Annotated in this window: 81 protein-coding genes (2 of these 81 running past the window's edge); 50 read left to right on the forward strand and 31 right to left on the reverse strand. The window is 67.9% G+C overall.

Annotated features, from left to right (window positions below):
* Positions 1-9,991, forward strand: the 3' portion of a protein-coding gene (locus RTK35_RS10290; RefSeq protein WP_316907923.1) for a non-ribosomal peptide synthase/polyketide synthase. 2,333 nt of this gene lie to the left of the window's left edge; only the last 9,991 of its 12,324 coding nucleotides appear in the window; its start codon lies off the left edge, out of view; the stop codon is at positions 9,989-9,991.
* 91 nt (positions 9,992-10,082) lie between these two features.
* Positions 10,083-11,039, forward strand: coding sequence for an alpha/beta hydrolase (locus tag RTK35_RS10295; RefSeq protein ID WP_316907924.1), 957 nt, complete (start codon positions 10,083-10,085; stop codon positions 11,037-11,039).
* Positions 11,040-11,208: 169 nt separating this feature from the next.
* Here RTK35_RS10295 and RTK35_RS10300 read toward each other — a convergent pair whose 3' ends face one another.
* The 5 genes from RTK35_RS10300 to pvdM all read right to left on the reverse strand — a co-directional run bounded on the left by RTK35_RS10300 (position 11,209) and on the right by pvdM (position 19,017).
* Positions 11,209-13,668 (reverse strand): TonB-dependent siderophore receptor, encoded by a 2,460-nt coding sequence (locus tag RTK35_RS10300; RefSeq protein WP_316907925.1) that lies wholly within the window; start codon positions 13,666-13,668, stop codon positions 11,209-11,211.
* A 93-nt stretch (positions 13,669-13,761) separates the two neighbouring features.
* Positions 13,762-15,411: a cyclic peptide export ABC transporter gene (locus tag RTK35_RS10305; RefSeq protein WP_316907926.1), complete on the reverse strand. Its 1,650-nt coding sequence runs from the start codon at positions 15,409-15,411 to the stop codon at positions 13,762-13,764.
* A 73-nt stretch (positions 15,412-15,484) separates the two neighbouring features.
* Positions 15,485-16,351: a formylglycine-generating enzyme family protein gene (locus tag RTK35_RS10310; protein ID WP_316907927.1), complete on the reverse strand. Its 867-nt coding sequence runs from the start codon at positions 16,349-16,351 to the stop codon at positions 15,485-15,487.
* Positions 16,352-16,375: 24 nt separating this feature from the next.
* Entirely contained in the window at positions 16,376-17,665 is a 1,290-nt protein-coding gene (gene pvdN / locus RTK35_RS10315) for a pyoverdine-tailoring periplasmic protein PvdN (protein ID WP_316907928.1), read from the reverse strand.
* Positions 17,662-19,017 (reverse strand): pyoverdine-tailoring dipeptidase-like protein PvdM, encoded by a 1,356-nt coding sequence (gene pvdM / locus RTK35_RS10320; RefSeq protein ID WP_279860872.1) that lies wholly within the window; start codon positions 19,015-19,017, stop codon positions 17,662-17,664. The genes pvdN and pvdM overlap by 4 nt, the downstream gene beginning before the upstream one ends.
* A 271-nt stretch (positions 19,018-19,288) precedes the next feature.
* On the opposite strand from pvdM, the gene RTK35_RS10325 reads away from it, so the two are divergent.
* The 22 genes from RTK35_RS10325 to RTK35_RS10430 all read left to right on the forward strand — a co-directional run bounded on the left by RTK35_RS10325 (position 19,289) and on the right by RTK35_RS10430 (position 54,648).
* Positions 19,289-20,923: a twin-arginine translocation signal domain-containing protein gene (locus RTK35_RS10325; RefSeq protein ID WP_316907929.1), complete on the forward strand. Its 1,635-nt coding sequence runs from the start codon at positions 19,289-19,291 to the stop codon at positions 20,921-20,923.
* Between the two features lie 190 nt (positions 20,924-21,113).
* Positions 21,114-21,962, forward strand: coding sequence for a CoA transferase subunit A (locus RTK35_RS10330; RefSeq protein ID WP_044399355.1), 849 nt, complete (start codon positions 21,114-21,116; stop codon positions 21,960-21,962).
* Complete coding sequence (locus RTK35_RS10335) at positions 21,962-22,747, forward strand: CoA-transferase subunit beta (RefSeq protein ID WP_044399351.1); 786 nt, start codon at positions 21,962-21,964, stop codon at positions 22,745-22,747. Before RTK35_RS10330 ends, RTK35_RS10335 begins: the two co-directional genes overlap by 1 nt.
* On the forward strand, positions 22,744-23,961 hold the full coding sequence (gene pcaF / locus RTK35_RS10340; RefSeq protein WP_316907930.1) for a 3-oxoadipyl-CoA thiolase: 1,218 nt from the start codon (positions 22,744-22,746) through the stop codon (positions 23,959-23,961). Before RTK35_RS10335 ends, pcaF begins: the two co-directional genes overlap by 4 nt.
* Positions 23,962-24,105: 144 nt before the next feature.
* Positions 24,106-25,458, forward strand: a complete 1,353-nt coding sequence (locus tag RTK35_RS10345) for a 3-carboxy-cis,cis-muconate cycloisomerase (RefSeq protein ID WP_316907931.1) — start codon at positions 24,106-24,108, stop codon at positions 25,456-25,458.
* Between the two features lie 9 nt (positions 25,459-25,467).
* Positions 25,468-26,256, forward strand: coding sequence for a 3-oxoadipate enol-lactonase (gene pcaD / locus RTK35_RS10350; RefSeq protein WP_316907932.1), 789 nt, complete (start codon positions 25,468-25,470; stop codon positions 26,254-26,256).
* A gap of 97 nt (positions 26,257-26,353) precedes the next feature.
* Positions 26,354-26,749, forward strand: coding sequence for a 4-carboxymuconolactone decarboxylase (pcaC, locus tag RTK35_RS10355; protein ID WP_316907933.1), 396 nt, complete (start codon positions 26,354-26,356; stop codon positions 26,747-26,749).
* A gap of 352 nt (positions 26,750-27,101) precedes the next feature.
* The gene (locus RTK35_RS10360) at positions 27,102-28,235 is read left to right on the forward strand and encodes a substrate-binding domain-containing protein (RefSeq protein ID WP_316907934.1); all 1,134 of its coding nucleotides are present in this window, start codon (positions 27,102-27,104) and stop codon (positions 28,233-28,235) included.
* A gap of 194 nt (positions 28,236-28,429) precedes the next feature.
* Positions 28,430-40,819, forward strand: coding sequence for a filamentous haemagglutinin family protein (locus RTK35_RS10365; protein ID WP_316907935.1), 12,390 nt, complete (start codon positions 28,430-28,432; stop codon positions 40,817-40,819).
* A 1,026-nt stretch (positions 40,820-41,845) separates the two neighbouring features.
* On the forward strand, positions 41,846-42,169 hold the full coding sequence (locus tag RTK35_RS10370; protein ID WP_316907936.1) for a hypothetical protein: 324 nt from the start codon (positions 41,846-41,848) through the stop codon (positions 42,167-42,169).
* A gap of 176 nt (positions 42,170-42,345) precedes the next feature.
* On the forward strand, positions 42,346-42,804 hold the full coding sequence (locus RTK35_RS10375) for a hypothetical protein (RefSeq protein WP_316907937.1): 459 nt from the start codon (positions 42,346-42,348) through the stop codon (positions 42,802-42,804).
* A gap of 410 nt (positions 42,805-43,214) precedes the next feature.
* The gene (locus tag RTK35_RS10380) at positions 43,215-43,697 is read left to right on the forward strand and encodes a DUF6985 domain-containing protein (RefSeq protein WP_316907938.1); all 483 of its coding nucleotides are present in this window, start codon (positions 43,215-43,217) and stop codon (positions 43,695-43,697) included.
* Positions 43,698-44,343: 646 nt separating this feature from the next.
* Complete coding sequence (locus RTK35_RS10385) at positions 44,344-44,943, forward strand: transposase (RefSeq protein WP_044407810.1); 600 nt, start codon at positions 44,344-44,346, stop codon at positions 44,941-44,943.
* A 163-nt stretch (positions 44,944-45,106) separates the two neighbouring features.
* Complete coding sequence (locus RTK35_RS10390) at positions 45,107-46,669, forward strand: ShlB/FhaC/HecB family hemolysin secretion/activation protein (protein WP_316908051.1); 1,563 nt, start codon at positions 45,107-45,109, stop codon at positions 46,667-46,669.
* 18 nt (positions 46,670-46,687) lie between these two features.
* Positions 46,688-48,538, forward strand: a complete 1,851-nt coding sequence (locus tag RTK35_RS10395; protein WP_316907939.1) for a DUF2341 domain-containing protein — start codon at positions 46,688-46,690, stop codon at positions 48,536-48,538.
* 10 nt (positions 48,539-48,548) lie between these two features.
* Positions 48,549-48,971, forward strand: a complete 423-nt coding sequence (locus RTK35_RS10400) for an ExbD/TolR family protein (protein ID WP_044407744.1) — start codon at positions 48,549-48,551, stop codon at positions 48,969-48,971.
* Between the two features lie 3 nt (positions 48,972-48,974).
* On the forward strand, positions 48,975-49,700 hold the full coding sequence (locus tag RTK35_RS10405) for a TonB family protein (protein WP_316907940.1): 726 nt from the start codon (positions 48,975-48,977) through the stop codon (positions 49,698-49,700).
* Positions 49,701-49,739: 39 nt separating this feature from the next.
* A complete protein-coding gene (locus tag RTK35_RS10410) occupies positions 49,740-51,434 on the forward strand; it encodes a putative porin (protein ID WP_316907941.1) in 1,695 nt (564 codons plus the stop codon).
* Between the two features lie 23 nt (positions 51,435-51,457).
* Positions 51,458-52,093, forward strand: a complete 636-nt coding sequence (locus RTK35_RS10415; RefSeq protein ID WP_316907942.1) for a DNA repair protein — start codon at positions 51,458-51,460, stop codon at positions 52,091-52,093.
* Positions 52,094-52,143: 50 nt separating this feature from the next.
* Positions 52,144-52,629, forward strand: a complete 486-nt coding sequence (locus RTK35_RS10420) for a YbjN domain-containing protein (RefSeq protein WP_172433808.1) — start codon at positions 52,144-52,146, stop codon at positions 52,627-52,629.
* A gap of 3 nt (positions 52,630-52,632) precedes the next feature.
* Complete coding sequence (locus tag RTK35_RS10425; RefSeq protein WP_316907943.1) at positions 52,633-53,595, forward strand: peptidylprolyl isomerase; 963 nt, start codon at positions 52,633-52,635, stop codon at positions 53,593-53,595.
* Positions 53,596-53,685: 90 nt separating this feature from the next.
* On the forward strand, positions 53,686-54,648 hold the full coding sequence (locus RTK35_RS10430) for a LysR family transcriptional regulator (protein WP_316907944.1): 963 nt from the start codon (positions 53,686-53,688) through the stop codon (positions 54,646-54,648).
* Between the two features lie 75 nt (positions 54,649-54,723).
* Here RTK35_RS10430 and RTK35_RS10435 read toward each other — a convergent pair whose 3' ends face one another.
* Positions 54,724-56,097, reverse strand: a complete 1,374-nt coding sequence (locus RTK35_RS10435; protein ID WP_074971489.1) for an MFS transporter — start codon at positions 56,095-56,097, stop codon at positions 54,724-54,726.
* A gap of 570 nt (positions 56,098-56,667) precedes the next feature.
* Here RTK35_RS10435 and quiC point away from each other — a divergent pair.
* Together quiC and RTK35_RS10445 are read left to right on the forward strand one after the other, a co-directional pair.
* Positions 56,668-58,578 carry a 3-dehydroshikimate dehydratase QuiC gene (gene quiC / locus RTK35_RS10440; protein WP_316907945.1) on the forward strand — a complete coding sequence of 637 codons (1,911 nt, stop codon included), beginning with the start codon at positions 56,668-56,670 and terminating at the stop codon, positions 58,576-58,578.
* Between the two features lie 90 nt (positions 58,579-58,668).
* Complete coding sequence (locus RTK35_RS10445) at positions 58,669-59,340, forward strand: TetR/AcrR family transcriptional regulator (protein WP_142008815.1); 672 nt, start codon at positions 58,669-58,671, stop codon at positions 59,338-59,340.
* Positions 59,341-59,388: 48 nt separating this feature from the next.
* Here the strand turns inward: RTK35_RS10445 and RTK35_RS10450 are convergent, their stop codons facing one another.
* From RTK35_RS10450 to RTK35_RS10490, 9 genes are all read right to left on the reverse strand, one after another.
* A complete protein-coding gene (locus RTK35_RS10450) occupies positions 59,389-60,246 on the reverse strand; it encodes a shikimate dehydrogenase (protein ID WP_236214509.1) in 858 nt (285 codons plus the stop codon).
* Positions 60,247-60,251: 5 nt separating this feature from the next.
* Positions 60,252-60,695 (reverse strand): type II 3-dehydroquinate dehydratase, encoded by a 444-nt coding sequence (gene aroQ, locus RTK35_RS10455; protein ID WP_316907946.1) that lies wholly within the window; start codon positions 60,693-60,695, stop codon positions 60,252-60,254.
* Positions 60,696-60,828: 133 nt separating this feature from the next.
* Positions 60,829-62,070 (reverse strand): TIGR02270 family protein, encoded by a 1,242-nt coding sequence (locus tag RTK35_RS10460; protein ID WP_316907947.1) that lies wholly within the window; start codon positions 62,068-62,070, stop codon positions 60,829-60,831.
* Positions 62,071-62,112: 42 nt separating this feature from the next.
* Positions 62,113-63,039, reverse strand: a complete 927-nt coding sequence (locus RTK35_RS10465) for a hypothetical protein (RefSeq protein WP_232060712.1) — start codon at positions 63,037-63,039, stop codon at positions 62,113-62,115.
* 23 nt (positions 63,040-63,062) lie between these two features.
* A complete protein-coding gene (locus RTK35_RS10470; RefSeq protein ID WP_172433799.1) occupies positions 63,063-64,226 on the reverse strand; it encodes a PAAR-like domain-containing protein in 1,164 nt (387 codons plus the stop codon).
* Positions 64,226-65,263, reverse strand: coding sequence for a hypothetical protein (locus tag RTK35_RS10475; protein ID WP_316907948.1), 1,038 nt, complete (start codon positions 65,261-65,263; stop codon positions 64,226-64,228). The genes RTK35_RS10470 and RTK35_RS10475 overlap by 1 nt, the downstream gene beginning before the upstream one ends.
* On the reverse strand, positions 65,260-66,375 hold the full coding sequence (locus tag RTK35_RS10480; protein WP_316907949.1) for a DUF2169 domain-containing protein: 1,116 nt from the start codon (positions 66,373-66,375) through the stop codon (positions 65,260-65,262). Before RTK35_RS10480 ends, RTK35_RS10475 begins: the two co-directional genes overlap by 4 nt.
* Before the next feature lie 13 nt (positions 66,376-66,388).
* Positions 66,389-66,835, reverse strand: coding sequence for a DUF6484 domain-containing protein (locus RTK35_RS10485; RefSeq protein WP_316907950.1), 447 nt, complete (start codon positions 66,833-66,835; stop codon positions 66,389-66,391).
* A gap of 23 nt (positions 66,836-66,858) precedes the next feature.
* The gene (locus RTK35_RS10490; RefSeq protein ID WP_142008836.1) at positions 66,859-69,081 is read right to left on the reverse strand and encodes a type VI secretion system Vgr family protein; all 2,223 of its coding nucleotides are present in this window, start codon (positions 69,079-69,081) and stop codon (positions 66,859-66,861) included.
* Positions 69,082-69,411: 330 nt separating this feature from the next.
* Between RTK35_RS10490 and RTK35_RS10495 the strand changes: the two genes are divergently transcribed.
* The 6 genes from RTK35_RS10495 to RTK35_RS10520 all read left to right on the forward strand — a co-directional run bounded on the left by RTK35_RS10495 (position 69,412) and on the right by RTK35_RS10520 (position 72,869).
* On the forward strand, positions 69,412-69,840 hold the full coding sequence (locus tag RTK35_RS10495) for a GTP pyrophosphokinase (protein WP_142008838.1): 429 nt from the start codon (positions 69,412-69,414) through the stop codon (positions 69,838-69,840).
* A complete protein-coding gene (locus RTK35_RS10500) occupies positions 69,837-70,100 on the forward strand; it encodes a hypothetical protein (protein ID WP_044407568.1) in 264 nt (87 codons plus the stop codon). The genes RTK35_RS10495 and RTK35_RS10500 overlap by 4 nt, the downstream gene beginning before the upstream one ends.
* Positions 70,097-70,381: an immunity protein Tsi6 family protein gene (locus tag RTK35_RS10505; protein WP_316907951.1), complete on the forward strand. Its 285-nt coding sequence runs from the start codon at positions 70,097-70,099 to the stop codon at positions 70,379-70,381. Before RTK35_RS10500 ends, RTK35_RS10505 begins: the two co-directional genes overlap by 4 nt.
* Positions 70,382-70,563: 182 nt before the next feature.
* Entirely contained in the window at positions 70,564-70,998 is a 435-nt protein-coding gene (locus RTK35_RS10510; protein ID WP_142008846.1) for a DcrB-related protein, read from the forward strand.
* A gap of 42 nt (positions 70,999-71,040) precedes the next feature.
* The gene (locus tag RTK35_RS10515) at positions 71,041-72,342 is read left to right on the forward strand and encodes a PAAR domain-containing protein (RefSeq protein WP_316907952.1); all 1,302 of its coding nucleotides are present in this window, start codon (positions 71,041-71,043) and stop codon (positions 72,340-72,342) included.
* On the forward strand, positions 72,339-72,869 hold the full coding sequence (locus RTK35_RS10520) for a hypothetical protein (protein WP_316907953.1): 531 nt from the start codon (positions 72,339-72,341) through the stop codon (positions 72,867-72,869). The genes RTK35_RS10515 and RTK35_RS10520 overlap by 4 nt, the downstream gene beginning before the upstream one ends.
* An 88-nt stretch (positions 72,870-72,957) precedes the next feature.
* On the opposite strand, the gene RTK35_RS10525 is transcribed toward RTK35_RS10520, so the two are convergent.
* The 15 genes from RTK35_RS10525 to tssA form a co-directional block, all read right to left on the reverse strand.
* Complete coding sequence (locus RTK35_RS10525; RefSeq protein ID WP_316907954.1) at positions 72,958-74,526, reverse strand: GMC family oxidoreductase; 1,569 nt, start codon at positions 74,524-74,526, stop codon at positions 72,958-72,960.
* 12 nt (positions 74,527-74,538) lie between these two features.
* Entirely contained in the window at positions 74,539-75,096 is a 558-nt protein-coding gene (locus RTK35_RS10530) for a gluconate 2-dehydrogenase subunit 3 family protein (protein ID WP_142008849.1), read from the reverse strand.
* Between the two features lie 61 nt (positions 75,097-75,157).
* Complete coding sequence (locus RTK35_RS10535) at positions 75,158-75,550, reverse strand: VOC family protein (protein ID WP_107329440.1); 393 nt, start codon at positions 75,548-75,550, stop codon at positions 75,158-75,160.
* A gap of 274 nt (positions 75,551-75,824) precedes the next feature.
* Entirely contained in the window at positions 75,825-77,765 is a 1,941-nt protein-coding gene (locus tag RTK35_RS10540) for a type VI secretion system tip protein VgrG (protein WP_107329441.1), read from the reverse strand.
* 102 nt (positions 77,766-77,867) lie between these two features.
* Positions 77,868-80,564 (reverse strand): type VI secretion system ATPase TssH, encoded by a 2,697-nt coding sequence (gene tssH / locus RTK35_RS10545; protein WP_044407541.1) that lies wholly within the window; start codon positions 80,562-80,564, stop codon positions 77,868-77,870.
* Positions 80,565-80,566: 2 nt separating this feature from the next.
* On the reverse strand, positions 80,567-81,607 hold the full coding sequence (gene tssG, locus RTK35_RS10550) for a type VI secretion system baseplate subunit TssG (protein WP_074971471.1): 1,041 nt from the start codon (positions 81,605-81,607) through the stop codon (positions 80,567-80,569).
* On the reverse strand, positions 81,571-83,430 hold the full coding sequence (gene tssF, locus RTK35_RS10555) for a type VI secretion system baseplate subunit TssF (RefSeq protein WP_044407535.1): 1,860 nt from the start codon (positions 83,428-83,430) through the stop codon (positions 81,571-81,573). The genes tssG and tssF overlap by 37 nt, the downstream gene beginning before the upstream one ends.
* Positions 83,427-83,942 carry a type VI secretion system baseplate subunit TssE gene (tssE, locus tag RTK35_RS10560; protein WP_074971469.1) on the reverse strand — a complete coding sequence of 172 codons (516 nt, stop codon included), beginning with the start codon at positions 83,940-83,942 and terminating at the stop codon, positions 83,427-83,429. The genes tssF and tssE overlap by 4 nt, the downstream gene beginning before the upstream one ends.
* Before the next feature lie 2 nt (positions 83,943-83,944).
* Complete coding sequence (locus RTK35_RS10565; RefSeq protein WP_074971468.1) at positions 83,945-84,730, reverse strand: type VI secretion system accessory protein TagJ; 786 nt, start codon at positions 84,728-84,730, stop codon at positions 83,945-83,947.
* A 54-nt stretch (positions 84,731-84,784) separates the two neighbouring features.
* Positions 84,785-85,213 (reverse strand): hypothetical protein, encoded by a 429-nt coding sequence (locus tag RTK35_RS10570; RefSeq protein WP_316907955.1) that lies wholly within the window; start codon positions 85,211-85,213, stop codon positions 84,785-84,787.
* A complete protein-coding gene (locus tag RTK35_RS10575; protein WP_044407525.1) occupies positions 85,210-85,641 on the reverse strand; it encodes a type VI secretion system amidase effector protein Tae4 in 432 nt (143 codons plus the stop codon). Before RTK35_RS10575 ends, RTK35_RS10570 begins: the two co-directional genes overlap by 4 nt.
* A gap of 78 nt (positions 85,642-85,719) precedes the next feature.
* Positions 85,720-86,208: an Hcp family type VI secretion system effector gene (locus RTK35_RS10580; RefSeq protein ID WP_044407523.1), complete on the reverse strand. Its 489-nt coding sequence runs from the start codon at positions 86,206-86,208 to the stop codon at positions 85,720-85,722.
* 74 nt (positions 86,209-86,282) lie between these two features.
* Positions 86,283-87,779, reverse strand: coding sequence for a type VI secretion system contractile sheath large subunit (tssC, locus tag RTK35_RS10585; protein WP_044407522.1), 1,497 nt, complete (start codon positions 87,777-87,779; stop codon positions 86,283-86,285).
* A 12-nt stretch (positions 87,780-87,791) separates the two neighbouring features.
* Positions 87,792-88,307 carry a type VI secretion system contractile sheath small subunit gene (gene tssB, locus RTK35_RS10590; protein WP_316907956.1) on the reverse strand — a complete coding sequence of 172 codons (516 nt, stop codon included), beginning with the start codon at positions 88,305-88,307 and terminating at the stop codon, positions 87,792-87,794.
* 86 nt (positions 88,308-88,393) lie between these two features.
* Positions 88,394-89,461, reverse strand: coding sequence for a type VI secretion system protein TssA (tssA, locus tag RTK35_RS10595; protein WP_316907957.1), 1,068 nt, complete (start codon positions 89,459-89,461; stop codon positions 88,394-88,396).
* A gap of 367 nt (positions 89,462-89,828) precedes the next feature.
* Here tssA and tagH point away from each other — a divergent pair, with 367 nt between their 5' ends.
* The 12 genes from tagH (at position 89,829) to tagQ (ending at position 107,634) form a co-directional block, all read left to right on the forward strand.
* Positions 89,829-91,574 (forward strand): type VI secretion system-associated FHA domain protein TagH, encoded by a 1,746-nt coding sequence (gene tagH / locus RTK35_RS10600; RefSeq protein ID WP_172433788.1) that lies wholly within the window; start codon positions 89,829-89,831, stop codon positions 91,572-91,574.
* A gap of 82 nt (positions 91,575-91,656) precedes the next feature.
* A complete protein-coding gene (gene tssJ / locus RTK35_RS10605) occupies positions 91,657-92,136 on the forward strand; it encodes a type VI secretion system lipoprotein TssJ (protein ID WP_316907958.1) in 480 nt (159 codons plus the stop codon).
* A 16-nt stretch (positions 92,137-92,152) separates the two neighbouring features.
* On the forward strand, positions 92,153-93,487 hold the full coding sequence (gene tssK / locus RTK35_RS10610; protein ID WP_074971463.1) for a type VI secretion system baseplate subunit TssK: 1,335 nt from the start codon (positions 92,153-92,155) through the stop codon (positions 93,485-93,487).
* 6 nt (positions 93,488-93,493) lie between these two features.
* Positions 93,494-94,843 carry a DotU family type VI secretion system protein gene (locus RTK35_RS10615; protein ID WP_074971462.1) on the forward strand — a complete coding sequence of 450 codons (1,350 nt, stop codon included), beginning with the start codon at positions 93,494-93,496 and terminating at the stop codon, positions 94,841-94,843.
* Positions 94,840-98,352 carry a type VI secretion system membrane subunit TssM gene (gene tssM / locus RTK35_RS10620; protein ID WP_236212024.1) on the forward strand — a complete coding sequence of 1,171 codons (3,513 nt, stop codon included), beginning with the start codon at positions 94,840-94,842 and terminating at the stop codon, positions 98,350-98,352. The genes RTK35_RS10615 and tssM overlap by 4 nt, the downstream gene beginning before the upstream one ends.
* On the forward strand, positions 98,349-99,044 hold the full coding sequence (gene tagF / locus RTK35_RS10625; RefSeq protein WP_160482902.1) for a type VI secretion system-associated protein TagF: 696 nt from the start codon (positions 98,349-98,351) through the stop codon (positions 99,042-99,044). The genes tssM and tagF overlap by 4 nt, the downstream gene beginning before the upstream one ends.
* Positions 99,044-99,772 carry a PP2C family protein-serine/threonine phosphatase gene (locus RTK35_RS10630; protein ID WP_044407498.1) on the forward strand — a complete coding sequence of 243 codons (729 nt, stop codon included), beginning with the start codon at positions 99,044-99,046 and terminating at the stop codon, positions 99,770-99,772. The genes tagF and RTK35_RS10630 overlap by 1 nt, the downstream gene beginning before the upstream one ends.
* Before the next feature lie 19 nt (positions 99,773-99,791).
* A complete protein-coding gene (locus RTK35_RS10635; RefSeq protein ID WP_316907959.1) occupies positions 99,792-102,917 on the forward strand; it encodes a serine/threonine-protein kinase in 3,126 nt (1,041 codons plus the stop codon).
* Positions 102,917-103,633 carry an ABC transporter ATP-binding protein gene (locus tag RTK35_RS10640; protein WP_316907960.1) on the forward strand — a complete coding sequence of 239 codons (717 nt, stop codon included), beginning with the start codon at positions 102,917-102,919 and terminating at the stop codon, positions 103,631-103,633. The genes RTK35_RS10635 and RTK35_RS10640 overlap by 1 nt, the downstream gene beginning before the upstream one ends.
* Complete coding sequence (locus RTK35_RS10645; protein ID WP_044407489.1) at positions 103,633-104,832, forward strand: ABC transporter permease; 1,200 nt, start codon at positions 103,633-103,635, stop codon at positions 104,830-104,832. Before RTK35_RS10640 ends, RTK35_RS10645 begins: the two co-directional genes overlap by 1 nt.
* The gene (locus tag RTK35_RS10650; RefSeq protein WP_316907961.1) at positions 104,825-106,522 is read left to right on the forward strand and encodes a formylglycine-generating enzyme family protein; all 1,698 of its coding nucleotides are present in this window, start codon (positions 104,825-104,827) and stop codon (positions 106,520-106,522) included. Before RTK35_RS10645 ends, RTK35_RS10650 begins: the two co-directional genes overlap by 8 nt.
* Positions 106,523-106,638: 116 nt before the next feature.
* Positions 106,639-107,634 (forward strand): type VI secretion system-associated lipoprotein TagQ, encoded by a 996-nt coding sequence (tagQ, locus tag RTK35_RS10655; protein ID WP_232060710.1) that lies wholly within the window; start codon positions 106,639-106,641, stop codon positions 107,632-107,634.
* A 97-nt stretch (positions 107,635-107,731) separates the two neighbouring features.
* Here tagQ and RTK35_RS10660 read toward each other — a convergent pair whose 3' ends face one another.
* On the reverse strand, positions 107,732-107,956 hold the full coding sequence (locus RTK35_RS10660) for a YdcH family protein (protein WP_044407480.1): 225 nt from the start codon (positions 107,954-107,956) through the stop codon (positions 107,732-107,734).
* Positions 107,957-108,179: 223 nt separating this feature from the next.
* Between RTK35_RS10660 and RTK35_RS10665 the strand changes: the two genes are divergently transcribed.
* The 6 genes from RTK35_RS10665 to praB all read left to right on the forward strand — a co-directional run.
* Entirely contained in the window at positions 108,180-109,403 is a 1,224-nt protein-coding gene (locus RTK35_RS10665; RefSeq protein ID WP_316907962.1) for a hypothetical protein, read from the forward strand.
* Positions 109,404-109,610: 207 nt separating this feature from the next.
* Complete coding sequence (locus RTK35_RS10670; RefSeq protein WP_316907963.1) at positions 109,611-110,312, forward strand: ABC transporter ATP-binding protein; 702 nt, start codon at positions 109,611-109,613, stop codon at positions 110,310-110,312.
* Positions 110,309-111,520: an ABC transporter permease gene (locus RTK35_RS10675; protein ID WP_316907964.1), complete on the forward strand. Its 1,212-nt coding sequence runs from the start codon at positions 110,309-110,311 to the stop codon at positions 111,518-111,520. The genes RTK35_RS10670 and RTK35_RS10675 overlap by 4 nt, the downstream gene beginning before the upstream one ends.
* The gene (locus tag RTK35_RS10680; RefSeq protein WP_316907965.1) at positions 111,513-112,994 is read left to right on the forward strand and encodes a TolC family protein; all 1,482 of its coding nucleotides are present in this window, start codon (positions 111,513-111,515) and stop codon (positions 112,992-112,994) included. Before RTK35_RS10675 ends, RTK35_RS10680 begins: the two co-directional genes overlap by 8 nt.
* Entirely contained in the window at positions 112,984-114,240 is a 1,257-nt protein-coding gene (locus tag RTK35_RS10685) for an efflux RND transporter periplasmic adaptor subunit (protein ID WP_316907966.1), read from the forward strand. The genes RTK35_RS10680 and RTK35_RS10685 overlap by 11 nt, the downstream gene beginning before the upstream one ends.
* Positions 114,241-115,303: 1,063 nt before the next feature.
* On the forward strand, positions 115,304-115,343 hold the 5' portion of the coding sequence (gene praB / locus RTK35_RS10690; protein ID WP_107329776.1) for an alkane oxidation protein activator PraB. The gene runs 443 nt beyond the window's last position; only the first 40 of its 483 coding nucleotides appear in the window; its start codon is at positions 115,304-115,306; the stop codon falls past the right edge of the window.

Here is a 115,343-nt window from a genome sequence, read left to right on the forward strand (position 1 = left end):
CGAGCTGGCGGCCCGCATGCTGGCGTTGGGCGGCGAGGTGTGGAACCTCTACGGGCCGACCGAGACCACCATCTGGTCGGCCATCCACGGTCTGGGCGAAGAGGCGCCCGAGCCCTGGCTCGGGCGTCCCATCGACAACACCGCGCTCTATGTGGTCGGTGCCGACCTGGCCCCCGTGCCCCATGGCGTGGCCGGTGAATTGCTGATCGCCGGCGACGGCCTCGCGCGCGGTTACTTCCAGCGCCCGGGGCTGACCGCTGAACGCTTCATTCCCAATCCCTTCAAGGCTGGGGAGCGCCTGTACCGTACCGGCGACCTGGCCCGTATCCGTGCCGACGGCATCATCGAGTACCTGGGCCGCATCGACCACCAGGTGAAGATCCGTGGCTTCCGCATCGAGCTGGGCGAAATCGAGGCGCGTCTGCAGGAGCAGGACGAGGTACGCGAGGTCGCCGTGGTGGCGCAGGACGCCCCGGGCGGCCAGGTGCTGGTGGCCTACGTCGTGCCCCGCGACCTGCCGGCTGCCGAAGATGCCGACGCCCAGGCCCGGCTGCGTGACGGCCTCAACGACCGCCTGCGCCTTAAACTGCCGGACTACATGGTGCCCGCGTACACGGTGCTGCTGGAGCGCTTCCCCCTCACGCCCAACGGCAAGCTGGACCGCAAGCAACTGCCCAGGCCCGATGCGCGGCAATGGCAGAAGGCCTATGTGGCGCCGCGCACCGAACTGGAGCGGACCATCGCCGAGGTCTGGGCGCAGGTGCTCCGTGTCGACCGGGTCGGCGTGCACGACAGCTTCTTCGAACTGGGCGGGCATTCGCTGCTCGCCACCCAGGTCATGGCGCGCCTGCGCCAGGCACTGCAGGCCCAGGTACCGCTGCGCCTGCTCTTCGCCCACCCCACGCTCGATGCCCTGGCGCGTGCCCTGGAAGAGGACATGCAGCCGGTCGAGCAGCCGATCCCGCGGGTTTCCCGGGAGCAGCCGCTGGAACTTTCCCATGCCCAGCAACGGCAATGGATACTCTGGCAGCTGGAGCCCACCAGCAGCGCCTATCACATCCCGGCGGCCCTGCGCCTTCGCGGCGCCCTGGACCTGCCCGCGCTGGAGCGCAGCTTCGCCGCCCTGGTCGCGCGCCATGAAAGCCTGCGCACCACGTTCGTGCTGGACGGCGAGCGGCCCCTGCAGGTGATCCACCCGGCTGCACCGGTGGTGATCGAGGTCGAGGCGCTGGCCGCCGACGCCAGCGACGAGGTGATACGGGCGGCGGTGGAGACCGAGACCCGGCGCCTGTTCGACCTGCAGGCCGGCCCGCTGCTGAGGGTGAAGCTGTTGCGGCTGGCCGAGGACGACCATGTCCTGGTGCTCACCCTGCACCACATCGTTTCCGATGCCTGGTCGATGCGCGTGATGATCGACGAGACGCTGAAACTCTATGCCGGCTACAGCCAGGGCCAGCCCGTGGCGCTGCCGGAGCTGCCGATCCAGTACGCCGACTATGGCCACTGGCAGCGGCGCTGGCTGGAGGAGGGCGAGCAGGCCCGCCAGCTGGCCTATTGGAGCGCGCAACTGGGCGGCGAGCAGCCCGTCCTGGAGTTGCCGACGGACCGGCCGCGCCCGGCACAGCAGAGCTATCGCGGGGCGCGCATCGCCATCGCCCTGGAGCCGAGCCTGGCGGTTGCCCTCAAGCAACTGGCGCAGCGTGAGAACTGCAGCCTGTTCATGGTGCTGCTGGCCTCCTTCCAGGTGCTGCTGCACCGCTTCAGCGGGCAGGGTGACATCCGCGTCGGCGTGCCGATCGCCAACCGCAACCGTCTGGAGACCGAAGGCCTGATCGGCTTCTTCGTCAACACCCAGGTACTCAAGGCCCAGGTCGACGGCCACGCGCCCTTCGCGACGCTGCTGCGCCAGGTACGCCAGACCGCCCAGCAGGCCCAGGCGCACCAGGACCTGCCCTTCGAACAATTGGTGGAGGCGCTGCAGCCGGCGCGCAACCTGAGCCACAGCCCGCTGTTCCAGGTGATGTTCAACCACGGCGGCGAGGTGCAGCGCGAGGTCACGTCCCTGGCCGGCCTGGCGCTGGAAGAGCTCAGCTGGGATGCCGGCACCGCGCAGTTCGACCTGACGCTGGACACCTTCGAGTACGAGGCGGGCCTTTCCGCCGCGCTGTCCTACGCGACCGACCTGTTCGATCGCGCCACCGTGGAGCGCATGGCGCAGCACTGGCTGAACCTGCTGCGCGGCATCGTCGCCAGCCCCAGCCAGGCCGTCGGCGAGCTGCCGCTGCTGGACGCCGGGCAGCGTCATCACATGCTCTACGAGTGGAACCGCACCGGCGCCCACTACCCGAACCACCAGCCGGTCCATCGCCTGATCGAGGCGCAGGTGGCGGCGAACCCCGCAGCCTGTGCGCTGGTCTTCGCCGGCCAGGCCCTCAGCTACGGCGAGCTCAATGCGCGGGCCAACCGCTGGGCGCACCGCCTGATCGAACAGGGCGTGTCCGCCGACACCCTGGTGGGGATCTCGGTGCACCGCAGCCTGGAGATGGTCGTGGGCCTGCTGGCCATCCTCAAGGCCGGTGGCGCCTATGTGCCGCTGGACCCGGAATACCCCCGCGAACGCTTGGCTTACATGATCGAGGACAGCGGCATCGAGCTGCTGCTGACCCAGGCCGGGCTGCAGGAACAGCTGCCGATACCCGGTGGCGTGAAGACCTTGTTGCTGGACGATGGCGAGGCGCGGTTGCAGGGCTACCCGTCCGGCAACCCCGAGGTGCCGCTCGCCGCCTCGAACCTGGCCTATGTGATCTACACCTCCGGCTCTACGGGCAAGCCCAAAGGCGCGGGCAACAGCCACGGCGCGCTGACCAACCGCCTGTGCTGGATGCAGGACGCCTACGGGCTCGGCGAAGGTGACAGCGTGCTGCAGAAGACGCCGTTCAGCTTCGACGTTTCGGTCTGGGAGTTCTTCTGGCCGCTGATGTACGGCGTGCGCCTGGTGGTCGCCGAGCCGGGTGCCCACCGCGACCCCGCGCAGCTGATCCGGCTGATCGAGGACGAGGCCGTCACCACCCTGCATTTCGTGCCCTCGATGCTGCAGGCCTTCCTGCTGGACGAGAACGCGGGGCGCTGCCGCAGCCTGACCCGCATCGTCTGCAGCGGCGAAGCCCTGCCGGTGGATGCCCAGCAGCAGGTATTCGCCCGGTTGCCCGGTGCCGCCCTGTACAACCTGTATGGCCCGACGGAAGCGGCCATCGACGTGACGCACTGGACCTGCCGCGACGAAGGGCGCGAGGCGGTGCCGATCGGCGAGCCCATCGCCAACCTGATGACCTACATCCTCGACCCCGAACTGAACCCGGTTCCGGTGGGCGTCAGCGGCGAGCTCTACCTCAGTGGCCAGGGCCTTGCCCGTGGCTACCATCGCCGCCCCGCGCTGACCGCGGAGCGCTTCGTGGCCAGCCCCTTCGTCGAGGGCGAACGCCTGTACCGCACCGGTGACCTGGCCCGTTACCGCGCCGATGGCGTCATCGACTACCTGGGCCGTATCGACCACCAGGTGAAGATCCGTGGCCTGCGCATCGAGCTGGGCGAGATCGAAGCGCGCCTGCTGGACCATGACGGCGTGCGCGAGGCCGTGGTCGTCGCCCTGGACGGGCGCAGCGGCAAGTACCTCAGCGCCTACCTGGTCCTGCAGGGGGAACCGCCGGACTGGCCGCTCCTGCGTGAGCAGCTGGTTGCGCACCTCCAGCGCACCCTGCCCGAGCACATGGTGCCGCCGCACATCACCGCGCTGGAGCGCATGCCGCTGAGCCCCAACGGCAAGCTGGACCGCAAGGCGCTGCCGGTCCCGAGCCTGGACGAGGCGCAGAGCGCCTATGTGGCACCCGGCAACGAGGTCGAGCGGGCCCTGGCGGAAATCTGGCAGGCGGTACTTGGCGTACCCGAGGTGGGCATCACCGACAACTTCTTCGCGTTGGGCGGTGATTCGATCAACTCGATCCAGGTGGTCAGCCGCGCCCGCCAACGGGGCATCGCCCTGGCGCCCCGGGACCTGTTCCTGCACCAGACCATCCAGGCCCTGGCCCAGGTCGCCCAGCAGGGCGAGGCAAACCTGGTGGACCAGGGACCGGTCAGCGGAGAGAGCCTGCTGCTGCCCATGCAGCAAGGCTTCCTCGCCAGCGAAATCACCCAGCCGCAGCACTGGAACCAGTCGATCCTGCTGACGCCGCGCGAGCCGCTGGATGTCGCCCGGCTGGGTGCGGCCCTCGAAGCGGTCGTCGCCCATCACGATGCATTGCGCCTGCGCTTCCACAAGACCGCCAGCGGCAGCTGGAAGGCGCGCCATGCGGCCGTGGCTGCGCAACCGCTCGAAGTCTGGCAAGGCACCGCTCGCGATGCCTATGAGCTCGTCGCCCTGGCCAACCGCGCGCAGCGCAGCCTGGACCTGCAACAGGGGCCGTTGCTGCGCTGCAGCCTGATCGACATGGCCGATGGCAGCTCGCGCCTGCACCTGGCCATCCACCACCTGGTGGTGGATGGCGTGTCCTGGCGCATCCTCCTGGAAGACCTGCAGGGTGCCTACGAGCAGCTGTCGCGCGGCGAGGCGGTGAAGCTGCCGGCCAAGTCGACGGCATTCAGGACCTGGGCCGAGCGTCTGCACGACCATGCGGGAAGCGATGCGCTGGAGCGGGAGCTGGCCTACTGGACCAGTCGCCTCGACCAGCCCCTGCCGGAGTTGCCCAGGGCGAACCCCGAAGGCAGCCAGGCCTCCGCGCATGGGCATTCGGTGAGCCTGTCGCTGAGCGTCGAGCAGACCCAGCGCCTGCTCAAGCAGGCCCCGTCGGCCTATCGCACCCAGGTCAATGACCTGCTGCTCAGCGCGCTGGCCACGGCCGTCTGCCAATGGACCGGCCAGCCAGCCTGCCTGGTGGAGCTGGAAGGCCACGGCCGCGAGGAAATCTTCGACGGCATCGACCTGAGCCGCACCGTCGGCTGGTTCACCAGCCTGTACCCGGTGCTGCTGACCCCTTCGGATAACCCGGGGGAGTCGATCAAGCGCATCAAGGAGCAACTGCGGGCCGTGCCGGACAAGGGCCTCGGCTATGGCGTGCTGCGCCACCTGGGAGCCCCGGATATCCAGCAGCGCCTGGCCGGGTTGCCCCAAGCGCGCATCACCTTCAACTACCTGGGCCAGTTCGACCAGAGCTTCGACGAGCAGGCGCTGTTCGTACCGGGCGAGGAGGGCAGCGGTGACGGCCATGGCGACGATGTGCCCCTGGGCAACTGGCTGACCATCAACGGCAAGGTCTTCGATGGGCGCTTGAGCCTGGACTGGACCTTCAGCCGCGAGGTGTTCGACATCGCCGTGATGGAGCGCCTGGCAGGCGCCTATGGCGCTGCGCTGGAGCGGCTGATCGACCATTGCTGCGACGAGGGCGTCCAGGGCCTGACGCCGTCCGATTTCCCGCTCGCCGGCCTGAACCAGAAGCAGCTGGATGCGCTACCCGTGCCGGTGCCGGAGATACAGGATGTGTACCCGCTGTCGCCGATGCAGGCAGGCATGCTGTTCCACAGTCTGGCCGACGACGCCACCGGGCTGTACGTCAACCAGATCAGCCTGCCCGTCGAGGGCCTGGACGCCGAGCGCTTCGCCTGGGCCTGGGAACAGGTGATCGCCCGCGAGGACATCCTGCGGACCAGCTTCCACTGGCAGAGCGGTTCGAGCGAGCCGGTGCAGATCGTCCACCGCCAGGTGGCGCTGGACCTGCGGCAGGAAGACTGGCGGCAGCGCGAGCAGGGCGAAGAGGCCCTCGCCGAACGCGCGGCGGCCGACTACCGTGAAGGCTTCGACCTGGCGCAGGCGCCCTTGCAGCGCGTGTTGCTGCTGCGCCTGGACGAGCAGCGCCACCAGCTGATCTGGACCTGCCACCACATCCTCATGGACGGCTGGAGCAGTTCGCGGCTGTTCGGCGAGGTCATGCAGTTCTATGCCAAGGGCCAGGTCGCGACCCGCAACGGGCCTTACCGTGACTTCATCGCCTGGCTGAAGCGGCAGGACGGAAACAGCCTGGAGTCGTTCTGGCGGGCACGGCTGGGCGAGCTGGAGCAGGCCACCTTCCTCGCCCAGTCGGTCTTCCCCCGGCATGTGCAGGACCTGCCCGGCCACGACGCCCTGTACACCCGCTGGGACGAGGTGCAGACCCGCCGCCTGCAGCAGGCCTGCCGCGACCTGCACATCACCCCCAACACCCTGATCCAGGGCGCCTGGCTGCTGCTGTTGCAGCGCTTCACCGGTCAGTCCACCGTGGTGTTCGGCGCCACCGTGGCGGGGCGCCCGGCCAGCCTGGCCAACGCCGACAGCATCCTGGGCCTGTTCATCAACACCCTGCCGGTGATCCAGACCCTGCGGGCGGAACAGCCCCTGGTGCAATGGCTGCAGCAGCTCCAGGCGTACAACCTGGAGATCCGCGAGCACGCCCACGCCCCCCTGGCGGATATCCAGCGCTGGTCCGGGATGGGCGGCCAGGGGCTGTTCGACAGCATCCTGGTGTTCGAGAACTACCCGATCGACGAGCGCCTGGGCGAGGAGAACGATACCGGCTTGAGCTTCGGAGCCTCCCGCAACCATGATGTGACCAACTTCCCCATGGACCTGGCGGTGCACCTGGGGGACCGGCTGTCCATCGAGTACCTGTTCCTGCGCAACGCGTTCAGCGTCGAGGCGGTGGAGCGTATCCGCGTCACCATGGAGCACATGCTGGAGGTGCTGATCGCCTCGCCGGACGTTGCCCTGGGTAACCTCGAGCTGCTGCCGCCCGTGCAGCAGCAGGACTTCGCCCAGTGGAGCGCGGCGCCTGTGGCCGATGAGCAGCCGACGACACTGCTGCCCGAGCTGATCGCCCGCCACGCCGCCGAGCGCCCGGATGCCGTGGCGCTGGTTTGCGGTGAGCGGCAACTGTCCTATGGCGAACTGGCGAACCTTTCGGACCGGTTGGCCCACCGCCTGCTGGCGCTCGGCGCAGGCCCGGAGAAGGTGGTCGGCGTGGCCCTGGAACGCTCCGTGGAGACGGTCGTGGCCTTCCTGGCGGTGATGAAGAGCGGGGCAGCCTACGTTCCCCTCGACATCGACTACCCCGCGGACCGGCTGGCCTTCATGATCGAAGACTCCGCCATGGCGCTTCTGGTGAGCCACAGCGGCGTGCAGGAGCGGTTGCCCCGGTTGGAGGGCCCGCAGGTGCTGCTGCTGGATGCCTCAGCTGAATGGGCCGGCAGCACCGAGCCGCTGCACAGTGGCCTGCTGGCCCAGAACCTGGCCTACCTGATCTACACCTCCGGCTCCACCGGTCGGCCCAAGGGCGTCGCAGTGACCCACGGCCCGCTGAGCATGCATTGCCAGGCGATCGCCAAGCTGTACGAGATGGATACCGGGACCCGTGAGCTGCACTTCATGTCGTTCGCCTTCGACGGGGCCCATGAGCGCTGGCTGAGCACCTTGTTCAGCGGCGGCACCCTGGTCATCCGCGACGGTGCGCTGTGGACACCCGAGCAGACCTTCGAGGCCCTGCACCGGCACGCCATCAGCATCGCCTGCTTCCCGCCGGCCTACCTCAAGCAGTTGGCCGAATATGCGGAGCAGAGCGGGCTGACTCCGCCACCGGTACGCGTGTACTGCTTCGGCGGCGACGCGGTGCCGGACCAGACCTTCGAACAGGTGAAGTCCGCCCTGCGTCCCCGTTACTTCACCAACGGCTACGGGCCGACCGAGACCGTGGTCACCCCAATGTTGTGGAAGGTGCCGGCCAGTGCCCGCTGCGAAGCCGCCTATGCGCCCATCGGGCGCGCTGTGGGGCAGCGCGCGCTCTATGTGCTGGACGAGAACCTCAACCCGTTGCCACCGGGCATCGCTGGCGAGCTCTACATCGGTGGCGAAGGCGTCGCCCGTGGCTATTACCGTCGTGCGGGGCTCAGCGCCGAGCGCTTCGTACCCGACCCCTTCGGCAAGCCGGGTGATCGCATGTACCGCAGTGGCGATCTGGTGCGCCGTCGCGCCGATGGTGTGCTCGACTACGTCGGCCGCATCGATCACCAGATCAAGGTACGGGGCTTCCGTATCGAGCTCGGTGAGATCGAGGCCTGCCTGCGCCAGTCGGACGATGTCGGCGACGCCGTCGTGGTTGCCCGGGACAGCGCCTCGGGCAAGCAACTGATCGGCTATGTGGTGACGCCGGGCGGCGAGCCCATCGGCGACCGCCTGAAAGCGGAGCTGCGGGCCAGCCTGCCGGACTACATGGTTCCGGCGCAGATCATCTGCCTGCCGTGCCTGCCGGTGACGCCCAACGGCAAGCTCGATCGCCAGGCGCTGCCGGAGCCCGAGTTCAAGGGCACCCGGTACGTTGCCGGGCGGACCCGCGACGAGCAGTTGATGGCGCAGGTCTGGGCCGAGGTGCTGCAGGTGGAGCAGGTGGGCATCACCGACAACTTCTTCGAGCTGGGGGGCGACTCCATCCTCAGCCTGCAGGTGGTGTCGAGGGTGCGTAACCACCCGGAACTGAACATGGAACTGAAGCTGCGTGACCTGATGCGCCACCCGACCATCGAGGCGATCTTCGGGGAGCGGCCGCTGGCGGATCAGCCCCAGGCGGACACCACCCAGGTGGCTGCCGAAGGCCAGTTCAACCTGATTCCGATCCAGCAGTGGCTGTTCGACGAGCGCATGGAAGCGCCTCACCACTTCAACCAGGCGTTGCTGTTGCGCGCGCGCCAGGCGTTGAACCTGGCGGCCCTGGAGCTGGCGCTGCGCAGCATCGTCCAGCAGCACGACGCCCTGCGCCTGCGCTTCACCGAGGTCGGTGGGCGCAACCTGCAGCGCTACCAGCCGTTGGCGGAGCTGCAGGCGCTCTGGGCATCGGAGCCCTTGCTCTGGCAACGGGAGGTCGCGGATGAGGCGGAGCTGGAACTGTTCGCCGAGGAGGTCCAGCGCAGCCTGGACCTGCGCGATGGCCCGGTCTGGCGCACCGCCCATGTGGCCATGGCCAACGGCGAGACCCGGGTGCTGATGGTGATCCATCACCTGGTCATCGACACCGTCTCCTGGCGGGTGCTGCTGCAGGACCTGCAGATGGCCTACGAGGCTTATGACAGGGGCGAGGCGCCCAGCTTCCCGTTCCGTACCAGCAGCTACCGTGCCTGGGCGGAAGGGCTGGGCGCCTATGCCGAGCGCTTCCCGGCCGAGGAGCGGGACTACTGGCTCGCGCAGGCCCGCCAGCCGGGCAGCGAGCTGCCTTGCGACAACCCTCGGGGCAAGAACCAGGTGCGGCACCAGGCGGTGGCCCACCTGACCCTGTCCGAGGTGCACACCCAGCAGTTGCTCAAGCAGGTGCCGGCGGTCTATCGGACGCAGATCAACGACGTGCTGCTGGCGGCCCTCAGCCGCGTGCTGTGCCGTTGGAGCGGACAAGCCTCGGCGCTGATCCAGCTGGAAGGGCACGGCCGTGAGGATCTGGTGGGCGACATCGACCTGAGCCGCACCGTCGGCTGGTTCACCAGCATGTTCCCGGTACGCCTCACACCGGGGCTGGACGACGACATCGGCGCCTCGGTCAGGGCCGTGCAACGCCAGCTGGCGGCGGTGCCGAACAAGGGGCTCGGCTACGGCATCCTGCGCCACCTGAGCGGCCCGGAGGTCGCTGCGCAGTTGAGCGCCGCCCCCCAGGCGCGGGTCACCTTCAACTACCTGGGGCAGTTCGACCAGAGCTTCGACGACAAGGCCATGCTGGTACCGGCGGCCGAGAGCTACGGCAGCTGCTACAGCCCCATGGCCGCGCTGGGCAACTGGCTGGAGATCGTCGGGCAGGTGTACGACGGGCAACTGGCCTTGCGCTGTGTCTTCAGCAACCGCCGCTACCGCGTCGAGACCGTCGAGCAGCTGATGCAGGCCTACCAGGCCGAACTGGAGGCGCTGATCGAGCATTGTGTCGCGCAGGCGGCCTGAGTATTCGTTGCGGTCCTTCGTACTACCGGAGGGACGCCATCTCGTATGGCCCACCTCCGGTGGATGTACCTCTTGATCAAGGAACCATGCGATGCCATTGCATCCAGAGCTGAATGCCTTCCTCGACCTGGCGGAAGAAAGCCAGGCCAGCGGCCACGTGCCTTTCCATCTGTCGTCCCCACAGCAGGCCCGGGAGGCCTTCGAACGCACCACCTTGCAGTTGCGCTGGGCCGCGCCGCAGGGCGTGCACTCCACGGATTTCGAATTCCGTAGCCGGGATGGCGCCTCGTTGCCCCTGCGCCTGTACTGGCCATCCATTGCCAGCGGAACGCTGCCCGTCCTGGTGTATTTCCACGGCGGCGGCTACGTGGTCGGTAGCCTCGATTCCCATGACGGCGTGTGCCGCGAGTTCTGCGAGCGGACGCCGTGCGCGGTGCTTTCGGTCGGCTATCGCGTGGCGCCCGAGCACAGGTTCCCGACCCCGCTGAACGACGGTGCCGATGCGCTGGCCTGGCTGGCCGCCCATGCCGGGGAACAATCCCTGGATCTCACCCGCGTGGGCTTCGGCGGCGACAGCGTCGGCGCCACCCTGGCCACGGTGCTGGCCCTGGAGACGGCGCGCTCGGCGGAGGCTGTCATCAGGCCCTGCCTGCAACTCCTGTGCTACCCGGTTACCGATGCCTCGGCCAGCAGCTCGTCGATGCAGCTGTTCGGTGAGGGCTACCTGCTGGAAAGCGAAACCCTGGAGTGGTTCTACCGGCATTACGCGCGGGAGGCGGCCGACCGGCTCGATTGGCGCTTCTCGCCGTTGCTGGCGACCGACCATGCCGGCGTGGCGCCGGCGGTGATCGCCCTGGCGGGGTTCGACCCGCTGCTGGACGAGGGGCGGGCTTATGCGCGACGCCTGCAGGAGCAGGGGGTTGCGGTGCAGGTGCTGGAGTTCGAGGGGCTGATCCACGACTTCCTGCGCTTGCGCAGCGTGGTGCCGGATATCGACGACGTTTATGCGCAACTGGTGTCCGCCTTGCGCCAGGAGCTGGCGCGTTGAGCCGGCGATAGCACCCGGCGGCCCAGGCCGCGCGATACCGGAAACCGGGCCAAGGCCCGGTTTTTTCATGGGCGGAGGAGGGGATGTCCGCCCCGAATGCTGGCCTCGACCCTGCACGGCAGCCATAAAAAAACCGGGCCTGAGCCCGGTTTCTTCATGCCGCTGGCGTTCACCAGTCGTAGGACACCTCGACCGAAGCGACACGCTCCTGGCCGTAGTAGCAGCCGAACGAGTAGTTGCAGTCCGACACGTATTCGCGGTCGAAGAGGTTCTGCACGTTCAGGCTGGCCTGGAGGCCCCGCATGTCGCTGGAGAGCTTGCCCAGGTCATAGCTGAGGGTGGTGTCGTAGACGACGTAGGACGGGGTGTGAAAACTGTTGGCGGCGTCGCCCGGCTTGCGGCCGGTGTAGCGCGCGCCCACGCCCCAGGTGAGGCCGGCGAGGGGCGCCTGGACGAAGTGGTAGTCGACCCAGGCGGTCGCAGAGACCGGGGCTTGTGCCTCACTGCGATTGTCCTGATTACCGTAGGTGTCCTTGGTATAGAACGAGTCGATGTAGGTCGCTGCGGCCAGTACGTCGATGTTCTCCAGGCTGGACTTGACCTCGAGTTCGACGCCCCGGGAGCGGATCTGGCCTTGCTGCGACTGGTATTGGGGATACTCGGTATCACCTGTCAGTACGTTCTTCTGCTTGAGCTGGAAGGTGGACAGGGTCAGCAGGGTCTTCTCATAGGGCTGATACTTGACCCCCACCTCGTACTGTTCGCCCTCGGTTGGGTCGAAGGCCTTGCTACCCCGTTCCGGGGCTGCGGTGCCGACGGTGGGGAGGAAGGATTCCGAGTAGCTGACGTAAGGCGCAAGGCCGAAGTCGGTGACATAGGTCAGGCCGATCCGTCCGGTGAGCTTGTTGTCGCGCTGTTCGGTGATGGTGTTCGCCAGCAGGTCCTTGTTCTCCACTTCCGCCCAGTCCTGACGGCCACCGATGGTGAGGATCCAGTTGTCCAGCTTGATCTGGTCCTGTACGTAGAGGCCGATCTGGCGGACGGTGTTGTCCCACTTGGTGTCGAGCTGGGGCGTCACGCTGCTGGTGTCGTAGTTGTTCTTGCCGTAGAGGTCCACGGGCAGGACGTTGTAGGCGTTGTAGCCGTCGTACTTGCGGTTGAAGTGGCGGTAGTCCACCCCGGCGAGAGTGGTGTGCTCCAGCGCACCCGTATTGAACTTGAACTCCAGATTGTTATCGAGCGTGTAGGCGATGTTGTGCTGCTGCCAGTCGAGTTTGACCCGATTGGCGCGGGTGTAGTCGGTGTTGCCGTTGATGTCGCTGGCGAAGCTGCGCAGGTAGAAGCCCTTGTAGCGGTCGCGGATGTCGATGTAGCGCGCCGTGGAGCGGAACTTGAGATCGTCGCTAAGGTTGTGGGTGAAGTCATAGCCGAGGATGTACTGATCGCGCTTGTAGTCGTTGTAGCGCGAGTCGCCACTGAAGAAGTTCCTGTCGATCTTGCGTCCGTTGGGGCCGCGCACGAGGCTGCCGATCATGGGCAGGGCCTGGTAGTCGAAGAGGCCCTTGTCATGCTGGATCTGCGCCAGCAGGGTCAGGGACGTATCTTCCGAGGGGCTCCAGGTCAGGCTGGGGGCCAGCAGCATCCGCTCATTGTTGGTGTGGTCCACTTGGTCGTTGCCTTTCTTGGCGAGACCCACCAGGCGGTAGCTGAGCGTCTGCTGGTCATCGAGCGGACCGCTGGTGTCGAACGCGCCATTCATCCGGTTGTAGCTGCCCAGGCCGAACTTGACCTGATGGCGTGGTTCGCTGGTTGGGCGCTTGGACACGAGGTTGATCAGACCACCCGGCTGGTTCTGCCCGTAGAGCACCGAGGCAGGCCCCTTGAGCACTTCCACGCGCTCCAGTGTGTAGGGGTCGATCTGCGGTGCACCGCCCAGGCTGCCCGCATAGGGCAGGTAGGCCCCGTCCAGGTAAAGCGGGGTCGGTGCGAAGCCACGACTGGTTATCTCGTCGGCGATGGCGTTGCGGTCGGTAAAACCGTTGACGCCCAGGCCCGGGGTGTAGCGCAGCGCCTGCGTCAGGTTGCGGGCGCCCTGCGTTTCGATCTGGTCGGCGGTGACGACGTTGATGGCCTGGGGGATCTCCAGGATGGAAGTATCGGTCTTGGTGCCCGATGCGCTTCGAGTGGCTACGTAGCCATCTACAGGTCCATAGGCTGATTCGATCGATGATCCCGAGACGCTGATGGTCTTCAGTTCAAGCGTGTCTGCTGCCGATGGCTTTTGCAGGATGACGGTGTTGTCCTGAATGCTGAAGGCGATCCCCGTCCCTCCCAGCATGTGTGTCAAAGCCTGCTCCGAAGAGTATTTACCTACAACCGATTGGCTACGAAGGCCTTGAAGGTCATCGGCGCTGTACAGCACTTGCAGGCCGGCTTGCTTGCCCAGCGCAAGCAATGCCTGGGGGAGTGGCTGAGCGGGTATGTTGAATTCCAGTTCCTGGGCCTGGACCTGAAAAGCAACCGAAAGGCCCATGGACAGGGCGATAGCTCCGGCACCTATACCTGGTTGGAGCATACGACGCATAAGCAATGCCTTAGTGAGGTGAGTGAGTCCCGGAAGCGTTGGCATGGTGTTCCTCTTGCTTGTTTTAGAGGGTTGGCGTTGTGAGTTGTAGATAGGACGTACTGAGTGTGAAAAACCGGAAATAAGAATCGTGTTCAATCACGCCATTTGCATTTCGGTGACCACTTTCCCCGCCTCCATGCGCACCAACTGGTCGGCGATCTCGAAGTATCGGTCGTCGTGGGAGATCACCACGATGGTCTTGCCCATGCGTTTCAGGTCCGGCAGCAACTCGGTGTAGAAGATGCGGCGGAAAGTCGGGTCCTGATCGGCGGCCCACTCGTCGAACACCAGCACCGGACGCTCTTCCAGCCAGGCGTTGATCAGCGCCAGGCGCTTGCGTTGTCCGGTCGAGAGGTCGGTGGTGGTGAAGGTGCCGTCTCGCACGCTCACCTTGTGGGCGATTTCCAGGCGCTCCAGGTAGGTGTTCGCATCGTCGGGCAGGTGCTGGTCGCCCTGGACGACGTCATCGAAGAGGTAGTAGTCGGCGAATACCGTGGTGAACAACTGGCGATAGTCGTCCCGGGCCTGCGCATCCACTGCGTGGCCGTTGAGCCGGACCTCGCCCTGCTGAGGGGCGTAGAGTCCCAGCAACAGCTTGATCAGCGTGGTCTTGCCACAGCCGTTCTCGCCGACGATGAAGACGATGTCGCCTTGTTCGATCTTCAGGTTGACCGGGCCAAGCTGGAACGGTGCGCTGCCTGCCACCGACGGAAAGGCGTAGCTGACGTCGCGGAGTTCGAGGCTATTGATTGCCTTGTGCGGGCTGCCCTGGTCGCTGAGCAGCAGGTGAGGCTCGGGCGAAGAGAACTGTTCCGACAGTTCGGCGATGCGGCGAAATGCGATCTTTGCACGGCTGATGATCGGCAGGGTCCCGATCAGATGCTCGAGCGGCCCTTTCATGTACAGCAGGACCAGGACGAAGCCGCTCATGACGCTCTTGTCCGCGCTCGGCCAGGCCGATTGCAGCCCCAGCGCCAGGCCGATGACGACGAAGAACAGCATGGAGCCGAAGGACTTGGCAATGACGAAGATGTTGATGGCGCGGATCTGCGTATCGCAGATCCTCTCTGCGGTGTGCCGGATGCCGTTGGTGTACATGCGGTTGCGGCGTGGGCGGTGGATCCGCAGTTCCTTAGCACCTTCGGCAATGGCGCTGTAATTCTTTTGCAGATCGTCTTCCCATTCCCGGGCCTGCACGAAGCCCTTGATTCCGTGGCCCTGTGCCAGGTACTGGATTGCCGTGCCGATGATGATGGCCACCACCAGCATGAGAAACATGGGCCAGGACAGCATGGCGAGGTAGCCCATGCAGCCGAGGGTGACCGTGAGGGATATGGCCAGCGGTGCAAAGGCGAACGCGAAATCGCTGATGGTGTCGACATCGTGGGTCAGGACGGGAATCAGCCGATGGCTGCGGAAGCGTTCGATCTGCTCGATCGGTGCGCAAAGCACCTTTTCTCCCAATTCCTTGCGCAGCGTGGCGATGATGTGCTGCCCGACGTAGTTGGTTCCGATGTCGGAGTAGATCGCGCTGGCCAGCGCGAGCAGGCACAGCGCTGCGAAGGCCATGACCACGCCGCCGCTCAGGCTGGTTTCCGAATGAAGGGCGTTGTTGATGGTCGCCAGCAGCACCGTGACGCTGAGACCGCCCACGATGCCCAGGACGATGGAGCTGATGACTGTCAGTCGGAAGGGTTGGAGCAGCGAGAGCAGCTCTTTTAGTGCTCCGCGTGCGGGCCTGTTCATGGTGTTCCCCGTCTGGTTGCTGGCAGGATGTCCGTCCGTTGTCCCCGGCTGTTTTGGGGTACTCCGGGGCTGTTCACTTGGATGTTTCGAGCTCTCGTGCCACGCGGAAGCCTATCCAGTCCCCGCGCTCCTGCTTGTACAGTGCGTTGCGATTGCCCGAACGGGAGAAAATCGGTGGCTCGCCCCAGTCGTTGCCACGGATCTGAGCAATCTCGCAATTGGCTTCCTCCCACGCGCTGCCATCGCTGGGGGCGCCGACGTAGCTGTCGTGCAGGCAGTCCGCCACCCATTCGTAGACGTTGCCGTGCATGTCGTAGACGCCGAAGGCGTTGGCCGGGAAGCTGCCGGCCGGGGAGGTGTAGTTGAAGCCGTCGGCGGCGCCGTAGGTGTTGGCGTGCTGGGCGATGCTGTAGTCCTTGCCTTCGTCGAAGGGGAAGGGGAACGGGCCTTCGCTGCCGGCGCGGGCGGCATACTCGCGTTCGGCTTCGCTGAGCAGGCGGTAGTGCTTGCCGGTCTTCTTCGACAGCCAGGCGACGTAGGCCCGGGCCTCGTCATGGTCCATGCACACGGCAGGCTGGTCCGGGCCCTGGGGGTAGCTGGGCTTGCCGTTGGTGCAGCGGCGGCCGGGGCGGTCGTCGCCGTCGGGGAGGGTGATGCGGGCTTCCTTCATGTAGGCGTCCCATTCGCGGGCCAGCACCTGGAACTTGCTGATAGCGAAGGGCCTGGCGAAGGTCACGGTGTGCAGCGGGCCCTCGTCGGGCTGGCGCCCCACTTCGTTTTCCGGTGTGCCCATGGTGAAGCTGCCGGCGGGCAGCACCACCATTTCGGGGCAGTTCTTGCAGTCCTTGAACAGGCTGCCGGGTTGCTTGGCGTCGGCGGCCAGGGCCGGTGCGCTGACGAGCAGGGCGACCACCAGGGCCAGGGGTTGGGTTGCAGGCATGGCGATTCTCTCGAAGGGAATGGGTCAGGCGAGTTGGGGGGCGAGGAGGGCCATCACCCGGTCGATCTGCGCTTCGTCGTTGAGCAGGCTGGGGGCCAGGCGCACCACGGGGCCGACGTCGCGGTCCACGGCGTCGCTGATCACCTTGCGCTCCAGCAGGTAGCGGGCGACGACGCCGCAGTCGCGGCCCTCGACGCGGAAGAAGGTGAAGCCCGAGGACAGCTCGCGGCTGCGCGGCGTGACCAGCTGCACCTTGGGGTGCTCGGCCAGGCGCGCCTTGAGGTAGTCGTTGAGCTGGTGGATGCGCGCCTGGACGTCGGCCTTGCCCAGTTGCAGGTGCAGCTCGAAGGCTGCACCCACCGCCAGGCGGTGGTCGAAGGCGTGGTAGCCACCGGGGGTCATCAGGGTGCCGAAGGTCTCGCCCTTGGTGAAGGTCGGCGTGCTGGGCACCAGGTGGGCCTGGGGCTGCGGGTCGCGGGCGATGATCACGCCGGTGCCGCGGGGGCCGAACAGCCATTTGTGGGTGCCGGCGATGAAGTAGTCGCAGTTGAAATCGGCGAAGTTCAGGTCCTCGACGCCGAAGCCGTGCACGCCGTCCACCACGTAGAGGAGGCGGTCCGCTTCGTCGCGGCCCTGGTTGAGTTCCCGTACCAGTTGGCCGACTTCGCGCGCCGGCAGCTTCACGCCGCTGCCGGACTGCACCCAGGTCATGCCCAGTACGCGGGTCTCGGGGCGGATGGCCTGGCGGATGTTGTGGAGCATCTCGTCCACGGTGGCCAGGTGTGGGGCCTTGAACAGGGTGACGCGCCGCACCGGCGTGCCCATGAGGCGCTCGCGGTACTCCAGGCGGGTGTTGGTGGAGTAGTGCTCGTGGGCACTGACGAGGATCTCCTTGCCGGGCGCCATCTGCAGGCCGCCGTAGATCATCGCCAGGCCGTCGGTGGTACTGCCGGTGAGGGCCACCTGCGCGGGCTGCACGCCGAAGTAGCGGCCGGCCCAGGCGCGGACCTCGTCTTCATAGCCCCATAGCTCCTCGCGGTCCCAGTCCAGCACCTCGCCGGGGTTGGCATCCAGCCGGGCGCGGAAGTGGGCGATGGCTTCGCGTACCACACGCGGATGGGAGGCCAGGAGGAAGGTGCAGAAGTGCAGGTAGTCCGGATCGAGGTCGAACTGCTCGCGCAGGGCCAGCCACTTGTCCGTGGCGGGGCGGTTCGGCGTTGGGGTGGCCTGGGTGTTGCCGGCGAGGGCGGAGCCCAGGGGCAGGGCGGCGGCCAGCAGGCCGGCCTGCTTGAGGAAGGTGCGGCGGTCGCTCATGGGCGCACCTCCCCGGCGCTGGCCGGCGCGGCCAGGCGCTGCACCTCGCCCCATACCCGCAGGAAGTTGCCGCCCCAGAGCTTGGCGATGTCGGCGTCGGAGTAGCCGCGCTGGATCAGCTCGGCCGTCACGTTGCGCGACTCACCGACGTTCATCCAGCCCTCGACGCCGCCGCCGTCGTTGAAGTCGCTGGCGATCCCCACGTGGTCGATGCCGACCTTGCGCACGGTGTAGTCGATGGCGTCCACCAGCTCCTTGACGCTGGCGCGGGGCTCTTCTTCGAGGATGGCGTAGAGCGCGCTGGCGTATTCGCCGAAGCGCTGTTCCGGCCAGATGGCGATGATCGGGTCACCCGGCATCAGCGCGTTGGCCAGGCCGTTGAGCGGCTGCAGGTCGAAGCGCGCGCGCAGGGCGTTGAGCTTGTCCAGGGTCGGCTGCGAGAGGGGCTTGAGGTAGGCGGGGAAGCCCACCACCTGGATCACCCCGCCGCTTGCCTTGATCCGCTGCATCTCCGCGTCGCTGAGGTTGCGCGGAATGTCCACCAGCGCGCGGGGCGCCGAATGCGAGGCGACGATGGGGGCGCGGCTGAGACGGGCGACGTCTTCCAGGGCCAGGGTGGACATCTGCGACACGTCGATCACTACGCCCAGGTCGTTGAGTCGCTTCACCGCCTGCTCGCCGAGGGGCGAGAGCCCGCCGAGGGCATCGGCGGTGTCGTTGAAGAAGGGCAGCGGGCGGGAGGAGTCGGCCCAGGCGTTGTTGCCGACGTAGCTGAAGCCGAACAGGCGCATGCCGCGTGCGTGCCAGGCGTCCAGCGCGTTCAGGTCCTCGCCCAGGGGGTAGGCGTTGAGCATGCTGATGACGATGGCGAACTTGCCTTCGCCATGCAGGCGGCGGAAGTCCTCGGGGCTGTAGGCGATGCTGACCTGGTTGGGGAAGTCGCGCACCAGGCCGCTGATGATCTTGTAGCGCAGCTCCTGCTGGTGGCGGGCCTCGTCGACGAAGGCGGCTGTGGGGCGATGGGGGGCGTTGGGACCGTTCCAGATCTCCGGCCAGCCGAAGATGGTCAGCGCAGCACCGGAGAGACGCCCGCGCCCGGCCTTGACCAGGTCGAACTGGCCTTCGCCGTCCTTGTCCGCCTCGTTGCCCTCGGTGCCGAAATCGGTGGGCACGGTGATGTGGCTGTCGAAGGAGAGGATGCGCTCCTGCAGTTCCTCCGCGTGCTGCATCACGTCCCGGGGGTAGGGCGCGGCCTGCCGCAGGAAGAAGTGCCAGGTCGCTGCCGCGACCAGCGCCAGGAGGATCGCCAGGGCGATCAGGTAGAGGGCCTTGCGGGTCGTGTTCATTGCCATCCCGTTCGTTGCCAGGGGTTGATGCCGAGCGCACCCGGGGTGGGTGCCCGTGTCGGAAGAACGAGGGCAGGGTGGGGAAATTTAGAATCGGGCGCTGTTGATCCGTTGCGGGAAACGACCCGTGTCCGAAGCGCACTCCAGGGTTTTCCCGTGGCCGGGAAAGTGAGGCGGCGAAACCTGCCCCTTACGTATCAGCAAAGCAGCCATAAATTTACCCCCCGTTAGCTCGTTCTAGCGGGATAGGCGTGGCTGACACGGATGCGATGTAGCGATGAGGTTTTCCAGACGTGGGTTCATGGGAGCGCTGGCGGTGGCCGGCGCAGCGGTACCGGCGGTGTGGTACGCGCGGCGTGAGCCGGATTACGACGAAACCCTCGAACCGGACCAGGTGGAAACCCCGGGAGAGGCCACGGTGGATGCCGCCGATTGGGGCGGGGTGCGCCTGGCCACCCAGTTGCATGGCATCTGGGACCTGCGTTTCGACGGCCTCGACGGTGGCCTGGACGGGCTGCCCCGCGAGGGCGTGCAGATGCTGCTGGACATCGGCCCCACCGGCCGGGCTCTGCGCGGTTGCATCGACCAGGGCGCCACGCTGCGGGGCACGGGTGAACCCCGCTACCGGGTGCTCGGCGAGGTGGTGGAGCAGGACGGCAAGCGCATCCGCTGGCGCTTGGTCCCGGCCGGCGAGTCAGCCCCCAGCCATGAACTGGAGGCCGTGCTGGACGAGGTCTGGGGCAACTGGGCCCAGGCCGGTGACGCCAGCCTGAGCGGGCGCATCCGCCGCATCGACCGACCCCTGGTGCTGCCCGAGCCGGACAGCCGCTTCGTTGCCCGCAAGCGCGCCTTCCCCGAGGCACGGCAGGTGACGCCCCTGGAGCCGGCGCTGCTGCAGTGGCTGGTGTCCCCCGAGCACCGCCTGTTCCACCAGCTCTGGCACGCCACCCGCGACAAGTGGCACCGCCTCGACGACCGTCGCCGCGATGCCCTGCGCGGTGCCGGCTGGCAACCCGGCCCACGGGATGCCGAGCGCGGCGCACGGGGCCGGCGCAAGCACCTCAACGGCTCCGGCGAGGACTTCCTCTTCATGCACCGGCACATGCTGGCCAAGGCGCGCCGCCTGCAGCCGGGCCTGCCCAACTGGAGCCGGCTGCCCTTGCCGTGCCCGTACCTGGAGCACGACCGCATCGGCTTCATCCGCTACCAGGAGAACCACGACGGCAACGCCGTGCCGCCGGCCTGGTTCGCCTGGGACGACGACGAGCTGGGCCAGTGGCTGCACGACATCAAGTCCGCCCAGGCCTTCTACAGCAACTTCCAGGTCTGGGAGTCGCAGTACCAGGACCCGGACTACCTCGCGCGCCTGACCCTCGCCCAACTGGGCTCGGAGATGGAGCTGAACATCCACGACTGGCTGCACATGCGCTGGGCCACCGTCACCCGTGACCCGTCCAACGGCATGCCGCTGCCCGGCGACCGCGACCAGGTGGACTACGGCGCCCGCTGGTTCCGCGCCGACAACGACTACCTCGGCGACCCGTTCTCGTCCCACGTCAACCCGGTGTTCTGGCGCTTCCACGGCTGGATCGACGACCGCATCGAGGACTGGTACCGCGCCCACGAGCGCGCCCACCCCGGCGAGGTGGTGGTGCGCGAGGTCCAGGGTGTGCGCTGGTTCGCGCCGGGCCGCTGGGTGGAGGTGGGCGACCCCTGGCTGGGCGCGCTGACCCATGGCTGCGGCGGGCTGGACGATGCCGGCGGCGGCGCCGGTGAACTGGAGGTGGAGGCCATGAAGCTGGCCCTGCGCATCACCTTCGGCGAGGACGACCTGGTCAGCCGACTGCTGCCACGAACGCCCCGGCTTCCCTGGTATGCGCGCCACCTCAAGCGTCGCGAGGAGGGCCGCTAGCCCCGGAGAGGGCGAACACTGGATTCGTTCGATTATCGAACGAATAGTCGATTATCGGATTGTTACACCCGGAGGCGGGGGGTACCTTGCTCCCCAGCCGACCCCGGCCCGGGCCCGCCGCCCGTGGCTTCACCGGGTGTCGCCACGGGCGCGCCGCCAGGCCGCCCTGGACAACAACACGAGATCGACCATGGCTGAAATCATTTCCCTCCGCGAGGCCGTCGAGCGTTTCATCAACGACGGCGACAAGGTAGCCCTCGAAGGCTTCACCCACCTGATTCCCACCGCCGCCTCCCACGAGATCATCCGCCAGGGCAAGAAAGACCTGCACCTGGTGCGCATGACCCCGGACCTGGTCTACGACCTGCTGATCGGTGCCGGCTGCGCCCGCAAGCTGACCTTCTCCTGGGGCGGCAACCCCGGCGTGGGCTCCCTGCACCGCCTGCGTGACGCGGTGGAGAAGCAGTGGCCCAACGCCCTGGAACTCGACGAGCACAGCCACGCCGACATGGCCAACGCCTACGTGGCCGGCGCTTCCGGTTTGCCGTTCGCCGTGCTGCGCGCCTATGCCGGCTCCGACCTGCCGAAGGTCAACCCGAACATCCGCTTCATCGACTGCCCGTTCACCGGCGAGACGCTCGCCGCCGTGCCGTCGGTGCGCCCGGACGTCACCGTGATCCATGCGCAGAAGGCCGACCGCAAGGGCAACGTGCTGCTCTGGGGCATCCTCGGCGTGCAGAAGGAAGCGGCCTTGGCGGCCAAGCGCTGCATCGTCACCGTGGAAGAGATCGTCGACGACCTCGACGCGCCGATGAACGCCTGCGTGCTGCCCACCTGGGCACTGACCGCGGTGTGCCACGTCCCCGGCGGCGCCAGCCCGTCCTACGCCCATGGCTACTACGAGCGCGACAACCGCTTCTACCAGGCCTGGGACCCCATCGCCCGCGACCGCGACACCTTCACCGCCTGGATCGACGAATACATCCGTGGCACCAAGGATTTCGCCCAGTTCCAGCAGAAGCTTGCGGAGGCCAAGTGATGAGCGCCCAGTACAGCACCAACGAAATGATGACCGTGGCGGCTGCCCGTCGCCTGAAGAACGGCGCCGTCTGCTTCGTCGGCATCGGCCTGCCGTCCAAGGCCGCCAACCTGGCGCGCCTGACCTCGTCCCCGGACGTGGTCCTGATCTACGAATCCGGCCCCATCGGCGCCAAGCCGAGCGTGCTGCCGCTGTCCATCGGTGACGGCGAGCTGGCCGAGACCGCTGACACCGTGGTCCCCACCGGCGAGATCTTCCGCTACTGGCTGCAGGGCGGGCGCATCGACGTCGGCTTCCTCGGCGCTGCCCAGGTGGACCGCTTCGGCAACATCAACACCACCGTGATCGGCGACTACCACACCCCCAAGGTGCGCCTGCCGGGTGCCGGCGGCGCGCCGGAGATCGCCGGTTCCGCCAAGGAGGTGCTGATCATCCTCAAGCAGTCCCATCGCACCTTCGTCGACAAGCTGGCCTTCATCACCTCCGTGGGCCACGGCGAAGGCGGTGACCATCGCCAGCAGCTCGGCCTGCCCGGCAAGGGGCCGGTGGCCATCATCACCGACCTCTGCATCATGGAGCCGGAAGCCGGCACCCACGAATTCATCGTCACCTCGCTGCACCCGGGCGTGACCCGCGAGCAGGTGGTGGCCAACACCGGTTGGGCCATCCGCTTCGCCGACCAGGTGGCCGAGACCGCCGCCCCCAACGAGGTGGAGCTGAGCGCCCTGCGTGCTCTGGAAGCCCGCACCGCGGCCGCCCACGGCCAGCAAGGGGGTGAGGAATGAGCCGTGACGTCTTCATCTGCGATGCCGTACGCACGCCCATCGGCCGCTTCGGCGGCGCCCTTGCCCCCGTGCGCGCCGACGACCTGGCGGCCATCCCGCTCAAGGCCCTGATCGAGCGCAACCCCCAGGTGCGCTGGAGCGACGTCGACGAAGTCTTCCTCGGCTGCGCCAACCAGGCCGGCGAGGACAACCGCAACGTCGCACGCATGGCACTGCTGCTGGCCGGCCTGCCGGAAAGCATTCCCGGTGTCACCCTCAACCGCCTCTGTGCCTCGGGCATGGACGCGGTGGGCACCGCCTTCCGCGCCATCGCCTCGGGTGAAATGGAGCTGGCCCTGGCGGGTGGCGTCGAATCCATGTCCCGCGCGCCCTACGTGATGGGCAAGGCCGACAGCGCCTTCGGCCGCACCCAGAAGATCGAGGACACCACCATCGGCTGGCGCTTCATCAACCCGCTGATGAAGGCCCAGTACGGCGTCGACGCCATGCCGCAGACCGCCGACAACGTCGCCGACGACTACCAGGTCTCCCGCGCCGACCAGGACCTGTTCGCCCTGCGCAGCCAGCAGCGCGCCGGCCGCGCCCAGGCCGAAGGCTTCTTCGCCGAGGAGATCGTCCCGGTGGTGATCAAGGGCAGGAAGGGCGACACCGTGGTCGATGCCGACGAGCACCTGCGCCCGGACACCACCCTGGAAGCCCTCGCCAAGCTGAAACCGGTCAACGGCGAAGGCAAGACCGTCACCGCCGGCAACGCCTCGGGCGTCAACGACGGCGCCGTGGCGCTGATCCTGGCCTCCGCCGAGGCGGTGAAGAAGCACGGCCTCACCCCGCGCGCCAAGGTGCTCGGCATGGCCAGTGCCGGCGTCGCGCCACGGGTCATGGGCATCGGCCCGGTGCCGGCGGTGAGCAAGTTGCTGGAGCGCCTCAACCTGGGCATCGACCAGTTCGACGTCATCGAACTCAACGAAGCCTTCGCCGCCCAGGGGCTGGCCGTGATGCGCGAGCTGGGCCTCCCCGACGACAGCGAGAAGGTCAACCCCAACGGCGGCGCCATCGCCCTCGGCCACCCCCTGGGTGCCAGCGGCGCGCGCCTGGTACAGACCGCCTTGCACCAGCTGGAGAAGTCCGGCGGCAAGCGTGGCCTGGCCACCATGTGCGTAGGGGTAGGGCAGGGCCTGGCCCTGGCCATCGAGCGCGTCCAGCAGTCGAAGTGACGCAGGGTGGGCTTCAGCCCACCACGACTGCGACCCAGCACGGTCGAGTGGGCTGAGGCCCAACTGAAGCCCACTCGACAGACTGGATTCACTCCCATCGCCCTGCCAACCTAGGCCCACCCCAACCGCTGCAACGAGGTCGCCTTGAGCAACCAACTCTTCGACGCTTACTTCACCGCCCCGGCCATGCGCGCGATCTTCTGCGACCAGGGCCGGGTGCAGGGCATGCTCGACTTCGAGGCCGCCCTGGCCCGTGCCGAGGCCCGCGTGGGGCTGATCCCCCGAGAGGCCGTCGCGCCCATCGAAGCCGCCTGCCGCGCCGATTTCTACGACTTCTCCGCCCTGGCCCAGGCCATCGCCACTGCCGGCAACTCCGCCATCCCCCTGGTCAAGGCCCTGGGTAAGCGCATCGCGGCGGCCAGCCCGGAGGCCGAGCGCTACGTGCACCTGGGCGCCACCAGCCAGGACGCCATGGACAGCGGCCTGGTGTTGCAACTGCGTGCTGCCATCGGCCTGATCGAAGCCGACCTCGCGGCCCTGGGCGACGCCCTTGCCGAGCAGGCCGAGCGCCACGCCGACACCCCGCTGGCCGGCCGCACCTGGCTGCAGCAGGCCACCCCGGTGACCCTCGGCATGAAGCTCGCCAGCCTGCTGGGTGCCGTCACCCGCCATCGCCAGCGCCTGGCGGAACTCAAGCCGCGCCTGCTGTGCCTGCAGTTCGGTGGCGCCTCCGGCAGCCTCGCCGCCCTCGGCGAACAGGCCTGGCCGGTGGCCGAAGCGCTGGCCGTCGAGCTGTCGCTGAACCTGCCGGACCAGCCCTGGCACACCCAGCGTGACCGCCTGGTGGAGTTCGCCAGCCTGCTGGGCCTGGTCGCCGGCACCCTGGGCAAGCTGGGTCGCGATCTCAGCCTGCTGATGCAGACCGAGGCCGGGGAAGTCTTCGAGCCTGCCGCACCCGGCAAGGGCGGCTCGTCCACCATGCCCCACAAGCGCAATCCGGTGAGCGCCGCCGTGCTCATCGGCGCCGCCACCCGTGCACCGGGCCTGGTGGCCACCCTGTTCGCCGCCATGCCCCAGGAGCACGAGCGCAGCCTCGGCCTCTGGCACGCCGAATGGGAAAGCCTGCCGGAGCTCTGCTGCCTGGTGTCCGGTGCCCTGCAGCACGCGCTGCTGGTGGTGCCCGGCCTGGAGGTGGACGCCGCGCGCATGCGCCGCAACCTCGACCTGACCCAGGGCCTGGTACTGGCCGAGGCGGTGAGCATCGCCCTGGCCCAGCGCATCGGCCGCGATGCCGCCCACCATCGGGTGGAGCAGTGCTGCCGCCAGGCGGTGAAGGAGGGCGCCCACCTGCGCGCCGTGCTCGGTGCCTGCTCCGAGGTCACCGCCGAGCTGTCCGCCGCCGAGCTGGACCGCCTGCTCGACCCCGCCCATTACCTGGGGCAGGCCCGCCGCTGGGTGGACCGTGCCCTCGCTGAACACACCACTTTCCCGCGCTAGGAGTTTTCCATGCCTGCCGTACGTCTCGCCGATGGCGACCTGAACTACCTCCTCGAAGGCCCGGCCAGAGCGCCGGTGCTGGTGCTGTCCAACTCCCTGGGCACCGACCTACACATGTGGGACGCCCAGGTCCCGGTCTTTACCCGGCACTTCCGGGTGCTGCGCTACGACACCCGAGGCCATGGCCAGTCCCTGGTCAGCGAAGGCCCCTATCGCATCGAACAGCTCGGCCGCGACGTGCTGGCCCTGCTGGATGCCCTGGACATTCCCAAGGCGCATTTCTGCGGCCTGTCCATGGGCGGGCTGATCGGCCAGTGGCTGGCCATCAACGCCCCCGAGCGCATCCAGCGCCTGGTGCTGTGCAACACCGCCGCCAAGATCGGTACCCCCGAGGTGTGGAACCCGCGCATCGACGCCGTGCTGGCGGGCGGGGCCCAGGCCATGGCCAACCTGCGCGACGCCTCCATTTCCCGCTGGTTCACCCCGGACTTCGCCGAGGCGCAGCCGGAGAAGGTCGAGGCCATCGTCAGCATGCTGGCGCGCACCTCGCCCCAGGGCTACGCCGCCAACTGCGCCGCTGTGCGCGACGCGGACTTCCGCGAGCAGCTCGCTGTCATTCAGGCCCCGACCCTGGTGGTCTGCGGCAGCGGCGACCCGGTCACCACCCCCGAGCACGGCTGCTTCATGCAGGCGCGCATCGCCGGCGCCGAACTCGTCGAGTTCCCGGCCGCCCACTTGTCCAACGTGCAGGCCGGTGAGGCCTTCAGCCAGCGCGTACTGACCTTCCTCAGCGCCTGATTGCGCGCCGGATCACCCCGGGCTGAAGCCCGGGCTACCGCTTTCCCGACGCGGATGCCGCGTCGCCGTTCCACGACCCTGTTCGAGGCCCTCATCGATGGACGAAAAAGAACGCTACGAAGCCGGCATGCAGGTCCGCCGCGCCGTACTGGGCGACGCCCACGTCGACCGCAGCCTGCAGAACCTCACGCCCTTCAACGAAGAGTTCCAGGAAATGATCACCCGCCACGCCTGGGGCGACATCTGGACCCGCCCGGGCCTGCCGCGCCACACCCGTAGCCTGGTGACCATCGCCATGCTCATCGGCATGAACCGCGAGGGCGAACTGAAGCTGCACCTGCGCGCCGCGAAGAACAACGGCGTCACCCGCGAAGAGATCAAGGAAGTGATCATGCAGAGCGCCATCTACTGCGGCATCCCCGCCGCCAACGCCACCTTCCACCTGGCTGAAGCCGTGTGGGATGAACTGGGGGTCGAGTCGCTGCACCCCTGATCGCCGAGCGACTCCCGGCCCAGGCTCCAGAGCCTGCGGCCGGGCAGGCTCGGGCTCACACCGCTGTCATGTCCTGCCCGCCAGCCCCCGCCCCGAGCGGTCTCCCAGCCACCCTCCCGCAATACTCTCTCGCCGCAGCGCCCTGTCATGTCAGGCAGGTTGCACGCACCCCCGAACATTCCCGTCCTTGAGCGCCTCGTGCTCCCGAGGTTTTTTCCTTTGCCTGTCACCCGTGGCTGCGACTGTCAGTGCCATGGCCGAGCCGCACCGGGCTTCTGGAATGCGCCCGACCGGCCATGACCCGCTCGACAGCGAACCATCCACGTCCAGACACGATGAAAGGAGCTTCCTCATGTTCAAGCGCAACGTTCTCGCTGTTTCCCTGGCCGTCGCCGGCCTGTGTTCCGCCCAGGCCATGGCGGCCGTCGTCGGTGGCGGTGCCACCCTGCCGCAGAACCTGTACAACACCGCCACCGTGCTGCCGTCCGGCTTCAACGCCTACATCGGCGTGGGCAGCGGCGCCGGCAAGGCTGCCGTGCTGAACAACGACGCCACCAAGCTCAACCTGCCCAGCGGCACCACCGTCGACTACGCCGGCAGTGACTCCGTACTGAGCGCCGCCGAACTGTCGGCCTACAAGAGTGCCCACCAGTCCCCGACCGTGCCCGTCACCGATGCCAACAACTGGGGCCCGCTGGTGCAGATCCCCTCGGCGGCCACCTCGGTCACCATTCCCTACAAGAAAGCCGGTGTCACCTCGCTGAACCTGACCAGCGCCCAGTTGTGCGGCATCTTCTCCGGCAGCATCACTGACTGGAACCAGATCAGCAGCGCCTCCGGCCCGATCACCGTGGTCTACCGTGGTACCAGCAGCGGCACCTCCGAGATCTTCACCCGCCACCTGAACAGCCAGTGTTCAGGCCAGTTCGGCGTCAGCAGCACCTTTACCAGCGCCGCTCTTGGCGGTGTGCCGGCCGGTGCCGTGGCCGTGAGTGGCAGCGCCCAGATGGCCAGCACCGTGGCCGCCACCGATGGCGCCATCGGCTACGTCGGCCCGGAGGACGTGGACGCCACCAACCCCGCCGTGGTCGCCAAGGTCAACGGCAACCTGCCCACCGTGGGCAATGTCACCATTGCCCTGAGCAACTTCGCGCCGCCCTCCACCCCAGCTGACCGTGCCGATCCCGCCAATTGGGTCCCGGTTCTGGCCAACCCCGCCACCGGCTACAGCATCGTCGGCTACACCAACCTGGTGTTCAGCCAGTGCTACAAGGACAGCACCGACGCCACCGCCATCCGCACCTTCCTCAACCGCCACTACGGCCTGAACGCCAGCAGCAACAACGATGACGAGATCGTCGCCAACAAGCTGATCCCGCTCACCACCGCCTGGAAGAACGCCATCCGTACCACCTTCGCTACCACGAGCAGCTCTCTGGCCATCGGCAACACCAGCGCCTGCAACGGCATCGGCCGTCCGCTCTAAGCCCCTCGCGGGTTCGCCCCAGGAACCGGCAATGGCCTCGCGCCATTGCCGGTTTTGCATGTCAGGCGCCGGTAGGCCCCGTGAACTTTGCGTGACAAAAGTTCGGTCGCCCGCTGCGCCGACGGCCTTGGGGGTAACAGCCATGGCGCGTCCCTTGGGGCGCTGCGCCTCCACCCGAACAAGGACCCGTCGTGATGCGTTCCCAGCCCAAGCCGTCCGTCACCTGCACCGCCCGCCGCGAACATCCCCTCCTGCTCAAGCCCCTGGCCCAGGCCATCGCCCTGATGCTTCTGGCTGGCGGGGCCCAGGCCGCGCCGGCCTTCAGTGCCGGCTGGTTCGCCGAGAAGGGCGCCGCCCAGGCCGCTGGAGCCGCCCGGCCGGGGACCGTGCAGCCGGGTTCGCCACCGCCGCTGGCGCAGCAGCAGCAGGTGCAGCAGCGCCTGGGCCGCTCCTTCGCCAACCTCAACAACACCGTGGCCGCCATCGCCGCGGCCCAGGCAGCCCAGGCCGCCGGACGTGCGGCGGCCAGCGGCGCCCCGCAGACCCTGCACAACGGTCTCGGAGGCAACGGCCTCAACGTGGTGGTGGGGCCCGATGGCAAGCCGCTGTTCATCAACGCCGAGGCGCCGGTGCAGACCGACGCCAACGGCAAGGTACTGGTGTCCATCAAGCAGACCGCCGACAAGGCCATCCTCAACTGGGAGACCTTCAACGTCGGCCGCGACACCACCCTGGCCTTCCAGCAAGAGGCCAGCTGGGCGCTGCTGAACAAGGTGGGCAACAGCACCGCGCCCAGCCAGATCCAGGGCCAGATCAAGGCCGACGGCACGGTGATGATCCTCAACAGCAACGGGGTGGTGTTCAGCGGCACCAGCCAGGTCAACGTGCGCAACCTGGTGGCTGCCGCTACCGGCTTCAGCGACGAGCAGTTCCGCAGCGGCGGCCTCTACAACGGCAGCAACCCGAGCTTCACCAACGCCCAGGGCAACATCCGCGTGGAGCAGGGGGCGCAACTGAACACGGCGGCGCCCAGCACCTCCACCTCCGGGGGCGGCTACGTGCTGCTGCTGGGCAAGGAGGTGGACAACGCCGGCAGCATCAGCACGCCCAAGGGCCAGGTGCTGATGGCGGCCGGGGACAGCTTCGTGATCCGCAAGGGCTATGGCAGCGACGGCAACCCCACCTCCACCACCCGTGGCAACGAAGTGAGCGCCAGCGGCAACGGCCGGGTGCTCAACCGGGGCGTGCTGCTGGCCGCCAGCGGCGATGTCAGCCTGGTGGGCAACCAGGTGCAGCAGAGCGGCGTGGCCCTGGCCAGCACCTCCGCAGACGCCCGTGGCACCGTGCACCTCACCGCCAGCGGCGCCAATGGCCAGGTGACCCTGGGCGAGGGCAGCACCACCGCGATCCTCCTCGATGCCAGCGCCACCGCCCTCGACAGCCAGCGCGATGCCCTGCTGGCACCGGTCCTCAAGCAGGACGGCGACGTGGTGAACGGCGACGTCTTCCGCCGCGACCTGTCCCTGGTGCAGATCGACAGCAGCGGCAGCGTGGACTTCCAGAAGGGCTCCATCACCCTGGCCACCGGTGGCCAGGTGGCGACCCAGGCTGCCCAGCGCAGCCTGGTGCGCGACGGCGCCGTGATCGACGTCTCCGGCGCCACCGGCGTGCAGGTGGCCATGTCGGCCAACAGCGTCAAGGTCAACCTGCAGGGCAACGAACAGCGCGACGCCTCGGTCAACCGCGACAAGGGCGCGCTGAACAACAGCGATGTCTGGGTGGATGTGCGCGAGCTGGTGCGGGTGCCGGCCGGGACCAACGGCTACGCCACCGACCGCTGGTACACCGCCGGCGGCCTGCTGGAGGTCAGCGGCTACCTCGGCACCCAGGGCCACAGCGTGGCCGAATGGATGGCCCTGGGCGGCACCGTCAGCTTCACCGGCGGCGAGGTGGTGACCCAGTCCGGTTCGCAGATCAACCTTTCCGGCGGCACCCTCGACGTCCAGGGCGGCAGCGTCCGGCAGACCTGGCTGAAGGGCGCCGACGGGCGCCTGTACGAACTCTCCAGCGCCCCGGGCGACATCCTCTACACCGGCATCTACCGGGGCTACGAGGACCACAGCCAGCGCTGGGGCCGCACCGACTACTACTACGACCCGCTGATCGCCCCGCGCGAGCGCCAGGAGGCCGGCTACACCGTGGGCCGCGACGCCGGCAGCCTGGTCATCGGCACCCGCAACGCGGTGCTCGAGGGCACCCTGGCCAGCGACACCTACCAGGGCGCCCGGCAGACCCAGGCGGCCCAGGCCGGCCTCGACGGCTACCGCCAGTCGCAGAAGGCGGCCGCGCGCGGTGGCCAACTGGTGGTGGGCACCTACGCCCCCCTGTACGTGAAGAGCAGCGGCACCCTGGAGCCCGTACTGGGTGCCAGTGCCAACACCCTGAAACAGGTGGTGTTCGGCCAGGGCGCCGAACGCATCGCCGACGGGCTCGACCTGACCACCGCCCTGCCGGCGGGACGCCAGGGCACCCTGTACCTGGACAGCGCCCAGCTCAACGACTTCAACCTCGGGGCCATCAAGGTGGCGGCCAGCGAGGGCATCCGGGTCGACAGCGCGCTGCAGGTGGCGCCGGCCGGCAACGTGACCCTCTACGGCCCGCAGGTGGAAGTGAACGCCGACATCACCGCCCGTGGCGGCAGCCTCCAGCTGGGCAACGTGCTCAACCAGATGACCGCCCTGGGGCGTGCCGATACCGTGCTCACCCCCACCAGCGGCAGTGCCTCGGTACGCGTGGGGGCGGGTGTGCGCCTCGATGCCAGCGGGTTGTGGAGTAACCTGCTGCGCGAGCCCGACGACACCCGCGCGCTGCCCTACCTCAATGGCGGCAGCGTGTCCCTGCGCAGCAGCGGCAACACCCTGCTGGAAGCCGGCAGCACGGTGGATGTCAGCTCCGGCGCGGCGCTGCTCGCCAACGGCAGGCTGCAGGGCGGCAAGGGCGGCCACGTCACCCTCGCGGCCAGTGCCGGCAACCGGGGCGACAGTGGCGTGCTGAGCCTGGGCGGCGCTCTGCGGGGCGAAGGCGTCAAGGGCGGTGGCACCCTCAGCCTGCAGGCCGCTCGGGTGCTGATCGCCGACAACGCCCCGTCGGCGCCGGCCGGTGCCCTGGTGCTGCGTGGGGATTTCTTCGACAAGGGTTTCTCCGCCTACGAGGTGAGGGGTAACCGGGGCCTGGAGGTGGCCGAGGGCACACGCGTCGAGGTGACCCAGCCGCTGTACCGCCAGGCCAGCGGCGCAGGCAACCTGGCTACCGGCGGTGCCCTGTCCGAGGCCCTGGAGCGCTGGTTGCCCCCCCTTTACCAGGAGGATGCGGGCCAGGGCGTGCTGACCCAGCGCCAGGGGGCCAGCCTCTCGCTGCAGGCTGGCAGCCCGGAGACCGCCGCCGCCGACATCGCCAGCACGGCGCTGGTGGTGAAGCAGGGGGCTCTGCTGCATGTCGACCCCGGCCAGGCCATCCGCCTGGCCGGGATCGGCCAGGTCACGGTGGACGGCACCCTGGAGGCCTGGGGCGGGCGCATCAGCATCCTCGGCCTGGGGAGCAACGGTGAGGTCCAGTCCGCACGGCCGCTGGAAACCTACCATTCCCTCTGGATCGGCGATCACGCCCGGTTGGACGCAGCCTCCCGCGCCGTCAGCGCGGTGGACGCCCGAGGCAACCGCTACGGCCAGGTGCGCCAGGGGGGCAGTATCGTCATCGGCGGGGAAATCGACGCCAACCGAGGTGACCTGACGGCCAGCGATGCCTTCGTGGTGGTGCGCCAGGGCGCGCGCCTCGATGCCTCCGGCAGCCAGGCGTGGCTCGACCTGCCCGGCCAGGGCCCGCTGCGGGTGGCCAGCCAGGGCGGCAGCATTGCCCTGGCATCCACCAGCGGTTTGTACCTGGATGGGCAGCTCCGCGCTGCCGCCGGCGGCGAGGGGGTGGCAGGGGGCAGCCTCTCGGTGGCCCTTGGCGCGCCCAACTACCTGACCGGCGACCCCCGGGCCACTGATGCCGTGCGTCAGGCCCGGGAACTGGTGGTGGCCCAGCAGCAGGCGGCTCCCCTGGCCGAGGGGGCGGGCCCCGAGCAGGGGGCGTCGTTGCTGCGCTATGGCCAGGGCCGGCTGGCGGTGAGCCAGGTGGAGCAGGGCGGGTTCGACAACCTGGCGCTGCTCAGCACCGGGCTGCTGAGCTTCGATGGCAACGTGCGCCTGAATCTGGCCAATGCCCTCAGCCTGTATGCCGGAGCCTACGGCCTGGCCGAGTCCGCTGCGGCGGACAGCCGGGTCGAGTTGAGCAGCCACTACCTGCGGCTGGCCGGGGCCAGGCCGGCTGCATCTGTGGGGCCAAGCGAAACCAAAACAGCGATCGACATGGGCACCTCGGTACGCCCTGCCACTGGCCAGTGGCTGCTCAGTTCCCGTGGCCTGCTGGACGTGCGCGACAAGGTGAACCTGGGGGCGCGCGGCAGCATCCGCCTGCTGCAGGGGCGCGAGCAGGTGGTGGACCGCCGTGCCTTCGCCCAGGTGCAACTGGACAGCCTGGGTGACCTGCGGCTGCTGGCGAGCCCGAGCAGCATAGCCAACGCCATGAGCCTGACGCTGCCCGGCGACCTGCGCATCACAGCAGCCCAGGTCTACCCCGGCACCGGGGTCAAGGCCTTGGTGCAGGCCACGCGCATCGACATTGGCCGCCCGGTTGGCGCGATCCCGGCACAGCCCCTGTCGGCCTTTGGCGAGTTGAGGCTGCAGGCCGACGTGATCAACCAGGGGGGCGTCCTGCGGGCGCCATTGGGCAGCCTGGAGGTCGGTTACGGCGGCAACAGCCCGCGGCCCGCCAGCCGGGTGAACCTGCTGCCCGGCAGCCTGACCTCGGTGAGCGGTGCGGGCCTGGTGATTCCCTATGGCGGCACCGTGGACGGCAAGACCTGGCTCTACGACGGCGTGGCCCTCTCCACCACCCTGCTGAAGGCTGCACAGAACAACATGCCCGGCAAGGTGGACCTGATCGGGCAGACCATCGACGTGGCCGAGGGCGCCGTGGTGGATGTGTCCGGCGGCGGGGTGGTGCTCGGTGCCGGGTTCGTCGCCGGTCGCGGCGGCTCCACCGATGCCCGTTTCAACCCGCTGGTGCAATACGGCCCGGACGGCTTCCTGCTGCCGGCCCTGAGCAGCAACCCGGTGTACGCCATCGTGCCCGGCGTCCAGCCGGGTTTCGCCCCCGGCAATGGCGAGGCCGGGGCCGTGGCACCGCTGGTGGGCCAGCAGATCACCGTCGGCGCTGGCGTACCGGGGCTACCGGCGGGCACCTACACCCTGCTGCCATCCACCTACGCCTTGCTGCCGGGGGCCTTCCGCGTGGAGGTCAATGGCCTGGCGGGGCAGGGCGGTGCCCTCGTCACCCAGGCCATGCGCAACGGCTCCTGGTCCACCGCCGGTACCCTGGGCCTGGCCAGCGGCGCCCGCGACAGCCTGGCCAGCCAGGTGATCCTCACCCCGGCCGACGTGCTGCGCCGCTACTCCCAGTACAACGAGACCACTCTCAGCCAGTACCTGCTGGCCGATGCCGCGCGGCTGGGCATCCCCGCCGCGCTGATGCCGCGGGACGCCAAAGCCTTCAACCTGAATTTCTCGCGCAGCGACGGCAGCCAGCCCAGCTTCCGCTTCGCCGGAACCCTGCTGAAGGGCCGTGAGGAGGGCGGACGGGGCAGCATCACCGCCATCGACGCGACATTCGGCAGCCACCTGGAAATCGTCAAGGCCGGCACCGGGGCCAGCGCCGGCTTTACCGGCATCTCCCTGAACGATGCCGACCTCAACGCCATCGGTGCCGGCAGCCTCTTCATCGGTGGTCTTGGCCGTACGGTCTACGGCCAGGGCGGCAATTTCATCCAGCTGGGTAGCACCAATGGGGCCAACGTGCGCAGCGTGACCCTGCGCAGCGGCGCGACCCTGCGGGCGCCGGAGGTCATGCTGATCAGCTCCGGCACGACGGGGGGCATCACCGTGGAGCAGGGCGCCAGCATCAACACCCTGGGCCTGGGGGCTGCCCCGCGGGACTCCCGCGACGGTTACCTGTACAAGCCGGGGCGCAACAGTGTGCTGGCGGTTTCCAACGGCTACCTCAGCCTGCTGGCCCCGGATGTGCCCGACCCCCGGTCCCCAGATGTGGCGCCCGGGCCTATTCGCATCGGTGTCTGCGACGGCACATGCAGCGGCACCACCGGGCTCTATTCCGACGGCACCATCGCCACGGCCACCGACAACCGCTTCGAGTTGAGCGATGCGGTGCGCTACGGCACCCGCAACCTGACCCTGGCAGTGGGCGGTATCAACGTCGGCAGCGCCGAGGTGCTGGCCGACCTGGCCAGCCGCAACCGCCTGCCCAACGGGCTGACCCTCAACCAGGCGGTGCTGGACCGCCTGCTGCGTGGCGATGCCCAGTTCGGCGCGCCCGCGCTGGAGACCCTGGTGCTGGGCGCGCGGGATTCGCTGAACTTCTTCGGCGACGCCAGCCTGGACACCTACGGTGCTGACGGTCGCTCGCGGCTCAAGGAGCTGGTGCTGACCACCCCGGCCATCTACGGCCAGGGCGAGGCGGGTGCGCGTGCACAGATCCGCACCGCCAACCTGGTCTGGAACGGTGCCCACAACGAGGCCGGAGCCATCATCGCCGGCGGTGCAGGCAGCGGCGCGGGCAGCCTGCTGATCGACGCCGAGCGCATCGAGTTCGGCTACCTGCCAGACAGCCAGCCCAGTGCCAGCCCGATCCGCGACCGGCTGGCCGTGGGCTTCGCCAACGTCGAGCTGAACGCCCGCGAGCGCATCACCGCCAATCACAAGGGCGGCCTGGCGGTGTACCAGCGGCAGGACGGCTACACCCCGGGCCAGGGCTTCCAGTACAGCGGCGGGCAGCTGATCCTGCGCACCCCGGTGCTGACCGGCGGGGCCGGCTCGGTGAACCGCCTCAGCGCGGGTGGCGACATCCGCATCAGCGCCCCGGCCGGTTCCACGGTGCCGACCATCGGGGGCGATGCCCTGGGGGCGGAGCTGTCCCTTCGCGGGCGCAACCTGTACCTGGAGGGTGCGGTGGTGCTGCCCAGCGGCAAGCTGACCCTGGCGGCCGATGAGCAGCTGAGCCTCGGCGATGGTGCCCGCATCGACCTGGCCGGGCGCAAGGTCACCTTCAACGAGGTGAACAAGTACAGCTGGGGCGGCGACCTGATCCTGGAGAGCCGCCACGGCGACATCCGCCAGGCGGCCGGTGCGCTGATCGACCTGTCCGCGGTCAACAACCAGGCCGGCAGCCTCAAGGCCACCGCCCTGGCGGCCGGCGCCGGCACGGTGGCCCTGGAAGGGCGCATCCTCGGTGGCAGCAGCGGGGAATACGACGCTGGCGGCACCTGGATGCCGTACAAGGCCGGCAGCCTGGAGGTACACGCTCAGCGGCTCGGCGCGGGCAACCTCAGCGACGATTTCGCCGCGCTCAACCAGCGCCTCAACCAGGGCCAGGTGTTCGGCGCCCGCAGCTTCCTGCTCAAGCAGGGCGACCTGGTGATCGGCGACGGCCTCAAGGCCGGAGAGATCAGCGTGTCGCTGGACGGCGGGCACCTCACGGTGAACGGCACCGTGGACGCCAGCGGCGAGCGGGTGGGGGCCATCCGCCTGGCCGGCAAGCAGGGGCTCACCCTTGGCAGCGGCGCGCGGTTGGACGCCCATGGCAACCGCCTGCGGGTGGACAGCTACGGCGGGATCATCGATGCGCCCAACCGGGCCACGGTGGAGCTGAGCGCCGTCGATGGCCAACTTACCCTGGCCAGTGGCGCCCGCATCGACCTGCGCCACGGCACCGCCGCCAGCAGCGGCCACGACGGACGGGCACGGGGCACCCTGGAGCTGAATGCTCCCCGGCTCGGCGGTGCCAGCGCTGGTGACATCGCCATCGATGCCAGCGGCCCCCTGGACATCCAGGGCGCCAGCCTGATCGCCGTGAACGGCGTGCAGCGCTACGACGATGCCCGCAACGGCAGCGACCCGGCCGCCAGCGGCCGGCCCTACCAGGTCATCGACCAGGCCTACCTGGACCAGAAGCACGCCGAGAGCCTGGCCTTCATCGACCACGCCCTGGCCAACGGCGCGCTGCTCAACGGCAAGCTGGCCGGCCTGAACAACGCCGCCTATGCCGATGCCTTCCACCTGCGGCCCGGGGTGGAGCTGGTCAGCCGGACGCCCGGTGGCGACCTGGTGGTGCAGGGTGACCTGGACCTGTCCGGCTACCGCTACGCCAGCCTCAATCCGCACACCCCCAGGACCGCCGCTGCGGGATCGGGGGAGGTGGGGCACCTGGTGATCCGCGCTGGGGGCGACCTGAGCGTGCTGGGCAGCATCAACGACGGCTTCCTCGCACCGCCGGCCACCCAGGACGACGACGGCTGGGTGCTGCTGCCCGGCAAGCAGCCGTTCAACGGGGATGTGGTGGTGCCCCGTGGCGGCATCGAACTGCAGGATGGCACCGCCTTCCCCGCCGGCACGGTGCTCAACTACGACCTGCCGATCAAGGCCATGACCCTGGCTGCCGGTACCCGCCTGCCGGCGGACGCGCGGTTGAACGGCCCGCTGCTGCTGGCGGCCGGTACGGTGCTGGCGGCGGAGGTGCGCAACGCCGACGGCAGCCTGGCCTACGCGGCCGGCACCCGCCTGGCCGAGGCCGTCACCCTGGCCCAGGGCATGGTCCTGGGGGCGGGGACCTGGCTGCCGGGGGACACTCCGGTAACGGCCATGACCTGGCCGAAGGGTGTGCCGCTGCCGAGCAACGCGCCCAGCACTATCGTCGGTGCGCCGGACAGGGTGGTGCAGGCAGGGAACCTGGTGCTGGCCCTGGGGGCGCTGATCCCGGCGGGCACCGATGTGAAGCTCGCCGCCGGGGTGGAGAAGATCAACCTGCGAGGCGGTGACGGCAAGGGACGCAATTGGGCCGTGGCGCAGATGCTGCCCGAAGGCTCGCAGTCCTGGTCGCTGCGGGCCGTGGCCGGTGCCGACCTGCAGGCCGCCGACAGCCGCCTGGTCGACCCCTATGCCGAGCACGGCGAACTGCGCCTGGCCGACACTCACTATGGCTATCTGGCGAAAGCCATATCGACCCGCCTCCTCACGGCGGAGGGTGCACTGGCGTGGTATGGCGATGAGAGCTTTGCCGGCAAGCCGGTAGCCGAGGCCATGGCTGAATACGGTGTTGATGACGAATTGATTATCTGCTCCGAGGTGTACATGTGCACCGAGGGGTCTGGTATGGAGTACAGCTACGCCCTGGGCAGCAGCCGCTTCAGCGTGCTGCGCACCGGCACCGGGGACCTGGACCTGGTGAGCGCCGGGGACTTCAATCTGCACTCCCTGTACGGCCTCTATACGGCCGGTACCTCTTCGCTGGGGCTGTCGCAGTCCGCGGCCTACAACCAGGCACGCGGTGTGGCCGTTAATCCAGGCAATGGAGCGCTGGTCGATACCGTGCTTGGCAAAAACGGAGGTGTCTACGAGACCCTGGTGGACGGCGGGGTCAGCAGTCTCTACCGCGCCTGGTACCCGGAGCGGGGCGGCAACCTGTCGCTGACGGTGGGCGGCGACCTGACCGGCGATCTGATCGGACGGCCGGAGAGCGGAGGCGGGGACACTCAGCAGCCGGAAGGCAGCGCAGTCCGCAACTGGCTGTGGCGCCAGGGCGGCGGGCTGGACGTTGCATCCACCGTGCCCAGCGCCTGGTGGATCAACTTCGGCACCTATGTGCCGTTCAACAGCGGTAAGGATGTGGCCCTGGCCGGCTTCACCGGCTTCGGCACCCTGGGCGGCGGCAACCTCGACGTACGCGTGGCCGGGGATGCCGGCCTGCAGGCGCCCCGAGGAATCATGAAGAGCGACCTCGCCAGTCGCAGCCAGGGCCTGGTGCTGGCCGTGGGCTCCACCGGGCGCCTGGTGGACGGCCACCTGGTCACCACCGGCGGTGGCGACCTGAACCTGGTGGTGGGCGGCGCGCTCAACCCCGACCTGGAGGCCCGAGGGTTCCAGGACGATGCCAAGCTGCCCATCAAGCAGCGGCACGACCTCAATGGCAGCCTGGTCAACCTGCGGGGAAGCCTGCGCGCCAGTGCGGCCTCCTATGGCGGCATCGACACGATCACCGGGCCGGAAGCGCGCAACCATGACGCCCGGGAAAGCCGCGCCTACGACCCTTTCACCGCCACCAAGGCCTCCGCTAACGGCGGGCTGGTGCTGGTACCGGGGGACGCCACGGTGAGCCTCAATGCCCGGGGCGACCTGGTGCTGGGGGGGGTGAGCGACGCCGGGCGCAGCCAGGCCCTGGGCGGCCAGGCCGTGGATCTGGCCGGCACCCGCAGCAGCGGCTTCGCCTGGTTCAGCCTATGGACAGACCATACCGCCATCGACCTGTTCGCCGCCGGTGGCAATCTGACACCCTCGACCCAACTGGGGGAAACGGGCTCCTACACCGGTGGTCTCAGTTTGCGTTCCGGTATGGATTACTCCGCTACTGACGGGCGCTTCGTCTACCCCTCGGTCCTGCGGGCGGTGGCTCCGGCTGGCAGCCTCTACTACGGGCCATCGGCGCAGGGCGCGGTTGGCATGGACGCTCAGGTGGTCGTCAACTCCCTGCTACTGGCCCCGGGGCGCCAGGCCCAGTTGGAGTTGCTGGCGGGAAACTCCATCTATGCCGGGGGTTATGCCCTTTCGCCGAGCAACGCCCCCCAGGACCACCTGGCCACGCCCTTCAAGCCGGGCTTCTACTACCTCGATGCGTCAGGCGCCAGCCATGGCGACCTGGGCTGGAGCGGCAACCCCGGGCGCAGCCTGTTCGCCTTCGGTGGCACCGGGGTCGAAGGCGCCTACCGTGGTGCCGATCAGCCGACGCGCATCTACGCCCTGCGGGGTGACATCGTCGGGGTGCGCACGGGCGAGATCCTGAGGTTCTCGAGCTATCCCCGGGCCGGTGAAACCTGGTACGAGGGCGCACGCCCGACCCGCCTCATGGCCGGGCGCGACATCGTCAACAGCGGGCAGATGGTCGGTCTGCCAGGCCCGAGAAATATCGAAGGCACTGCGCAGACCACCGGCAACCTGTTCGTCCACGACGCCCCCACCGACGTCTCGGTGGTGTCCGCCGGGCGCGACATCCTCTTCAGCAGCTTCAACGTTGCCGGGCCCGGCACCCTGGAGATCACTGCCGGTCGCCAGCTGCGCCTGGAAGACCAGGCCACGCTGAACAGCCTGGGAGCCATCGTGCCCGGCGACAAGCGCCCGGGCGCCGACATCGCCCTGCAAGCCGGTGCCGGCAGCGGCCCGGACTACCTGGCCTTCGCCCTGCGTTACCTGGACCCGACCAATCGCCTCGCCCCCGGCGCCAGCCTGGGTGCGGGTGGCGTCGCGCAGACCTACGAAGCCGAGCTGGCGGCCTGGCTGGCCGAGCGCTTCGGCTTCAGCGGCAGCCGCGAGCAGGCGCTGGCCTACTTCACCGCACTGGCGCCGGAGCAGCAGCGGATCTTCGCCCGCCAGCTGTACTTCGCCGAGCTGCGCGCAGGCGGGCGCGAATACAACGATGCCGGCAGCCCGCGTTTCGGCAGCTACCTGCGCGGCCGCAATGCCATCGCCGCGCTGTTCCCCAGCCACGACGTGGCCGGCAACCCGATCCGCTACGAGGGCGACATCACCCTCTATGGCGGTGCCGGTGTGCGCACCCTGTTCGGGGGCGGCATCCAGATGCTCACGCCAGGCGGGCAGCAGGTGTTCGGCATCGAGGGCGAGGCGCCGCCGGCCTCGGCCGGTGTCATCACCCAGGGTGCCGGGGACATCCAGCTGTTCGCCGAGGGCAGCGTGCTGCTGGGCCAGAGCCGCATCATGACCACCTTCGGTGGCGACATCCTGGCCTGGTCCGCCCGGGGCGACATCAACGCCGGACGCGGCTCCAAGACCACCCTGGTGTACACGCCACCCCGTCGCGTCTACGACGCCTGGGGCAACGTCACCCTGTCGCCCAGCGTGCCCAGCACCGGTGCCGGCATCGCCACCCTGGCGCCCATCCCCGAGGTACCGCCGGGCGACATGGACCTGCTGGCGCCGCTGGGCACCATCGACGCGGGGGAGGCCGGCATTCGCGTCTCCGGCAACGTCAACATCGCCGCGCTGCAGGTGATCAACGCCGCCAACATCCAGGTGCAGGGCAAATCCAGCGGGATACCGGTGGTGGCCTCGGTCAACACCGGAGCCCTGGCCTCGGCCAGCTCGGCGGCTAGCTCCGCCAGCGGTGCCGCCGAAGAGGCCGCGCGGGGCCAGCAGCGCGCCGCCCGCGAACGCCAGCCGTCCATCGTCACGGTGCAGGTGCTGGGCTTCGGCAACGAACGCCTGCAAGGCGGCGAAGAAGCCCGCGCCCCGGCCCCGACCGCCTACGACGCCAACCGCAGCGTGCAGGTACTCGGCGCCGGCCCGCTGCACGAACAGGCCCGCAGCCGCCTGACCGAGGAGGAACAGCGCAACCTCACGCTTTGACCCCATCCCAGCCGCCCTTCGGGGCGGCACTTCTTTCCCGAGGGCGGCAGGTGACTGCCGCTCTTTTTTCTACGTTTCGGAAATGCCCTTACCTTTCAGGGAAAGCAGCTTTGCCCGTCTGGCTTGCGTTTTCGGCTAGAGCCCGCCGCCCTTACGTGCCCACTAAATTGATGACTGACTTGCATTTGCTCGGGAAAAGACTTGAGCAATATTGCTGGCACCCTAAAAATGTCGCGCTGATTTTGAGATGCCACTACCCAAAGAGCATCGTTATAGCCCGCAGCCTGCTTCGGCCCAAAAGGCAAGTAGATAACGTCGTCGTTAATTTGGCTGATAATCCGATTGCCCCACTGTCATTGAGCTTGGAGGGAGTTGAGATGGCTATCTCTCTGTTTTGTTATTCATCACGCGCCGCCGAAGATGTCGAAGGGATACTTGACCTGTTGTCCGTACGGCATCGGGAGTTTTTGCGGGTAAATTCCTGCTTTCTAGTGTTGATGATTTAGAGGGTGCTGCTACTTACTCTGACTCTATTTCGCTGGAAATTGCACTTGAGCACGGTATGCGTGCGAGCTGTTTATTCTTGATTTATCTTAACGATAAAAGTGCTGCGGGTTTGCTGCCGAAGGTGGAAACGATCATCAAGAATGCACTGGGTGATAACAATGTGCTCATCCTGTTTAATAACGAAGAGCGCCGGTAGAGAATGCAAGTGTAGGTGCTCTTTCTGTTTTGATTATGGCGGAGAAGGGTTTTCTGAGAGAGTAGGGGTGAAGGTGTTGTACCTCATTGATCTGTCTGAAGGGGTATTTGATTTTGTGGTTGAGTCTGTGGTGGTGCAGGATAAGCGATATGGGTAATAGTGCGGTTTTTGATTTTGCTCAATGTCTTGTAGCGGCTGTGCACTGTTTTGTTATTTTTATTTTTGAGTAATGCTCGGCTTTTGAAGCTCCTTGTCCGGTGAATCGGGGGCGATTTTTGTGATTAAGACTTTTGATTAGAATTCACTTGGTGGTTCGGTGAGTGATGGGAGTGGTTGAGGTGTGTCTGGATGTTCTTGAAATAAGAAATTGGATTTCTGAGAAGCTTATGCTTATTCGTTCGGATATCAGTAAAGAGGCTTTTTCTGATATTTCACATTATATGATGCATGGCGAGTATGAGATGGCTTTTGAGTATTTGCTGCTGGAGGTCATGGATTTGAAGTTGAATGAGAAATTTATTGGCGGTGAGGTCGTGGAGATAGCGGTTCGTTTGGGGTTGGATCGCGACTACCACTATGATGAAAATTTCTGGCAGCGGCTGAGCTCAATTTGGGGGCGGATTCTGTATAAGGTTGCAGAGTCCTGATGAAGTGCCCTGGTGTTGTCGGCTTTTATGAAGTAAAACGCCCGATATCGTGAGGCGTGAAATTGAAAATATTATAAAGATTCGGATCGTTGTGGAAGTGCGTCAGTTTGTGGGGGTGGTTAGAATTTTTAGTTTGGTATGTGTTGGGGCGACTGTGACAAGTATGGGGAAGTAGCGTGATCTGTGATTTATATCTTAAGCAGCCTGTGCATTCCGAATACCTTAGATTTTTGAGTGTGTTCGATAAAGGTTTTTCCAGTGAGGCCAGGATTTATGGCTCAGGCTATCTGGGTGTGAATGTGGAGCGCATCAGGCTGGTTACCTTTGTGGTCGAGTTGAGGCGTAACGGGTTTGAGGCTATGAATGTCCCTGTCGCTTATAGAGAAAATCCGAATATCAGCAGGGAAGAGGCTTTCTGTTTGGCCAAGGATTACGCCGCTCTAATGGGGCGGAGTGTGGTGTTTGAAGGGGAGCGAGTTGTCGATGATTCGCCGCTGTTCTGGGCTTTCTCAATGGTGGGAGGTTCAGAGGAAAGGGCGGGAGGAGTTGCTTATATAGATAAGTTGGATGGTCATGTCTGGGGTGTTACTGAGTATGATGAATATATGCATGACTATTGCGGCTTGCTTGTCTGAGTTCTGATTGGGGCTGGCGCTCATCGGGCTTTTATTATGTTGCCGGCGGTTCTGGGTAGGAGTTGATCCATGAGTGGGGTTTTCTGCGGCAGGTTCTGGATGGAAGCTTGGTAAACGCAGTTGATTGTGTTGGTTATGGCGATGGTGAGTTAGAGCGTATTGCCCGGCTATATAATGTAAATGTGTAGGGGCAGCTTGGCGCTTTCTTGGCTGGAATGGGAGGAGTGATGGCGGTCTGATTGGGGATTCGATGGTTCAGCTATATCGGCCCTCATGATCGATTGGTAATTTGTTGGAGATTTAAAGGTTCGAGGTTGGGTATTTTGCTTGGCTTTTTAAATATGGGTTGCTGTTAGATTCGGGGGCGCGCCTATGGTGCTGTCGAGAGTCTTTGCTGGAGGTTTTAAAGAGTGGGAATTCTTTTAGATGAAGACTTTGGTGAGCTGAGGTTTGATGGGGCCTTGACGGGTTCATGTGAGGTGGTGATTTTCCAAGAACGCTCTGAGGTGGAGTTGGTTGTTCAGACATTTGATGGTGATCCGATTTCCGAGACTCAGCGGCTTGCGTACAGGGAGTTCCTTCTTGATTCGGCCTTCATCTGCTCCTCTGTTGAGGAGGCCGTGTTCAATTACTACAACGACAGGTTGAGCGAGTTCAGGGAGTGCCTTGATGCGTGTGAGGTAAATGATAAAGCGCCTCAAGTGAGTTCGGTTGGGGATATGGGGAAGCTGGTTACCCTGATAGGCATCAAGGTCATGTATCCCCTTGATCCCGGCGTGCGTCAAATCGGCTTCATATTTGATGCAGTTTTTGACTCTCAACTGGGCGTAGGGGTATTGGTGACCAACGGCTCTGTAGAGGCCGTAGAAGTGCAAGATTTTTTGTTGAGTTAATGGCGGCGGCTCTCTTTGGTGTAGCGATTGGTAGGCGCTTTCTTCATACCTGCGATGTTGTGTTATGGCGGCTGTGAGCGGGACACCTCCGGGTGTGCCGGGTCCCAGGAGTCCCGGTCGGCCAACCTGCGTACAACTGTCACCCATGCCCCTTGTTTGGCCGCTAACGGCGACGGCTCTAACCCTGGAAGCATCACGGCATGACTCGCGCCTCTTCTCTGTACCTCTTTCTTTGCTGCGTGGGCGCCCCCCCAATCTCTGAAGCGGTGAAGCGTGACCGCCTGAGCATCGTCGACTGAACCCTTCACGTCTCCCCGAAGAGGCCCGGCATCAGCCGGGCCTTTTCATTTCCGCAGGGCCGTTTCAGTGCCTTGTTCGTTCCCGCACTCACCAGGCGAAGGCGATCCCCACCGCCTCGTAATGCCCATTCCAGACGCTCTCCACCCCGCAAGCACCGTCCTTGCGCCGCCGTTCATGAAGATTCGATGACAAAAGTTCGGTGCCTTCGCCGGGCGCCGGTCAAGGGAGTGTGGAACGACGACGGCAAGGACAACGCCGCGCCACATCGGCCGCTACGGAAGGCGGCCACTTCGGCCCGCGGGTTTGCGGGCTCCGGCCAGGCAGTGGAGCAACGGCGATGGGGAAGATGGACGGATTCGCGAAGGTGGGGATGCAGGAGCTGGACCAGCGCCTGTCGAAGATCGTCGAGGCGGCGCGCAAGAAGCCCGTTTCGGTCTACCGCTACGGCGCGCCCTGGGTGTGGATCGTGTCCCAGGAGGACTGGCAGAGCGCGCTCAAGGAGGTGTCCAGCTACATCCCCCCGGGCCACTCGCTGGTGGTGCTCAAGCCGCAACTGGATGCGCTGCTGGAGCCGGCCCTGGAGGCGTTGCAGGGCTGGGCCCGTACACGCCAGCTGCAGGTGCCGCTGAGGGCGCTGCTGCAGGCGCTGGTGCTGCAGGTGCTGTATTCGCTGCCCAGCGAGAAGCAGCTCTACGAGCAGCTCAACTACAACCTGCTGTTCCGCTGGTTCGTCGGCCTGCAACTGAACCAGCGGGTCTGGGGCTTCAGCGCCTTCGTCCGTGACCTCGGCGAGGTGCTGGACAACGCCCAGGCCGTCCGCCTGCTGGAACGGGCCATCAGCGAGGTGTTTGCACCGTCGCTGATGAGCACGCCGGAATTCACCCCGAACTTCGCCCAGCTGCACACCTGGATCGCCCGTCACGCGGCGCAGGCTCGCGCTCGCTAGGCCCGATACACCAACGACAACCATGGGTGGCCCGGCCCCAGGCACGGCCCGCCCACAGGACGGCGCACGCCAGCGTGGCGCCATTTCACGAGGGGGCTGTGTGGTTCTTCAGTCATTCAACCGGCACCTGCGCCTTGGCCGCGTGCCGTTCGCACCTTCGCTCCTGGCCCTGGCGCTGCTGGCCGGTACGGCCTGGGGCGCGGAGGAGGGCGAGGGTGCGGCGCGCCGGGTCGACGTCAACGAATACGTGGTGCGTGGCAACAGCGTGCTGCAGGCGCGGGACATCGAGGCGGCGGTCTACCCGTTCCTCGGCCCGCAACGCACCCTGGCCGACATCGAGGGCGCCCGCGACGCGCTGCAGCAGCGTTACCAGGCCCTGGGCTACCAGTCGGTCTTCGTCGAGCTGCCGGAGCAGCAGGTGGAGGGCGGCGTGGTCTACCTGCAGGTGAGCGAGACCCGCGTCGGCCGGGTGAGGGTGATGGGCGCCCAGCACTACTCGCCGCTGGCGGTGCGCGACGAGGTGCCGGCCCTGCAGGAAGGCCAGGTGCCGGACTTCGGTCGGGTCCAGGCCGAGCTGGCCGCTGCCAACCGCAACCCCGGGCGCCAGGTGGTGCCGGTGGTGCGCGAGGGGCGTCGGCCGGGGACCATGGACGTGGACCTGCAGGTGGAGGACAAGAACCCCTGGCAGGCCAGCATCGGCCTGAACAACGACTACAGCGCCGACACCGAGAAGCTGCGCTCGGTGGTCAGCCTCGGCTACACCAACCTCTGGCAGCGGGGCCACACGGCCTCGCTGACCTACTTCACCGCGCCGGAGGACCGCGACAACGCCGAGGTCTGGTCCGGCAGCTACAGCGCGCCGCTGGATGCCCGCTGGACGCTGCAGCTCTCCGGCTACCAGTCCGACAGCAACGTGGCCACCCTGGGCGGCAGCAACGTGCTGGGCAAGGGCCACGCCTACGGGGTGTCCCTGGCCTACGCGGTGCCGCCGGCCGGGCCCTGGGCGCACTCGCTGTCGGTGGGGGTGGAGTTCAAGGACTTCGAGGAGTCCCTGCAGTTCGGCGGCAGCCAGGACCAGGTGCCGATCCGCTACGCGCCGATCACCCTCGGCTACACCGGCTACCGCTACACCGAGCGCTCGCAGTTCAGCCTCGGCCTGTCCCTGGTGGCCGGCACCCACAGCATGCTGGGCTACGGCAGCGACGACGAGGCGTTCGACTACAAGCGCTACCGGGCCAAGCCGGGCTTTGCCCTGTTCAAGGGCGATGCCACCTACACCCTGACCTTCGGCGACGACTGGCAGAGCCACAGCCGCCTGGGGTTCCAGCTGGCCTCTGGGCCGCTGGTCTCCAACGAGCAGTTCTCTGCCGGCGGTGCCAGCAGCGTGCGCGGCTACCTGGCCGCCGAGCGCACCGGCGACGACGGCTGGTTGCTTGGTCAGGAATTGCGCACGCCGTCCCTGGCGCCGCTGCTGGGCAAGGGCGTGGCCCGCCACCTGGACGAGTGGCGCTTCTACCTGTTCGCCGAAGGCGCGCAGCTGTCCCTGCAGGACGCGCTGCCGGAGCAGGACGACAGCTACAGCCTGGCCAGCGTCGGCCTCGGCACCCGCGCCACGCTGCCCCACGGGCTGTCCGGCAGCCTCGACTGGGCCTACCCGCTGAAGGACGGCCCGAACACCCGCAAACGAGACCCCCGCGTGCACTTCAGCGTGCAGGCGAGCTTCTGACCCCTTGGAGTTGACCCCATGCGCCGCTTGATACTCACCACGCTCGTCAGCCTCGGGCTCCTGGCCCCGGCGATCGCCCATGCCTGGTGGCAGGACGATTGGCTCTACCGCAAGCAGATCACCGTCGACACCACGCCCCAGGGCGCGGCCATCGACCAGCCCGCCGGGCGCACGCCATTGCTGGTGCGCCTGCACACCGGCAACTTCACCTTCGACGGGGTCAACGAGAACGGTTCGGACATCCGCTTCGTCGCCGCCGACGACAAGACCGTGCTCAACCACCAGGTGGAGAGCTTCGACCCGCTGATGGGCATGGCACTGATCTGGGTGGACGTGCCCCAGGTGGAAGGCGGCCAGCGCCAGGACATCTGGATGTACTACGGCAACCCGAAGGCCCCGGCCACCGGCAACGGTCAACTGACCTTCGACCCGGACTACAGCCTGGTCTACCACTTCGACGGCGCCGTCGGTGCGCCGCCCCGCGACACCACCGCCTACGGCAACCACGCCCAGACCGCACCCGCCAGCAGCATCGACGGGGTGATCGGCCGCGCCGCCCAGCTCAACGGCCAGCCGCTGCTGCTGCCGGCCAGTCCGTCCCTGGCACTGCCGGCCGGGGGGGCCTTCACCTTCAGCGCCTGGGTGCGCGCCGACCAGGCCGCCGGCGAGCAACTGCTGCTGGCACGCCGCGACGGCGGCAACGCACTGCTGCTGGGCCTGGCCCAGGGGGTGCCCTTCGTCGAGGTCAACGGCCAGCGCGCCCAGGCCGGCCAGGCCCTGGCCAGCGGGCAGTGGCAGCACCTGGCGCTGAGTGCCGACGGCAGCGCCCTGCGGCTGTACGTGAACGGCCGTGAATCCGGCAGCCTGGCGCTGTCGCTGCCGGCCTTCGCCTCGGTGATCGCCATCGGCGCGGACCTGCCGGGCAGCCAGGCCGCCGCCCCCGAGGGCGCCCCGGCCGAGGCACCGGCTCCGGCTACCTTCGGGGCCTTCGCTGGCGCCGTCGACGAGCTGCGCCTGTCCAAGGTGGCGCGCCCGGCGGCGCTGATCCTCGCCGATGCTACCGCCCAGGGCGCCGAGTCGCGCCTGGTGGTCTACGGCGTGGATGAGGAACAGTCCGGCTTCGGCTTCGGCAGCCTCGGCTTCCTGCTCAAGGCGGTGCCGGTGGACGCCTGGGTGATCATCGCCGTGCTGGTGCTGATGATGATCCAGTCGTGGGTGATCATGATCCGCAAGAGCCGCACCCTGGGCCGCGTACTGCGCGCCAACGCGGCGTTCCGCGAGCAGTTCGTCCGGGTCGGCACGCGCCTGGAGCTGCTGGCCGACGACCGCCAGCTGCACGAGCGCCTGGGGGATTCGCCGCTCTGGCACCTGTACCAGGTGGCGGTGCGCGAGATCCGCACCCGGCGTGACCAGGGCGCCGACACCGGCTCCATTTCCGCCGCCACCATCGAGGCCATCCGCGCCTCCATGGACGGGGTGCGCACCCGCGAGGGGCAGGTGCTGGCCTCGCGCCTGTCGACCCTGTCCAACGCCATCGCCGGTGGCCCCTATATCGGCCTGCTGGGCACGGTACTGGGGATCATGGTGGTGTTCCTCGGCACCGCCATGGCCGGTGACGTGAACATCAACGCAATCGCCCCCGGCATGGCCGCCGCGCTGCTGGCCACCGCCATGGGCCTGTTCGTCGCCATCCCCGCGCTGTTCGGCTACAACCGCCTGACCACCCGCAACCGCGAGGTCAATGCGGACATGCGGGTGTTCGTCGACGAGTTCGTCACCCGCCTGGCGGAGGTGCACGGCGAGAGCACCTTCAGCGAAGCGGCCCACCGCCGTGGCCACGCCGTCGGCGCTGCGCCCCTGAGCGCCTGAGGAGAGCAGCATGGCCAACCTCAGCAGCGCCCATGACGACGATGAAGACGGCGCCGTCGACAGCATCAACATCACGCCCCTGGTGGACGTGCTCATGGTGGTGCTGGTGATGTTCATCCTCACCGCCACCGCCCAGGTTTCCGGCATCCAGATCAACCTGCCGAAGGCCAGCGCGTCCATCTCCCTGTCGCAGCCCAAGACCAAGGCCATCTCGGTGAACGACGGCGGCCAGGTGTTCCTCGACGCCTACCCGGTGACCCTGCCGGAGCTGGAGGACCGGCTGCGTACGGAGAAGGCGATGAACCCCGACTTTCCGGTGATCGTCCGTGGCGATGCCACGGTGCAGTACCAGAAGGTCATCGAAGTGCTGGACCTGCTGCGCCGCCTGGAGCTGTCCCAGGTGGGCCTGGTCACCGGCAAGCCGCAGGGTTGAGCCATGACCACCTTTCCCAGCAAGGGCCCGGAGAGCGGGCTCGCCGAAGTCCGCAGCAGCGCGCCGGGATTGCGCCGGCCGCTGGCCTGGGGCGTGGGGGCGCTGGTCGCCGCCGGCCTCGCCTGGCTGCTCTGGCTGTGGGCCAACGACATGAGCGGGGTGCGCCGGGAGGCGCCGAAGATTCCCGCCATCATCCCGCTGCCGCCACCTCCACCACCGCCGCCGGTGCCGGAGAAGCCGCCGGAGCCGGAAACCCCGGTGGAAGAGAAGCTGCCCGAGCCCGAGCCGACCCCGGAGCCGGAGGAGGTCAAGCCCCAGGAGGAGGCGCCGACCCCCGCCGACGACCTGGCCAACCCGATGCAGATGGACGGCGACGCCCAGGCCGGCTCCGACGCCTTCAACATCGGCGCCGGCAAGGGCGGCGGCATGGCCGGCAGCGGTGGCGGGCGCCTGGGCAACGGCACCTACAGCCAGTTCCTCGCGTACGCCTTCCAGAAGCTGCTGCGCGAAGACCCGGACCTGCGCACCCAGGCCTATCGGTTGCAGGCCGAGGTGTGGATCGACACCAGCGGGCGCATCACCCGCGCTGAACTCACCCGCTCCAGCGGCGACCCCGCGCTCGACCAGCAGGTGCTGGCGGTGCTGCGTGGCGCGCCACCCCTGGAGCGCCCGCCGGCCTCGCTGACGCTGCCGGTACGCATCGCATTGCAAGGACGCCGGCCCGGCTGATCGGGCCTGCGAGACGAATACGCCATCAGGAGTAGAACCATGATCCGCAGAATGAGCCGACTGGCCCTGGGCATCGGCGCCGTGATCGCCAGCCTGGCCGCCGCCACCTCGGCGCAGGCCACGCCCTCGGAGAACGCCACCGTCAACCTGATCCGCCTGCTGGTGCAGCAGGGCGTGCTCAAGCAGGACCAGGCCGACGCGCTGATCCGCCAGGCTGAAGCCGAGGCCGTGCAGGCCCGCCAGGCCGCCGCCCAGGCCGCACCGCCCGCGCCTGGCGCCCCGGGCGAGGTGCGCGTGCAGTACGTGCCGGCCATCGTCCGTGACCAGATCCGCGACGAGGTGAAGGCCGAGGTGATGGCCCAGGCGAAGAAGGAGAACTGGGCCGCGCCCAACACCTTCCCCGACTGGGCCTCGCGCATCAGCCTGGAGGGCGACATGCGCCTGCGCAGCGAGTCGCGCTATTTCTCCAGCAACAACAGCGACCGCCTGATCGACTACGCGCGCCTCAACGAGAAGGGCCCCTACGACGTCAACCCGCGCAGCAACACCCAGCTGCCGCCGCTGCTCAACAGCCGCGAGGACCGCGAGAACCTGCTGCGCCTGCGCGCCCGGCTGGGGCTGCGGGCCACGCTGTCGCCGTCCTGGAGCGCCGCCTTGCGCATCGCCACCGGCTCCGACAGCGGGCCGGTGTCCACCACCCAGACCCTGGGTGGCGGCTTCGCCAAGAAGGACGTGTGGCTGGACCAGGGCTACCTCACCTACAAGCCCGACGAGCGCCTGACCCTCACCGGCGGGCGCATGCCCAACCCGTTCATGACCACCGACCTGCTGTACTCCGGCGACCTCAACCTCGACGGCCTGGCGGCGAACTTCCAGCAGCCCCTGGACAGCGAACTGGGGCTGTTCGGCACCGTCGGTGCCTTCCCGGTGGAGTACACCTCCGACACCGCCACCACCAGCAGCGGCTTCGACAAGGTGGAGAGCGACACCAACTGGCTCTACGGCGCGCAGATCGGCGCCCGCTGGCAACCCGACGCGGACAACAGCCTAAAGGCCGCGCTGGCCTACTACCGCTTCGACGACATCGAGGGCAAGCGCTCCAGCCCCTGCACCCCGTGGAACGGCGCCCCGGCCTGCGACACCGACGAGTCGCGCCCGGCCTTCATGCAGAAAGGCAACACCCTGATGCTGCTGCGCAACATCACCCCCGACCCCACCCGGCCCACCACCACGCCCGAGCCGCAGTTCGTCGGCCTGGCCTCCGAGTTCAACCTGGTGGATCTGAACCTGGTCTGGGACACCGCGCTGTTCGACGGCTTCAAGCTGCGCAGCCAGGCCCACTACGTACGCAACCTGGCCTACGACGAAGGCGAGATGAACAAGCGCTCGGCGGGCAGGCTGGCCAACAACGTCGACGAGAACGGCAACATCCAGAGCGGCGACACCGCCTGGATGCTGCAGTTCGTGCTGGGCAACGCGCTGGACCTGAAGAAGCACGGCGACTGGAACCTCTACGCCGGCTACAAGCGCATCGAGCCGGACGCACTGCCCGACGGCTTCAACGACTCGTCCTTCCACCTGGGCGGCACCAACGCCAAGGGCTGGTTCGTCGGCGCCAACTACGGCTTCGCCGAGAACGTCAACGGCAGCGCCCGCTGGCTGAGCGCGGAAGAGGTCTACGGCGCGCCCTTCGAGATCGACGTCCTGCAATTCGAGGTCAACACGCGCTTCTAGTGCGCGTCGGAAAGGAGAGCGCCATGAACACCCGATCCCGATCCGCCCTGGCCCTTGGCCTGGCCCTGCTGGCCAGCAGCGGGGCCCACGCCGAAGGCATGGAAGAGCGCCTGCGCACCCAGCTGCGCAGCACCACCCAGCAACTGCAGGCGCTGCAGAGCGAGCAGGCCCAGGCGGCTGCCGCCCGCAGCGCGGCGGAAAGCCAGCTGAGCACCGCCCAGGCGCAGATCAAGCGCCTGGAGGCGGAGCTGGCCAAGGCCCGCCAGCAGAACGAGCAACTGGCCGGGCAGCAGGCGGCCCTGCACGAGGCGGCCCAGGCCCAGGTGGCCGCCAGCAATGAGCAGGTGGGCAAGTTCAAGCAGGCCTACGAGGAACTGCTGACGCGTGCCCGCGGCGTGGAGGCCGCCCGCGTGCAGCTGACCGGCGATCTGGCCGCCCGCGACGAACAGCTGCAGCAGTGCACCACCCGCAACCACGAGATGTACCAGGTGGCCCGCGAGGTCCTCGACGCCTACGAGCGCATCGACGTGGCCGACGTGGTGAAGCTGCGCCAGCCCTTCGCCAGCCGCGCGCGGGTGAAGTTCGAGGAGCTGGCGCAGTCCTATGGCGACCGCCTCTACGACACCCAGTTCGACACCGCCTTGGCCCCCAAACCCTGAACCCCAAGGCGTCGGCACGGGCCGGCGCCCCCGTACACAGGAGTCACAGCATGAACACCCAGGACCTGATCCAGAGCATCACCCCCGACCAGCTCGGCGACTGCCTGCGCGAAGCCGGCTACCGCGTCAACCGCACCGAACAGGGCGGCATCGTGCAACTGCTCAGCGCCAGCCAGGGCATCGGCTTCGCCGTGCGCTTCGGCAACCGGGCGCGGGAGGAGGGCGCCTACCTGGACTACTGCTTCAGCTGCGCGCTGCGCATCCAGGGCGAACTGCCCGCCGGCCTCGCCGAGGTGTGGAACGCCACCCGGCGCTTCGCCCGCCTGTCGCGCCAGGGTGACTTCCTCGTGCTGGAGATGGACGCCCTGGTGGCCGCCGGCATCAGCCCGCAGCACCTGCGTGGCCAGTTGGAGCTGTGGGACCACCTGCTGCAGGAGTTCATCGTCTACCTGCGTGACTTCAGCCGCGACAGCGCCACGCGCCATCCCGAGCCGGCCGCCGAGGCCGAGCCCGCTGCCGAAGCGGTCGAGGCCTGACCCATGGCCTGGCGTGGAGCCCTGTGGGGCCTGGGCGGCGTGGCCCTGACCGCGAGCGTGGCCGGGGTGGTGCTGGGGCTGCGCCCCGGTTCACCACCGGAAGCCGCTGTGCAGCCAGCGGTGCAGGTGGCACCGGCGCCCGTGGCATCGCCCACGGCCGTCGCGCGCCTCGGCGCGCTGGCGCTGGAGGCGGATGAACTGGAGGCACTGCTGGCGACCCTGCCGGCGGACAGCCGCGAGCAACTTCGCGAGGACCGCCCCGCGCTTGAGGCCTGGATACGTGGCCGTCTGGCCGAGAAGGCGCTGCTGCAGCAGGCCGAGGCCCAGGGCTGGGAGGACCGCCCGGAAATCCGCCGCATGACCCGCGCCGCCACCGAGCAGGTGCTGCTGCGCACCTACCTGGAGGCGGTCAGCCAGGTGCCGGAGGGCTATCCCAGCGACGCCGAACTGCAGGCCGCCTATGACGCCGGCAAGGCCAACTGGACCACTCCGCCAATGCTGCGGGTGGCGCAGATCTTCCTGGCGGTGGGGCCGGAGCGCAGCGAGGAGCAGGTGCGCAAGCAGGCCCAGGACCTGGCCCGCCGTGCGCGGGCTGAGGGTGCCGACTTTGCCGCCCTGGCGCGGCAGTACTCCGAGGACCGGGGTTCGGCGGAACAGGGCGGCGACAGCGGCCTCCAGCCGCTGCAGCAGTACCTGCCCGCCATGCGCCAGGTGCTGCTGGGGCTGAAACCGGGGGCCGTGTCCGACCCGTTGCGCAGCCAGGACGGCTACCACGTGCTGCGGGTGCTGGAGACCCAGCCGTCACGCACGGCCACCCTCGACGAGGTGCGCGGGCGCCTGCGCGATGCGCTGCGTGCGCAACGCCAGCAGCAGGTGGCCCGGGCCTACCTGGATGGGTTGGTCAACGCCGGCACCCTGAGCATCGACGGAGCACAGATCAGCCAGGCGCTGGAGACTGCGCACTGAGCGGGACGGGTCGCACAGGGAGGTACCGGCCACGACCGGCGCGCGAGCCATTGGCCCGGCGCGCCGAGGATTCCTTAGGGAGGAGGTGCCATGACATTGCAGGAAGGTGCCGGGCCGGTACACGCCCCCGGCCTGGACGAAACACCGCTGGACCCGGCGCTGCTGGGGCTCGACCACGAGGCGGCGCGCTGCTTTCTCGCCGCCGCCCGCTGCGGGTGCTTCATGCAGGCGGCCCGCAGCCTGAGCATCAAGCCCACGCTGCTGCGCAAGAAGCTGGCGCAACTGGCCGCCTGGAGCGGTCAGCCGCTGTTCGTGCACCAGGGCAACACCGTGGTGCTCAGCCCGGAAGGGCGGCGCCTGCGCCAGCTGTTCAGCGCACGCCTGGGGCTGCTCGACCTGCCCCGGGCGCAGCACGAGGAGCAGCCACGGGTGCGCATCGCCGTGGCCGAGACCCTGCTGCACGACATCCTCGGGCGCGACCTGCTGGCCTACCTGCGCCAGCACGCGCGGGTACGCCTGGACTTGCTGCGCCTGGACAGCACCAGCGCCCCCGCGGCCGAGGTGGACGTGCAGGTCTGGCTGGCCCCCGAAGGGCCGCCCCCCGATCCCGGGTTCCCCTGTGACACGCTCGCCTGCCTGGCCCCGCTGGACTACCTGCCCCACGTGGCCAAGCGCTACTCGCGGGAAAGCAGCCGGCCGCGCAGCCTGCTGGAGCTGGAGGACTACATGCTGGTGGACCTCAGTGGCCAGTCGGCCCTGGAAGCCCTGGCGCCGTGGAACCGCGCCATCGCCGCGCGCCGCTCGGGGGTGACGCGGGTGAACGCCTACGAGGTGCAGCGGCAGATGATCCAGTGGAGCGCCTGCATCGGGCTGCTGCCGCACTACGTCCCACTGATCGACAAGAACCTGCTGGCGCTGCCGGCGCTGTTCCCCCAGCCCATGACCCTCAGCGCCTGGCTCGCCGTGCGCAGCGAGGCCAGCGAGCGCGACGAGGTGCAGCGCATCGTCACCCTGGTGCGTGCCGCCTTCGAAGAGCGGCGGGATTGGTTCTGAGGCGGTGGTTCAACATCGTCCCGGCCGGAACGAACAAGGCCCCCATGCGGGGGCCCTGGATGGAGCGGTGGAGGGTCAGCCGGCGGTGCGCAGGCTGCCCTGGCGGGTGGCTTCGTACTGGTGCTTGTCCATCGGCTGGGCGTCGGGCTTGCCGAGGTCGTCCATGGCCAGGCGGTGGGTTTCCGGTGCCAGGTAGGCGGCCAGGGCGCAGACGCAGGTGATGAGGAAGGCGAGGCTGCCGATCACCACCGGGATGTTGTCCGAGCCGGGCGGGGCGACGGCGGCGAACAGGGCCGGCAGCATGGCGGTGAGCATGGTGCCGATGTTCTGTGCGATGGCCATGGCAGAGACGCGGTAGCGGGTCTGGAACAGCTCCGGGTAGAAACTCGGGAACACCGCGTTGTAGCCCTGGTAGACCATGCCCCACATGAGGATCGACAGGGCGAAGGCGAGCGGCACGTTCTGGATGCTGATGGCGTAGAGGTAGCCGAAGGCGAGCAGGCCGGAGCCCAGGCAGCCGGTGATCATTGTCGGGCGGCGGCCGATCTTGTCGGAGAGGTTGCCGACGAAGGGGATGACCAGCACGGCAACGATGTTGCCCACCACCGGGATCCACAGGTAGACGCTCTTGTCGAAGCCGATGCCATAGGCCGGCTGCACGGCATAGGCGGCGCCGAAGATGGTGGCGACCACCGGGATCACGTTCATCAGGGCCATGAACATCACCAGCACCATGTGCTTCCAGCTGTGGCGGAAGGCTTCGGAGACCGGCGACTTGGCGACTTTCTGCTGGTTCTCTTCCTGGACGAAGGCCGGGGTCTCGTGGACTTCGCGGCGGATGATGAAGCCAGCCACCAGCACGAACGCGCTCATCAGGAAGGGAATGCGCCAGCCCCATTCGTTGAAGGCATCACTGGGCATGAAGTAGGCCAGCGGCAGGAACACGGCGGCGGCCATCACCTGGCCGGCCTGCACGCCCTGCAGGGTGAAGCTGGCGTAGTAGCCACGCCGGCCGAAGGGGGCGTGCTCCATGATCATCGAGCTGGCGCCGGAGATCTCGCCGGCCACTGCGAAGCCCTGCACCAGGCGCAGGATCACCAGGGCGATGGGCGCGAGGATGCCGATGTCGTGGTAGGTCGGCAGCAGGCCCACCGCCATGGTGGAGATGCCCATCAGGAACATGCACAGCAGCAGGACGTTCTTGCGGCCCCGGGTGTCGCCCCAGTGGCCCAGCACGAAGGCACCGATGGGGCGGGCCAGGTAGCCGACGCCGTAGGTGGCCAGGGAGGCGATGATCGCCATCTTGGGGTCGCTGTTGGGGAAGAAGATCTGCGGGAAGATCAGGGCCGCAGCCTGGGCGTAGATGAAGAAGTCGTAGTACTCCAGGGCGGAGCCGATCCAGCCGCTGGCCGTCGCTTTCTTGGCCTGGTTCGAGGAGGAAGTCGCCATCGTTGTCTCCGTTTTTATTGTGCTGTCGCCCCCTGCGCTTCGCCCTTGGACAGGTCCGGGGCGGCACGCGCGCAGTGGGGCGGAGTCGGGTCGTGGCCGGCGCGTCGGGTGACGTCCGGTCGGGGCCATTCTCGGTGTCGGGGATGCGGGGTCAGACGGGCTCGGCAGGTCGCGCTGGGCGGGGCAGGGCCGGGGTGCAAGGGATGCGGATGGGGTGCAGGGCGGAGGTGAGCATGAGCAGGTACCCGTTCTTGAAATTGTTATGTCGTGACGCGTGTATGCCATTGCAGGGCCAGCCGGGCGGCGGGTTCGGCAGAGGCGCCGACCGGCGGGGAGACCTGCAACATGGGAGGCATGTTGCGCAGTGATCGAAAAAGCGTCAATTCGATTACCGGCCTTCTGTTCGATGATCGAACAGAAAACTAACCAGTTCGTACATTTTGATTGAGGCGCTGACTTTACGCGCGAATAATCCATCCGGCCACAAGAACGAAAGGGTTTTGCGTGTGCTCACGCAGCGACCCGGGTCCGCCGCTGGCCACTGTGCCGGCCCTCTACCAGGAGCTGAACATGCAGCGTTCCATTGCCACCGTCTCCCTGAGCGGTACCCTGCCGGAAAAACTCGAAGCCATCGCCGCCGCTGGCTTCGATGGCGTCGAGATCTTCGAGAACGACCTGCTGTACTACGCCGGCAGCCCCCGGGAAATCCGCCAGATGTGCGCGGACCTGGGGCTGGCCATCACCCTGTTCCAGCCGTTCCGTGACTTCGAAGGCTGCCGTCGCGAGCGCCTGCAGAGGAACCTCGACCGCGCCGAGCGCAAGTTCGACCTGATGCAGGAGCTGGGTACCGACCTGGTGCTGGTGTGCAGCAACGTCCAGGCCGATGCCCTGGCGGACGAACGCATCCTGGTGGACGACCTGCGCCTGCTGGCCGAGCGGGCCGGCGCGCGAGACCTGCGCATCGGCTACGAGGCCCTGGCCTGGGGCCGCCACGTGAACAGCTGGCAGCAGGTGTGGGACATCGTCCGCCAGGCCGATCACCCGGCTCTCGGGGTTTTGCTGGACAGCTTCCACACCCTGTCGATCAAGGGGGACCCGAGCGGCATCGCCGACATTCCGGGGGACAAGATCTTCTTCGTGCAGATGGCCGATGCGCCGCTGCTGAACATGGACGTGCTGGAGTGGAGCCGGCACTTCCGCTGCTTCCCGGGGCAGGGTGAATTCGACCTGCCGGGCTTCCTGGCGTCGATCCTGCGCAGCGGCTACACCGGCCCGCTGTCCCTGGAGATCTTCAACGACGGCTTCCGCGCTGCGCCGCCCCGTGCCAATGCCGCGGACGGCCTGCGCTCGCTGCTCTACCTGGAGGAGAAGACCCGCGCGCTGCTGCAGAAGGACCCGGTGCCGCCGACCAACCTCGACATCCTCTTCGCACCGCCGCCGGCCAGCCATTACGCCGGGGTGGAGTTTCTCGAATTCGCCGTGGACGAAGCCCAGGGCGCGAAGCTGGCCGGCTGGCTGGAGCGCCTGGGCTTTGCCCGCGCCGGGCGGCATCGCTCCAAGGATGTGAGCCTGCTGCGCCAGGGGGACATCAACATCGTGCTCAATGCCGAGCCCTATTCCTTCGCCCATGGCTACTTCGAGGCCCACGGCCCTTCGCTGTGTGCCACCGCGCTGCGGGTGGACGACAGCAGCCACGCCCTGGAGCGTGCCCGGGAGTACCGGGGCCAGCCGTTCCGTGGGTTGGTGGGGCCCAACGAGCGGGAAATCCCCGCCGTACGCGCCCCCGACGGCAGCCTGCTGTACCTGGTGGAGCAGGCTCCGGCAGGGCAGACCATCTACGACAGCGACTTCGTGCTCGATGCCCAGGTCACCCAGAGCGGCGCCTTGCAGCGCATCGATCACATGGCCCTGGCGCTGCCGGCGGACGGCCTGGACAGCTGGGTGCTGTTCTACAAGAGCGTGCTGGACTTCGAGGCCGACGACGAGGTGGTGCTACCGGACCCGTACGGCCTGGTGAAGAGCCGGGCGCTGCGCAGCCGCTGCAGCAGCATCCGCCTGCCGCTGAACATCTCGGAGAACCGCAACACCGCCATCTCCCACGCGCTTTCCAGCTACCGGGGCTCGGGCGCCCACCACATCGCCTTCGCCTGCGAGGACATCTTCGCCGAGGTGAGCCGGGCCAAGGAGGCGGGGGTGCCGCTGCTGGACATTCCGCTGAACTACTACGACGACCTGGCCGCGCGCTTCGATTTCGATGACGAATTCCTCAGCGAACTGGCCTATTACAACGTGCTCTACGACCGCGACGCCCAGGGCGGCGAGCTGTTTCACGTGTACACCGAGCCGTTCGAGGGGCGCTTCTTCTTCGAGGTCCTGCAGCGCCGCAACGGCTACGCCGGCTACGGGGCAGCCAACGTGGCGGTGCGCCTGGCGGCCATGGCCAAGGCCCGCAGCGGGGCATCGGCGAGGGCCAGGCTCTGACCCGGGCAGCCTGGCGCCGCGTGCGCCAGGCTTCCCCCTCCGGGTTGAGCCGCCCATAATCGGCCGGTTTCCGCAGGCCGTGAGCCCACCATGACAATAACGACAGAACTGCCAGACACCCCCGCCGACGCCCCCCGCAAAGGACGCAAGAACAACCCCGAGAAGACTCGCGAGGACATCCTCAAGGCGGCCATCGTCGAGTTCGTCCAGCAGGGGCTTTCGGGCGCCCGGGTCGACGCCATCGCCGAGCGCATGCAGACCTCCAAGCGGATGATCTACTACTACTTCGGCAGCAAGGAGCAGCTCTACCTGGAGGTGCTGGAGAAACTCTACGGTGATATCCGTGGCACCGAGGCGCAGCTGCACCTGGCGGAACTGCCGCCCCGCGAGGCGATCCAGCGGCTGGTAGAGTTCACCTTCGACCACCACGACCGCAACGTGGATTTCGTGCGCATCGTCTGCATCGAGAACATCCACTACGGGGAGTACGTGCGGCAGTCCAGGACCATCCGCACCATGAGCAGCACCATCCTCGAGGCCATGGGCGAGATCATCCAGCGCGGCCAGGCCGAGGGGGCCTTCCGACCGGGCATCCAGGCGCTGGACCTGCACCTGCTGATCAGTTCGTTCTGCTTCTACCGGGTGTCCAACCGCAACACCTTCGGGCAGATCTTCGAGATCGACCTCACCGACGAGCAGGTGAAAGCGCGGCACAAGGCGATGATCTGCGAGTCGGTGCTGCGCTTCCTCGCCCAGCCCTGACGCATCCCACCGACATGAACGGGGCGGCATTGGCCGCCCCGTTTCGTTTCAGCCGTTCAGGCTGGCGAAGTGCGCCATCATGCGGTCCGCGTCGGCCGTGTGGCCGCTGAACAGCTCGAAGGCCTTCACCGCCTGGAACACCGCCATGGTGCTGCCATCCAGCGTCTGGCAGCCGATGGCGCGGGCGTCGCGCAGCAGCTCGGTCTCCAGCGGGAAGTAGACGATCTCCGCCACCCACAGGTCGGCGCGCAGCAGTTCGGCCGGCACCGGTGTACCCGGCAGCTTGGCCATGCCGATGGGGGTGGTGTTGACCAGGCCGTCGGCCTCCGCCATGGCGCTGGGCAGGTGGCTGCCCAGGGCGGCGCGGCCGGGGCCGAAATGCTGGTTGAGGCTGTCCACCAGGGCCTGGCCACGGGCAGCGTCTACCTCGAACAGGGTCAGGCGCTCGACGCCTTCGGCCAGCAGGGCGTGGGCCACGGCGGAGCCGGCACCGCCTGCGCCCATCTGCACCACCTGGCGGCGCTGCACGCCGGGCAAACCACGGCGGAAGCCTTCGGCAAAACCGAGGCAGTCGGTGTTGTGGCCGACGCGCTTGCCGTCCTTCAGCACCACGGTGTTCACCGCGCCGATGCCCGCGGCTTCGGGGGACAGCTCATCCAGCAGCGGGAGGATGGCCTGCTTGCAGGGGAAGGTGATGTTCAGCCCGGTGAAGCCCATCTGCTCGGCGCTGCGCAGCAGGTCTGGGAGGGCGCCACTGTCCAGCCTGAGGGCATCGAGGTCGATCAGTCGGTAGAGGTAGCGCAGGCCCTGGGCGTCGCCCTCGTGCTCGTGCAGGGCTGGGGTGCGGGAAGCCTGGATGCCGGCGCCGATCAGGCCGGCGAGTACGGAGTTGGACAGGTTGGACATGGCATTCACTTGTTGTTGAGCAGTTGGCCGAAATGCTGGAGTGCCAGGCTGTAGCCCTGGCTGCCGAGGCCGCAGATGACGCCCACGGCAATGGCGGAAACGAAGGAGTGGTGACGAAAGGCTTCACGCTTGTGCACGTTGGACAGGTGCACCTCGATGACCGGCAGCTCGACCGCCGCCAGGGCGTCGCGGATGGCCACCGAGGTGTGGGTCCAGGCTGCCGGGTTGATCAGGATGCCGGCGCAGCGGCCACGGGCTTCGTGGATCCACTCGATCAACTGGCCTTCGTGGTTGGTCTGCCGGAAGTCCACCGTCAGGCCCAGCCCTGCAGCGGTGCGGGTGCACTGGTCGGCGATGTCGGCCAGAGTCTCGTGGCCGTAGGTGGCGGGCTCTCGGGTTCCAAGCAGGTTGAGGTTGGGGCCGTTGAGTACCAGGATGATCGGGGGCATCTCATTCTCCAGGTCATTCACGGCGGGGTGGTCTCCACCGTGTGCGAGGAAAATGTACTAACCGGTTAATTCGGTCAATCTGCACCGCACCGGTGCGGGGATGCACCGGGATTTAGTGTTCGATTATCGGCTGTCAGCAGCCCAGCAACTGACGCTGCCGCAGGGCAGGGGCGCTGGTGGGGAAGATGGGGCGGGTCGGTACGAAGCGCGCCAGGGCGTTGGCCGCTGCCACGCGCTGGCGCTGGTAGCCGCTCTGCAGCACGGCCAGGCAGCGTGCCTCGCTGATGGGTTCGCCCAGCAGGTAGGCCGTGCCGTTGGCGAAGCGTGGGCGGTTGGCCTGCCACCAGCCCTCGACGCGCGCCGGATCGGGCCAGGGGAGGTCGGTGTCCGGGTCCATGTCCACGTTCGGGTCTTCAGGATCATCAGTGGGGCCGGCGTCATAGTCGGGGACCTGGCGCCGCTCCAGGTCCAGATCGGCGAGGTCCGCCCCGGTGATCAGGGTGAAGGCTTCGCCGGCTGCCCGGGCAAGGGGCAGTTCGTGCATGCGCTGGATCAGCCAGGGCACCGCCACCGGGTCACCGAAGGGCCCGGTGGCCTGGATCACCAGGCGGTGGTGCCGGGGGTCACCCATCAATACGCGCAACCACTGGATGCTGGCTTCCCGGGGCTGCCAGCACAGCAGCACGCCCAACGCCCGCAGGCGGAACGGGCCGGGGTGCTCTGCCAGCAGGCGCAGCGGGCCGAGGGCTTCCTCGTCGCCCATCTGCACCGTGGCCCAATTGGCCCAGAAACGCACCGCCATGTCGTCGTGCAGGCGGTGGGCACGGATGGCGGGCATCAGGTCCCGCCGCCGCAGTTCACCGGCCGTGCGTGCCGCACGCGCCAGCACGCCCGGGTCGCTGTGGGCGAGGCCGGCCAGCAAGGCCGGGCCGGGATCGCGCCGGTGCATGCCGCAGGCCGCCAGGCCCATGCGCCGGAACAGCGGCTCGGGCGAGGCCAGGAGCCGCTCGATCCAGGGTTCGACGGTCGCCCACTCCAGCCAGCCCAGCGCGGAGGTGAAGCCACGCTCGCCGTCCGGCGCCTTGCGCAGGTGCTCGGCGAGGCTCGACAGCGCCGGACCGTTGCCGGCCATGAAGGCCAGCGCCGTGGCGGCGAATACCTCGCCGGTGGCGTGGGGCGACAACGCCTTGAGCAGCATGTCAAGCCCCTTGAGCCCGGCGATCAGCAAGCCGTCCAGATGCGCTTCGATGCGGCTGTCGAGGGTGCGCAGGTGCTTGAGGTCGTAATGCGGCGCGCGCACGGCATAGTCGCGCAGACCGGCGAGAAAGCCGGCTTCTTCGGCGTGTTGGTCGAGGACGATGGGCAGGGCGTTCATCGTCCTTCGCTCCTCTCGTCCTTGGAGGGGGTCAGTGCGCTATCAGCCAATTTGCAGGATCCGCTTCCAGGTGGAACCGTTGAATTCCATGACGTCCTTCGGGCCGATGGACCACATGATTCCGTCCGCTGCGCTGAGGTGGTAGCAGCTGCCCGGAACGTCATCGCCGAAATCGACAGCCTTCAGCTTGCCGTCCACCAGGCGATAGACGAAGTGAGTGGACGACACGTAGACCTCGCCGTTGAAGATTTCCATGCCCCAGAGGTCTTCGGTGGTGCTGTCGTGCTCGATCACTTCCCACTGGTCGCCTCGGCCGCGCAGCAGGGTGCCGAGCTGGCCGCAGGCGTAGACGAAGCCGTCCGGCGCGCAGCGCACTTTGTACAGCGCCAGGTTGGTGGGGCTGGTCAGCTGAGTGAAGGTGGCGCCGTCGTATGTCCAGATCTCGCCTTCCCAGCCGACGGTATAGATTTCCTGTTCGTCGAAGCCGTCGATGGATTCGAAACTGGTGTCGGTGATGTCCACGTCGCCGACTTGTGCGGACTGGTCGATGCACTTCCACTGGCTTTCATCGGTGCGGACATAGGCCTGTCGGCAGGTACCGACCGCGTAGGCGCGGCCTTTAGCGAAGGCGCGGATCTCCCGCAGTGGGCCGCGCTTCTTCGGGTCTACGCCGCAACTGGCGATGGGCGACTCTTCCTTTACCGAGCCGCCTCCGCTGGCACGGACCGAACCATCTGTACCCAGCACCAGGTAACGCTCGGCGGGGGTGTGGCAGACCGTTCCGGAGCAGGCCAGCCAGTCGACGGCACCTGCGCCCCAGGTTCCACGGTCCAGGGTGAACAGCAGGGAGCCGGTATGCCCTTCGCTGATGGCCTCGTCATTGGTGGTGACTAGATAGCTGAGGTCTGAATAGCGGACGGTTCCGGTGCCGATGCTGTAACCGCTGAATCGTGGATCTCGGGTTTCCATGGTGTTCTCCTGGGGACTTTGAATTAACGGGCGGATTCGCTCCCGAACATTTCCGCCGTCGCCTTGTTTCGTTCTGCCGGGTCGCTGGTCATGGTTGCATTGGCCTTGATCGGCTTTTCCGGACCATCGTCCTTGGCCTTGTCGTGGTACTTGTTCAACTGGGCTTCCAGGCATTCCTGTGAGCAGTTGGAGTCGGGGAATGTCTTCTTGGCAGCCTTGGCACCGGTCTCGGTGGCTTTCGCCCTGGGCCACTCGCCATTGGCATCCGCCTCGCGCAATGCCACCACACCTCGGCGGGTGTGCATCTGGCCGTGGGTGGCAGTGGTCTGGTTCGGGCCCTCGGCGCACATGACCGGTGCCTTGTCGGTGTTGTACTTGCTCCAGCCGCCGATCTTGGCGCCATCCCGAGGGCCGAACGAGGCGGCGTCCACCAGGTGGTCACCGGTCTGGCCTGGACAGCAACGGTTGGGCTTGTAAGGCGCCAGGAAGCAACGCATGGCCTTCTGGCAGGGGTCGTCGTTCATGGTCTTGGCCAGCGCCCCGTAGTGGCCCTGCACCTCGGCATGCTTTTTCAGGTATTCGGGGTCAGCCTGGAAGTTATCGCCGGCCTTGTCCTTGGCCTGTTTGCGCGCCTTGGAGGCAGCCTGCAGCGCGGAAATGTCCGGGCAGATCATCTTCTTGCTGGTGTCGCCGCAGGCTTTTTCGGCCCGGTCCTTCTCACCCGAGCACTGGCTGATGCCATCGGCGAAGGCCATGCGGTCCGCGTAGGTCCAGGGCATGGTGTTGCCTGGTGGTGAAGCGTGGTTGTGGGTGGTCAGGTCGAGGTGTCTGACCACGTTTTCCGCTTCGAATTTCACGTTCATCGACCAGGACGTGAAATACACCTTGCCCTTGATCTTGCTGGTGACAATGCCCTTCTTGGGCGCGCAGCCGGCTTCGTCGCCATAGCTGGTCTTGAAGTAGCTCTTGTCCTTGAGCATGGCCTCCTTGCCGGTGATCTTGATCGTCCGGGTCCCGTTGGTGGTGTCACTGGCCATGCCGGTGTTGGGGTAGGGGATGGGGACGCCCGTTGGGGTGGGAGGCGCCTGGGGAGGCGTGAAGCACACATCCGGGAAGCAGGCGATGGATTTACCGTTCGCCGCCTTGCAGGAGACTTCCATGTTGTTGGCATAGACCTGGTTGCTCATCAGGTGGCCCTCACGTGCTGATAGGTGAGCAGTGCTACGGCGCGTTGACCGGCATCGTTGCCCAATTGGCAGCAGATGTTCGGGCCTTCGCCGTAGCCTTTGCGGCTGGCTGCCAGGGCTACGGCCAGCATGGCCGGCCCGATCGCTGCACCGCATTCACCGATGCAGTCGGCAGGGTGCCAGAGGTGGAAGAACTCCTTGCGCACGCGCAGGGTCCGGCTCAATGCCAGCGAGGCTTCCTTGAAGTAGTACTGCTCGCCGGAGAGGTCGGTAAGGCGGTAGTCCATGCTCTCCAGGCCACATCCGGCCTCTGCCAGCGCAGCCTTGAGTGCCTGTGTCAGCCCATCCGCCCGCAGCTTCTTCTCCTCCGTCTCCACGGTCACAGGCTCGACGCCGAAGCCCAGGGCGATGCAGGCCAGCTGGGGCTCTTCGCTCTGCACGGGGGCGCTCAGGGTGATTGCCGCAGCGCCTTCGCCGGGGATGAAACCGTTGGAGTTCTGGCTGGTGAGCAGGCGATCACGCTTCTCGAATGCACTCAGGGTGGTGCCATTGAGGAAGGAGTCGACCCCCGCGACCAGTACGTGGCGATGGCCCTGCTCATGAACCAGCTTGCGTGCGTTGAGCAAGGCTACGGCGCCGCTGACACGGCCACGGGGGATGAGGCTGGAGGCTTCATGAAAGTGCAGGCCCAGTTCCTGCTCGATCTCACGCAGCAGGCTGCGGTCGAGGTTGGGCAGGCGGCCTGGGCGCTCCTCCTCGGCAACGCAGAGCAGCAGCGGGGTTTTCTGAGGATCGACGCCCGGTGTGCTGGCCAGGGCTTCGGCGATGGCACGTGCGGCCATCTTCACCAGCTTGATGCGACCTCGCCAGGGTTGCTCGAAGGGCACGCTGGCGCCCAGCAGCCATTCGCCGGCCTGATCGACGAAGCGGGTTTCCTGAAAGTTGTCGATGGCACAGCGGATGGCTGCGCAAGTGGAGGGGGCGTCCAGGCCTACGGCGCTGACCATACCGGTGCCGACGATGCACAGTGCACTCATCGGAGGGCATCCTCACGGGCACGCTTGGCGCGGCTCAAGGCCTCCAGCGAGGTGTAGTAGTCCTTGCCCAGTTCCCTGGCCCGCCACCAGGCGCGTGGCATTTCGCCAACCAGGATCTGTGGAATCTCGAACATGTCCTTCTTAAGGATGCGGCTGGTACGCCAGGTGATTTCCACCTGCCTGGCATCGGTGTCGATGACCAGGGTGTCGATCACCGCGTGAACCCGCTCATGACGGTTCTTCTTCAAAAAGAACGTCACCGGCACCTGCATCCTCGGCACCTTGAAGCCGGCCCTTTCCTGTTGGGTGAGGTTGAGCAGCAGCACGTCCTCGCCACCCTGCAGGTACTCGGTCTGCTGGTCCGGCGGAGCGGCCTGGTAGTAGCGGGTGTCGAAGTCCGGCGGCAGGAAGGGGAAGTGGTCCGCCAGCCAGGCGTCGTCATAGGTGCCGGCGTGGCCGATGCGCGGCGGCCAGTGGCGGCCGATGGGGCCGAGTGCCATGGGGGTGAAGTCGCCGTGGGGGCTGTCGATGGGTTGGCCGAGGGCTTCGGTGTTGGGCATGGGCATGCCGACGATGTCGGCGGTGCTGGCGCTCCTCGGGTACCAGCCGCGGCCGGCCGGGTTGGCCAGGTAGCTGTCGGCGAAGTCGGGGCGGTCGGCCATGGCGTGGCTGCCGCCGAACGCGTGGGCGTAGCCGATGTCCTGCTCGATGAAGGGCTGCGGGGCTCCCGGGGCCGCACCGAGGGCGCCGGGCACCCACTGGCGGGGGCCGAGCACGCTGAAGGCCTTGCTGACCCGGCCGACGCGGATGCCGGCGGTGATCTGCGTGGTGGGGCGCCCGTTGGGTGCATGGGCCTTGCCCATCACCAGCACGTCGCAGAAGGGTTTCACCGGGGCGAAGTCCATTTCCTGGCGGGGTGCCGAGAGGCCGGGTTCACCGACGTATTCGTCGGCCATCAGCAGGGGGCGCTGGACCTCCGCCAGGCTCGCCTCGCGGCCGTCCAGGGGCAGGTCGAAGGTGCCCTTGGCGACCACCACCAGGGATTCCCGGCCATCCGGGGCCAGGCCCTGGGTATAGGCAGCCATCAGGCGTGTGGCGTTGAGCAATTCCATGGGCGCGGCTCTGTCAGTTGATCTGCACCGAACCGCCCTTGATGCGGTTGACGCCCGAGGAGCGGCTGGAGAGGTAGGCGCCCTTGATCAGCACCTTGCCTTCGCGGGTCAGGGTGATGCTGGCCTTGCCGCAGCGCAGGACGATCTCGCGCTCGGCGGAGAACTCCAGGCGTTCGCCGTCGATGTGGGCCACCGCCGGCGCCTGGCGGGCTTCCGGCAGACGCTGGATGCGGCCGATGACCAGCGGGCGGGACGGGTCGCCGCCGACGAACATCAGCGCCACCTGGGTGCCGATGTCTTCGCGGGCGAGCACGGTGGTGGTGGTCGCGGTGATGCCGGTTTCCGATGGGCAGCCGGGGAAGGCCACCACGGGGCTGGACGCTTCTGGGACATCGAGGAGGACGCCGATCACCACGCCGTCGAGGCGGGTGGCGGCCGGGGTGTGGGTGTGGGCTGTCATGTGCTACTCCCTGGCCGCAGGGCCTAGTTCTGCAGGATCTTCTGGCCTTTCACCACGACGTTCTTGCTGGCCTTGACGTTGATCGCACCGGAGCCGTCGATGGTGATGTTCTTGCCGCTGATGACGATGGTGCCGTCCTTCTTCATGGTGATGCTGGCGGAGCCGGTGACCAGGGTGATGGAGTCGCCGGCGTTCAGCGAGAAGTGCTTGCCCACGTCCAGGCTGTCGCTCTGGCCCACGCTGGTGCTGCGGTTCTGGCCGACGCTGCGGGACTCGTTCTTGCCGATGCTGGTGGTCTGGTTGGCACCGATGTCCACGCTCTCGTTGCTGCCCACGCTTTCGGTGCGGTTGCTGCCGATGGTGATGTTCTCGTTGCTGCCGACCTGCTCGGTGCGGTTGGCACCGATGGTGATGCGCTCGTCGGCGCCGACGCTCTCGGTGCGGTTGCTGCCGATGGTGATGTTCTCGTTGCTGCCGACCTGCTCGGTGCGGTTGGCGCCGATGGTGATGCTCTCGTTGCTGCCGACCTTCTCGGTGCGGTTGACGCCGATGGTGATGGTCTCGTTGTTGCCGACCTGCTCGGTGCGGTCGACACCGATGGTGATGGTCTCGTTGTTGTCCACCGTCTCGGTGCGGTCGTGCTTCACGTGCACCGTTTCGTCGTGGTCGATGGTCTTGGTGCGGTCGTGGCCGACCCAATGGGTCTCGTCGTTCTCGACCTCGATGTCCTGGTTCTTCTCCGCGTGGATGAAGAGCTGCTCCTCGCCCTTCTTGTCCTCCATGCGGATCTCGTTGAAGTTCGCCGGTGTGCCGCCCTTGCTGGAGCGGCTCTTGACCCCGCTCTGGGTGGCGTTGGCGGGCAGGTCGTAGGGCACGGTCTGCTCGGCGTTGTACACGCGGCCGGTGATGATCGGGCGGTCCGGATCACCTTCGAGGAAGCTGACGATCACCTCCTGGCCGATGCGCGGGATCTGGATGTGGCCCCAGTTCTTGCCGGCCCAGGCCTGGGACACGCGGATCCAGCAGGAGCTGTTCTCGTTGGACTGGTCGTGCCGGTCCCAATAGAAGTGCACCTTCACCCGGCCGTACTGGTCGGTCCAGATCTCCTCGCCCTTGGGCCCCACCACCATGGCGGTCTGCGGGCCCTGGACGATGGGCTTGATGGTGGTCGGCATCGGTCGGAATGCCTGCCCGGCGTCGATGCATTCCAGGTCGCTTTCATACTGCAGGCCGCCACCGGAGCCGGTCTCGTAGGCCTCCTGGCTGACCGCGTAGCGGGCACCAATGATCAGGTACTCGCGGTTCTGGTCGTCCCGGGGGTAGCCGGTCATCTTGAACAGGTGGCCGGCTCCAAGACCACGCGCGTTGGTGCGCAGCTGCACGCGCTCGTACTGGGTCTGGATGGCCTCGATGCGGTTGCGTGCGTACTGCTCGCCATCGCTGGTCTGCACGTATTCGCCGGGGTAGTCGTAGAGCGGATGGTCGGCGTTGCTGTGGCTGCGGCTGACGCTGGAGCGCACCTCCAGGCGTGCGCTGGGACGCTTGAAGTCGTAGTCGTTGAGGGCCAGGGAGCCGGGCTGCACTTCCTGCGCCAGGTGCCAGTCGTAGACGTGGTCACGCTCGCGCATCTGGTCTTCGAGGGGGTAGAAGGGCACCGATGCGTAGCCGGGGGCCGGGCTGTGGGCCCCATAGGCATCGGAGAGCACCAGCACATGGCGCGATTGCTCGTGGCGGAAGTAGTAGTAGATCCCCTCCTGCTCCATGAGCCGGCTGACGAACTCGAAGCTGGTCTCGCGGTACTGAACGCAGTATTCCCACTCGTGGTAGCTGCGGGTGAGGGCGTCTTCGAAGTCGGAGAAGCCGAGGTCGCGGAACACCTGTTTGATGATGTCCGGCACCGTCTTGTTCTGGAAGATGCGGCAGTCGGAGGTGCGCGACAGCAGCCACAGCCAGGGCCGCAGGGTGACGCGGTAGCCCGCGAACTGGCCGGTGCCGGAGGACTGGCTGCAGCGTGCGGCGATGCCGTGGAAGTAGCGCTTGCTACCGTCGGGCAGCTCCACCGAGAGCCCCATGGGCTTGCCCAGCAACGCGTCGAGCTTGATGGCAGGGTTTTCTGAAACCAGACTCAGTTCGTAGTCGAACAGGCGACCCAGCTGTTCGTGGCCGTCCAGCCGTTCCAGCACCAGGACGTTGGCGCCCAGGGGGCTGCTGACTTTCGCCATGCGGGTCGATTGAGTGATTTGCATCGCCTTCCTTGCCTCGTATGCCACCGCCGGGGCGTGGTTCCGCGTCAGCGGCCCGTCGCCAGGAAATCGACTTGCCCGGCGAGCCGGGAGGGCGGGAAAACCCTGGGTCGAAGTTGTAGCAGACGAGGCCGTTGCCGAGCGCTTTTTCCGATATCCGCGAATCCTTGCGTAACCCCAACCGCACGGCGGCGGGCAGGGTCGGCGAACTTTTTAGAACAGTCGCCGGAGGCTGTCCATCGGTTGCCGTCAAGGCTGCGTGGCGTGTCTCAGTTCCGGCAAGGCAGGTTTCAGGCTGCTAATCTCCGCGCCCTTCACAGAGGAGCCCAAGGAATGAATACCCCACTGGAAACCGCCATTGCCCTGGCTTGCCGTGTCCATGCCGGTCAACGGGACAAGGCCGGTCGGGCCTATGTGCTGCACCCCCTGCGATTGATGCTGCGCTTCGAGGATCCCGAGGCGCAGATGGCGGCCGTGCTGCACGACGTGGTCGAGGATGGCGACGTCAAGCTCGAGGACCTGCGCATCCTCGGCATCCCCGAGTCCGTGGTGCAGGCCGTCGACTGCCTCAGTCGACGTGAAGGCGAGACCTACGAAGCCTTCATCGAGCGCATCCGGCCCAACGTCCTGGCCCGGCGGGTCAAGCGCGAGGACATCCGCGACAACCTCGATGTCACCCGCCTGCCCGAACTGGGCGAGGCCGACCTGGCCCGCGTTGCCCGCTACCACCGCGCCCTGGTCGCTCTGGAGCGCCCCGAGTGAGTTGGCGTGACGTGGTGTTCAGTCCCCGGCACCGGTTCGCCCTGGGGGTCGAAGAAGGTGGCGACCGTTACTACCTGTCCATCCCGGTGAGCAATGGCCTGGTCGATTACGAAGAGCGCTACGCCATCACCCGCGAATCCTTCGAGCGCTACCGCCGCGACCTGGAAAGCGCGTTGCCCATGGTCCGCGCCTGCCGCGCCCGTACCCTGGATCATCTGCTGCTGGAGCCCGCGGGCACGCCTCGCGGCGAGCCGACGTGAGCGTGCTGGAGCCCCTGGATCACGCCCTGGTCCTGGTGCGCGAGCGCAAGCAGCGACTGCCGGGTTTCGCCCCCTACGCCCAGGCTGAAGCGGAGCTGGTGTACCTGCGCCGCGCAGTGCAGGACCCGACGCTGGATCGCACCCCGCTGCACCAGGGCAGCCTGGGCGCACTGGCGGTCAAGGAGTTCGAGGAGACCGATCCCGAGCTGGCCCGTGCGCTGAAGGACGCCCATTGGATCGCTGCCCAGCTGGCGCGTGGCGTGAGGGTTCAATGGCCTTGACTGACCGCTCCAGGCCAAGAAGCGAGACCAAGCGCAAGCCCTGAGCATCGCGCGGGGGGTTGTTCTTGATTGTTGGGCCCGGTTGCCGGAAGATTTTCGCCCGCCGGGCGTAGGATGATGTGCCGTGGTCAATAAGGCAGTTCCTACGCAGAGCCCATCACCTAGGGAAGGCCTTCAGTACAGTGACTCTCTACCGACTCAACGAGGCGGACCTGGACGTCCCCGATGCCTGGCAGGACCAGAGCATCAACATCTTCAAGCTGCCCGCCACCGGCAGCGCCAAGGAAGCCAGCTTCGTCATCAGCCGCGACCCCAGCCAGGGCGACATGCCCTTCGCCGACTACATCGCCCAGCAGCTCGCCAATGCGCGCCAGCAGTTGCCCGGGTTCACCCTGGTCAAGCAGTGGGACATCAACCTGAACGGTGCCCCTGCGGTGCTGCTGGACTACACCTGGCAGCGCGATGGCCGGGTGTTGATGCTTCGCCAGGTGTTCATCGAGCGCAAGCCGGCGGTGCTGATCACCACGCTGACCACCACGCCCCAGGACCTGCCGTTCCACGAGCCGGCCTGGAAGCAGGCGATGCAGACCCTAAAGCCGCTGCCTCCGGCAGTCTGACCGGGGCCGCCGACGGCCCGAGCAAGGAAGTGAAGTACCTCGATGGATGCGCAGGCAGCAGCACGGCTAGGGGATGAGATCGCCCATGGTTTCGGCCTGGCGGCCATGGTCGCCGGGGCGGTGGCGGGGGCGCTGATCGGTGCGGCGGTGATCGCCGCCACGGCCGCCACGGGTGGTGTCGCATTGGCGGTGATGGCCGGCTCCATTGCTGCCGGCGGCCTGTCCATGTTCCAGGTGGTCAAGGGACTCAGCACCATCTTCAACCTGCCGGAGCCGACCACGGGGGTGCTCATACGTGGCAGCCCCAACGTCTTCGTCAACGCCCGCAACGCGATGCGCGCTGGCGAGGACGCCGCGTCTTCCTGCAGCGGCCTGCCGTGCAACCACCCCTACTGGCCGTTCGAAGTGGTCATCGCCGAAGGCAGCGCCACGGTCTACATCAACGGCAAGCCGGCGGCCCGGCTGACCAGCAAGATGAGCTGCGGTGCGCACATCAAGACCGGCAGCGAGAACACCTTCATCGGCGGCCCGACGCAGCGCGTGGCCTTCGTGCTGGACATCGAGGGCTGGGTGCACAGCGGCCTGGAGATCCTCGGCCTGGCAGCCCTGGGCGTCGGCCTGGTGGTGGCGGCCATGGCGGGGCTCGCCGTGTTGGCGACGACCGTCGTGATCGGCGGTGCCATGTATGCCGGTATGGAGCTGCTGGGCCAACTGGGTGACCGGTTGGGGCCGGGCTACCGCGACCTGCTGCAAGGCGTGGCCGGCATGGCCTTGCTGGGCATGGGGCCGAAGATGGCCAGGCTGGGAGCGCCCAAGGCCCCCACCACCCGTACACCGGCCTACCAGCTCGGCAAGACCGAGGCGGACATCATGGGGATTCCCAAGGGATCGCGCCCGCCACCCAGCGATTACCTGGAGAAGGCGTACATCGAGCAGCACCTCAAGACCTTCAAGGACGAAGGGGGCTCGTTCCTGTTCACCGCCGACGACATCGCGAACCCCAAGTACGGTTCCTTCAACCCGAACAAGTTCGTGATGGCGGACTCCGACCTGTCGTCCGTGGTCGCCCAGTACAAGAAAACCGGCGATGTATCGGTGCTTGAGACTGCGTTGGGCTACGATCCCGGCTCGCTGGCGGGCAAGGAGATCTACATGCTCAAGGTCGAGAATCCCAAGGTGATCATGCCCACCGGCAACGAGGGCGGCGTGAACTCCCTCTGGCGGCCGGGCGGCCTGACCTATCCCGGCGGCATGCGTGAAGCGGTGCTGGACAACGTACCGATCACCCACGGCAACGACATCAACGTACTGAAATCCGCGCACGACGTGGTGAGAATCCAATGACCGATACCAACAACGTGCTGCGACTGGCACTGGCCAACGACGAGCTGGAAAAGTTCATCGTCGGTGAGCCGTTCTACTTCCTCGAAGCCAATGCCCAGAACGACGAGCCGCAGAACGTCACCCAGGCGTTCGACCAGCTGGTCGTGCCGTACTGGCGGGAAACCCACGACCTGAACTTCCCGCAGCGATTCGTCGCCGGCCTGCTCAAGGCACTGGCGAGCTACCCCGACCGTAACCGTGCGATCTACATCGTTCATGACTGGGTCTGGTACTACCGCTTCTGCCAGGCCAAACAGCAGGCCCAGCCCCAGGGTCCCTATGGCGATCTGTTCGACATCGACCTCGGCCCGGTCGCCCTGGCGCTGAAGTTGCGCCTGGAAGAGAACAAGGCCGAGCTGCAGGCGGATACCCGCTGGGCCGGTGCCGCCTGGAACAGCCCTGATGGCATGTGGACTCCCTTGCTGCGCACGGCCGTGACGGTGCGCGACAAGCTGGGCGGGCCCGACTTCGTGCCCCGCAATGCCTGACTTGCGTCGCGCGCCCCAGGCTTCCAGGGGACTCCACCACCCGAGAGAAAAAAGGGCCGTCCCTGGCCCATTAACCGGTTAGCGCAGCCTAGGCCGCGCGCTTGTTGAGCGCCTGGGCGATGTATTCCGCCTGGCGTATCGCCAGGCTGACGATGGTCAGCGTGGGGTTCTCCGCCGCGCTGGTGGTGAACAGGCTGCCATCGGAGATGAACAGGTTGGGCACCTCGTGGCTCTGGCCGTAGCCGTTGCAGACGCCGTCGGCCGCCTTCTCGCTCATGCGGCAGGTGCCCAGGTTGTGGGTGGAGGGGTAGGGCGGGACGCGGTGGGTCTTCAGCGCGCCGACTGCCTCGTAAAGGGCCTGGCCCTGGCGGTAGCCGTGCTCGCGCATGGCGATGTCGTTGGGGTGGTCGTCGTAATGCACGTTCGCCACGGGGATGCCGAAGCGGTCCTTCACCGTATCGCTGAGGGTCACGCGGTTGCTCTCCCGAGGCATGTCCTCGCCCACCAGCCACATCCCCGCCAGGTGGGTGTAGCGGTCCATCACGCGGGTAAAGCCCCGTCCCCAGGCACCCGGGTCGAAGAAGGCCGCCATGAAGGAGGGCCCGAGGGAGATCGTCTCCATCTCGTAGCCGCCGACGAAGCCCCGGTCCGGGTCGAAGCGTGATTCGTCACTGACGATGCCCGCCATGATGGTGCCGCGGTAGAAGTGCACCGGATCGGCGAATTCGGCGAAGACCGAGCCCGTGGTGTGGCGCATGTAGTGCTTGCCCACCATGCCGGAGCCATTGCCCAGCCCATGGGGAAACAGCGTGCTGCTGGAGTGCAGCAGCAGGCGTGGAGTCTCGATGGCGTTGCCGGCCACGGCGACCGCCCGCGCACGCTGCCGGTGGAGCTGCCCCTTGGCGTCGGCATAGACCACGGCGCTGGCGCGGCCACGGGCGTCGTGCTCGATCAGCACCGCCTGGGATTGCGGGCGTAGGTCCAGCCGCCCGGTCGCCTCGGCCTGGGGAATCTCGGTGTACAGCGTCGACCACTTCGCGCCCATCTTGCAGCCCTGGAAGCAGAAGCCCAGCTGCATGCATTGCGCCCGGCCGTCCCGTGCCCGGCTGTTGATCGCCATATGGCCGGTGGAGCACTGGGTGTAGCCCAGCTTGCGAGCGCCGTTGTACATCACCTGGAAGTTGTTGTTGCCCGGCAGGCCGGGCAGCCCGTGGGTGCGGGTCACCCCCATGCGCGCTTCCGCCTTCGCGTAATAGGGTTCGAGCGTTTCCAGGCTCAGCGGCCAGTCCAGCAGGTTGGCGCCGGGCAGGTTGCCGTAGGTCTGCCGGGCGCGGAACTCATGGGCCTGGAACCGCAGGCTGGCGCCGGCCCAGTGGGTGGTGGTGCCGCCAACGGTCTTGCAGATCCACGCGGGCAGGTCGGGGAAGTCCCGTGCCACCTGCCAGCTGCCGGAGGTGGTGCGCGGGTCGCTCCAGGCGAGCTGTTCGAAGGAGGGCCATTCATCGTTGATGAAGGTCGCCGGGGATTCGCGCTTGCCCGCCTCCAGCAGCACCACGGGAAGCCCCCGTCGGCACAGCTCGTTGGCCAGCGTGCCGCCGCCGGCACCGGAACCGATGATCACGATGACCGAGTCATCATTCAGGCTGAACGTCGTCATGGGAGTACCTCGTCAGGTGGCGGAGGGGCTGGCATCGGCGGGCGCAGCGGGCAACCAGCGCAGGTCGTTGAAGCCCCGCATCAGGTAGCCGCCCTTGCCGAAGGAGGCGCCCTCGTAGCCGAAGTGGCGGTAGGCCAGCTCGTTGCTGTACAGCGCCCGTGACGCCTGGGCACGTACCTGCCTGAAGAACGCCGTGTGCTGGATGGCGCGCAGGAGCGCCTCCTGCTCGGCCTCGCTGCGCGAGGACCAGTCTCCCCCTGCATCCCGGTCGAGGGCGTCGAGCCCGTCCCGCAGCAGGCCGCCCAGGGCGGGGTCCTGCCCGGCCTGCCTGTCCAGCGCCTGCACGGCGAAGGCGTAGACCGCGTCCTCCATGCCGTCGTGGGGGTAGAGGCGCTTCACCACGGCCATCAGCCTGAGCGCCAGGGCACTGTCGAGGTGGTGCAGGTCCAGGGCCCAGGTGAGTGACGGGGCGACCAGGGCGATGGGACCGGAGGTGAACAGCAGGGTGCCGAGGAGGGCACCGCTGCTGCCCTTGAGGAAGTGGCGTCGATTGAGGGGCGCGTCGAACATGCGGATCTCCTTGTTGTTGTCGTCGGATCAGCAGGGGGACGGAGCAGGGCGAGCGTTCGGGCTACTGGTAATGGCCCCCGCGCTGCAGGACTTCGATCTTGTAGCCGTCCGGGTCCTGCACGAAGAAGAAGCGGGCCAGCAGCTCGCCGTCGCGCTCGAAGGCCTTGATGGGCGCCGGCGCGTAGCCGAGGCCCTGCAGCCGCTCGAAGTGGGCCTCCAGGTCGTCCACCACGAAGGCCACATGGCCGTAGCCGCTGCCGTGGGTGTACTGCGCCTGGCCCTTGTTCCAGGTCAGTTCGATCTCGGCGCCGCTGTTGGCGTCGCGCAGGTAGACGAGGGTGAAATCCTCGAACTCCAGGCGGTGGCTTTCGGCCAGGTCGAAACCCTGCTGGTAGAACGCCAGGGAGGCGGCGAGATCACCGACCCGGATCATGGTGTGGATGAGCTTGGGCATTGCGTGCTCCGTGTTGGGAAGGGAGCGCGCAGCTTGGCCGCGAAGCGGCAGGCGGAGGTAATAGAGGACTACTACAGGTTTCTCGAACGGCTGGCTGTAGGCCGGCGCCGGAAGGCCGAAGGCGAGGCCGGGTGCGGGTTTGACGAGCAGGAAGGGCAAAGGTCGGCGTGGGCGACTTCGCGCTTGCCTACGGCTACATCGGTTTTTGCTTCGGGCCGGCGCGGCGTGTCGAGCCGGGAAAGACCGGGGCCGCCTTGCACGGCCCCGGCGGTTTTCAGCTCTTGGGTGGCGGCGGGAAGAGGGCGTTGACCTTGCCGTCGATGGCGCCCTTGTCGCCTTCGCCATTGGTGGGCACGGCGCTGGCCACGCCGGAGTTCAGGTCCAGCCGGCCGCCGGTGTCGATGGCGGTGTTGCCGGCGGTGAACAGGTTGAAGGCGGTGCCGGAGATGTTGATCACGCCGTCGGCGTTGAACTCCACCACGCTCTGCCCGCACACCAGGCGGATCTGCGCACCGGCCTCGATCAGGTAGCGGGTGCTCACGCTGTCGCTCTTCGCACCGCCCACCACCAGGGTGTCGTGGCGCTTGGCGGCGCGCAGGCGGTCCTGGCCGATGCGGGCGGTCTCGTCGTTGCCGATGCTCTTGGTGCGGTTGTGGCCCACGGAGTGGGTCTCGTCGTTCTCCACGACGATGTCCTGGTTGCGCTCGGCATGGATGTAGAGCTGCTCGGCGCCCTTCTTGTCCTCCATGCGGATCTCGTTGAAGTTCGCCGGTGTGCCGCCCTTGCTGGAGCGGCTCTTGACCCCGCTCTGGGTGGCGTTGGCGGGCAGGTCGTAGGGCACGGTCTGCTCGGCGTTGTACACGCGACCGGTGATGATCGGCCGGTCCGGATCACCTTCGAGGAAGCTGACGATCACCTCCTGGCCGATGCGCGGGATCTGAATGTGGCCCCAGTTCTTGCCGGCCCAGGCCTGGGACACGCGGATCCAGCAGGAGCTGTTCTCGTTGGACTGGTCATGCCGGTCCCAATAGAAATGCACCTTCACCCGGCCGTACTGGTCGGTCCAGATTTCTTCGCCCTTGGGGCCGACGACCATGGCTGTCTGCGGGCCCTGGACGATGGGCTTGATGGTGGTCGGCATGGGACGGAACGGCTGGCGTGCCTCGATGCACTCCAGGCTGCTGTCGAACTGCAGCGTGCCGCCGGCCGAGCCGCTTTCGTAGGCTTCCTGGCTGACCGCATAGCGGGCGCCGATGATCAGGTACTCGCGGTTCTGGTCGGCGCGGGGGTAGCCGGTCATCTTGAACAGGTGCCCCGAGGCCAGGCCACGGGCGTTGGTGCGCAGCTGCACGCGCTCGTACTGGGTCTGGATGGCCTCGATGCGGTTGCGCGCGTACTGCTCGCCGTCGCCGGTCTGCACGTATTCGCCGGGGTAGTCGTAGAGCGGGTGCTCGGCGTTGCTGTGGCTCCGGCTGATGGTGGAGCGCACCTCCAGGCGCGCGCTGGGGCGCTGGAAGTCGTAGTCGTTGAGCGCCAGGGAGCCCGGCTGCACCTCGCGGGCCATGTGCCAGTCGTAGACGTGGTCACGTTCGCGCATCTGGTCTTCGAGGGGGTAGTAGGGCACCGAGCCATAGCCGGGGGCGGTGGTGTGGGCGCCGTAGGCATCGGAGAGCACCAGCACGTGGCGCGACTGCTCGTGGCGGAAGTAGTAGTAGATGCCCTCCTGCTCCATGAGCCGGCTGACGAACTCGAAGCTGGTCTCGCGGTACTGCACGCAGTACTCCCACTCGCGGTAGCTGCGGGTGAGGGCGTCTTCGAAGTCGGAGAAGCCGAGGTCGCGGAACACCTGCTTGACGATGTCCGGCACCGTCTTGTTCTGGAAGATGCGGCAGTCGGAGGTGCGCGACAGCAGCCACAGCCAGGGGCGCAGGGTGACGTGGTAGCCGGCGAACTGGCCCGTACCGGAGGACTGGCTGCAGCGCGCGGCGATGCCGTGGAAGTGACGCTGGCTGCCGTCCGACAGCTCCACCGAGACGCCCATGGGCTTGCCCAGCAGGGCGTCGAGTTGCAGGTTGTGGTCTTCGGAGACCAGTTCCAGTTCGTAGTCGAACAGCCGGCCCAGCTCGTCGTGGCCGTCCAGTCGGTCGAGCAGCAGCACATCGCCGCCCAGCGGGCTGCTGACCTTGGCCATGCGTGCCCGTTGCGAAATCGCCATCCCACACTTCCTTAGCGCTGTACGCGTCACTGCCGGGTTCCGACGCGCCGGAACCTTTCACATTCAGGCGGCGCACCCCGTGGCGGGACGCGCCGCATCGCTTCACTCGAAGCGGTAGGTGAATTCGCCGTTCTCGGCGCTCACCTGCACCTTCTCCACCTTGCGGCCTTCCAGCATGCGGTTGAGGAACTCGCGGCTGAGGTCCGGCAGCATGCTGTTGGTGAGGATGGCGTCGATCTGGCGACCCCCGCTCTCGGTCTCGGTGCAACGGGAGACCACCAGGTCCACCACCTTGTCGTCGAACTCGAACGGCACCTTGTGGCCCGACTCGACGCGCTTCTTGACCCGGCCCAGTTGCAGGCGGGTGATGCTCTTGAGCATCTCGTCGCTCAGCGGGTAGTAAGGGATGGTCACCAGGCGGCCCAGCAGCGCCGGCGGGAAGATCTTCAGCAGCGGCTCGCGCAGCGCCTTGGCGATGCCCTCGGGTTCGGGCATCAGTTCGGGGTCGTTGCACAGGCTGGCGATCAGGTCGGTGCCGGCGTTGGTGGTGAGCAGGATCAGGGTGTTCTTGAAGTCGATCACCCGGCCTTCGCCGTCTTCCATCACGCCCTTGTCGAACACCTGGAAGAAGATCTCGTGCACGTCCGGGTGGGCTTTCTCCACCTCGTCCAGCAGCACCACGCTGTAGGGCTTGCGACGCACTGCCTCAGTCAGCACGCCGCCTTCGCCGTAGCCGATGTAGCCGGGCGGGGCACCCTTGAGGGTGGAAACGGTGTGGGCTTCCTGGAACTCGCTCATGTTGATGGTGATGACGTTCTGCTCACCGCCGTACATGGCCTCGGCCAGGGCCAGCGCGGTCTCGGTCTTGCCCACGCCGGAGGTGCCCGCGAGCATGAACACGCCGATCGGCTTGCTCGGGTTGTCGAGCCCCGCGCGGGAGGTCTGGATGCGCTTGGCGATCATCTCCAGGGCATGGTCCTGGCCGATGATGCGCTTTTTCAGGTGCCCGCCCAGGTTGAGCACGGTCTCGATCTCGTTGCGCGCCATGCGCCCGACCGGGATACCGGTCCAGTCGGCCACCACCGAGGCCACGGCCTGGTAGTCCACGGTCGGCAGGATCAGCGGGTCCTCGCCCTGCAGCGTGCTCAGGCGCGCCTGCAGGTCGGTGAGCTGGGCCCGCAGGGCGTCCAGTTCCTCGGGGGCCAGCGGCGGGGTGTCGGCGCCGCCTTCGCGGCTGGTGCCGTCCACCGGCTCGGCGGCGGCACGCAGGCGGGCGCGGGTGGCCAGCAGCTCGTCCACCAGGGCCTTCTCCTCGGCCCAGCGGGCTTCCAGTTCGCCCAGGCGAGCGCGCTCGGCCTCCAGGGCGGCCTGGGTGTCCACCTGGCGGCTGCCGATGGCCACGCCGATGGCGTGTTCGCGGCCGATGATGGCCAGCTCGGTCTCCAGCGCCTCGATGCGACGGCGGCTGTCGTCCACTTCCGCCGGCACGGCGTGCAGGCTGATGGCCACGCGGGCGCAGGCGGTGTCCAGCAGGCTCACGGATTTGTCCGGCAGCTGGCGCGCGGGGATGTAGCGGTGGGACAGCTTGACCGCCGCCTCCAGTGCCTCGTCGAGGATCTGCACCTGGTGGTGCTGCTCCATGGTCGAGGCCACGCCGCGCATCATCAGGATGGCGCGGTGCTCGGAGGGCTCGTCCACCTGCACCACCTGGAAGCGGCGGGTGAGGGCGGGGTCCTTCTCGATGTGCTTCTTGTATTCGGCCCAGGTGGTGGCCGCCACGGTGCGCAGGGTGCCGCGCGCGAGGGCCGGCTTGAGCAGGTTGGCCGCGTCACCGGTGCCGGCGGCGCCACCGGCACCGACCAGGGTGTGGGCTTCGTCGATGAACAGGATGACCGGCTTCTCGGAGCTCTGGACGTCCTCGATCACCTGGCGCAGGCGCTGTTCGAACTCGCCTTTCATGCTGGCACCGGCCTGCAGCAGGCCGACGTCCAGGGCGCGCAGCTCCACGTCCTTCAGCGAGGGCGGCACGTCGCCGGCGACGATGCGATGGGCGAAGCCCTCGACCACCGCCGTCTTGCCCACGCCGGCCTCGCCAGTGAGGATCGGGTTGTTCTGCCGGCGGCGCATGAGGATGTCCACCAGCTGGCGGATCTCGTCGTCACGGCCGACGATCGGGTCCAGCTTGCCGCTGCGGGCCTGCTCGGTGAGGTCCACGGTGAAGCGCTTCAGGGCTTCCTGCTTGCCCATGGCCGCCGGGGCCATGGCGCCGCTGGCTTCGCCCGGGGCGCCGGCGTTGAAGCCGTCGGTGGCGGTCAGGGCGTTCTCGGGGGAGGCGCCGACCACTTCGTCGAAGCGCTCGGTGAGGGTGTCCACCTTCAGCTTCTCGAACTCCCGGGAGATGGACAGCAGCGCATTGCGCAGGCTCGGGGTCTTGAGGATGCCCACCACCAGATAGCCGGTGCGCACCTGGCTCTCGCCGAACATCAGGCTGCCGTACACCCAGCCGCGCTCCACCGCTTCCTCGACGTGGGAGGACAGGTCGGTGATGGAGGTGGAGCCGCGCGGCAGGCGGTCCAGGGCCTCGGTGATGTCCTTGGCCAGGCGTGCCGGCTCGATGCTGAACTGGCGGATGATCTGGTGCAGGTCCGAGTCCTGCAGCTGCAGGATCTGGTGGAACCAGTGCACCAGCTCCACATAGGGGTTGCCCCGCAGCTTGCAGAACACCGTGGCGGCTTCGATGGCCTTGTAGGCCAGGCTGTTCAGCTTGCCGAACAGCGCGGCGCGACTGATTTCTCCCATTTTCACTCTCCTCGATCCGGGTATTGGCGCGGCGTGGCGTCGGCGTAGTGGCGTGCCAGCAGCAGGTCCTTTGCGTCCTGGCCGGGGGTGCCGAGCCAGGTGTTGAAGCCGAGTCGGTCCCCGCCGGACAGCGTCAGCGGCGGAACGTCCTCACGTTTGAGGACCAGGTTGGCGTCCCAGTCCAGTTCTTCTCCCAGGTATTCGGCCACCCAGGCGGCCAGTTCGTGGAACAGTTCGCCGCCCGGCAGGAAGCGCTGGTACTGCGACAGGTCCAGCGGGCCGATGCAGATGCGGAACTTGTGCTGGCGGTCCCACACGTGGGTGCCCAGACACAGGTCCATCCCCAGGGTGCTGGCGGCTGCGCCCAGGCGGCTGCGCTCGGGCAGCTCCAGCCACTGGCCGACGTATTCCTCGATGGCCACCGGCACGCCGAAGAACTCCGCGAGGATCGTGCGCAGGCCGTCCGGGTAGCGCGTCTGCGCCGCCAGGTGGCCGGTGTAGTAGTAGCGCGCGGCGTCGTCGATGGGCCCTTGGCCGAGCAGGCTTTCCATGCCCCGGCCGGAGAGCGCGCCCAGGCGCGGCGACCAGTAGTCCTGGTCGGGGCGGTCCATGCTCACCGTCGGCCGGGCTTCGGCCCAGGAGCGGTAGAACAGCGTCAGCAGGCGGTGCGTGAAGACATCGAGGAAGCGCTTGAAGGTGGCGTCGGCGCTGTTGCGCTGGCGCTCCCGGGCGTACTCGGTCAGGTGCAGCGGCAACGGCCCGTTGGGCCCGGTGAGGCCGAAGAAGTACTGCTCGATGCGCGGCGTGCCGTCGGGGTTGTGCTCGACGCTGGCCAGGGTCGCCGGGGCGAAGCCGCAATCGGGCTTCTGGCCCAGGCGCAACGGGTCGTCGGCCAGGCGCAGGGAATGGCCCAGGCGCGGCCGGTCGGGGTATTCGCACTCGATGCGGCGCAGCGCCTGGAAGAAGTCGTAGTTCCAGGGCGCGGCTTCCATTTCCGCGAGGGTGTCTACAGATTCGGACGACGTCCGGGCTTCGCCCGCCATCGCATCACCTCGCCCCGTTCAGTGGTCCGCAACACCGTTTCGGTGAAGCTGTTGATCGACACATAGCGTGTCAGGAAACGTTCCAGCACCGAGGCCAGCACGAACACGCCGGTGCCGCGGAAGGCGTTCTCGTCGAACTCCAGGTCGATCTCCAGGCCGCGCCCGAATACGATCGGGCCCGGCATCGGCAGGCGCCGGGTGCAGGGTTTGCTGGCGACCTTGCGCAGCCCTTCGATCTGCATCTGCAGGGCCTGGTCGTTGGATTCGCCGTACAGCCGCAGCATCTCGCGCAGGGCGGCAGCGCCCTGGCCGTCCTGGCTCAGCGACAGGTAGTTGAGCGATAGCTGGCTGATCAGCCGCCAGGCGCTGGCGTCATGGGCGCGGCTGGCCTTGGGCCGGCTCGGGCCCGCCAGGCAGCGCACGGCCTGCACCGGGGCGCTGTCTTCCAGGGTGAAGTCGCTGCGCCCGGTGCCCACCGGCATGAACAGCGGCAGGTCACGGTTGGTGCACAGCGCGCCGATGCCCAGCTGGCGCAGGTCGTGGCGGTGGGGGGCCTGCTTGGCGTCCACCAGGGAAATGAAGGTCTCGCTGCCGATGTAGGTGGAGCGCGGCCCCTTGCGACGCTGGTTGCTGGAGAGCACGCGGGGTTCGCGGCGCACCGTGTACCAGGCCTGCTCACGGCCGTAGCGCGAGGGGTCGCGCACCGCATAGAAGGGCTGGAAGGGCTGCTCCGGGCCGGCGCCGTGGCCGGTCACCTCGGTGAGGCTGTGCACTTCGAAGTCCAGCGGGCGGGTGCGGTCGACGATCACGTGGTGCTCGTTGACCCGCTCGTTCACGTGGATGCGGTCCGCCCGGCGCGGGAACAGGTTGACCGCCGGGGTGCAGAACAGGCGGAACAGGTCGGCGCCGATGCTGCCTTCCAGGGTGCTGTCCAGGCGGTTGAACAGCACGATGATCTCCAGCTCCTGGCCGGCGCAGCGCTTCACGGGACGGCGCAGGTTGGCCAGGTCGACGAACAGGAAGCGGTTGGGCAGGGCGAAGTATTCCTGCAGCAGGCGGTAGCCCTGGAAGGCGCGGGGCACCACCGGCAGCACCGCGTCCTCGTCGTCGAAGCCGCGCGAGCGCAGGCTGTCCGGCGGCAGGCGCTCCACCCACTCGCCGCCGGGGGCCTGGGCGAACACCGCGCAGGCGTTGGCCATCAGCTGCTCGTAGAGGCGGAAGGGCTGCTCGTCGGCGCCGTGGAGGAAGAAGGTCAGGTCTTCCAGCGACAGGCTGTTGAACGGCAGGCCCGCCCCGGTACGTAGGCGCAGGCGCAGGCCGGCCTTGGCGGTGGGCTCGCTGGCAGCCAGGCGGCCGAGGGCGGCGGCGGGGTTGCCGAAGTATTCGGCCTTGGTCACTTCCAGCGGCCACAGGTTGACCGGCTGGGCGGTGCGGTATTCGCAGGCGGTCTGCGCGTCGGCGCCCAGGCTGGCCCGCAGCGAAGCGTTGCGCGGCACCACGAAGCCGCTGGCCAGCGACCCTTCGTTGGGATCGGCCTGCAGCTGCACCACGGTCATCGACGGGGTCGGCGCCAGGTAGTGCGGGTAGGCGATCTCCAGCAGGTTGTGGGTGAAGGTCGGGTACTCGGCATCGAGCTTGAGCTGCACGCGGGCGGTGAGGTAGGCGAAACCCTCCAGCAGGCGCTCGACGTAGGGGTCGGCGCAGTCGATGCCGGAGAGCGTCAGGCGCCCGGCGATCTTCGGGTACTCGCTGGCGAACTCGGCGGCACTCTCGCGGATGTGCTGCAGCTCCTGGTTGTAGTACTCCAGCAGGCGCGGGTTCATTTGCGCCTCCTGACCTGTTCGGCGGGCACCACGCGGACGTGGCCGGTCTCCAGGTCGAGGTCGGTGGTGAGCAGCATGCGCAAGGGCACGGGCTCGGCCCACAGGTCGCCCTCGATCTCGAAGGACAAAGCGTTGTGGTTCATCTGGTCGGCTGCCAGCTGGGCGCGTACGCGCAGGGTGGAGCGGATGATGCGCGGCTCGTAGCCGGCGATGGTCTCGGTGAGCAGGGCCTCGATGGCCTGCACGTCGACGCTGGAGGCGGTGTGCCCGGCCAGCGGCGGCAACCCGTAGTTGACCACCGAGCTGCCGGCCTGGATCTCGCCGGAGGTGTCGCTGTCGAGCGGCGCAATGGTGTTGAACAGCCAGGCCAGGTCACGCAGGACCGAGGCCTTGAGCTGGGTGAGGGAGAGCACGCGCTTGTCGGCGCTCTCCTTCGGGTTGCCCGGATCGTCGTCGGTGAGGCGATCGAGCAGGGACGGTTGCAGGCGTTCCTGCAGCGTCAGGTCGGCCATGTTCAGGCGCTCGGCTGCTCGAAGGCGAGGGTGCGCACCTCGAACAGGGCGACGTCGCCTTCATCGGTGACGAACAGGCGCTGGCCCAGGGGCAGGCCGCTGTCCAGCCAGTCGGTCTTGCGCGCCAGGCGGATGGCGCCGTCGGCGTCGTCCTGGCTGCCCGGGTAGCGGCTGGGGATCAGGCCCACGGTGGTGCCGCCGTTGACCAGGGTGATCTCCACCGGCAGCCACACCAGGTCGCGCAGGTCGGTGGGGGCTTCGATGGCCAGGTGCTGGATGTTGTGCATCGGCAGCCACACGTAGCGGCCGTTGACGATCAGCTCCAGCACCGGGCCCAGGCGCGGGTCGGCGTCGGCCAGCCACTGGAAGGGCTGCTCGTTGACCTGCCCGGCCACCGCCGGTGCGGCGTCGAAGGCAGCATCACGCAGGGCCTGGGCGGCTTCGGGCTGGCCGTCGGCGTCGTGCTTGAGGGCCTGGATCAGCGGGGCCACCCAGTCAGCGGGCTCGCCCAGTACCACCGGGGTGAGGCGGCCGGCGAACACTTCGGCACGCAGGGCCTCGCATTCCAGGGCGGTGCGGTAGGTCTGCACCATGGCCAGGGCGCCGGCATCCAGCTCGCCGGCCACCTTCAGCTGGTTGTTGGCGCGGCTCCACTGGCCGAGCACGGCCAGCAGCTGGAACAGGAAGACGCGCAGCTCGGCATTGGCCGGCTGGGTGCGGACCTGGTCCTGGAGGGCCTTGAGGGCGTCGTCGACGCGGCCGGCGCGCAAGAGTTCTTCAGCGTTCATGGTCGTCCTGTCTGCAGCGTGGCTGCATTGAATGGGGCTCTTGGGGAATCCGGGTCACCAGTCGAAAGGTCCGGTGAACAGTTTCTGGTCCCATGGCCCGCGCGGGCAGCTGGCGTTGGTCATGGGGGCCGAGGCCTGCAGCGTGCCCTGGCGCAGGCGCACGGCCTGCAGGCGGGTCACGCAGCCCTGGCCGGGGGGCGCCTCCGGCTGGCTGTGCTGCACCAGCAGGATGGGCACCGCGCCCTGGTGTTCGATGCGCGGCGCGCCCTCGGCGTTGCGGTGGAATTCGCAGGGCGAGGGCAGGGCCAGTTCAAGGCGGCCGGCGGGGTGCACCAGGGTGCAGCGGCCGGCCTGGTCTTCGAGGTGCAGGGCCTGTTCGCCCAGCATGGCCTGCTCGGGCGCGGCCGGTCCGGGCGGGGTGGCGGCGCAGGCGTTCAGGCTGGGGAGCAGGGCACAGGCGAGGAGCAGGGTGGGGCGGGTCATGCCAGCTCCCAGAACCAGACCTGGGCGGCGCGATTGGCCGGGTCGTCGTAGGTCTTGGTCAGGCCACGGTTCCACAGGTCGATGTGGTCGCCGGTGGCGCGGGTCTCGCCGCTGCGGGTGAAGCAGTCCTTGAAGAAGATGATGCCGGTGCGCTCGTTGAGCGTGCGCTTGGCGGCGGCACCGTCAGTGAAGATCTGCGGACGTCCCAGGTGGTTTCGCCACAGCCAGTTGGCCAGCGACTCGGCTCCACGGGCGTGGCCGTGTGCGCACTTGGGTTCCGGGTAGGTGTTGCGGTCGATGGTGATGGACCGTTCGGCGTTGAGCGTGAGGCTCATGCGGATCGCGCACTGGTTGTCCCAGCCGCCGTCGCACGGGTGCTGCTCGGTGGGGTAGTTGTTCCAGAGGTTGATGAACGCAGGCTTTGCCATGGGGGTTCGCCTCGCCGGGAGGAGGGTGGAGCAACAACGGTCCCGGCAGGGCCGGGACCGGGACCGTTGGCGAAGACATCAGATCTTCACGTTCTCGCGGATGTTCCAGCCGTACTTGACCGGGCCGCCGTCCTTCGCGCCATCCGCTTTCTGCGGCTGGTAGTCCACCTGGACCTGGGCGAAGTTGAGGCTGATGTTCTCGGTCAGACGGTCTTCACCGCCGCTGCCACCGGTGCTCACGGAGGAAATCAGGACTTCCTTCATGGTGATGATCACGTACTCCACCGGGTTCTCGCCGCCGGCCTTGCGGATGGTCAGCTTGGCTTCCGGGAAGTGCTTGCCGTTGGAGCAAGCCATCATCAGGTTGGGGCTGGACTTGTCGATGTACTTGGTCAGGGACAGGTCCTGGACGCTCACCTTGCCGGCGCCGCCACCACCACCCTGGTGCATGTTGCCGGACTGGGACATGCCCCAGCTCCAGGCCAGTACGTCGATTTCCTTGGCGTGCACCTTGTCGGCGGACTCACCCTCGATGTCCCCGATCTTGATGAACATATCAACAGCCATCTATTCCTCCTTCGTGGCTTTCGCCACCTTGTCAGACGCGCCCGCCACCTGGCAGGCGCTTAAAGTGACGCGCCTCAGGCCCCCTTGGCCGAAGGCAGTTTGGATACCAGGCGCAGCGACACGGTCAGCCCTTCGAGCTGGTAGTGCGGGCGCAGGTAGAACTTGGAGCTGTAGTAGCCCGGGTTGCCTTCCACTTCCTCGACCACCACCTCGGCGGCGGCCAGCGGGTGCTGGGCTTTGGTGGTTTCGGTGGAGTGCGCCGGGTCACCGTCGACGTAGTTCAGGATCCAGTCCTGCAGCCAGCGCTGCATGTCGTCCTTCTCCTTGAACGAGCCGATCTTGTCGCGAACGATGCACTTCAGGTAATGCGCGAAGCGGCAGGTGGCGAACAGGTACGGCAGGCGCGCGGCCAGGTTGGCGTTGGCGGTGGCGTCCGGGTCGTCGTACTCGGCCGGCTTCTGCAGCGACTGGGCGCCGATGAAGGCCGCCAGGTCGGTGTTCTTCTTGTGCAGCAGGGGCATGAAGCCGTTTTTCGCCAGCTCGGCCTCACGGCGGTCGGAGATGGCGATCTCGGTCGGGCACTTCATGTCCACGCCACCGTCGTCGGTGGGGAAGGTGTGCGCCGGCAGGTTCGGCACTTCGCCACCGGACTCCACGCCACGGATGCGCGAGCACCAGCCGTAGAGCTTGAACGAGCGGTTGATGTTCACCGCCATGGCGTAGGCCGAGTTGGCCCAGGTGTACTTGCTGCTGTCGGCGCCGGCGGTGTCTTCCTCGAAGGCGAACGCCTCCACCGGGTCGGTCTTGGCACCGTAGGGCAGGCGGGCCAGGAAGCGCGGCATGGTCAGGCCGATGTAGCGCGCATCCTCGGACTCGCGCAGCGAGCGCCAGCCGGCGTATTCCGGGGTGGTGAAGATCTTGGTCAGGTCGCGCGGGTTGGACAGCTCCTGCCAGGAACCCATGCCCATCACGGTGGGGGAGGCGGCGGAAATGAACGGCGCGTGCATGGCCGCGGAGACCTTGGCGATCTCGCCCAGCAGCTCCACGTCCGGCGGGGACTGGTCGAAGTAGTAGTCGCCCACCAGGCAGCCGTAGGGCTCGCCGCCGAACTGGCCGTATTCCTCTTCGTAGAGCTTCTTGAAGATCGGGCTCTGGTCCCAGGCGGTGCCCTTGAACTTCTTCAGGGTCTTGTGCAGCTCGCCCTTGGAGATGTTCAGCACGCGAATCTTCAGCTGCTCGTCGGTCTCGGTGTTGTTCACCAGGTAGTGCAGGCCGCGCCAGGCGCTTTCCAGCTGCTGGAAATCGGCGTGGTGCATGATCAGGTTGACCTGATCGGTGAGCTTGGCGTCGATCGCGGCAATGATCGATTCGATCGACTTGATCGCGTCATTGGAGATCAGGTTGGTCTGCTGCAGCGCATGCTCGGCCAGGGTGCGCACGGCGGTTTCCACCGCCTCGCGGGCCCGGTCGGTCTTGGGCTTGAATTCCTGCAGCAGCAGCGAGGCGAACTCGCTGGTCTGCTCGGTGGTCTGGCCGGCCTGGGGCGCGGCGTCGGTCATCAACTCGGCCATCTGGTTGTCCTCTTAGACTTGCGGCTCGTTGTCCTGCGGCTTCGGCGCGCTGGCCAGGGCCTGCAGCAGGGCCGGATCCTTGATCGCTTTCATGATCAGTTCTTCAGCGCCGGTCTTGCCGTCCATGTAGGTCAGCAGGTTGGCGAGCTGGGTGCGGGCTTCGAGCAGCTGGTTCAGGGAGTCGACCTTGCGCGCCACGGCGGCCGGGCTGAAGTCGTCCATGTTCTCGAAGGTGATGTCCACGGAGAGGTTGCCTTCGCCGGTCAGGGCGTTGGGCACGTTGAACGCGACGCGCGGCTTCATGGCCTTGAGGCGCGAGTCGAAGTTGTCGACGTCGATCTCCAGGAACTTGCGGTCGGCGACGGCGGCCTGGGGCTCGGCCGGCTTGCCGGCGAGGTCGGCCATCACGCCCATGACGAAGGGCAACTGCACCTTCTTCTCGGCGCCGTAGAGCTCCACGTCGTACTCGATCTGGACGCGGGGTGCGCGGTTGCGCGCGATGAATTTCTGACTGCTGGTGCTACCCATGGTTGCTCCTCCTTCGCTGCCTTTACGGCTGTTGGGGCGTCATCGGCCGCTAGCCGGTAACGGATGCACGGTCTGCCGGATCGGGGTTACTCGGACTCGGGGCCGCGCAAATTCTCGAATTGCGACATCCCATCGGGGATGAGGTTGCGCACGATCTCGGCGAAATCCGCCGTGACCAGCTTCCGGGCGCGCTTGAGCAGCATCGGAACCGGGCTGGAGGGCTCCTGGCGCTCGTAGTAGGCGAGGATGCGGTCCAGCGTGCGCAACACGTCGTCGCGGTTGTTGATCTCGTGGGGGGCGGCGCGCGGCGTGCTGGCCACGGCGACCGGGCTCTCGCCGGCACTGCCGTCGCCGTCGCCCGTCGCGGCGTCTTCGGCCGGCGTGCTGTCGTCCAGGGGCGCGTGCTCCTTGACGATCTGCAGGGCCTGGCGGATCAGCTGCTTGAGCGGGGCGAGGTCGGCGCTCTGGGCCGAGCCGACCTGGTCGGACAGCGTCGACTCGATGGCTGCCAGTGCGGACTGGGCATCGGTGAGGGCCTGGCGGGTGCTTTCCAGCAGCGCCGGGTCGGTGTCGCGGAAGGCGCCCTGGAGCTGTTCGGCGGTCAGCGTCTCGCTGGGGAACCGCTGCAGGTCGAGGGCGTTCAGGGCAGCACGCAAAGTGACCGCTCCGAAGGCACGGGAGCTGGTCAGGTTCGCCTCGCGCACCAGGCGGATCACCGGCTCGGAGGCGAGGCCGGTGAGGGCATTGATGCGGAAGGTCGGGTCGTTGTCGTCGTCGGCGTCGAGCTGCGGGTACACGCCGTCCCAGAACTGGGTCAGCAGCTCACGCACCAGTGTCAGGCTCTGGGCCAGGCCGGCGAGGCCTTCCAGGGCGATGGCGCTCTGCAGGAAGTAGTTGGCGATGCGCAGGTCCTTGCTGCGGCCCAGCAACTGGCTGGACAGCTCGCGCACGTCGCGCCACGCGGGCGGTTCGGCAGGCAGCACGGAGTCGCCCATCTGACGTTCGGGCTGGCCTTGGGCAATTCGTTCGAGTTCGAGATACGAGGCGTCGTATTCGAGGTCATCACCGCACGGGGACTCGGCGGAAACAGGGGAAAGCAGGTGCGACACGTCCACCACGGTGGGTGTTCTCCTTGTCAGGGCTGGGGCGAGCATGGTTCTGGAGCAGACGTACGACTTGATCACAGTCCCTTGGATCAACGTCTTGGTGACGCCATTTTTCTGGCCTCAACCGCTGCAACTCCTATCCATTTTTCGGGTCGTATTTTGCCCTTGTCAAGACAAACGCGAACCACAGCCGACAGATGTGCGCTAGTCGACGCTAGCCTCTTCGGATTGTAAAAGTTTACTTTTTTCGTTCTAAGATAAGTCGGCTAAAGCCATCAGATTTTTCTTCGCTGAGAGTGTTCGCGCGGCTTGGCGAAACAGGGGCACGTGCAGGGTCCGGACCGGCGCGCTGTTGCACGGCATCGAAGGGTTCGGTGTTCGCGCCCCTCTCCAGTGAGATGTGCAAGGAGTCGCAATGCCACTGCGTTTGACCATCACCAGTTATCACAAGCTCACCCCCGGGCAACGTCCCGACGCCGAGCTGGACCGTGGTGAACTGAGGATAGGTCGTGGTACGGAAAACGACTGGGTGCTCCCTGATCCCGAGCGCCTGGTGTCCAGCCAGCACTGCACCATCCAGAGCCGTGACGGCGTCTACTACCTCACCGACACCAGCACCAACGGCGTGATGCTCGCGCAGTCGGGCATCCGCCTGCGCCGGGGCAACAGCGAGCGCCTCAATGATGGCGAAGTGCTCAAGCTCGGCGAGTACGAGATCCTCGTGCAGATCACCGCGCCGGCCACCTCGCAGCCGTTCTCCAGCGGCCCGGCCGCTGCTCCGTCGGTGGGCGGTGCGGACCCGTTCAGCAATTTCGATGCGCTGATGAGCCGGCAGGTCGCCTCCAGCGCCATCCCCGAACCCTACGCCGCGCCCTCGGCCACCCAGATGCCCATGGGCGGCTCGCCGCTGGACACCAAGCCGGACCTGTTCGACTTCCTCAATCCGGCGCCACCGCCGGCGGCCGCGATTCCCGACCATGTGCCCGCCGAGCGTCATGATTTCCGCCCGCCGACACCGGTGGCTCCGCCCGCGCCGCCGCCGCTGCCCAGCGTGACGCCGCCCCCGGCCGCCGCCGCCGAGGCCCATGCGATACCGGCCGACTGGGACCCCTTTGCCGACCTCGGCCTCTCCACCCCGTCGGCGGCCCCGTCGATCCCGGTGCCGATGCCCACGGCCGCCACGCCCCAGGTGCCCGAGCCGGCGCCGATGCACGTGCCCGAGGATTTCTTCGCCGGGATCGGCACGCCTGTCAGCGATGCCCAGGCCACGTCCGTGCCGCCGCCCCAGGCCGCCGCCCAGCCGGACCCGATGGCCGTGCTGTTCGGCAGCACCCCGTTCGAGCCAAGCCCCCAGGCCGAGGCGCCGGTGGCCGTGCCCGTGCAAGCGCCTGTGGACGTGCCCGTCGCCCCGGCGCTGACGCCCACCGCCCAGGCCACCCACGCCGCCATCGCCACGCCGCCGCTCGAACCCCTGGCCGCAGCCATGCCGGTGCCGACGCCGCCTGCCGCCACGCCGCCCCAGGCGGTTCCCCCGGTTGCCGCGCCGCCCCAGGGGGTTGCCCAGGCGCCCCAGGGCGAGTTGCTGGAAGCCTTCCTGCGCGGTGCTGGGTTGTCCCAGCTGCGCATCGACCGCGCCGAGGCGGCCGCGCAGATGGAGGCCATCGGGCGCAGCTACCGGCTGATGGTGGAAGGGCTGGTGGACGTGCTGCGCGCGCGCTCCAGCCTCAAGGGCGAGTTCCGCATGTCGCAGACCATGATCCGCCCGGTGGAGAACAACCCGCTCAAGTTCGCCCCCAATGCCGACGAGGCGCTGCTGCTCCTGCTGCGCCACGGCAACGCTGCCTTCATGCCGCCGGACCAGGCGGTGAAGGAGAGCTTCGATGACGTCAAGGCGCATCAGCTGGCCGTCATGGCCGGTGTGCAGGCCGCCATCAAGCACCTGCTCAAGCGCTTCGAGCCCGCCACCCTCGAAGCCCGCCTGAGCAAGCCATCGGGCCTGTCGGCCCTGCTGCCGGGTTCCCGGCAGTCGCAGTACTGGGAGCTGTTCACCGACCTCTACGCGAGCATCTCGCGGGAGGCCGAGGACGACTTCCAGGACCTGTTCGGACGCGAGTTCAGTCGCGCCTACGAGGAGCACAGCGCCAGGTTGCGCGGTGGCTAGCGCCGCCCGCCTGCCGGGGCGTGGCCAGGCCCGTCCCGCCGTCGCTTCCGTGGATCAACAGCAGTCAACGAGGACGTACCGAATGCCAAGGATTCTTATGCTCGCCATGGCCGCGCTGCTCAGCGCCTGTGCCTCCGAGCCGGAAAAGGAAGCCCCGCCGCCGCCCACCGTGGTGCAGCTGCAGATCGAAGCCAGTGCCGACCTCAACGCGCTGCCCGGCGGTGCCGGCACGCCGGTGCGGGTGCGCCTGTACGAGCTGCGCAACGCCACCACCTTCAGCCGTGCCGATTACTTCTCCCTGGTGGACAAGGCCCAGGCGACCCTCGCCGCCGACCTGGTCGCCCAGGACGAACTGCTGGTCAAGCCGTCCGATCGCCAGATGCAGGAGCGCACCCTCGACGAGGGCACCCGGCAGTTCGGCATCGTGGTCGGCTACCGCGAACTGGATGCCGCTGTCTGGCGTGACGTCATCACCGTTCCGCTGAACCAGACCAGCGCCTACAGCCTCAAGTTCGGCGCACGCGGCGTGACCGTCGCGCCGGCGCCCATCACCGAACACTGAAAAGCGGAGACAGCCCATGTCATGGAACAACCGTGTGGTCTGGTCGGAAGGGATGTTCCTGCGTCCGCAGCACTTCCAGCAGCATGACCGTTACCTCGAAGCCCTGGTGGAAGGGCGCTGCCGTTCGCTGCGCCCCGGCAGCTGGGGGTTCTCCGAGCTGAAGATCGACGAGTCGCTGCTCACCCAGGGCAAGCTGGCGATCCTCTCCGCCCGTGGCCTGCTGCCCGATGGCACCCCGTTCGACATCCCCGGCGACGACGTGGCGCCGGAGCCGTTCGACGTGGAAGAGAGCCTGCGCGACGGCATCATCTACCTGGCCCTGCCGCTCAAGCGGGCCGGTGCCCGCGACACGGTGGAGGAGGGCGAGGAGCTGGGCGGTGCCCGCTACCGCAGCCAGGTGCGCGAAGTGCGCGACGACAACGCCGCCTTCGAAAGCCGCGCCCCCGTGTCCATCGGTGGTCGCGCCCTGCGCCTGGTCACCGAGCGCGATGGCCTGGGCGAATACGCCGCCGTGGGCGTGGTGCGGGTGCTGGAGAAGCGCGCCGACCGCGCCGTGGTGCTGGACGAGTCCTACATCCCGCCGCTGCTGGACGTGGCCGTGTCCAAGCCGCTGGCGGCCTTCCGCAGCGAGCTGCTGGGCCTGCTGCACCAGCGTGGCGAGGCCCTGGCCGGCCGCGTGGTCGCCTCCGGCGCGGGCGGTGCCTCGGAAATCGCCGACTTCCTGCTGCTGCAACTGGTCAACCGTGCCGAGCCCCTGGTGGCGCACCTGGCGCGCATCGCCCCGCTGCACCCCGAGGACTTCTACCGCGAGGCCGTGGCCCTGGCCGGCGAGTTCTCCACCTTCACCGCCAGTGGCCGGCGCCCGGCCGAATACCCGGCCTACGAGCACGACGACCTGGCCAACAGCTTCGCCCCGGTGATGCTGGCCCTGCGCCAGGCCCTGTCGATGGTCATCGACAGCCGCGCGGTGCCGATCCCCATCGTCGAGAAGGCCTACGGCGTGCACGTGGCGATGCTGGCCGACCGCACCCTGCTGGAGAACTCCGCGTTCATCCTCGTGGTGCGCGCCGACGTGCCCGGCGAATCCATCCGTGGCCACTTCCCGCAGCAGGCCAAGGTGGGCTCGGTGGAGCACATCCGCGACCTGGTCAACCTGCAGCTGCCGGGCATCGGCCTGCTGCCGTTGCCGGTGGCGCCGCGCCAGTTGCCGTACCACGCCGGCAGCACCTATTTCGAACTGGACCGCGGCAGCGACCACTGGAAGCAGCTGGTGCATTCCGGCGGCTTCGCCTTCCACATCGCCGGCAAGTTCCCCGGCCTCAACCTGGCCTTCTGGGCCATCCGGAGTTAATTCGCGATGCACCCGATCGACGATCCCTTCGGCGGCCCGCCCATCGGTGGCGGCAGTGGCGGCAACAACAACGACCGCACCATGATCATGCCGCGCCCGGGCGGGCGTGGCCCTGAGCCGACGGCGCCGCGCCATGATGCACCGCCGCCCGGCCCGGCCCCGGCCAGCGGGCCGATGCTCACCGCGCGCGGCCTGGGCCTGAACCCCCTGGAGAACGCCGCCGGCCCGATGCTGGCGTTGCTCACCCGGCTGCGCAACACCATCGCCCACCCGATGCCCGCCAGCCTGCGCGCGCAGCTGCTGGGCTACCTGCGCCAGTTCGAAGAGAAGGCCCGCGCCGCCGGCGTCCCCCAGGACGAGGTGATGCTCAGCCGCTACGTGCTCTGTACCGCCCTCGACGAGGCGGTCATGAGCACCCCCTGGGGCAGTGCCAGCGAGTGGGGCAAGCAGAGCCTGCTGATCACCCTGCACAACGAGGCCTGGGGTGGCGAGAAGGTGTTCCAGCTGCTCGACCACTGCCTGCAGAACCCGCGCCAGCGCCTGCACATCCTCGAACTGCTGTACCTGTGCATCAGCCTCGGCTTCGAAGGCCGCTACCGGGTCATGAACGACGGGCGCAGCCAGCTCGACGCGCTGCGCGAGCGGGTGGCCGCCACCATCCGTGCCACCCATGGCGAGATCGAGCGCGAGCTGTCGCCGCACTGGCGCGGCCTGGTGGTCGCCCGTGATCGCCTGCGCCAGTTCCTGCCGCCCTGGGTGGTAATCGCCATCGGCGCCGCGCTGCTGCTGGCCCTGCTGTTCGGCATGCGGCTGAAGCTGGCCGCCGAGGCCGAGCCGGTGTTCAAGAACCTGCATGCCCTGGGCGACATCCCGGTGCAGACCATCGACCGCCCGCCGCAGAAGCCGAAGATCGTCGAGCGCCCGCGCCTGGCCGGCTTCCTCGCCGACGAGATCCGCGCCCAGAAGGTGGCCGTGGAAGACGCCGTGGACCGCTCCGTGGTGACCATCCGTGGCGACCAGCTGTTCGCCTCCGGCAGTGCCAGCATCGACGATGACTTCCAGCCGCTGCTGCTGCGCATCGCCGAGGCGATCCGCAAGGTCAAGGGCCAGGTGCTGGTCACCGGCCACAGCGACAACCGACCCATCGCCACGCTGCGCTACCCGTCCAACTGGAAGCTGTCCCAGGACCGCGCCCAGCAGGTCATGGACGTGCTCGCCGCCAAGACCGGCCAGCCCGAGCGCTTCCGCGCCGAAGGCCGCAGCGACACCGAGCCGGTCGCATCCAACGACACCGCCGACGGCCGTTCGCGCAACCGCCGGGTGGAGATCACTGTTTTCGCGGAGGGCGTCGAGTGAAGGCGTTTTTCAGTTTCCTGGCCCGCTGGGTCATCCCGGTGCTGGGCCTGATCGCCCTCAGCCTGGTGATCTGGTTCGTCGGCCCGCTCATCGCCATCGGCGGCTTCGAGCCCCTGGCTTCGGCCACCGTGCGCTGGGTGATCATCATCCTGCTGTTCGCCGTGTGGATCGGCTGGCGCGTGCTGCGCCTGATCCAGGCCCGGCGCAACGCGGCCAAGGTCATGCAGGGCCTGGTGGCCGTCGCCCCCGACGCCGCCACCGTGGCCACCAGCGAAGAGCTGGCCACCCTCAAGCAGCGCATGGACGAGGCCCTGGCCCTGCTCAAGCGCGCCAAGCTCGGCGGCCATGAGCGGCGCAACCTCTATGAGCTGCCCTGGTACGTGATCATCGGCCCGCCGGGTTCGGGCAAGACCACTGCGCTGGTCAACTCCGGCCTCAACTTCCCCCTCGCCGAGCACATGGGCTCGGGCGCCATCCGCGGCGTCGGTGGCACCCGCAACTGCGACTGGTGGTTCACCGACGAGGCCGTGCTGCTGGACACCGCCGGCCGCTACACCACCCAGGACAGCCACGCCGAAGTGGACAAGGCCGCCTGGCTGGGCTTCCTCGACCTGCTCAAGACCCAGCGCAAGCGCCGCCCCATCGACGGTGCCTTCGTCGCCATCAGCCTGTCCGACCTGCTGCTGGGCAGCGAGACCGAGCGTGCCGCCCACGCCCGCGCCATCCGCGCCCGGGTGCAGGAGCTGTACACCCAGCTCGGCGTGCGTTTCCCCATCTACGTGATGCTCACCAAGCTCGACCTGGTGCCGGGCTTCATGGAGTTCTTCGACGCGCTGAGCAAGGAAGAGCGTGCCCAGGTCTGGGGCATGACCTTCGCCCTGGACGACGGCAAGAGCGCCGAAGGCCCGCTGTCGGTGTTCGGCAGCGAGTTCGCCCTGCTCGAACAGCGCCTCAACGAGCGCCTGGTGGAGCGCCTGCAGCAGGAGCGCGATCCCGCCCGTCGCGACCTGATCTACGGCTTCCCGCAGCAGTTCGCGGCCCTGCGCGATGCGCTGTCGGGCTTCCTCGACGGCGTGTTCAAGCCCAACCCCTATGAAGAGCGCCCGCTGCTGCGCGGCGTGTACTTCACCAGCGGCACCCAGGAAGGCAGCCCCATCGACCGCCTGATCGGTGCCATGGCCCAGAGCATGAACCTGGACCGCCAGCACCTGGCGCGCCAGACCGGTACCGGGCGCAGCTACTTCATCGAGCGGCTGTTCCGCGAGGTGGCCTTCGGCGAACGCGGCCTGGTGGGCGCCAACCCGAAGGTGGAGCGCCAGCGCACCTGGATCGCCCGGGGCGTGCTCGCCGCCACCGTGGTGCTGGTGCTGGCCGTGCTGGGCGTGTGGATCGCCAGCTTCCGCGCCAACCAGGCCTACATCGCCGAAGTGGATGCGCGGGTGAAGCCGCTGCACGGCCAGTTGCAGGCCCTCAGCCCGGCCCAGCGCGAGGTGCTGGCGGTGCTGCCGCTGCTCAACGCCATCCGCAATGCGCCGGGTGACGCGCCGTCCTGGGCCGAGGGCTTCGGCCTCTACCAGGGCGACATGCTCGGCGCCGAGGGCGCCAGCGTGTACCGCAAGCTGCTGATCGCGGTCATGGCCCCCCGGGTCATGGCACGCCTGGAAGAGCAGTTGCGCGGGGGCGGCAGTTCCGACTTCCTCTACGAGGGCCTCAAGGCCTACCTGATGCTGGCCGACCCGGAGCACTACGACGGCGACTTCATCAAGGCCTGGATCGCCCTGGACTGGGACCGCAGCCTGCCCCGCGACCTGGCGCCGGAACAGCGCCAGGCCCTCAACGACCACCTGGCCGCGCTGTACGACCGCGCGCCGCCGGCCGTGCGCCTGGACGACGACCTGGTGCAGGACACCCGTCGCCAGTTGCAGCAGCTCTCCGTCGCCCAGCGCGTGTACGACCGCGTCAAGCGCCAGAAGCTGCCGCAGAACGTGCCGGACTTCCGCATCAGCGAAGCCGCCGGCCGCGACGCCGCGCTGGTCTTCGCACGCAAGAGCGGCAAGCCGCTGAACGACCCGCTGCCCGGCTTCTTCACCCAGCGTGGCTACCGCGAGGTGTTCATGGTCTCCAGCCTGAGCCAGGCCGGGACCCTGGCCGAGGAGCAGTGGGTGCTCGGCCGCACCGTGGAGGACGCCCAGGACGCCGCCAGCCTGGCCCTGGAAGTGCGCCAGCTGTACTTCCAGGACTACCTGCGGCAGTGGGATGCGCTGCTGGCCGACATCGACTTCGTGCCCATCACCAGCACCGGCCAGGCGGCCGATGTGCTGCGGGTGCTGTCCGGCCCGCAGTCGCCGCTGAAGAAGCTGCTCGAAGCCGTGGCCAAGGAGACCGACCTGCAGAAGGAAGAGCGCCTGGCCGCCGCCAAGCTGGCGAAGGAAGGCAACGGCGCCGTCGACAAGCTCAAGGCCCTGGTGGGGCAGGGCGGGGACGACACCCAGCAACCGGCCCAACCGGGTGCGAACGACCCCATCAGCCGCCACTTCGCCGAGCTGAACAGCCTGGTGGACAAGGGCGAGGGTGACACCGCCGCGCCCATCGAGGCCCTGTTGGCCGACCTCAACGCCCTCTACGTGCAGCTCAGTGCCATGAGCGGCGCCAGCGGCGACCAGCTGCTGGGCGAGGCGAAGAACCAGGCCCAGGCCGCCGCCCAGCGCGTCAGCCTCGGCGCCGAGCGCCAGCCGCCGCTGGTGCAGGGGCTGGTCAAGTCGGTGGTCAGCGCCTCCACCAACACCATGATGGGCGGCATCCGCAACCAGCTGAACGCCGCCTGGACGGCCGAGGTGGTCAACGTCTACCGGCAGTCCCTGGCCGGTCGCTACCCGCTGGACCGCAACAGCACCCGCGACGCCACCCTGGACGACTTCGGCGCCTTCTTCGGCGTCGGCGGGGTGATGGACAGCTACTTCCGCAAGTACCTGCAGCCCTACGTCGACACCTCCGCCACCACCTGGCGCTGGCAGCCGGGCGCAGCGGAGAAGCTGGGCATCAGTGCCGGTGTGCTGGGTACCTTCCAGCGTGCGGCGCAGATCCGCGATGCCTTCTTCCGCTCCGGCAACACCACGCCGATGGTGCGCTTCGAGCTGAAGGCGGTGGCCATGGACGCCGCCATCGACCAGTTCCAGCTGGACCTGGACGGCCAGCAGTTCAGCTATGACCACGGCCCGAGCCGCCCGGTGGCCATGCAATGGCCGAGCCCCAACAGCCTGGGCGTGGTGCGCCTGAGCGTGACCCCGCCCACCAGCGCCGGTCGTTCCGGCCTGACCCTGGAAGGGCCGTGGGCCTGGTTCCGCCTGCTGGACCAGTCCGACCTGACCCAGGGCAACGCGCCGGACCGTTTCACCCTGCGCATGCGCGTGGACAACCTGAGCATCTCCAGCGAGCTGCGTGCCAGCAGCGCCTTCAACCCGTTCCGCAGCCGCGTGGTGAGCGGTTTCGGCCTGCCGGAGCGGCTATGAGCGCAGCGGGTTTCTACGGCAAGCTCGCCGGCCGCGGCGACTTCATCCATCGCGGTCTGACCCCGGCCTTCATCGAGGCCTGGGACCGCTGGCTGGCCGCCGGCATGGCGGAAAGCCAGGCCGAGCTGGGCGGCGCCTGGCTCGACGCCTACCTGATCAGCCCGCTGTGGCGCTTCAGCATCGCCCCGGGCCTGCTGGTGCCCGAGGCGGTGGCCGGCGTGATGATGCCCAGCATCGACCGCGTGGGCCGCTATTTTCCCCTCACCATCGCCGTGGCGCTGGAGCCGTCGTGCAACAGCGGCGCGCTGGTGGGGGGCGCCGACGCCTGGTTCGAACAGGCCGAGGCCTTGCTGCTGTCGACCCTGGAGCCGGAGGCGGACGTCGATGCCTTCGAGCGCGGGGTCCAGGCCCTGGGCGCGCCGGAGGCAAGCCCACGGGTGACGCCCCGGGTCAGCGACCTGGGCGCACTGGCCTACCCGGTGGAGGGCGAGGCGGCGCGCCGCGCGGTGCTCGGCCAACTGGCGGGCGAGGGCTGCAGCTTCTTCTGGGGGCGGGGATCACAACGGGTGGAGGCGCAACTGGTGAGGTTCCAGGGGCTGCCGCCGACCCGCTACTTCAGTCGCTTCCTGGTGGGCGAGGGCGCCGTCGGCCAGCCCCCGGCCATCGGGCAGATCGATTTCGGGAGCCTGTGATGCCGCTGCCTCCTGTCACGCAGTACCAGTCGGCCAGCCACAGCCATGTGGGGATGGTCCGCCAGGTCAACGAAGACGCCTGCCTGGACGCCTGCGAACGCGGGCTCTGGGTGGTGGCCGATGGCATGGGCGGACACGCCGCTGGTGACTACGTCAGCAACCTGATCGTCGATACGCTCCGTGGCGTGCCTTGCACCGATGCGCTGGACCTCTACGTGGAGGCCCTGCGCGCGGCGCTGGTGCACGTCAATACCCTGGTGCGGGCCGAGGCGGCCCAGCGCGGGGTGAACATGATGGGCAGCACCGTGGTGGTGCTGGCCGCGCGCGGGGGCGAAGGCACCTGCCTGTGGGCCGGCGACAGCCGCCTGTACCGGTTGCGGGAAGGGCGCCTGGAAGGCATCAGCCGCGACCACAGCTACGTCCAGGACCTGGTGGACAGCCACCTGCTCAACGAAACGGAGGCCAGGGCGCACCCCATGGCCAATATCGTGACCCGGGCCATCGGCGTGCAGGATGACCTGGAGCTGGAGGAATCGCGGTTCGTCGTGCTGCCGGGAGACAGTTTCCTGCTCTGCAGCGACGGTCTGAACAAGACCGCCGACGACCACGAACTGTGCGAAGTGCTGGGCCACGCGGACCCCTACCAGGTGGTCCGCAGCCTGGTGCATCTGGGCTTGACCCGGGGCGCGCCGGACAACATCACGGCGGTAGTCGTCAAAGCATCCTGAGAAAGAAAAAAAGACCAGCATGGACATTCAGATTCCGGGGTACGAGATCGAGCGCGAACTGGGCGATGGCGCGATGGCCGTCGTCTACCTGGCGACCCAGCGCTCGCTGGAACGCAAGGTGGCGCTGAAGGTGATGGCCGCTGCGCTGGCCAACGACGCCAGCTTCTGCGAGCGCTTCCTGCGCGAGGGCAAGACTCTGGCGCGGCTGTCGCACCCGCACACCGTGACCATCTACGACATCGGCAACGTCGGCAGCCTGTACTACATGGCCATGGAGTACCTGCCCAACGGCACCCTGAAGGAGCGTATCGCCGCCGGCCTGAGCCCCGAGCAGGGCCTGGTGTGGCTGCGCCAGATCGCCTCGGCGCTGGGCTACGCCCATGCCCAGGGCCTGGTGCATCGCGACGTCAAACCGGCCAACATCCTGTTCCGCGCCGACGGCGGCGCGGTGCTCTCCGACTTCGGCATCGCCAAGGCGCTGGACGACCGTACCCAGTTCACCCAGGCCGGCTTCGCCGTCGGCACCCCCAGCTACATGAGCCCCGAGCAGGCCCGTGGCCAGGAGATCGACGGCCGCGCCGACCTCTACGCCCTGGGCGTGGTGCTCTACGAGATCCTCACCGGGCAGTTGCCCTACGTGGGCACCGACTCGCTGTCCACCGCCCTGGCGCACATCACCCAGCCGCTGCCGGAGCTGCCCATCGCCCAGGGGCGCTACCAGGAGATCCTCACCCGGCTGCTGGCCAAGGACCCGAGCGACCGCTACCCCGACGCCGCCGCGCTGATCGCCGCCCTCGACCGCCTGCCGGCTGCGCCCGTGGCGCCGGTGGCCGACGACAACGAAGCGACCCAGTTCCGCCCGCTGGGCCTGCCCGGCAGCTCCGCCAGTGCGGTGAACCCGCCGGCCGCCAGCGGCATGACCGGGCTGACCCCGGTCACCGTCTCCATTCCCGACGCCGCCACCCAGGTGCCGCCCGCACCGCCGGTGGCGGACAGCGGCGCCGGCCGCAAGCGCGAATCGGTGCTGGACACCGAGATGGTCGCCACGCAGAAGCCCGAAGGGCAGAGCCGCGCGCCGCTGATCGTCGCCGCCGGCCTGGCCGCCCTCGGCGTTGCCGCCCTGGGAGGCGGTGGCTACTGGTGGCTCAACCGCGGTGGCGAGAGCACGCCGCCGGTGGTGCAGGTGCGGGATGACAGCAACACGGCGCCGACCACCGGCACCCCGTCCACGCCCGATACCACCACGGCCACGGTAGCGACCCAGGCCACCCCGGCCTCCGACGTGCAGGGCGGCGACCGCCCGCTGCTGATGGCCGGCAAGAAGACCCTCTTCGAACGCGTGCTGAGCAAGCCCGGCGCACGCTTCGCCAGCCAGGCCGGTGGCCAGGGCGACGGCGAGGCGGTGCCGGCCTTCTCGGTGTTCTACGTGTATGCCCGCCAGGTGGTGAACGGCACTCCCTGGGTGGAAGTAGGCGCCTCCAGCGATGGCCACCGCGACGGCTGGCTGCCTCTGGACAAGGTCAGCGACTGGAAGCAGAGCCTGGTGCTGAAGTTCACCGAGCGCTCGGGCCGTTCGCCGGTGATGTTCCTGCGTGATGCCAACCAGGTGGAGCAGTTCCTCATGGACTCGGCCAAGGCCCGCAACGCGGTGCACCAGGCCCAGTTCGGCGACGCCACCGACCCCGAGCTGGTGGCCATCGAGCCGCCGGCCAGCGCCGTGCCCCAGGACCAGTTCTACCTGCTGCCGATCTTCGACGCGCGGGAGAGCTTCGACAGCAACGGTCAGCCGGTGCAGGTGCTCAACGTCGCCTCCATCGACCCGGGCGACACCCCGCGCAAGCAGGGGGACGGCAAGCCTGCCGCAGCGGCCTCGTCGGACGCCTTCCGCACCGGCATCGTGCTGGTGGTGGACACCTCCGTTTCCATGCAGCCCTACATCGACCGCGTGCGTGATGTGGTCCACCAGCTCCACGGCGAGATCGCCGCGCGGGGCGAGCTGGACAGCGTCAGCTTCGGCATGGTCGGGTTCCGCAACAACACCGACAAGACACCGGGCCTGCAGTACACCGCCAAGACCCTGGTCAGCCTGGAGGAGGGCCGCGACCCGGCGCGCTTCCTGGAGCTGGCCCAGCAGGTCAAGGCCACCAACGTCTCCAGCCACGACTTCAACGAAGATGCCTTCGCCGGCGTGATGCAGGCCGTCGACGGCATGGACTGGAGCGGCTACGGCGGCCGCCTGATCCTGCTGGTCAGCGATGCCGGCGCGCTGCGCAAGAGCGACCCGCTGGGCCAGACCCACATGAACGAGGCCGAGGTGCGCGAAGCGGCGCTGCGCAAGCAGATCAAGATCTACGCCCTGCACCTGAAGACCGACGCCGGCAAGAAGAACCACAGCTTCGCCGAGCAGCAGTACCGCGTGCTCACCGCCGACGCCAACCCGCAGATCGGCGACCTGTACATCCCCGTGGGCGGCGGCGACGTGAAGAAGTTCGGCGAGAGCGTCAACGAGATCGCCAGCACCTTCGCCGACCTGGTGCACAAGGTGCGCAGCAACGCCGAGCTGGAGGCGCCCACCGGCGGCGCCAGCATCGCCGCCAAGACCGAGGCGGTGGGCTACGCCATGCACATGGACTTCCTCGGCCACCGCAACCAGGCCCGTGCCCCGCAGCTGGTCACCGCCTGGACCTCCGATCGCGACCTGACCAACCCGCAGCTGCCGGCCTTCCAGGTCTGTGCGCTGCTCACCAAGCTGCAGCTCAACGACCTGCAGCAGGCGCTCAAGGTGATCGTCGACGCTGCGCGCCGCACCCAGAGCTCGCCCAAGGACTTCTTCCAGGAAATCGCCAGCGCCAGCGCCTACATGAGCCGCGACCCGGCCAAGCTGACCCAGGGCGGCAACCTGGCCGAGAGCGGCCTGCTGGGCGAGTACCTGGACGGCCTGCCGTACCGCAGCAAGGCGCTGAACATGAGCCAGGACCTGTGGCTGTCGCTGTCGGTGGCCGAGCAGGAAGACTTCATCGACGAGCTGGAATCGAAGATCCGCCTCTACGAGACCTTCCACAACGACACCGCCAACTGGGTGCGCTTCGGCGACGCCGCCCCCGGTGACGCCCTCTACCGCGTGCCGCTGTCGACGCTGCCCTGATGCTGCGCATCCGCGACCTGCGCAAGACGCGCGGGCAGGGCAGCCAGCGCTACAGCCTGGAGATCCCCCGGCTGGATCTGCGCGGCGGCCAGCGCCTGGCCCTGGTCGGCCCCAGCGGCAGCGGCAAGAGCACCGTGCTCGACCTGCTGGCCCTGGTGCTGTCGCCGGACCCGGGCGCGCTGATGGAATTCGACGACGCCGGCAGCCAGCACGACCTCGCCGCGCTCTGGCGTGACGGCCGGCAGGACGCCCTGGCGGCCCTGCGCGGTCGCGCCATCGGCTACGTGCTGCAGACCGGTGGGCTGCTCGGCTACCTCGACGTGGCCGGCAACATCGGCTTGCCCCGGCGTCTGCTGGGCCTGCCGGAGAACGGCAGCGTCGAGCGCCTGGCCAAGCAGCTGGAGATCGCCGACCAGTTGCACAAGCGCCCGGCGGCACTCTCCGTCGGCCAGCGCCAGCGGGTCAGCATCGCCCGTGCCCTGGCGCACCAGCCGCGCCTGCTGCTGGCCGACGAGCCCACCGCCTCGCTGGACCCGCTCAATGCCGAGCGGGTCATGCACCTGTTGGTGGAGCAGGCCGAGTACCGCGAGCTGTGCCTGGTGGTGGCCACCCACGACCACGCCCTGGCCGAGCGCGCCGGGCTGGTGCCGCTGCCCATCGGCCTGCAGCGCGGCGCCGATGGTGGCGTCACCGCGACCCTGGCGGAGGCCCGCTGATGCGCGGCGCGCTGCTGGCCGGCCTGGCCTGGGACGACTACCGCGACGAGGCGCGCCTGTCGCTGTGCGCGGTGCTCGCGCTGGTGGCCGTGGTGGCGCCCTTGCTGGTGCTGTTCGGCCTCAAGCACGGCCTGGTCAGCACCCTCACCGAGCGCCTGGAGCGTGACCCGGCCGTGCGCGAGGTGATCCCCCTTGGCGGTGCGCGGTTCAGCCTGGCGGGCATCGCCGAGCTGGCGGCCCGGCCCGACGTGGCCTTCGTGGTGCCCCGCACCCGGCAGATCGCCGCCACTGCCGACCTGTACGCCGACGACAGCGCGCAGCCGCTCACCGTGGAGATGGTTCCCAGCGCCGAGGGCGACCCGCTGGTGAATGCCGCGCAATTGCCCGGTGCCGACGAGGTGGTGCTCAGCCAGCGCGCCGCCGAGCGCCTCGGGGTGCAGGCCGGGGCGCTGCTCACCGCCGCCTTCGGTCGCGCCAGCAACGGCCAGCCGGAATTCCAGCGCACGCGCTTGCGGGTCAAGGCGGTGCTGCCCCTGGAGGCCTACCCGCGTCCGGCGCTGTTCGCCCGGCTCGACCTGCTGGAAGCGGTGGAGGACTACCGCGACGGCCTGGCCGTGCCGCGTTTCGGCTGGCCGGGCGTCGAGGCCGGCGCCACGCGGGCGCGGGTCTACCCCGGCTTCCGCCTCTACGCCCGCGACCTGGATGCGGTGGAGCCGCTGCGGCTGTACTTCGCCGAGCGCGGCCTGGAGGTTTCCACCCAGGCCCAGGCCATCGCCCAGGTGCGCGCCCTGAGCCGCAACCTGACCCTGGTGTTCTGGGTCATCGCCGCGCTCGCCCTGGCCGGCGCCTTCGCCGCCATGGCAGCGAGCACCCTGGCGGCGGTGGAACGCAAGCGCCGCGACCTCTCGGTGCTGCGCCTGCTGGGCTTCCCGACCTTCGGCCTGGTGCTGTTCGTGGTGCTCCAGGCGCTCTATACGGGGCTGATCGCTCTGGTGCTCGCCGGCCTGCTGTACCTGGCGGCCGAGAGTGGCTTGAACCAGCTGTTCCAGTCGGCCGAGGGCGAACAGGCCTGCCGGCTGGAACTCTCCCATTACCTGCTGGCGCTGCTGGCGACCCTCGGCTGCAGCGCCCTGGCCGCTGCCACCGGTGGGTGGCGCGCGGCCCGCATCGAAGCCTCGGAAGGACTACGTGATGTCTAAGCTGCTGACAGTCGCATTTTCACTGTCCCTGGTCGCCGCCGTGGCCCAGGCCGACCCGGACCCGCTCTACAACCCCAAGCCGATGGACGACGACGTGCTGCTGCCGTTGCCCTGCGAGGGGCAGATGGCCTTCCGCTACGTCTACGTGCTGGCCAAGGGCGCACTGGACGACCGCGAGGTGAACCTCGGCTACCCCTTCAGCGAAGGCGAGACGGGCTACCAGCAGTCGTTCATCTCCGGCTACCGGCGTGACTACATCAACGGCCAGTTCACCCTCAACGACCTGCCCAAGCCCTGGCAGGCGAAGGTCGGCCCCGGCCTGCCCAAGCCGGAGAAAGGCACGCTGCTCAAGCCCATGCTGTATTTCGTCGGCAAGTACGAGGTGACCCAGCGCCAGTACGACCTGGTGATGTCCCAGGCGCCGTCCCTGGCCGGCCAGGGCGAGCCGCCGGCGTGCGAACCGGCCCAGCCGGGCATGGCGGCGCGGTTGCCGAAGGTCAACCTGTCGCACTTCGACGCCGAGCGCTTCGCCGCCGTCTACAGCGCCTGGCTGCTGAAGAACCACCGCGGCCTGCTGCCGGTCAGCGGCCGGGGCACCAAAGCGGAAGAGGGCGGCGTCGCCTTCGTGCGCCTGCCCACCGAAGTGGAATGGGAATATGCCGCCCGTGGCGCCCATGCCGTCAGCCGCCAGGAACTGGAAGCCCGGCTGTTCCCGCGCAAGCAGGAAGGTGCCGAGGGGGACGGCCCGCTGGCCGACTGGGCGGTGTTCAACCAGGTGGCCGGCGGTACCGGCCAGGCGGCGCGGCTGCTGCCGGTGGGCCTGAAGAAGCCCAACCCGATCGGCCTGTTCGATGTGATCGGCAACGCCGCGGAGATGGTCCAGGAGTCCTTCCAGCTGGTGCATGCGGGACGTCGCCAGGGAACCTACGGCGGCTTCGTGGTCAAAGGCGGCAACTACCTGGAAGGTGAAATGACGCTGTTCACCGGCATGCGCCGCGAGTACCCCCTGTTCGCCGCCGACGGCACCGAGCAGCGCAACGAGACCACGGGCTTTCGCGTGGCCATCGGCGCACTCTCGGCCCCGCGTTCGCGCTACAAGGAGCTGTTCGAGCAATGGAAGGCCGAAGGCCGCTCCTCGTCCCTCACCGACGAGATCAGCGAAGACCAGGACCCCACCCGACTGCTCGACAGCGTGATCGCCAGCAGCACCGACCCGGAGCTGCAGGGGCGCCTGGCGCTGGTCAACGAGGAGCTCAAGCGCAACATCTCGCTGATCGCGAAACAGCGCGAGGAGGCCGCGGGCAACCTGATACAGTCCGCCGCCCTGGTGGCCGAGACCATCAACAACTACAACATCCGCCTGACCAACCTGAAGAAGAGCCGTGACCAGGCCCAGGCGGCCAAGGACGAGAACGCCGCCAAGCTCTACGAGAGCGCGATGACCAACGGCCGCACGGCGCTCGACGGCGCCCTGGCGATCTATATTGACAACCTGGCCACCGGCACCCGCTATACCGACGCGGTGATCCAGGCGCAGTTCCAGCGAACCAAGGAGGAACTCAACCGAAACCCGGTATTGGGCAAGAGCCTCGTGAACCGGGCCACGCTTTTCGTCAAGCATGTCGGCCAATATCGGCAACAGCGCAAGGCGGACAAGGACGTGATTCTGAAGGAACTGCTCGGACCCTGAGCGTCGGTCGGCAACGACCCGGTACCCAGGCAGGGCACAGGGATGAAGATCAGGCGGACGACCGTGCGTCCGCATGAACCAGGACAACTCATAGAACGAGAGCAATGACCATGGCTATGGCTACTCCACGCAACATTCCGGCTTTCTCTTCGGTGCGCACTGCGCTGATCACCGCCGTCACCTGCACCAGCGTCCTGCTCACCGGCTGTGCCGGCATGGGCTCGCCCAGCTCCAAGGTCGCCGCCACCACCAAGGCGGAGTACTACCCGCAGTGCTACCAGCCGGTGAGCCAGCTGCGCGCCTCCGACCAGGCTGTGACCCAGTCCGTGGCCACCGGTGCTATCGCCGGCGGCGTGCTTGGTGCCCTGGCCGGCGGCCTGTCCAGCGACGAGCACGCCGGTCGCAACGCCCTGATCGGTGCCGCCGGTGGCGCACTGGTGGGCGGTGCAGCCGGTTACTACACCGCGCGCCAGCAGCAGATCGCCGACGACAACGCGCGCATCGCCTCCTACGCCGCCGACATCGACAGCAGCAGCGGCGAACTGGACCGCAGCATCCGCTACGCCAGCGCCGCCCAGAGCTGCTACCAGCGCGAATTCAACAACCTGATGAGCGCCCGCAAGTCGAAGAGCATCAGCGACAGCGAAGGTCGCCTGCGCATGGCCGAGATCGTGGCCGGCCTGCAGGAAACCAACGCCCTGATGGCTGCCGTGGACGGCCGTGCCGGCGAGAACATCAACACCTACACCCAGGCCTACGAGCGTGACCTGCAGACCGTGGGCGTCGAGCGTCAGACCGTGACCCAGGTGGTCGCCGCCGAGAACCCGGTGAGCGTCGCCAGCCAGGGCGGCAAGGCCACCGGCACCAAGGCGTCCGGAAGCAAAACTTCCACCAGCAAGGCGTCCACTACCAAGGCCAGCACCAAGGCGACCACCGCCGCTGCGAAGAAGGTGCCGAAGGAAGCCGTGGCCACCGAGCGCACCCTGCAGAAGGCCGAGGCCAAGCGTGCCGAAAGCCAGAAGGTCGCCAGCCAGGGCGCGACCATGGTCAGCGACGTGTGCAACAGCCCCGACATGGGTGACTGGGCGCCGGCCAGCTGCTCCAAGGCCTGAGTGTGAGTGGCGGGCCTTTGGCGGCCCGCCCTTTGGCCGCTGCCTGCGTGCAGGAGGTTTGCATGCAGGCAGCGGGATAGGCGGTTTGGGGTGAGTGTCAGGGTGTTTGTTGCGAGTGCTGCTTGAGAATCTCGTACAGCTCTTCTTTCAGTTTGAGTTTCTGTTTTTTCAGGTCTCTTACTTCGTTGCTGTAATCACTGGCATTGTGTTTTTCCAGTTTCGTTATCTCCTCATCCAACGCATTGTGCTGGTCGAACTTCTTCTGGAAGTGAGCATCGGTGTGTTTGAGTTTCGTGATCAGCGTTCTGTATTCGGGAAACATGGACGGCGAATCTCCTGGGTTCGTTTGAGGGCAGCTGTTACCACGCTATGCCTTCGCCACCGAGGATTTGCTGACCCTTGTCAACGTGCCCATTTCCAATGAGGCTGTATTCGTCACTCTTAGTGGGTTCTGCTCGGGTTGGTGCGGCTGTGCCGGTCCTGTAGGGTTGCGCACGGAGAATGGCTCCTCCTGAGTCCATCGCCTGATTTCTTTTGGTAAAGCCATGGCATTGCTCGACTTCCTCTTCAACCGCAAGCCCTCGCCGGATGCCTTCGCCGCGCTGTTCGAGTCCGCGGCCCGCAAGGCCGGCTTCAAGGGCGAGATGCACTACAGCCCCCGCGACTTCCGCCTCAACTACGGCGAGAGCGCCTTCTTCAACCTGCACAACGCCTACCGCGAGTACTGCAACGCGCGGGGGCCGGGCCGGCGCAAGGCGCTGCAGGGCTACATCGCCGCCTTGTGCGACAACCAGCGTTCCCTGGTCATGCCGCTGGACGAGGCACGCCCGCTGCTGCTGCCGGTGGTGCGCAGCCTCGGCACCCTGGAAGAGGTGCGCCTGCACCACGTGCGCACCGACGGCCACGACAATGACTTCCACCCGGCCTACCTGCCCCTGGGCATGGACGCTGCCGTGCTGCTGGCCATCGACCACCCCGAGTCCACCGCCACCCTGGTGAAAGGGCCGGACCGCAGCTGGGACATCCGCCTGGAGGAGGGCATCGCCATCGCCCTCACCAACCTGCGCGACACCACCGCCGACAGCTTCATCCAGCCGGCACCGGGGGTCTTCCAGGGCGCCTGGGGCGACGGCTACGACACCAGCCGCATCCTCCTGCCCGACGTGCTCGAGCGGCTGCCGCTCAAGGGCCGCCCGGTGTTCATGATCCCCACCCGCGACGTGCTGCTGGTCACCGGCGACCGCGACGGGCATGGTCTGGCCAGCCTGGTGGCGCTGAGCCTGGAGGCGATGGAGAAGGGCCGCATCCTCTCGGCGGGCCTGTACTGCTACGAAAACGCCAAGGTAGTGCCCTACAGCGTGCACAACCCATTGCTCCAGGCCAGCCTGGAGCGGCTGCGCAAGCTCTACACCAAGAGCGAGTACGACGCCCAGAAGCAGTCACTGGACCTGATCAACGAAGACAACGCCGTGGACATCTTCGTCGCCAGCTACCTGCTGTTCGCCAGCCAGCAGGACCCGGAGCAGCTGTTCTCCCTCAGCACCTGGACCCGTGGCGTCGACACGCTGCTCCCGGTCACCGAGCGCCTCATGCTGGTCCGCCCCGAAGGCGACACCGGCAACGCCCAGACCCGCATGGTCGCCTGGGACCAGGCCCTGGAACTGCTGGGCGAGTACCTGGAGCCCGTGCCCGGCTACTACCCACCGCGTTACCGCACCCTGGGCTTCCCCGAACCGAGCCGCGCCGAGCTGCTGGATGAGCTGAGCTGACCTACCATTCCAGCCAGGTTCCACCCGTCGCAGCCCAGGCAGCGACGGGGTCCCCAAACTAAAGATTGGCTTTACCTGAGAGGGATTTTTGCTCTTACTGAGCGCTGCGCCGGGCACTGCCTGGGCCGGCGCGGATGCCGGTTTTAGAGCGGTTTCGCCCACGTCCTGCGGGCGCGGCGCACAGTACGGAACGGCGGAAACATGGACATGTTGCACAACAATAACGAGCGGCTCATCCGCCTGCGGGACATCGACAAGCGTTACCACCACGCCGGCCAGGAGCTGAGCATCCTGCGCGGTGTCTCCCTTGAGGTGGCGCATGGCGAGAGCTGTGCCATCCTCGGCAGCTCCGGGTCGGGCAAGAGCACCCTGCTCAACGTCCTCGGCCTGCTCGACCGGCCCAGCGCCGGCGACTACCACCTGGCCGGGCAGGACGTGCTGCGGGCCACGCCGGATCAGCTGGCGGCCCTGCGCAATCGCCTGATCGGCTTCGTCTTCCAGAGTTTCAATCTGCTGCCGCGCCTGAGCGCGCTGGACAACGTGGCGCTGCCCCTGGGCTACCGCGGCGTGCCCCTGGGCGAGTCCCGCGAGCGGGCGCGGGCGGTGCTGGAGCAGGTCGGCCTGGCCCAGCGCTCGGCCCATCGCCCGGCCGACCTGTCCGGCGGCCAGCGGCAGCGGGTGGCCATCGCCCGGGCGCTGGTGGGCGAGCCCTCGTTGATCCTGGCCGACGAGCCCACCGGCAACCTGGATACGGCCACCGCCGAGGACATCATGACCCTGCTGCTCGCGCTCAACCGCGACCAGGGCGTGACCCTGGTGATCGTTACCCACGACCCCGGCATCGCCGAACGCCTGGACCGCCAGGTGCGGGTGGTGCAGGGCCGCGTCAGCGAGGCGTTGCCGGCATGAGCGCCCACGCCGGGTTCGCCTCGCCCTCCCTGGGCCAGTTGCTGCACGAGGCCATCGGCAGCCTGCGCAACCTGGGGCGGCGTTCGCTGCTGGCGCTGCTGGGCATCGTCATGGGCAGCTGCTCGGTGATCGCGCTGCTCAACATCGGCAGCAACGCGGCCGACCAAGCCATGAGCGTGTTCAAGGAGATGGGCACCGAGACGGTGGTGGTGCAACTGCCCTCCGGTGCGCGGGGGCAGGACGGGCTGCCGCTGCGCCTCGACGTGGAGGCCTTGCGCCAGGCGGTGCCCGAGGTCGCCACCGCCAGCCCGGTGGTGCTCTACAGCGCGCCGGTGGTGTTCCACGGGCGCAGCGCCAACCTGGCGCTGGTGGGGGCCGGCGATGCGCTGGCGGATACCGCCGGGCTGCGCCTGGCGGAAGGGCGCACCCTGTCCGCCTTCGACCGGCGCGAGGCCTTCGTGGTGGTCGGCAGCCGAGCCGCCCAGGCGCTGGGAGAGCCGGATGACCCGCTGCGGGTCGGCGACTGGCTGCGCATCGGCCACTACCAGTTCCAGGTGATCGGCCGGCTGCGGGCCCAGGGGGAGGGCGGGATCATCCCCTTCACAAGCAACGACTCGCTGTTCCTCACCGAAAGCGGGATGGCCCGGGTGAATGCCGACCCGCGCCTCGGCGCGCTGCTGGCCCGGGTCGCGCCCGGCCAGGCGGTGGCACCAGTGGGCGAGCGGGTAGCGGCCTGGGTCAACGACCGCATCGTCGGGGAGGAGAAAGGCGCCCTGCAGGTGGCCGAGCAGATGATCGAGGCCATGCAGCAGCAGACCCGCACCTTCACCTACCTGCTGGGCGGGCTGGGGGCGATCTCCCTGGCCGGCGGCGGGGTGGGGGTGATGAACGTGATGCTGATGAACGTCAGCGAGCGCCGCCGGGAGATCGGCGTACGCATGGCCCTGGGAGCGCGGCAGCGGGACATCCGCAACCTGTTCCTGCTGGAAGCTGTGACGCTGACCGCTGCCGGTGCACTCTCCGGTGCGCTGCTGGGCATCGCCGCCGCCTGGGGTTACGCCTGGCTATCCGGCTGGGCCTTCAGCCTGGCGGCCTCGGCGCTGCCGCTGGGGATGGGCAGCACGCTGCTGGTGGGGCTGTTCTTCGGCCTCTATCCGGCGGTGTCCGCTTCGCGCCTGCAGCCGGTCGAGGCCCTGCGCGATGCGTAAGGCCCTGCTGGCGTCGCTCCTGGCCGTGGCGTTGCCCGCCCTGGGGGCGCCGTGGAGCGAGCGGCTCTCGCCCTCCGCACCGAGCATGGCGGGGGAGAGCCGCAGCGTACTGCTGAGCGAGCAGGAGGCCGACCTCAGCCTGCTGGATGCCGTGGCCCTGGGCCTGCGCAACAACCGCAGCATCCAGAGCAGCTACCTGCGGCGCATCGCGCAGAAGTTCGACCTGCGGGTGGCGGAGGATGCCTTCTCGCCCAAGCTCTACATCAACGGCACCTACCGGGCCAACCGTAACCACCAGGACCGCTACCGCGATGGGCGCATCGGTCCCACTGCCACCATGCTCGGTGAGTTCGGAACCCAGGTCGCCCTGAGCTGGAACCATGGCTACAACGAGGCCGACGTGGCCGGGCGGCGGCGCAACGATGGCGTCGACCTGACGCTCATCCAGCCGCTGCTGCGCAACGCCGGGCGCGAGGTGAACCGGGCGCCGGTGCGCATCGCCCAGCTCGGCGAGCAGGCCAATCGACTGGCGCTGAAGTCCAGCGTCTCGCAGACCATCACCGCCATCATCAGCGCCTACCGCAACCTGCTGCGGGCCCAGGAGCAGCTGCGCATAGCCCGTGCCGCGCTGGAGCGCACCCGCGAGCTGGTCAAGGTCAACCGTTCGATGATCGAGGCCGGGCGCATGGCCGAATTCGAGATCGTGCAGACCGAAGCCGACTTGGCAACCCAGGAGCTGGGCGTGGAGGAGGCCGCCAACCAGGTGGACACCTCGCGCCTGGAACTGTTGCGCCTGCTGGCCCTGGACCTGTCCTCGCGCGTCCGCGCCAGCGACGAGCTGGGGGCCGAGCCCATGGAGGTGAACCGTGAGCAGGCCCTGCGCCTGGCCGAGCAGCAGCAGCCGGATTACCTGCGCCAGCTGATCGCCCGGGAGCAGGCCGACCTCAACCTGGTGATCGCCGAGAACCAACGCTTGTGGGATGTGTCACTGGAAGTGGGGGGCAGCCAGCGCCAGGATCGCTACAGCTACCCCACCGCCAGCGGCTCCGACCGCTCCTGGGACAGCTACGCCGGCATCCGCGTGGACATCCCCATCGGCGACCTGTCGCGGCGCCAGGCGGAGGTGCAGGCGCGGGTCAACGTCGAGGATCAGGCCCTGCAGGTGGCCGATGCGCGGCAACTGCTGGAGCGCAATGTCACCGACGTGGTGCGCGACGTAGGCACCCGCTGGCGCCAGCTGGAGATCGCCAACCGCGCCCTGGCCCTGTCCCAGCGCAAGCTGGAGATCGAGCGGGAAAAGCTGGCGGCCGGGCGGTCCAGCAACTTCCAGGTGCTCAGCTTCGAGAATGACCTGCGCAATGCGGAAAACGCCCGCCTCAGCGCGATGCTGGCCTACCTGGAGGCGCAGACGCGCCTGGACCTGACCCTGGGCCTCACACTCGACCGATGGGACATTTCGCTCAATGACTACTGACCGTCGCGCCCTCATCCGCCGTGGGCTGTTCCTGATCCTGCCGCTGCTGGTGGCCGGCCTGGCCTGGGGCCTACGTGATTCCCCGGCGCGGGAGCCGGCAGGGCGCCAATGGGTAACGGTGCAGCCCGAGCCGCTGGAGCAGAGCGTGGGCCTGGTGGGGCGCATTGAGGCCGAGCGTACCCGGGTGCTGACTGCGCCCTTCGCCGGGCGGGTGGCCGAGCTGCCCGTGGCGCTCGGGCAGCGGGTGAGGAGCGGCCAGTTGCTGCTGCGCATGGACACCGGCGAGACCGAGGTACAGCAGCGCGAGGCCCTGGCCAGCCTGCTGCGTGCCCGGCGCACCCTGCAGGAGCTGGAGGACTGGGACAGCGGCGAGGAGATGACCCGCGCCCGGCGCACCCTGCGCAGTGCCGAACTGGCCCTGGCCAGCAGCGAGAAGAAGCTGGCCCAGACCCGCGCCCTCTATGAGCGCGGCATCATCCCGCGCAACGAGCTGGAAGACCTGGAGCAGCAGGCCCGCCTCCAGCGCCTCGACCGTGAGGCCGCCGAGCGTGACCTGGCCCGCTCGCGCAACCGGGGCAGCGGTGAGTACCTGCAGATCGCCCGGATGGAGCTGACCAACGCCGAAGCGCGCCACGGGGCCCTGCAGGCCTTGCTGGAAGCCCGGGAAGTACGCGCACCCTTCGCCGGCATCCTGGTCGCGCCGCCGGGCAGCGGCACGCCCGAGGATGCCTCCCGAGGTCCGGTCCAGGCCGGTGCCACGGTGACCCAGGGAGCGCCGCTGTTCGGCGTGGCTGGTATCGAGCGGCTGCGCATCGTCGCGCGGGTCTCGGAACTGGACGTGAACCAGTTGCGGGAAGGCTTGCCGGTGCGGGTGGAGGGCGACGGCTTCGAGGGCGAGGCGCTGCAGGGCACGGTCAGCGTGGTCGGTGGGCAGGCCCTGGCGGGCAACGGGCAGGGCGGGGCCCAGTTCGAGGTGGTGGTGGCCGTCGCCGATCTCGACGAGGACCAACTGGCGCGCGTGCGCCTGGGCATGAGTGCGCGCTTGTCGATCCAGGTCTACAGCAACCCATCGGCCCTGGTGCTGCCGCCCCGTGCCCTGCGCAACGAGGACGGGCGCTGGTGGGTGGACTACCGCGCCACCCCCGAGGCTGCCATCCAGCGCCTGCAGGTGCGCCCTGGGCGGGCCACCCGCGGCGGCATCGAAGTCTTCGACCTGCAACCCGGGCAGGTGGCGCTGGACGGCTGAGCCAAAGCTGTCCGTAGCTGCCACGTAGCCTGGGCTTCAGCCCGGGACATAGCGCCGCCCCTCCAACGTTCGGCTCAAACCGCGGCCTGTATCGCATCCCCTGCGGCTCAGCAGGCGAGAAAGATCGCCCAATAAAGGCGGCATAAGCCCACTTTTACCTTCCTGTTCCCGCCCGTCTCGCTGCCAATCCCCTCTCGAGGCATTGCCAATCCGCCGTCGGTGCCCATCTTCCAACCACCCGTTCGTGCGCCATTCTGGTGCGGTGTCCCCAATGGAAACACGCCCCCAGCCCAGACCTGACGGGGCGGTCAGCGCGTGCTCGGGAGAAAGTGTGTAGGAAGTTCCCGTTAGCACCGCTTCGCTGGGGCGCTCTAGGTCGAGGGGGACCCATCTTTTGCTAGGTATGAATCGCAGTTCACCAACCTAATCTCAGTTCCGGCGCAACGACCTGGCAATGCCCCACACGAGTTGGGGTGTAACGCCTACGGAAAGACGCCAACAGCAACGAACCCTGGCGAATCGGTAACCACGATCGCTACGCATTGGAACGCAGCAGGGAGGTGGCAACGGATGCTCCACGTCTTCGCCCACTTGGGCCACGCACCTATCACCCGCCGGGAATCTGCCGCCCGGCTCATCCGCCACGGACAACGGCCCTCGGCCTGCTCCGTTGCATTCGCATCGCCTTCCGGGCGATTTCGGCAGCCCTCTGTCCAGGGCCATGGGGCCCGGTTGAACCGACAGCAGTGAACGATGGGCCGCCCTATTTCGGGCGGCACGGTCAGCGCCTCGCCGGGGCGTGTGAAGGACGACAAGCGCAGCCAGGGATCGCTGCATTCTCGAGAGCCGACCTTCGCATTCACCGACGGGCCTGTGGAGCCTGGAGCGGGCAGTGTGCCGCCGTGATGGACCCGAATACCCAGCCAGCAGCTGCGGGTCGACCACGGAAGGGTTCGCACCAGGTTTGAAAAGCGGTCATGGGATCAACAGGAAGGTCTGAGTGGTTCATTCCCAGGTGACCAAAACAACCATGCTTTGCTTATCAACCAAGGAACGAAAAACAATGAAAATGTCCAAAATCTCCGTTGCTACCGCTGCCCTGG

The sequence above is a fragment of the Pseudomonas sp. zfem003 genome, assembly GCF_032621675.1.
Lineage (GTDB): Bacteria > Pseudomonadota > Gammaproteobacteria > Pseudomonadales > Pseudomonadaceae > Metapseudomonas > Metapseudomonas otitidis.

Bases quoted from the DNA above. Each gene is read 5' to 3' on its own strand.
- tssB (WP_316907956.1), bottom strand. From the start codon at position 88,307: ATGGGTAGCACCAGCAGTCAGAAATTCATCGCGCGCAACCGCGCACCC.
- RTK35_RS10430 (WP_316907944.1), top strand. From the start codon at position 53,686: ATGACATTGCAGGAAGGTGCCGGGCCGGTACACGCCCCCGGCCTGGAC.
- pcaD (WP_316907932.1), top strand. From the start codon at position 25,468: ATGCCTGCCGTACGTCTCGCCGATGGCGACCTGAACTACCTCCTCGAA.
- tssC (WP_044407522.1), bottom strand. From the start codon at position 87,779: ATGGCCGAGTTGATGACCGACGCCGCGCCCCAGGCCGGCCAGACCACC.
- RTK35_RS10465 (WP_232060712.1), bottom strand. From the start codon at position 63,039: ATGGAAACCCGAGATCCACGATTCAGCGGTTACAGCATCGGCACCGGA.
- RTK35_RS10420 (WP_172433808.1), top strand. From the start codon at position 52,144: ATGAACACCCAGGACCTGATCCAGAGCATCACCCCCGACCAGCTCGGC.
- RTK35_RS10630 (WP_044407498.1), top strand. From the start codon at position 99,044: ATGCCGCTGCCTCCTGTCACGCAGTACCAGTCGGCCAGCCACAGCCAT.
- RTK35_RS10385 (WP_044407810.1), top strand. From the start codon at position 44,344: ATGGACGGATTCGCGAAGGTGGGGATGCAGGAGCTGGACCAGCGCCTG.
- tssG (WP_074971471.1), bottom strand. From the start codon at position 81,607: ATGGCGGGCGAAGCCCGGACGTCGTCCGAATCTGTAGACACCCTCGCG.
- tssK (WP_074971463.1), top strand. From the start codon at position 92,153: ATGTCATGGAACAACCGTGTGGTCTGGTCGGAAGGGATGTTCCTGCGT.
- tagF (WP_160482902.1), top strand. From the start codon at position 98,349: ATGAGCGCAGCGGGTTTCTACGGCAAGCTCGCCGGCCGCGGCGACTTC.
- RTK35_RS10575 (WP_044407525.1), bottom strand. From the start codon at position 85,641: ATGGCAAAGCCTGCGTTCATCAACCTCTGGAACAACTACCCCACCGAG.
- RTK35_RS10670 (WP_316907963.1), top strand. From the start codon at position 109,611: ATGTTGCACAACAATAACGAGCGGCTCATCCGCCTGCGGGACATCGAC.
- RTK35_RS10650 (WP_316907961.1), top strand. From the start codon at position 104,825: ATGTCTAAGCTGCTGACAGTCGCATTTTCACTGTCCCTGGTCGCCGCC.
- RTK35_RS10660 (WP_044407480.1), bottom strand. From the start codon at position 107,956: ATGTTTCCCGAATACAGAACGCTGATCACGAAACTCAAACACACCGAT.
- tssH (WP_044407541.1), bottom strand. From the start codon at position 80,564: ATGGGAGAAATCAGTCGCGCCGCGCTGTTCGGCAAGCTGAACAGCCTG.
- RTK35_RS10295 (WP_316907924.1), top strand. From the start codon at position 10,083: ATGCCATTGCATCCAGAGCTGAATGCCTTCCTCGACCTGGCGGAAGAA.
- RTK35_RS10635 (WP_316907959.1), top strand. From the start codon at position 99,792: ATGGACATTCAGATTCCGGGGTACGAGATCGAGCGCGAACTGGGCGAT.
- RTK35_RS10405 (WP_316907940.1), top strand. From the start codon at position 48,975: ATGACCACCTTTCCCAGCAAGGGCCCGGAGAGCGGGCTCGCCGAAGTC.
- RTK35_RS10540 (WP_107329441.1), bottom strand. From the start codon at position 77,765: ATGGCGATTTCGCAACGGGCACGCATGGCCAAGGTCAGCAGCCCGCTG.
- RTK35_RS10515 (WP_316907952.1), top strand. From the start codon at position 71,041: ATGGATGCGCAGGCAGCAGCACGGCTAGGGGATGAGATCGCCCATGGT.
- RTK35_RS10645 (WP_044407489.1), top strand. From the start codon at position 103,633: ATGCGCGGCGCGCTGCTGGCCGGCCTGGCCTGGGACGACTACCGCGAC.
- RTK35_RS10615 (WP_074971462.1), top strand. From the start codon at position 93,494: ATGCACCCGATCGACGATCCCTTCGGCGGCCCGCCCATCGGTGGCGGC.
- RTK35_RS10450 (WP_236214509.1), bottom strand. From the start codon at position 60,246: ATGTCCAACCTGTCCAACTCCGTACTCGCCGGCCTGATCGGCGCCGGC.
- RTK35_RS10395 (WP_316907939.1), top strand. From the start codon at position 46,688: ATGCGCCGCTTGATACTCACCACGCTCGTCAGCCTCGGGCTCCTGGCC.
- tagQ (WP_232060710.1), top strand. From the start codon at position 106,639: ATGGCTACTCCACGCAACATTCCGGCTTTCTCTTCGGTGCGCACTGCG.
- RTK35_RS10520 (WP_316907953.1), top strand. From the start codon at position 72,339: ATGACCGATACCAACAACGTGCTGCGACTGGCACTGGCCAACGACGAG.
- tssA (WP_316907957.1), bottom strand. From the start codon at position 89,461: ATGCTCGCCCCAGCCCTGACAAGGAGAACACCCACCGTGGTGGACGTG.
- RTK35_RS10460 (WP_316907947.1), bottom strand. From the start codon at position 62,070: ATGAACGCCCTGCCCATCGTCCTCGACCAACACGCCGAAGAAGCCGGC.
- RTK35_RS10475 (WP_316907948.1), bottom strand. From the start codon at position 65,263: ATGAGTGCACTGTGCATCGTCGGCACCGGTATGGTCAGCGCCGTAGGC.
- RTK35_RS10310 (WP_316907927.1), bottom strand. From the start codon at position 16,351: ATGCCTGCAACCCAACCCCTGGCCCTGGTGGTCGCCCTGCTCGTCAGC.
- pcaF (WP_316907930.1), top strand. From the start codon at position 22,744: ATGAGCCGTGACGTCTTCATCTGCGATGCCGTACGCACGCCCATCGGC.
- RTK35_RS10335 (WP_044399351.1), top strand. From the start codon at position 21,962: ATGAGCGCCCAGTACAGCACCAACGAAATGATGACCGTGGCGGCTGCC.
- RTK35_RS10480 (WP_316907949.1), bottom strand. From the start codon at position 66,375: ATGGAATTGCTCAACGCCACACGCCTGATGGCTGCCTATACCCAGGGC.
- RTK35_RS10530 (WP_142008849.1), bottom strand. From the start codon at position 75,096: ATGTTCGACGCGCCCCTCAATCGACGCCACTTCCTCAAGGGCAGCAGC.
- RTK35_RS10325 (WP_316907929.1), top strand. From the start codon at position 19,289: ATGAGGTTTTCCAGACGTGGGTTCATGGGAGCGCTGGCGGTGGCCGGC.
- RTK35_RS10410 (WP_316907941.1), top strand. From the start codon at position 49,740: ATGATCCGCAGAATGAGCCGACTGGCCCTGGGCATCGGCGCCGTGATC.
- RTK35_RS10415 (WP_316907942.1), top strand. From the start codon at position 51,458: ATGAACACCCGATCCCGATCCGCCCTGGCCCTTGGCCTGGCCCTGCTG.
- RTK35_RS10580 (WP_044407523.1), bottom strand. From the start codon at position 86,208: ATGGCTGTTGATATGTTCATCAAGATCGGGGACATCGAGGGTGAGTCC.
- pvdN (WP_316907928.1), bottom strand. From the start codon at position 17,665: ATGAGCGACCGCCGCACCTTCCTCAAGCAGGCCGGCCTGCTGGCCGCC.
- RTK35_RS10400 (WP_044407744.1), top strand. From the start codon at position 48,549: ATGGCCAACCTCAGCAGCGCCCATGACGACGATGAAGACGGCGCCGTC.
- RTK35_RS10445 (WP_142008815.1), top strand. From the start codon at position 58,669: ATGACAATAACGACAGAACTGCCAGACACCCCCGCCGACGCCCCCCGC.
- RTK35_RS10365 (WP_316907935.1), top strand. From the start codon at position 28,430: ATGCGTTCCCAGCCCAAGCCGTCCGTCACCTGCACCGCCCGCCGCGAA.
- RTK35_RS10305 (WP_316907926.1), bottom strand. From the start codon at position 15,411: ATGAACAGGCCCGCACGCGGAGCACTAAAAGAGCTGCTCTCGCTGCTC.
- tssF (WP_044407535.1), bottom strand. From the start codon at position 83,430: ATGAACCCGCGCCTGCTGGAGTACTACAACCAGGAGCTGCAGCACATC.
- RTK35_RS10470 (WP_172433799.1), bottom strand. From the start codon at position 64,226: ATGAGCAACCAGGTCTATGCCAACAACATGGAAGTCTCCTGCAAGGCG.
- RTK35_RS10490 (WP_142008836.1), bottom strand. From the start codon at position 69,081: ATGCAAATCACTCAATCGACCCGCATGGCGAAAGTCAGCAGCCCCCTG.
- RTK35_RS10360 (WP_316907934.1), top strand. From the start codon at position 27,102: ATGTTCAAGCGCAACGTTCTCGCTGTTTCCCTGGCCGTCGCCGGCCTG.
- quiC (WP_316907945.1), top strand. From the start codon at position 56,668: ATGCAGCGTTCCATTGCCACCGTCTCCCTGAGCGGTACCCTGCCGGAA.
- RTK35_RS10535 (WP_107329440.1), bottom strand. From the start codon at position 75,550: ATGCCCAAGCTCATCCACACCATGATCCGGGTCGGTGATCTCGCCGCC.
- tssE (WP_074971469.1), bottom strand. From the start codon at position 83,942: ATGGCCGACCTGACGCTGCAGGAACGCCTGCAACCGTCCCTGCTCGAT.
- RTK35_RS10640 (WP_316907960.1), top strand. From the start codon at position 102,917: ATGCTGCGCATCCGCGACCTGCGCAAGACGCGCGGGCAGGGCAGCCAG.
- pvdM (WP_279860872.1), bottom strand. From the start codon at position 19,017: ATGGCAATGAACACGACCCGCAAGGCCCTCTACCTGATCGCCCTGGCG.
- RTK35_RS10680 (WP_316907965.1), top strand. From the start codon at position 111,513: ATGCGTAAGGCCCTGCTGGCGTCGCTCCTGGCCGTGGCGTTGCCCGCC.
- tssJ (WP_316907958.1), top strand. From the start codon at position 91,657: ATGCCAAGGATTCTTATGCTCGCCATGGCCGCGCTGCTCAGCGCCTGT.
- RTK35_RS10565 (WP_074971468.1), bottom strand. From the start codon at position 84,730: ATGAACGCTGAAGAACTCTTGCGCGCCGGCCGCGTCGACGACGCCCTC.
- RTK35_RS10570 (WP_316907955.1), bottom strand. From the start codon at position 85,213: ATGACCCGCCCCACCCTGCTCCTCGCCTGTGCCCTGCTCCCCAGCCTG.
- pcaC (WP_316907933.1), top strand. From the start codon at position 26,354: ATGGACGAAAAAGAACGCTACGAAGCCGGCATGCAGGTCCGCCGCGCC.
- RTK35_RS10675 (WP_316907964.1), top strand. From the start codon at position 110,309: ATGAGCGCCCACGCCGGGTTCGCCTCGCCCTCCCTGGGCCAGTTGCTG.
- RTK35_RS10485 (WP_316907950.1), bottom strand. From the start codon at position 66,835: ATGACAGCCCACACCCACACCCCGGCCGCCACCCGCCTCGACGGCGTG.
- RTK35_RS10300 (WP_316907925.1), bottom strand. From the start codon at position 13,668: ATGCCAACGCTTCCGGGACTCACTCACCTCACTAAGGCATTGCTTATG.
- RTK35_RS10370 (WP_316907936.1), top strand. From the start codon at position 41,846: ATGGGAGTGGTTGAGGTGTGTCTGGATGTTCTTGAAATAAGAAATTGG.
- RTK35_RS10525 (WP_316907954.1), bottom strand. From the start codon at position 74,526: ATGACGACGTTCAGCCTGAATGATGACTCGGTCATCGTGATCATCGGT.
- aroQ (WP_316907946.1), bottom strand. From the start codon at position 60,695: ATGCCCCCGATCATCCTGGTACTCAACGGCCCCAACCTCAACCTGCTT.
- RTK35_RS10665 (WP_316907962.1), top strand. From the start codon at position 108,180: ATGGCATTGCTCGACTTCCTCTTCAACCGCAAGCCCTCGCCGGATGCC.
- tagH (WP_172433788.1), top strand. From the start codon at position 89,829: ATGCCACTGCGTTTGACCATCACCAGTTATCACAAGCTCACCCCCGGG.
- RTK35_RS10330 (WP_044399355.1), top strand. From the start codon at position 21,114: ATGGCTGAAATCATTTCCCTCCGCGAGGCCGTCGAGCGTTTCATCAAC.
- RTK35_RS10495 (WP_142008838.1), top strand. From the start codon at position 69,412: ATGAATACCCCACTGGAAACCGCCATTGCCCTGGCTTGCCGTGTCCAT.
- RTK35_RS10425 (WP_316907943.1), top strand. From the start codon at position 52,633: ATGGCCTGGCGTGGAGCCCTGTGGGGCCTGGGCGGCGTGGCCCTGACC.
- RTK35_RS10685 (WP_316907966.1), top strand. From the start codon at position 112,984: ATGACTACTGACCGTCGCGCCCTCATCCGCCGTGGGCTGTTCCTGATC.
- RTK35_RS10435 (WP_074971489.1), bottom strand. From the start codon at position 56,097: ATGGCGACTTCCTCCTCGAACCAGGCCAAGAAAGCGACGGCCAGCGGC.